Raw genomic sequence first — 112,855 nt, forward strand, 5'->3', positions numbered from 1 at the left:
AGTGTCGGCAAGATCCTCGAGCAGCAGGGATTTCGCATGGTCGGAATCAGGGACGTCGCGCCCGATCTCCTGATGCCGGAAGGCACCATCACGCGTGCTGTTCCCGACAGCAGCGCGCTTGCCGACATTGCGCGGGGACGCGGCGTGCTTGACGCGCTCGGTCCGTTCGACATCGGTCAGGCGGCTGTCGTGATCGATGGTCACGTGGTCGCGGTCGAGGATATCGAGGGCACCGACGGGCTGCTGGCGCGCGTGGCGCGCCTGCGCGCCGAGGGCCGCATCCGCGCCAAGGCGGGGCGCGGCGTGCTGGTGAAAGCGCCCAAGAGCAGGCAGGATCTGCGCTTCGACCTGCCGACCATCGGCCCGCGGACGGTCGAGGGCGCGGCCGCAGCGGGCATCGCAGGCATCGCCGTGATCGCCGGCAATACGCTCGCCGCCGAACCACAGGCCCTGATCGAGACCGCCGATGCCAGGCAGGTCTTCGTCATCGGGCTGGCTGGTTGACGATGCAGGCGAGCAATCCCGCCACTGTCCGAAAGATCTTCCTCATCGCGACCGAGGAATCCGGCGATCGGCTCGGCGCTGCGCTGATGAAGGTGCTGCGCCAGCGCCTCGGCGATGCCGTGCGTTTCTCCGGCGTCGGTGGCCGGCAGATGACCAGCGAAGGCATCGCGCCGCTGTTCCCGATCGAAGAGCTGTCGATCATGGGCTTTGCCGCGGTCGTGAAGCAATTGCCGAAGATCCTGCGATTGATCCGCCGTACGGCGGATGCGGTGCTCGACGAGGCGCCCGACATGCTCGTGATCATCGACAGCCCCGATTTCACTCATCGCGTTGCCCGCCGCGTCCGCGCGCGCAATCCGAACATCCCGATTGTCGATTACGTCTCGCCGTCGGTCTGGGCCTGGCGGCCGAGCCGGGCACGCGCGATGCGCAGCTATGTCGACCACGTGCTGGCATTGCTGCCGTTCGAACCCGAGGAATACCGCAAGCTGCAGGGGCCCCCATGCAGCTATGTCGGCCATCCCTTGACCGAGCAGTTGACTTCGCTCCGGCCCAACGCGGAAGAACAGAAGCGACGCGATGCCGAGCCGCCGGTTCTGCTCGTTCTGCCCGGCAGCCGGCGCGGCGAGATCAGGCATCATCTGGCGCTGTTCGGCGCGGCGCTCGGGCAGCTCGGCGAGCGCACGACATTCGAGCTCGTGCTTCCGACCATGCCGCATCTCGAGACGATGGTGCGCGAGGGCGTGGCGTCGTGGCCGATCGCGCCGAGGATCGCAGTCGGCGAGGTCGAGAAGCGTGCGGCCTTCCGCATCGCGCGCGCCGCGCTGGCCAAGTCGGGCACCGTGACACTGGAGCTTGCGCTGTCCGGCATTCCGATGGTGACGGCCTATCGCGTCGGCGCGGCCGAGGCGTTCATCCTGCGCCGCGCGATCCGGGTGTCATCGGTAATCCTCGCCAATCTCGTGATCGGCAGCGAGATCATCCCGGAGTTTCTGCAAGAGAACTGCACCCCTGAGAAGCTCGCGCAAGCGCTTGGCGACGTGCTTGCGGATTCGCCCGAGCGGCTGCGGCAGCTCGTGGCGTTCGGGACGCTGGACGCGAGAATGTCGACCGGCGACGAAACGCCGAGCGTCCGCGCGGCCGATATCGTGCTGGCGACGATGAGGCAGCGGTCCGCCTAGGCAATTGATGACGATGTCGAATGCGGCGACATCCGGCCGCGTCGCGTTCTGGTTGCCGCGCCTTGGTGCGGTCGCAACCGAAGTCGCGCGCGGCACGCGCTACCTCTCCAGCGCCCCGATCATCTCCACGCGCGTCGCATGCCGGCCGCCCTCGAATTGGGCAGCCAGGAACGCATCGACGATGTCGAGCGCCAGCCCTTCGCCCACCACGCGCGCGCCGATCGACAGCATGTTGGCGTCATTGTGCTGGCGGATCATGCGGGCCGAGAATGTGTCGGCGCAGACGCCGCAACGGATGCCCTTGACCTTGTTCGCCGCCATCATGATGCCCTGGCCGGTGCCGCACAGGATGATGCCAAACCGGCAATCGCCGGAGGCGACGAGCCGCGCCGCCGCTTCGCCGTGCTTCGGATAGTGCGTGCTTTCTGGCGTCGTCGGTCCGATGTCGACCGCGACCCATCCCTGCGCCGCTATATGAGCGGCGATGGCCTGTCGGAGCTGAATGGCGGCATGGTCGCTGGAGAGGGCGATGCGGCTATTGGCTGTCATGGAGAAGTCGTCCCGTTTCCCGATGTCGTGTCGGGTGCTGTCGAAACAAAAATCCCGCCCGAGGCGTGTGGTCCTGGGCGGGATTTCGTTGGTTGGCTTGTCGCAGCCGTTACTTGCGCTTGTCGATCGGCACGTAGTCGCGGCGGGCAACGCCGGTGTAAAGCTGGCGCGGACGGCCGATCTTCTGCTGCGGATCCTCGATCATCTCGCTCCACTGGCTGATCCAGCCGACCGTGCGGGCAACCGCGAACAGCACCGTGAACATCGAGACCGGGAAGCCCATCGCCTTCAGCGTGATGCCCGAATAGAAGTCGACGTTCGGGTAGAGCTTGCGATCGATGAAATACTGATCGTTGAGGGCGATCTTCTCCAGCTCCAACGCGACCTTGAGCATCGGATCGTCGCCGTGCCCGGTCTCCTTGAGCACCGCGTGACACATCTTCTGCATGATCTTGGCGCGCGGGTCGTAGTTCTTGTAGACGCGGTGGCCGAATCCCATCAGGCGGACTTCGCTGTTCTTGTCCTTCACCTTGGCGATGAAGTCCGGAATGTTTTCGACCTTGCCGATGCTGTAGAGCATGTTCAGCGCGGCCTCGTTGGCGCCGCCATGCGCCGGACCCCACAGGCAGGCGATGCCCGCCGCGATGCAGGCGAACGGGTTGGCGCCCGACGAGCCCGCGATGCGCACAGTGGAAGTCGACGCGTTCTGCTCGTGGTCGGCATGCAGGATGAAGATCTTGTCGAGCGCGTCAGCGAGGACAGGGTTGATCTTGTAGTCCTCGCAGGGCACCGCGAAGCACATGTTGAGGAAGTTCTCGGCAAACGAGAGCGGGTTCTTCGGGTACACGAAGGGCTGGCCGACCGTGTATTTGTAGGCCATCGCCGCCAACGTCGGGATCTTGGCGATCATCCGGATCGAGGCGATCATCCGCTGCTGCGGATCATTGATGTCGGTGGAGTCGTGATAGAACGCAGCGAGCGCGCCGACCGCTGCGACCATGATCGCCATCGGGTGGGCGTCGCGGCGGAAGCCCTGGAAGAAGCGGGCCATCTGCTCATGCACCATGGTGTGGTGCGTGACCGTGTAATCGAACTTCTTCTTCTGCTCGGGGCTCGGAAGCTCCCCGTAGAGCAGGAGGTAGCAGGTCTCGAGGAAGTCGCCATGTTCGGCGAGCTGCTCGATCGGATAGCCACGGTATTCGAGGACACCGGCGTCGCCATCGATGTAGGTGATCTTGGACTGGCAACTGCCGGTCGAGGTGAAGCCAGGATCGTAGGTAAACACACCCGCCTGGCCGTAGAGCTTGGCGATGTCGATGACATCAGGCCCAACGGTGCCGCTCAGTATCGGGAAATCGTAAGTTTTGTTGCCGATGGTGAGTGTGGCTGTCTTGCTGGATTTTTCGTCCATCGTGATATCCCCGATGAATTCGTTGAGTAATCCGACCTGGCCCGGTCGCCGGTTTTGCGGCGCGTGGCGGTGCGGGACGGCTTGGCTAGAAAGCGTCCGAAGATGGGTAGCTTATTGCAATGTGCGCTGCAAGATGGACCCTGGAAGGGGTCCATGCAGGATTACGCCGCCTGATCGGCGAGGCGGCCAAGGCACTCCTGACGTCCCAGGACGGCGAGAACGTCGAATATGCCCGGTGACGTTGTACGTCCCGTCAATGCCACTCGTAGCGGCTGCGCGACAGCGCCGAGCTTCAGATTGTTCTGCTCGGCGAAATTCCGCATCGCGGTCTCGGTCGTCTGCGCAGTCCAGTCATTCACCGCTTCCAGCGCCGCGCCCAGCCGGCCGATCAACGCACGCGTTTCCGGCGTCAGCAGCGCGGCTGCTTTCGGCTCGATGTCGAGCGGGCGATCGGCGAAAATGAAATAGGCGCCACTGATCAATTCGATGAGCGTTTTGGCGCGCTCCTTCAGGCTCGGCATCGCCCGCAGCAATTGCGCGCGTGTGGTGTCGTTGAGCTTGGCCTTGAGCGTGGCGCCCTCGGGAACGTAGTCCAGCACCTTCTCGAACTGGGTCACGAGGGATTGATCGTCGCTATGGCGGATGTAGTGGCCGTTGAGATTCTCGAGCTTGGCGAAGTCGAACCGAGCGGCGGAACGGCCGACGCCGGAGAGGTCGAACGCGTCGATCATCTCCTCCGTCGAGAAGATCTCCTGATCGCCATGGCTCCAGCCGAGCCGGACCAGATAGTTGCATAACGCCGCGGGCAAATAGCCCATGGCGCGATAGGCGTCGACGCCGAGCGCGCCATGGCGCTTCGACAGTTTCGAGCCGTCGGGACCGTGGATCAGCGGAATGTGAGACATGCTCGGCAGCTCCCACTCCAGCGCGTCGTAGATCTGCTTCTGACGCGCGGCATTGATCAGGTGATCGTCGCCGCGGATCACGTGGGTGACGCCCATGTCGTGGTCATCAACCACGACCGCAAGCATGTAGGTCGGCGTGCCGTCGCCGCGCAGCAGCACGAGATCGTCGAGGTTCTCGTTCCGCCAGACCACGCGGCCCTGCACCTGATCCTCGATCACGGTCTCGCCGGTTTGCGGCGCCTTCAGGCGGATGGTCGGCTTGATGCCGTCAGGCGCAGTGGCGGGATCGCGGTCGCGCCACATGCCGTCATAAAGGCGGGTGCGGCCTTCGGCGCGCGCCTTCTCGCGCATCGCGGCCAGCTCCTCGGCGGTGGCATAGCAGTGATAGGCGCGGCCCGAGGCAAGCAGGCTCTCGGCGACTTCGCGATGACGGGCGGCGCGGCTGAACTGATAGATGACGTCGCCGTCCCAATCGAGCTCGAGCCACCTCAAGCCGTCCAGGATCGCGTCGATGGCCTCCTTGGTGGAGCGTTCGCGGTCGGTGTCCTCGATCCGGAGCAGCATCTTGCCGCCGCGCTTCTTGGCATAGAGCCAGTTGAACAGCGCGGTGCGGGCGCCTCCGATGTGGAGGAAACCGGTGGGTGAGGGGGCGAAACGGGTAACGACGGATTCGGTCATGATCGGACGAGGCGTATGCGTGAACGGCGGTGGTGTATAGCAGGAACCGGACATAACTAAAGCCTAGGTTGGGGCAACGGCCTCAAACCAGGCTTGGAAACGAGACTTGGCCCAGCGGCACGAATTTGGCAGAAGGTCGGCCAGACTCCTCCAGGGAACCCATAGATGACGACTGATACGGCGACGGCAGAGGCAGGACGCGACTTCATCCGCGACATCGTCCAGGCCGATCTCTCCTCCCATAAGCACAGCCGGATCGTGACGCGCTTCCCGCCGGAGCCGAACGGCTATCTGCACATCGGCCACGCCAAGTCGATTGCGCTCAACTTCGGCATCGCCCAGGAGTTCGCCGGCCAGTGCAATTTGCGCTTCGACGACACCAATCCGACCAAGGAGGAGCAGGAATACATCGACTCCATCCAGGCCGACGTCCATTGGCTCGGCTACGATTGGGGAACCAATCTGTTCTTCGCCTCCGATTATTTCGAGCGGCTGTACGAGTGGGCCGAGGGGCTGATCAAGGCCGGCTATGCCTATGTCGACGACCAGTCGCAGGACGAGATCCGTGCCTCGCGCGGCTCGCTGACCGAACCCGGCAAAAACTCGCCGTTCCGCGACCGCTCCGTCGAGGAGAATCTCGATCTGTTCCGCCGCATGAAGGCCGGCGAGTTTCCGAACGGCGCCCGGGTGCTGCGCGCCAAGATCGACATGGCCGCGGGCAATATCAACCTGCGCGACCCCGTGCTGTATCGCATCCTGCACGCCCACCATCCGCGCACTGGCGACAAATGGTCGATCTATCCGAGCTATGACTACGCCCATGGTCAGTCGGACGCGATCGAGGGCATCACTCATTCGATCTGCACCCTTGAGTTCGAGGATCACCGGCCGCTCTACGACTGGCTGCTCGACAAGCTGCCGGTGCCGTCGAAGCCGCACCAGTATGAGTTCGCGCGGCTGAACCTGACCTACACGCTGCTGTCCAAGCGCGTGCTGACCCAGCTCGTGCGCGACGGCCATGTCTCAGGGTGGGACGACCCGCGCATGCCGACCATCGCCGGCCTGAAGCGGCGCGGTGTGCCGCCGGCGGCGGTGCGCGAATTCGTCAAGCGGATCGGCGTCGCCAAGGCCAACAGCGTGGTCGATGTCGGCATGCTCGAATTCTGTATCCGCGAGGAGCTCAACCGCACCGCGCTGCGCCGCATGGCGGTGCTGCGGCCGCTGAAGGTCGTGATCGAGAACTATCCGGAAGGGCAGGTCGAGGAGATCGAGGCCGTCAACCACCCGGACAATCCGGAGGCCGGCACCCGTAAGATCGCGTTCGGCCGCGAGCTCTATATTGAGCGCGACGACTTCATGGAGAACCCGCCGAAGAAGTTCTTCCGCCTGTCGCCGGGCAACGAGGTGCGGTTGCGCTATGCGTACTTCATCAGGTGCACGAGCGTGGTGAAGAACGACGCCGGCGAGATCGTCGAGCTGCGCTGCACCTACGATCCCGCGACCAAGGGCGGCAACGCGCCCGACGGCCGCAAGGTGAAGGCGACGATGCACTGGCTGCCGGCGGCACAGTCGAAGCCCGCGGAGATCCGCATCTACAACCAGCTCTTCGCCAATCCGAGCCCGAACGCGGCCGATTTTGCTGCCGACCTCAACCCGCACTCGCTCGAGGTGCTGACGGACGCGCGCGTCGAGCCAGCGATCGCCGAAAGCAATTCGCCCGAGGCGATGCAGTTCGAGCGGCAGGGCTATTTCGTGCGCGATCCGGACTCCACCCCCGACAAGCTCGTGTTCAATCGGACGATCGGCCTGCGCGACACCTTCGCCAAGGAAGTCGGCGGGCGATGACGATTCGATCCAATCTCATGGCGCTTTAGTGCACCGATCCGCACGCGTTTCCGCTTCGTTCCGCTAGTCGGCTGACTGCGGCATCCGCTAGCTTTGCGACCCGGCAGGGATGGCGGAGCAGGGCACGACGCCGGGCGGCAAACGCGGCTACGCGGGGACGTGGCCGCCGCGCGCGGCCATTCCGGCCGGTGGCTACGTCCCGGCGCGCCTCAGCATCTGGCCGCCCATCGTCGAGACATTGCGGCAATGGGCCCACGCCGAGGCCGGCGCCGGGCGGCTGTTGCCCTGGGTGCCGGTGGCATTCGGTACCGGCATCGCGTTCTATTTCGCGGCCGAGCATGAGCCGGTGCTGTGGGTCACCGGCGCCGTCTCGGTCGCATTGTGCTTTCTCGCGTTCCTGCTGCGGCGGCAGCGGCTGTTTCCCGTGATCGTGATGGTCGCGGCCGTCGCCGCGGGCTTCGCTACCGCGACCTGGAGAACGGCGCGCGTCGCACATGCCGAGCTGGCGCGGCCGATGTTCTCGGTGGCGCTGACCGGCTTCGTCGAGACGCGCGATATCCGCGAGAAGACCGATCGCTTCGTGTTACGTGTCGTCTCGATGGAGAGCCCGCGCGATACGACCAAGCTCGAGCGCGTACGGCTTTCGGTGAAGAAGGGCACCGCCCCGGAAGTCGGCAGCTTCGTCCAATTGAAGGCACGGCTGTTGCCGCCGCTCGGCCCGCAGCGCCCGGGCTCCTATGATTTCGGCCGCGATCTCTATTTCCAGGGCATCGGCGCCTCCGGCTTCGTGATGGGCTCGGTCAAGACGACGGAGCCGCCGGCGAGCGGCGGTCTGGCATTGCGCTACGCCGCCCTCATGCAGGGCCTGCGCGACGCGATCGATGCGCGGATCCGCACTACACTCGACGGCGACCAGCGCGCGATCGCGACCGCGCTGCTCACCGGCCGGCGCGATGCGATTACGACGCCGGTCAACGACGCGATGTTCATCTCGGGACTTGGCCACGTGCTGTCGATCTCTGGCTACCACATGGCCGTTGTCGCGGGCGTGGTGTTCTTTGCCGTGCGTGCGCTGCTCGCGCTGTTCCCGGCGTTGACGGCCGGGCATCCGATCAAGAAATGGGCGGCCGCCGCAGCGCTCGTCGCTGCCGCCTTCTATCTCATGCTGTCGGGGGCGGAGGTTGCGACCCAGCGATCATTTTTCATGACGGCGGTGGTGCTGATCGCGGTGATCGTCGACCGCCGTGCGATCACCTTTCGCACGCTGGCGGTGGCTGCGCTGATCGTGCTCGTGATCGCGCCGGAAGCGCTGGTGCATCCGAGCTTCCAGATGTCGTTTGCGGCGACCCTCGGGCTGGTGGCGCTGGTGCAGATCGGGATGCCGAGCCTGCTCGCCTCGCCCGATCATTCGGTGACGGCGCGGGTGGCGCTGTGGGGCGGGCGCGAGATCGCCATGCTGGTGCTGGCTTCGCTGGTCGCCGGGCTCGCGACCACGCCCTACGCCGCGTTTCATTTCCACCGCGTCACGCCCTACGGACTGCTCGCCAACCTCGCGGCGATGCCGGTGGTGTCGGCGGTGGTGATGCCGGCAGGTCTGCTCGGGCTCGCAGCCATGCCGTTCGGGTTCGACGGCGTGTTCTGGGCGATCATGGGCGTCGGCATCGATTGGATGATCTTGGTGACGCAATGGGTCGCCGCCCTGCCGGGCGCGGTCGGGCGGATGGCCGCGTTCGGCACCGGGCCGCTAATCGTGGCGAGCGCCGGCCTCGTCTTGCTCGGCCTCTTGCGCACGCCGCTGCGCTGGTCGGGCGCGGCCCTGCTTGCGGTGGCGCTGATCTGGGCGCTGCGGGTGCCGCAGCCGGACGTCCTGGTCTCCGCCGATGGCCGCAATGTCGCGGTTCGCGGCGGCGACGGGCGGCTGCATCTGATGCGGAGCGGCAAGGATGCCTTTTTGGTGAAGGAATGGCTGGCGGCGGATGCCGATGCGCGGACAGCCGCCGATCCCTCGCTCGAAGACGGGGTCTCCTGTGACGAGAGCGGCTGTGTGGCCCAGGGGACTGGAGGCATGCTGGTTTCGTTGGCGACGCGGCCTGAGGCGCTGGTCGACGATTGCGAGCGGGCGGCGCTGATCGTGACGGTACGTCCGGTGCCGCAGGGCTGCGCGGCCTCCGTGATCGATGCCGAGCGGCTGCGGCGCCACGGCGCCCTGATGCTGCGCCGCATCGGCGGCGGCTTTGCCGTCGATGTGGTCAGGCCCGGCGGGATCGACCGGCCGTGGTCGCCGGCGGTTCCCGGCGATACCGAGAGCGAGGCCACGCTGCGCATACCCGGCCGTGCGCCGCGTCCGGCGGTGGACGCGACCCCGGCAGAGGCTGACCTGCAAGGCGACGATTAGGGCTGATCGGGCAGAGGAGCGGTGTTCGGCAGGTCAAAGGCGCCAAGATGGTACTCGTCCGAGTCAGGGTTGGCGTCAGCCTTCCTGACCAGGGTGAACGTCGCTTCGGGAAATTGCTGCCAGATCTTCAGGTCGTCGGCCGTCACCGTCAGCCAGCCGAACCGGAACATGTACCGGCCCGGCTCCGTGACGCGTCCAGCCCTTTGCCATGTGACCTTGTCGACCACCGAGCACGTCCTTGTCCGTGACCGATGATGCGCCAAGGCGCCGTCTAACGCAAACTCCCGATGCGCCCCGGAACCCTAAGTCCGGGGCCGCTCGAAATCGCTTAAGTCACCCGCCGCCGGACAATTCATCCAGCGGCCATGATGCGCTCAACCCAAAAACAGCGACGCGAACGCAGAGGGCCGCCGCTCGACCGCCTTCGGCTTCTCGACGACGGGCGGGTGGAGAGCAGGTAGCTGCAGCACGGTGACGCGTTGTCCTTCGACGAGCTGGGTCACCAGCACGTGGCTGCCGTCGGGGAATTCGACCGCATCATGATGGCGATCGGGCACGTCGGGCTCGACTTCGTTGAACACGCCGACACGGAAGCCGATCGTCTTGGTCCAGATCCAGCGGCTGTCGTAGCGGACGTTCTCGACGAACGCGAGCTCGGTGCCGGGCAGCATGCAGACCGCGACAGTCGGATCGCTCTCCGAAGCAAAGCCGCGGGTTGACGTGCCGCGGAATGTCGTGGTGATCAGCGTCTCTCCGACAATGGCGGGGCGCGATGCCACGGCGTGCAGACTATAGTCACACATCGGATGGCTCCTCATTTCGAGATAGCGACCCATGCCTCTCCTGAGGCGTGGGCCTCTACCAGAGTGGACAACAGCAAACGAGGTTCTTCCCGTTTCTGGGCGATTGTACGACTGGCAGCGCGAGCCTCCGATCACAAACACGCTACACCGTCCGGATGGTATCAGGACGCGCCGGAGGGCACTCACGCCGCGCAGTCCATGAAGCAACGGCGTTGCGCGCTGCTCGTTCCCTCGCAACGGATGTGCGACTGCACATAGACACGACGCGCTGCACGCGGTCGCCCCTGGACCTGGGGTGCGGTCAGTATTTGCGATAGAGCCCGATCAGCTTGCCCTGGATTCGCACGCGGTTTGGCGGCAGGATGCGCACTTCATAGGCGGTGTTGGCCGGCTCCAGCGCGATCGATGCGCCGCGGCGACGGAAGCGCTTTAGCGTCGCTTCCTCGTCGTCGATCAGCGCCACCACAATATCGCCGGTATTGGCGGTGTCGTTGCGCTGGATCAGCGCCATATCGCCGTCGAGGATGCCGGCGTCGACCATGGAATCGCCACGCACCTCCAGCGCATAATGTTCGCCGGCGCCGAGCATGTCCGGCGGCACGCTGATGGTGTGGCTGCGCGTCTGCAGCGCCTCGATCGGCGTGCCGGCCGCGATCCGGCCCATGACGGGGACGGCGACCGGACGGTTGCCATCATCCTCGGCGACCGGCGGCGTGCTACTGCGCTTGCCGAGCGTGCCCTCGATGACGCTCGGGGTGAAGCCGCGGCGGCCGTTGCCGCCGCCGGCCGACAGCTCCGGAAGCTTGATCACCTCGATGGCGCGGGCGCGGTTCGGCAGGCGGCGGATGAAGCCGCGCTCTTCCAGCGCTGTAATGAGGCGGTGGATACCGGACTTCGAGCGCAGGTCGAGCGCATCCTTCATCTCGTCGAAGGAGGGCGGGACGCCGGCCTCTTTCAGACGTTCATTGATGAAACGCAGAAGTTCGTACTGTTTGCGCGTGAGCATCTCGAGTATTCCCCCGGTTGATAGCGTCGTTCGATTCCGAGACCTTCAGGGAGCCTGATCGGGAGCGCGAAACTTGCGGCACTCCTCAGCGCGCTCCCATTCGTGGACACCAGTACTCGAAACAAATCATGAACGGACACTATATGTTCGATATGTGTTCCGCAACCACTTAATTTCCGGTGAATGCGGCCGACTGCGCACGATCGGCGCGGCCGCAACGCCTCATTCAGGGAGTGTCAGAATCTCACACGCCTCGCCTTTGACAGCCGCGGGCGCGAACGGCGGACGGATCACAAGTGCCCGTGCCGCAGCGAGATTTCCCAGCAGCGAGCTGTCCTGCTGGCTGACGGGTGTTGCGATCAGCGTGCCGTCGTCGCGCTCTTCGAGGCGCGCACGGAGATAGTCCTCGCGCTGATCGTTGGCGGCGAGGTCACGGCCGAGCAGGGCGCTCTTGCGGACATGATGAATCACTTTTCGGCCGCTCAGGGCCCGAATCAACGGCACCAGGAACAGGAAGGCGCAGACATACGACGACACCGGGTTTCCGGGCAGGCCGATCACCCGCATCGTTCCCAACCGGCCGTGCATCATCGGCTTACCCGGCCGCATCGCGATCCGCCAGAACGCCATCTGGACTCCCTCGGCGTCCAGTGACTGCTTGACGAGATCGTGGTCGCCGACCGAGGCGCCGCCTGTGGTGATCAAGATGTCGGCGTCCGCCTCCCGTGCCCGGCGGATGCCGGCGGTGGTGGCAGCGACGGTGTCGGCGGCGATCCCGAGATCGACGGTCTCCGCGCCCTCGGCGCGGGCAAGCGCCCGCAGCGCGTAGCCGTTGGAATAGACGATCTGGCCGGGGCCGGGGCGGCAGCCCGGCATCACCAGCTCGTCGCCGGTTGCCAGCACCGCGACCTTCGGGCGGCGGCGCACGGCGAGTTCCGGATAGTTCATGGCCGCGGCGAGCGACAGCGCGCGGTCGGAGAGGCGACTGCCGGCCGCAAGCAGTACATCGCCCTCGCGGAAGTCGACGCCCGCGAGGCGGATGTGCCGTCCCTTCGCGGCGGCCTCGGTGATCGTGATGTGACCGCCGTCGGTCCTGGTATCTTCCTGGATGATGACGGCGTCGGCGCCGTCGGGGATCACGCCGCCGGTGAAGATTCGTACCGCTTCACCCACGCCAACCGTGCGCTCGAACGGACGCCCGGCTGCGACTTCGCCGATCACCTTCAGCCTCGCCGACAGGTCGGACGCATCGGCCGCGCGCACCGCATAGCCGTCCATTGCCGACATCGGCTGCGGCGGCTGCGTGCGACGCGCCGCGACATCGCGTGCCAGCGTGCGGTGATAGGCGGCATCGAGCGCGACCGTCTCTTCCGGCAGCGGCTCGGCGCCGGAGAGAATGGCTGACAGGGCATCGGCAACCGGCATCAGGGCCACGGACAGGGCTCCTCAAATCCCAAGGGCTTCATATTCCAAGTGCGGCGAGTGCCCTTGCCACGTCATCCGTCGATGTCACGTGGACGGCACGAAGGCCGCGCGCCCGCGCGCCTTCGATATTGGCGGCCGTGTCGTCGAAGAACAGGATCCGCGACGCCGGCACGCCGATCGCTTTTACCACATGATCGTAGGCCTCGGCGTCCGGTTTTCGAAGGCCGATCGCCGACGACAGGAATACGTCGCGGAAATGGCTGAGCACATCGGCATAGGCGACCGAGAAATGCGCGACATGGGCCGGGTTGGTGTTGGAGAAGGCATAGAGCGGCAGCCGCCGCGCGGCCGTCGCCAGCAGCGGCGCGATCCCCGGCATTTCGCCGGTGAAGATCGCGTTCCAGCCCTCGAGGAACTGCGCATCGGTGAGGTCGATACCGAGCGACCGGCGCAGGTTCGCAAAAAACGCGGCGTCATCGACCTTGCCGGTCTCGTGATGCTTGAAGCTGTCATCGACGACGAAGCGCCTTGCGAGATCGGCAGGCGCGCAGCCGGCGTGCTCCGCCCAGCGCGCCATCACCCTGTCGAAGTTGATATCCAGCACGACGCGGCCGATATCGAACAGCAGCACGTCGACGGAATTGGGAGAGAGTTGCGTGGTCATTGCACGACCGATGTACGAAAATTGCGGGCAGGCGGCAACGGTTTCGATCTCCGCGGGAGCGCTCGTCGCGACGGGCACATCCTCGCGAGCGATGGATTGCGCGAATGATGGCTTGCATCCTGAGGTGCCCCAACAAAAGTGTCGTCCCGGCGAAGGCCGGGATCCATGACCACCGCATTTTGCTGATGAACGGGATGGTGGCCCCAGCGTCGCACAACGATGAACAGTTGGGGTAATGGGTCCCGGCCCCCCGTGCGCAATTGCGCACTAGGCCGGGACGACGCTGGGGATAGGCCTCGCTCGATGTCTCAACCCCGTCATTGCGAGGAGCTCGCGAGAAAATTGCAAAGCAGCGTTGCGCTGGAGCGACGACTGGTCAACCGAGCCTCGGCCAAGGCGAAAGCACCCCATCTCTCCGCCGTCATCCCCCGTGCATGCGGGGGATCCAGTACGCTGCGGCCTCGCGGATCAATCACTGCTGCCTCCGGAATACTGGATCGCCCGCCTTCGCGGGCGATGACAGGCATTGAGATATGGCTTGCGTTCTCGCGACATGATCTGTCCGAGCTTTGCATCTCGTTCCGCCCTCTTCGAGCAAGAGGGCGCAGGGAAAGCCGGGTGCCGATCGCACCCATGGGCCCCGAGCAAGGGTAGAAAGCTCGGGGGTAGGACCACAGGTGTAACCGGAGCAAGCCCGGCTTTCCCTGCGCGATGGGTTACGGCTTATACGTGCTCGCCCCGGCGAGACTGGGCTTGGTTGTCACCGCTGTTGCAAGACGCAATTGCGTCTTGCAACGGGACACCTGCCACCAGGGCGTCAGGCCTGCACGACTTCGCCGTCCGCCGTATGCGCACTCGTCAGTTGCGCAAGCGGCGTCCACCGCATCTCGACCCAGCACTCGTGACGATCGCGAAGCGCCCCTCAGGCGGGTGAGACGCGTTATTCATACACTGAGTTGTTGTTCCGTAAAACCGAAATATTTTGCGCGCCAGGGCTGGACATCTTCCGCGATGCGTGAAAGCGAAAGTGAGTTGCCCGTCGGGGCGGTTTGTCGCATCGGCACATTGTCAACCGGATCACGTCGGAAGCTCACCGAGCCTCAACCACTTCGCCATCCTCCTTGACGAACCGTCCGACCGGATGCTCGAGCAGGTCGACGACGGCCTCCGACGGGCGACACAACCGTACGCCCTTCGGCGTCACGACGATCGGTCGATTAATGAGAATGGGGTACGCCAACATGAAATCGAGCAATTGGTCGTCGGTCCATTTCGGATCGTCCAGGCCGAGCTCTTTGTATGGCGTGCCTTTCTCGCGCAGCAACGCGCGGACCGGAACCCCCATCGCGTCAATCAGCTCGCGAAGCGTCTCGCGTGACGGCGGTGCCTTGAGGTATTCAATGATGATGGGCTCGGTGCCGCTCTGGCGGATCATCGCGAGCGTGTTGCGCGAGGTGCCGCAAGCCGGATTGTGATAAATCGTGACGGTCATTGCCGCGCCTCCATGGCCCGCGTCGCCGCGCCGGCTCCAGTTTCATACCAAGCTCTCGTCGCCTTGACGATACGGACGACCGAAAGCACTACCGGCGCCGTCGGGTCAACGCGAAATTTCGATCCGCTCCCACATTTCGAAAAACGCCAGAAGTATCGATTGACAGCGCTCGCGACCGAACAAGAATGGCCGCGCCATGAGGCGCGGAAGGTTGCTTGATGGCTTTGCAGGATTCTTCGATCATTCCGGAATGAAAAAATGGGCGCTGCGAGACGATCGCGATCGAAGGCTATCGGGCAATCCGGCTGCATCTGCTGGTGAGGGCGCCGGCGTGGATCGGAAACGTCTGACGATCGTGGCTGCGCTGGGCACCGCCCAGACGCTGGCATGGGGATCGAGCTACTATCTGCCGGCCATCCTGGCCGATCCGATTTCGCGCGAACTTGGAATATCCAGCACCTGGTTCTTCGCCGCTTTCTCGGCATCGCTGGTGATCTCAGGGCTTCTCGGGCCGCGGGTCGGTCGCCAGATCGACCGGGTCGGGGGACGGCGGGTGCTCTGCGCCTCGAACGTCGTTCTTGCAGCGGGCCTCGCGCTGCTGGGCGCGTCCGGTTCGGTGTGGATGATGTCCGCCGCGTGGCTGCTGCTGGGCATCGGCATGGGGCTGGGGCTCTATGACGCCGCGTTCGGCGCGCTGGGGCGGATCTACGGCAGCGATGCGCGCAGCGCGATCACGGGCATCACGCTGATCGCAGGCTTCGCCAGCACGGTCGGCTGGCCGCTGAGTACGCTCGGCCTGGAGACGATCGGATGGCGGGAGACCTGTTACGCCTGGGCGGTCGCCCACGTTGTGGTCGGCCTGCCGCTCAATCTTCTGCTGCCGCGGACCGAAGCCGTCGCAGCCACCGAAGCTGCGGTTGCGAAACCCCACATCCCGATCGATCGGACCATGGTGATGTTATCGTTCGCGTTCGCAGCCGCCTGGACTGTGACGTCGGCGATGGCCGCGCATCTGCCGCGGATCGTGGAGGCGTTCGGCGCAACACCTGCACAGGCGGTGTTTGCCGGGATGATGATCGGGCCGGCGCAAGTTGGTGCCCGCATGCTGGAAGCAAGCCTGCTGCGTCGCGTCCATCCGCTTGTCTCGACGCGGCTCGCCTGTATCACGCATCCGATCGGGGCGTGCGTGATCGGCGTCTTCGGTGGTGGCGCCGCCGCGGCCTTCGCCCTGCTGCACGGTGCGGGCAACGGCATCCTGACCATCGCACGGGGAACGTTGCCGCTCGCGATCTTTGGACCCGAGAACTATGCCTACCGGCTTGGGCTGATCGGCGCGCCGTCCCGGATCTGCCAGGCGCTTGCTCCGTTGGCTTTCGGGCTGCTGATCGAGCCGATGGGGCGGATGGTGGTCGCGGTGTCGGCAGGGCTCAGCCTGGCCGCGCTGGTCGCCCTCATGCTGTTGCCGCGATCGCGTTCAGCAGCGGTATGCGCTTTGGACGCAACGCCCCAGCATCGCAAAGCGCGATAGCTGGTAGATGGATCTTCATCTACCTCTTGCACGCGACATCGGCTATCACGCGATGCTTGCACTCGGCTCAAGGCATTCACATGGCTCGGGCTCGAAATGCCCGCAACCATGATCGCACAGGAGCAGTCGATGCGCTTGCCCGCCGTCCTCTTCGTTGTCTCACTTGCCGCGAGCCCCGTGACGGCGGAAGAGCTGTCTGGAACCCTTCAGAAGGTCAAGGAAACAAAGAAGATCACACTTGGCTATCAAGAGGCCTCCGTTCCCTTCAGCTATCTCGACGACAATCAGCGGCCGATCGGCTTCGCGCTCGATATCTGTCTCAAGATCGTCGACGCCGTGAAGAAGGACCTCGGCATATCAGACATCGCGGTCGACTATCTGCCGGTGACGTCGTCCAATCGCATTCCCCTGATGGTCAACGGCACGATCGACCTGCATTGCTCGGCGACCACCAACAGCGCCGATCGCCAGAAGCAGGTCACCTTCACCAACACGCATTTCCTGAGCGCGACGCGATTTGCCGCCAAGAAGTCGCACAACATCAACTCGATCGACGACCTGAAGGGAAAGGCCGTCACGGCGGTGGCCGGCTCGGTCAACCTAGCGCAGCTCATCAAGGTCAATGCCGAGCGCAAGCTGGGCGTCAACATTCTGCCCGCGAAGGACCAGGCCGAGGCGTTCCTGCTGCTGGAGACCGATCGCGTGCAGGCCTATGTGCTCGACGACGTGCAGCTCGCAGTGGCGATCGCGCGGTCGAAGGAGCCGGCCGCCTACATGATCAGCACCGAGACGTTCTCGAAGCCCGAGCCCTACGGGATCATGCTGCGCAGGGAGGACGCGCCGTTCAAGGCCCTGGCCGACCGCGCCACCGCCGAGCTCTACCGGAGCCCGGAGATCGAGGTCCTGTACAAGCGGTGGCTGGAATCGCCGACCCCTCCGAACGGGATCAACTATAACGTTCCGATGTCGCCGGCGCTCCGCAAAGCGTTCGCCAATCCCAGCTCGAGCTTCGATCCGGACGTCTACGCCGACGCCAAATAGTGCCAACGAGCGTGAACGCCAGTGTTTACCTTTCCTAAGGCAGAGGTGAACCTCCGTTGCCGCTAGAGCTCGAGCCAATCCGATCACGCCTTAGTTGCCCGCCTGCGCGATGGCGGGTCCAGGCGCATCGGGGAAGGTCTGCTCCCAGCCGCCGCCGAGTGCCTTGAACAGCGTGACGAGGTTGAGCGACACATTGGTGGTGCTGGTGGCGTATTGCTGCTCGTTCTGCAGCAGGCTGCGCTCGGCATCGAGCACGCTCAGGAAGTCGGTGACGCCATCATTGTAGCGCGAGCGTGCGAGATCGAGCGCCGCGCGGGTGTGATCGAGCTGGGCGCGCAATCGTGTCCTGCGGGTCTGCTCGAGCCGGTGCGCAGCCATCGCATTGACGACCTCGTGCCAGGCCTGCAGTACGGTCTTGTGGTAGGTGATCGCAGCTTCCGCCTGCTGGGCGTCGCTGAGCTCGAGCATGCTCGCAAGCCGCGCGCCGTCGAAGATCGGCAGCGTCACGCTGGGTCCCGCCATGTATTGCAGGGACGATGCCTTGAACAGATTGCTGAACTCGAGCGAATCCAGACCGACCGTGCCGTTGAGCTGAAACTTGGGATAGAAGTTGGCGACGGCGACGCCGATATTGGCTGTCGCGACGTGAAGTTGATCCTCCGCGATGCGGATGTCGGGGCGGCGGCGGGCCAGCTCGGACGGAATGCCTAAGGGAATGCGGGGCGGCGAGCGCGGGATCGCGCGCCGCGGCGCCAGTTCGGAATTCAGCGTCGACGGCGGCAGGTCGAGCAGCAGCGCGATGGCGTTCATGTACTGGATCTGCTGCTGGTGCAGGTTCGGCAGTTGCGCGCGGATGCCTTCGACCTGGGCGGCGGCGTTTTCGGTATCGAGGCCGGAGCGCACGCCCTTCTGCTGAAGCTGCTGGGCGAGCTGTAGCACTTCGCGGTCGACCTTGAGATTGTTCTCGGCGATCCGGATCTGCTCCTGCACGCCGCGAAGCTGGATATAGTCGCTGGCGAGCTCGGCGAGCACCGACACCAGCGCATCGCGCCGGCGGTCTTCCGCCTGGTCGACTTGCGCGTCGGCGGCTTCGATCTGCCGCCGCACGTGGCCCCACAGATCGAGCTCCCACGACATGTCGAGGCCGACATTGTATTCGTTGATCGGCTGGATGTTGATGCCGCCGGACCCCGGCGGCAGCAACGGCGTGAGCAGGCTGACGATGCCGTTCTTGCTATAAAGCTCGCGCTGGTATTTTGCGTCGCCGTTGATGCTCGGGAATTGGGCGGAGGCGGTCGCGCTGCGCTGATAGCGGCTCTCGGCAATCCTGATGGTGGCGGTGCGCACGTCGAGATTGGCCTCGGCGACCCGGCTCTCCAGGTTGATCAGCACGGGATCGCCGAACACCTTCCACCAGGTCGGATCGGTCGGCTTCGGCAGATGGGTGTCGGAAAACGCCCGGCCCGCAAACGTCTTGTGGTCGGGCAGGTGGGAATCCGGCTGGACGAAGTCGGGCCCGACGGTGCAGCCGGCAAGGATCGCAGCCGTCGCAAGACACAGCGCGAATGTGTGGATCGGTCGCGACATCAGTGGCCACCCTCCGGTCTCATACCGCCGATCTTCGCCGAGAGCAGGAAGCAGAAGGGAACGACGGCGAAAGCGACGATCGCACAGTAGAAGAACACGTCCGCATAGGCGAGGACGGCGACCTGGGTTCTCATCACCTGATAGACATGCCCGACGGCCGTGTCATGCGCCGTGGCTCCGGCGCGGCCCATCGCCCTGAGCGACTGCTCATACTGCGCCACCAGCGCCTGATAGGGTTGATGAAACGGTGTCGCCCATTCCGACAAATAGCTTTGACGGACTTGCGAGCGCTGCGTGACCTGCGAGGTGGCGAGCGAAATACCGATCGAGCCGAACACGTTGCGGAACATGGCGAACAGCGCCGAGCCGTCGCCGTTGAGCTCCCGCGGCAGCGTCATGTAGGCCACGGTGCTGATCGGAACGAACAGGAAGGCCAGCGCGGACGACTGGAACGTGCGCATCATGACAAGGGTCTTGAAATCGATGTTTGGAACCAGCGTGGTCGCATACAACAGGGCGCAGCCCATGACGGTGAAGCCAAGCGCGATGACATATCGCGTTTGCATCACCGTCATCAGCCGTCCGATGATCGGGATCAGCAGAATCACCGCGACGCCGCCCGGAGACAGGATGAGGCCGGCCCAGGTCGGGGTGTACATCAGCACGATCTGCGCGAATTGCGGGATGATGACGGCGCTGGCGTATAAGATGGCGCCGGTGGCGCCGATCATGACGCAGCCGCCGGCGAAATTCTTGTCCTTGAACACGGACAGGTCGACGATCGGCTTCTTTGCGATCAGGAGCCAGCCGATCGCACCCGATATTCCGAGGAAGGCGAGCAGCGCCATCAGGCGGATGAAGCCGGAGTTGAACCAGTCGGCGTCCTCGCCGCGATCCATCATGATCTGCAGCGAGCCGAGGCCGATCGCGATCAGGCCGAGCCCGATGTAGTCGATGCCGCGGCTCCTGCGGTTCTTCTCCCACGGGGGATCCTCGACCATGACCGAGACGAAGAAGGTGGCGATCATCCCCACCGGGATATTGATGAAGAAGATCCAGCGCCACGTCGCCTGATCGGTGATGTACCCGCCCAATGTCGGGCCGAGGATCGGAGCGACGACGGTCGCGATCGCCGCCACGCCGAAGGCGGCGCCGCGCTTGGCGGGCGGGAAGGTGTCGAGGATGATGGACTGTTGGTTCGGCTGCAGGCCGCCGCCGAAGAAACCCTGCAACAGGCGGAATACGATGAGCTGGGCCAGGCTCTGCGCGATCCCGCACAGGAACGAGCAGACCGTGAACATCGCGATGCAGATGATGAAGTAGCGCTTGCGGCCGAACAGATCACCGAGCCATCCGGAGATCGTCAACACGATGCCGTTGGCGACGAGATAGGAGGTGAGGGCCCAAGTGGCCTCGTCGTTGCTGGAGGACAGGCTGCCCGCAATGTGCGGCAGCGCGACGTTGACGATCGTGGTGTCGAGAATCTCCATGAAGGCGGCAAGCGTCACCACCACGGCGATCAGCCAGGGATTATAGGACGGCCTCCAGTCCTCATGATGGTCGACGCTCTCGCTCATCGCACCGTAACCGTCGGTATCACCGAAATTCCGAGCGGCAGGGGAATGTTCGGGTCAAGGCCCTTGTCGATTACGATCTTGACGGGCACGCGCTGCACGATCTTGATGAAGTTGCCGGTGGCGTTCTCGGGCGGGAACGCGGTGAACTTGGATCCGGAGCCGAGCTGGATGCTGTCGACATGGCCTTCGAGCTTGAGGCTCGGATAAGCGTCGACCTTGATGGTGACGTGCTGGCCGGGCCGCATGTCGGCGAGCTGGCTTTCCTTGAAGTTCGCGGTGATCCAGACCTCGGGCGCGACGATGGAAAAGAGCTGCTGTCCGGGCGCGACGTAATTGCCCTTTTCGACGTTGCGCTTGGTGATCCAGCCGTCTTGCGGTGCGACCACCGTTGTCCAGGAGAGATTCAGATCGGCCTGATCGAGCCGCGACTGCGCCTGTTCAACCTGGCCCTTGAGCTGGCCGACCTGGGCATCCGTCTCGCCGATCCGTTGCGGCACGGGCGAGTTCTGCGTGACCTGGGCTTCCGATAGCGCGACCTGGGCTTCGGCCTGCTTCAGCGCCGCGGCCGCGGCGTCGACTTCCTGCTGCGACGTCGCAGCCTTCGGCAGCGCCCGCTGTCGCTCGAAATCGGCGCGTGCCTTCGCGCGCGCAGCCTTGGCGTTCTCGAGTTGCGCATTGGCCTGCTCGAGCAAAGCGGGGAAATTCTTCTTGGCGATCTCCAGCCCGTACTGCTGGCCGCGATATTGCGCCTGTGCGGTTGCCAGCGCGCCTTCGGCCTGTTCGCGGTCGATCCGGTACTGCCGCGGATCGATGTGGATCAGCGGCTGCCCCTGCTTGACGAACTGGTTGTCGGTCACGTCGAGCGACACCACGACGCCAGACACTTGCGGCGCGATGGTGATCGCGCGCCCATCGGTGTAGGCGTCGTCGGTGCTCTCGATGTTGCGGGTGGATAACCAGTAGTAGATGGCACCGATGACGAGCAGTGCCAGAACGATGCCACCGACGATGAATACGGTCGGGCGCCGCTTCGCCCTCGCTTCGTCGTCTTGGTCGGTCTTTCCGGAGTCGTCCTTTTGTGCAGCATTGGCAGGGACAGGCTCGGATTGCTGCGCCTTCTTTGCCGGCTGCTCCTTCGGTGGGGCATCATCCTGCAACTGGTCGACGGACATCGCACGCGACTCCCGACAAGGCGGAGCTATTGTTGTTCCGGCTCCGGCCCAATGGATATATTAACCGTACCGATTAGTTCGCATGTGCACAACACCAGGCAGGAAAGCAAGGCGGAGCCTGTGACATGGCTACACCAGTTCCCTCTCGAAGGGTTCCGCGCGGAGAACGTCGCAAGATGGAGTTAATCGACGTCGCCGAGCGGATGTTCCTTGAGGGCGGATTCGCCGATACCACGATGCAGATGATCGCGGAGGCCGCCGGCGCTTCGAAGGAGACGCTGTACCGGCACTTCTCGAGCAAAGAACTGCTGTTTGCCGGGATCGTCGATCGCAAGGCACGCGAGCTTTCCGGTCCTGAGTCCACGCTGGCGCGCGGCGGCACTCCCGAGGCTGTGCTGTTCGACCTCGGGATCGGGCTGTTGCATTTGGTGCTGCGGGCACCATCGTCGTCCCTGTTCAGGATCCTGGTGGCGGAGGCGCCGCGCGCGCCGGAACTTGGTGATCTCTTCTACAACAGAGGGCCCGGCCGCACCGTGCGGCGGCTCGCGGGCTATCTGGCCGCCGCGACCGAGCGCGGCGAGCTGCGCTGCGAGGACCCGCAAGGCGCGGCGCGGCTGTTTCTCGGCGCTGTGGTGGCGCAATATCATCTGCACCTGCTTGTCCAGCCCAACTGGAAGCGACCGGCGGAACGCGAGATGCGGGCCCACGTCAGATCCGCGGTCGCGATGTTCCTGGCGAAGTACCGCGCCTTGTGACGCGCATCTATCGGCTCTCGCGCGGCGCGTATATCGTGCGCCGCGACAGAAGATCGGCCCGGCAAGGCCGGGTAACGATGCCATGTGGAGAAGCCATGTCAGGACAGTTGCTGTTTTCGCCGATCAGGATCCGCGGCGTAACGCTCAAGAACCGCATCGTGGTGCCGCCGATGCACCAATATTCGGCCGTCAACGGTTTCCCGACTGACTGGCACCTGATGAATGCCGGCAAGTTTGCTGCCGGCGGTGCCGGCCTCGTGATCGTCGAATCGACCAAGGTCGAGCGGCGCGGCTGCGGCACGGTCGGCGATCTCGGGATCTGGGACGACAAGTTCATTGCCCCGCTCAACCGTCTCGTCAGCTTCATCAAGCAGCAGAACGCGGTGGCCGGCATCCAGCTTGGACATTCCGGCCGCAAGGCTCGCGCCACGCGCCCGTGGGAGGGCGATCGTCCGCTCGAGCGCACGCCCGACATCGAGGATTGGGACGCCTGGACCCCGGTGGCGCCGAGTGCGATCGCACATAGCGAGCGCTGGCCGGTGCCGCGGGCGCTCGAAACGCGCGAGGTGAAAGACCTCGTGCAGGCCTGGGGGCAGGCGGCGCGGCGCGCCAACGCGGCCGGCTTCGACGTGCTGGAGCTGCACGGCGCCCACGGCTATCTCGTGCACGAGTTTCTCTCCGAGCGCGCCAACCAGCGCAGTGACCCGTATGGCGGCTCGGAATCGAACCGGATGCGCTTCCTGATCGAGGTGACGGAAGCGGTGCGAGCCCATTGGCCCGATCACAAGCCGTTGTTCGTGCGGCTGTCGGTCGAGGACAATGCGGGCTGGGGACCCGAACAGAGCGCGCGGCTGGCGAAAATCCTCAAAGCGAAGGGCGTCGACGTGATCGACTGCTCCTCGGGCGGGATCACCGAAATGGCGCCGATCCTGGGCAAGGAGATCAAATACAGCTACCAAGTGCCGCTGTCGGAATATGTCAGGCGCCACGCCGATATCATGACCATGGCGGTCGGCCTGATCATCCACGGGGACCAGGCCGAGCAGATCCTGCACGATGAACAAGCAGATTTGATCGCTGTCGGCCGGGAAATCCTGAATAACCCGAACTGGCCGATGGATGCTGCGCTAAAGCTCGGCGTAGAGGGTCCGTTCCGCAACGTGCCCCCGCAGTTTGGCTATTGGCTCGGCACGAGGGCCAAGCGCGGGTTCGGGACGAGACCGTCGACCTGGCAGAACGGGTTGGAGGAGGCTGGCAAGGTACCCTAGAGGAAGCCGCCAGAGGTGAGGGCGTCCTGGGCTAAGGGCGTTCTGGATCATGAGGCGATCACCGCATCCGCATCATTATCCCATCTATTTGTTTGAGCTTGAGCTTTTCGGAGAGCGGCGGTGTGCCTTTCTGATCGAGCTCGAAGACCGTAATGGTCCGGTCAGGTTGCGGCCTTGATCCGACCAAAAAGCCGTTGTGTGGTGCCCCGCCGGGGCGAGGCCGCCGAATGTTGCGAAACATTGCCGGCCATAGCGAAAAGGGATCGCGGATGATGCGCAGGAACGTTGGCTTTTTCCTCGGGACGGTTGCGGGGGCGTGTCTCACCCTTCTCGTGACCTCGCCGCAGGGTGGCGCGCATCTGCTCGGGATCGCCAAGGCCGCCGCACGCTCGGACAACACCTATTCGCAGCTCAATCTGTTCGGTGAGGTCTTCGAGCGGATCAGGACCGACTATGTCGAGAAGCCCGATGACGGCAAGCTCGTCGAGGGCGCGATCAACGGCATGATCTCCTCGCTCGATCCGCACTCCCGCTACATGAACGAGAAGGGCTGGGCGGAGATGCAGGAGACCACGCATGGCGAGTTCGGCGGGCTCGGCATCGAGGTCACGATGGAGGACGGTTTCGTCAAGGTGGTGGCGCCGATCGATGATACGCCGGCCTCGCGTGCCGGCATCATGTCCGGCGACGTCATCACCGCGATCGACGACGAGACGATTCAGGGCATGACGCTCGATCAGGCCGTCAACAAAATGAAGGGTGCGCCGAACAGCTCGATCCGGCTGAAGATCATCCGCAAGGACGCCGACAAGCCGATCGAGGTCGCCATCACCCGCGAGATCATCCGCGTGCGCCCGGTGAAGTATCACACCGAAGGCGGCGACATCGGCTACATCCGCATCACTTCGTTCAACGAGCAGACTGCCGACGGTCTGCGCAAGGCGATCACGGACATCCAGAAGGAGATCCCGCAGGACAAGCTCAATGGCTATGTCGTCGACCTCCGCAACAATCCGGGCGGCCTGCTCGACCAGGCGGTCTCCGTCAGCAGCATGCTGATGCAGCGCGGCGAGGTGGTCTCGACCCGCGGCCGCAATCCGGGGGAGACCCAGCGCTTCACTGCGCATGGCGGCGACCTGACCAAGGGCAAGCCGCTCGTCGTGCTGATCAACGGCGGTTCCGCGTCGGCCTCCGAGATCGTCGCCGGTGCGCTGCACGACCACAAGCGCGCGACGCTGATCGGCACCCGTTCGTTCGGCAAGGGCTCGGTGCAGACGATCATTCCGCTCGGCGCCGGCAACGGCGCGCTGGCGCTGACCACGGCACGCTACTTCACCCCGTCAGGCCATTCGATCCAGGCCCAGGGTATCACGCCCGATATCGAGGTGCTGCAGGACGTGCCCGACGAGTTCAAGACCCGCTCTGAGATCAAGGGCGAGGCCTCGATGCGCGGTCATCTCGCGGCCGAGGGCACCGAGCAAAGCGGCTCGCAGTCCTACGTGCCGCCGGACGAGAAGAACGACAAGGCGCTGAACGCGGCTTTAAAGCAGCTCCGCGTGACCGTGAACGCCGACGCCAAGAACGCCGAGACCAAGACGGCGCAGAAGCGGGCGGTGCCGAACTAGCGCTTCAGGCGCGCCGTATCGCCGAACTGACTGGACGCGTCAGCGCGGGCGATCAGTCGCCCGCGCGATAGTGTCCGGACTTGCCGCCGATCTTCTCGACGAGATGGATGCCCTCGATGTGGACGCCGCGCTCGACGGCCTTGATCATGTCGTAGATCGTCAGGCACGCGACCGACACGGCGGTCAGCGCCTCCATCTCGACGCCGGTCGGCCCGGTCACCTTCACGCTGGCACGGACGATGCAACCCGGCAGTTTGTCGTCGGTCTCGATGTCGATCGTGACCTTGCTCAGCGCCAGCGGATGGCAAAGCGGGATCAACTCCGAGGTCCGCTTCGCCGCCATGATGCCGGCGATCCGCGCGGTGGCTAGCACGTCGCCCTTCTTGGCCTGGCCTGATGCGATCAGGTCGAGGGTGGCCTTGCTCATCACGACGCGGCCTTCGGCGACCGCGGTGCGCTCGGTCGCGGGCTTGGCCGAGACGTCGACCATCCGGGCATCGCCCTTTGCATCGATATGGGTGAGGGCAGGGCCGGACCCTGACGATCTGGCCTTGGATGGCTTCCGTGCCATCGCGTCAGCGCGTGCCGGTTGCGCGCGGCGCCTGCCGCGTCAGCAGCGCGCGCGTCGCCGCGGTGACGTCCTGCTGCCGCATCAGGCTTTCACCGACCAGGAAGGTGGACATGCCGACACGCTCGAGCCGCGCGAGGTCGTCGGGCGTGAAGATGCCGCTCTCGCCGACCATCAACCGCTCGCGCGGAATCAGCGGGGCCAGCGTCTCGCTGGTGGCAAGCGTTGTCTCGAAGGTGCGCAGGTTGCGGTTGTTGACGCCGATCATCGGCGAGCGGAGTTTTAGCGCGCGGTCGAGCTCGGCGCGGTCGTGGATCTCGATCAGCACGTCCATGCCATGTGCGATCGCTGCATCCTCGATATCCCTGGCGGCGGCATCGTCGAGCGCCGCCATGATAATGAGGATGCAGTCGGCGCCGTGGGCGCGGGCTTCCGCCACCTGGTAGGTGTCGAACATGAAGTCCTTGCGCAGCACCGGCAGGCTGGTCGCCGCGCGCGCCGCGACCATGAAGTCGAGATGGCCCTGGAACGACGGCGTATCGGTGAGAACAGACAGGCACGCCGCGCCGCCGGCTTCGTAGGCTTTGGCAAGCACGGGCGGGTCGAAGTCGGCGCGGATCAACCCCTTCGAGGGCGAGGCCTTCTTCACCTCCGCAATCAGCGCATAGTCGCCGGCGGCATGCTTGTTGCGGATCGACCGGACGAAGCCACGCGGCGGCGATGCCACTTTCGCCTGCGCCTCGACCTCGGCGAGCGGGCGCGCCCGCTTGGCGGCGGCGATCTCCTCGCGCTTGTACGCCTCGATCTTGCTCAAGATGTCGGACATCGCACCTGCTCTCAACCGTTCGAAACCGCAACCAGATGTTTGAGCCGCGCGGCGGCGGCGCCGCTGTCGAGCGATTGTGCGCCGATCGCGACACCGTCCTTGAGGTCCTTGGCACGGCCGGCCACGATCAGCGCGGCCGCGGCGTTGAGCAGCGCGACGTCGCGATAGGCGCTCGGCTTGCCGTCGAGCACGCTTGCGAGCGCAACCGCGTTGGCGTCGGCGTCGCCGCCCTTGAGTGCTTCGCCCGGGACGCGCCCGAAGCCGACTTCCTCCGGCGTCACCTCGAAGGTGGTGACCTGACCGTTCTGCAGCGCTGCCACGAAGCTCGGGCCCGTCAGGGTGATTTCATCAAGGCCATCGGAGCCATGCACCACCCAGATCGATTCTGCGCCGAGGTTCTGCAGCACCTGGGCCAACGGCTGGACCCAATGCCGTGAAAACACGCCGACCATCTGACGCTTGACGCCGGCCGGGTTTGACAGCGGTCCTAGCAGATTGAAGATGGTGCGAGTGGCAAGCTCGACGCGGGTCGGGTTGACGTTCTTCATCGCAGGATGATGCGAGGGCGCGAACATGAATCCGATGCCCGCCTCTTTGACGCAACGTCCGACCTGATCGGGCGTCAGATCGATCTTGACCCCAAGCGAGGCCAGCACGTCGGCTGCACCCGAACGCGACGACAGCGCGCGGTTGCCGTGCTTGGCGACCGGGATGCCGGCACCGGCCACGATGAAGGCCGCGCAGGTCGAGACGTTGACCGAGCCGGAGCCGTCGCCGCCGGTGCCGACGATATCGACGGCCTCGGACGGGGCGTTGACCCGCAGCATCTTGCCGCGCATCGCCGTCACCGCGCCGGTGATTTCCTCAACGGTCTCGCCGCGCACCCGCAGCGCCATCAACAGGCCGCCCATCTGCGAGGGCGTGGCTTCGCCCGACATCATGCTGTCGAAGGCGGATGCCGCCTCCTCACGCGTCAGCGTGGCGCCGGTGGCGACTTTTCCGATGATCGATTTCAGGTCGTCCATTCGCTGGCCCAGGTCTCTCGTTGGAGCTTGATCTCCGCGCAGGCGTGTCGTGTGTGCTGCGCGGAGAACCGGCGTCCCGTTTCCGGATCATGCTCAATTATTCGCGCCTGTCACCTGTGCGAAGGCGGCCTCGTTGATGCTCATGCCGATATCGGACTCGATTTTCGTGACGTATTGCGCGACCTGCTCATCGCTCATCGAGCGCCGCACGGCCTCCGAGAGCTGCTTGACCGCATCGGAGGCGAAGTCGACCGGCGGGTCGGTAACGTTGGTGACGCGGAAGACGGTCCACTGGCTGCCGCCGGCGACAGGCGTCTGCGCGCTGCCGTCCTTGGCGGTGCGGAACGCCGCAGTGACCACTGCGGCCGGCACGCCGGGCGGTGTCGCATCGCGGCGGAAGTCGGCGGCGGTCTCGACCTTGACGCCGGCAGCGGCGGCTTCATCGGCGAGCTTGCTGCCGCTGTCCAGCTTCTGGACGATGTCGGTCGCCTTGGCGCGAAGCCGGCTCGAGATCTGGTCCTCGCGCCACTTCGCCTCGACCTGCGGGCGCACCTCGTCGAGGTTGCGCTCGCGTGACGGCGTGATCCCGAGCACGTCGTACCAGACATAGCCGCCTTCGAACTGGATCGGGTCATTGTCGACGCCGACGTCGCTGTTGAAGGCTTGCGAGACCACGTCGAGGCCGTTTGGAATGTTGGGCGCGGGCTGGCCGTTCGGGAGGCGGCCTGAGCGGTCGACCGCGTCAACGGTGACCGGCGTCAATCCGAGCTTCTGCGCGGCCTCGACGACGCTGGCGCCGCCGCCGCGCTCGTCTTCCATCTTGTCGCGCAGCTCGGCGACCTTGGCGCGGGCGCGCTCGGTGGCGATCTCGCTCTTGATCTGTGCGGCGACGTTTTCATAGCTCGGCGTCACGCCGGGCTCGATCTTGCCGATCTTGACCAGCGCCACGCCGAATTGGCCCTGCACGGGCTGGCTGACCTCGCCCGAGGCCATCGAGAAGGCGGCGTTGCCGACCGCCGGATCGAGGATCGCCGACTTCGGCACCAGGCCGAGATTGACGTCGGACAGGTTGAGCTTGCGCTCCTTGGCGACGTCGTCGAACGACGTGCCCGACGTGATGCGGGCGCGCGCGGCCTGCGCTTCCTCGACGTTCGGAAACACGATCTGCGACACCTCGCGCTTCTCCGGCGTGCTGAGCTGGTCGCGGCGCTGCTCGAAGATTTTCTTGGCGTCGTCGTCGGAAACGGTTTCCCACTTGCCGATCGCGCCGGGCGTGATCGCCACGAAGGAAATCTTGCGGTATTCGGGCGCGCGGAACTGGGTCTTGTGCTCCTCGAAGTAGGCGGCGAGCGCTTCGGGAGAGGGCGGATCGATGGTCCCGGCCTGGGCGGCGCCGAGGGTGATGTAGTCGATCGAGCGCTGCTCGTTCTGGAAACGGGTCAGCGCCTCGACCATCGACTTCGGCGGCGCGACTCCGGCCGAGACGGTGCCGGCGATCTGCCGACGCAGGCCGACGTGGCGCTGCTCGGCGATGTAGCGGCCCTCGGTATAGCCGTAGTTGCGGATCTCCGCCTGGAAGCGCTGCGGATCGAACTGACCGTTGAGGCCCTTGAACGTCGGATCGTTGTAGATCGTGCGCAGCACCTCGGCATCGGACTGGTTGAGACCCATGCGGCGCGCTTGCTCATCCAACGCGGCCTCCGCGAGCGTCTGTTGCAGTACCTGACGGTCGATCCCGAAGGCGCGCGCCTGCTCCGGCGTCAACGGACGGCCGAACTGGCGGCCGAGCTGTTGCAGGCGGTCGGTGTAGATCTGGCGGAACTGCTCGGCCGAAATCTCGGTCCCGCCGACCTTAGCCAGCGTCGATTGTCCAAATCCCCTGAAGATGTCGGCAATGCCCCAAATTCCGAAACTGACGATCAAAACGCCCATCACAACGGCCATAATCGTCTTGCCGAGCCAGTTTGATGAGGCTTTCCGCATTCCTCGAAGCATGGGTCCAACTTGTTTTGTAGGAGGGGAACCGGGTCGTGCCCAAGTGGGGAGCTCAAGTCGAAGCTGATGTCCCGCTCTGGGCGTCACCGAATTGAAAAGCCATCATAAAGTGACGGCCGCCCCCCCGCAACCTTGGGCGCGCGGCCGGATTGAAGCGGTCAATCGCCGCGCGGCCGGGGCGAGGCGCTCTCTGGAAGTCCGCCACAGCCTCTGCTAGCGCATGGGGACGCTTGATCGATGGGAATCCTGACATGACCAATGCCATCCGGCCACTGATCGCCGGCAACTGGAAAATGAACGGCCTGAAATCCTCCATGGCCGAGTTCGAGGCTGTCCTGGCCGGAGCCGGCGGCTTGGCGGGAAAGGCCGACCTGCTGGTGTGCCCGCCGGCGACACTGGTCGGGGCCTTTGCCGGGAAGGCGCGTGGCGGAAAGGTCGCCGTCGGTGCCCAGGATTGTCATCCCAAGCCGTCCGGGGCGCACACCGGCGACCTGTCGGCGGAGATGTTTGCGGATCTTGGCGCGGTCGCCATCATTGTCGGCCATTCCGAGCGCCGCGCCGACCATGGCGAAACCGATGCGCTGGTCCGGCAGAAGGCGGAAGCGGCCTGGCGGGCGGGCCTGACAGCGATCGTCTGCATCGGCGAGACGCGGGAGCAGCGCGACGCCGGCAAGACGCTCGATATCTGCGGCACCCAGCTCAAGGGCTCGCTGCCTGACGGATCGACCTCGGCCAATCTGGTGGTGGCCTATGAGCCGGTCTGGGCGATCGGCACTGGCTTGACCCCGACCGCAAGGGATGTCGAGGACGTTCACCGGTTTATTCGCGGCGCGCTCACCGATCGCTTCAAGGGCGAGGGCGAGAAGATTCGGATCCTTTACGGTGGCTCGGTCAAGCCGTCGAATGCCGCGGAGCTGATGGCCGTCGCCGATGTCAACGGCGCGCTGGTCGGCGGCGCCAGCCTGAAAGCGTCCGATTTCCTCGCGATCGCCGCCGGCTGCTGACGGGTTGGCTCCTCAGCCGGTTCGGTGTCATCACCCGCGCATGCGGGTGATCCGGTATTCCAGAGGCCGTAGTGCTTGAGCCGAGGGGGCGCGGCGTACTGGGTCGCCCGGTCAAGCCGGGCGATGACAGCGTTGGATTGAGGATATAGTCCCAACATCTTCTCAGGACGACGGGATTGCCACCGCGCCGATCCGTTTCCAGTAGACCATCGTCCCGGTAAGGCCGCCATGCGGCTTCAGCGCGTAGTCGGGAATGACGCCGGTGAGCTGAAAGCCGAGCTTTTCATAGAGCGGGGCGGCACCGTCCTCGACGGCGGTGTCGAGGACAAGCAGGGTGCGGCCGTGCGCGACCGCAAGCTGTTCGGCGGTGCGCATCAACGCCGTCGCCGCGCCGCGATGGCGATGGCTGACGCGCGTCATCATCTTGGCGATCTCGGCGCGATGCGGCTGGTTCGGCGGTAGCTTCAACACCAGTGTCACGGTGCCGATCAGCACCTCGCCGTCGAATGCACCGAGCACAACGCGTTCGCCGCGTGCCGCTGAGCCAAGCGAATCCTTCCAGAACACACAGGCGTCGTCGAACAGCAGGGGATGCACGAAGCCCACGGAGCCGCCGCTCGCGACGGTCTCGACCAGCAATTCGCCGAGCCCATTGCGTATCTGCGGTGTGTCATCGAGTGGTTTGATGGCAAAGGGCGACATGCTTCAGCTCCGGGCCAGGGCCACCACATAGGTGCAGCCGGCGTTGGTCTCGTTGGCGAAGGTTGTCTCCGCCGGCGGCCCGAAGCCGAGACAGTCGCCGGCGGCGAGCACATGGCGGGCGCCGCCCTCAGTGATGACGAGGCTGCCGCTCAGCACCCAGACCAGTTGGCGGATGTGGGCGTAGGAGGAGGCGGGCAGGGTGACGGCCTGCTCGGGCGGCAATTCGACCCGCACGAGCTCGACCGGGTGGTCCGGGCGGCTGAACACTTGCCGGCGCAAATAGCCGGTTTCCGGATCGCGCCAGATGGCTTGCGCGGCGGCCCGCGACAGACGCTCGCCCTGGCCCTCGGCCCGCAGCATCAGCCCGGCCAGGGTGAGATCGAAGGCGGCGGCGAGTCGCACCAGCACAACGGCGGTCGGACTGACCTCGGCGCGTTCGATCTTGCTGATCGTGGCCTTGGAGACGCTGGAGCGTTCGGCGAGCTCCGCCAGCGACCAGCCGCGGCCGTCGCGCTCGAGCCTGATGCGCTGGGCGAGGCGCTGACTGAGATCGTCTACCAAAGAGTCCATTTGTCTATTATAATAGAAATCGGCGATCCCAATCAAGGGCTGGCCGGGGCGCGGTCGGGGATCGCTTGTGCTCTCTGACACTGCGACTATCTCGGGGGTGACAATGCCCGGTCCAATCGTGTAACAGGGCGCGACTTCACGAAAACCCGTAAAGCCGATAGCGCCGATTGTCCGGCCGCTTCCGGGCTTGTGACGGAAGGCTTGCAATGCAGACTGTTGCTATCGTCATCCACCTCATGATCGTCGCCGTGCTGATCGGCGCCGTGCTGCTGCAGAAATCGGAGGGCGGCGGCCTGGGCATGGGGGGCGGCGCCGGCTTCATGTCGAGCCGTGGCACGGCAAATCTATTGACCCGCACCACGGCCGTCCTCGCGGTCGGCTTCTTCGTGACCAGCCTGTTCCTGTCCTGGTACGCAGGCTATGACCGCAAGCCGAGCTCGATCATCGGCACCGGCGCACCGACGCAGTCGCAGCCGGCCGGCACGCCGTCCGCTCCGCTGAGTGCGCCGACCTCTGGTGGCATCCTCGATTCGCTGAAGAAGGCGGACGAGCAGCAGGGCCAGCAGGCCCCGGCTGGTCCGCAGGCGCCCAAATCGCAGTAGCAGGTCGCAATAAAGCAGGGTGGCCATGCAGGATGACGCTCTGGCGTCCTGCATTAAAAACCCCCATTAGTGCACTGAAATCGCTTCCAATTTAACGTCACCCACAGCCCGGCAGGTTGTTTGTCGGGAGCAGGCGATTCGTTTTGCGAATCGCTGGAGTCGGATTAAAGGTAAAGTCCCATGGCGCGGTACATCTTCATCACCGGCGGCGTGGTTTCTTCGCTCGGAAAGGGTCTGGCATCAGCGGCGCTTGGCGCACTGTTGCAGGCTCGCGGGTACAAGGTCCGCCTCCGCAAGCTTGATCCCTATCTTAACCTCGATCCCGGAACGATGTCGCCGTATCAGCACGGCGAAGTGTTCGTGACCGACGACGGCGCCGAGACCGATCTCGATCTCGGCCACTATGAACGCTTCACCGGGCGGCCGGCTACCAAGGCCGACAACATCACCACCGGGCGGATCTATCAGGACATCATCTCCAAGGAGCGCCGTGGCGACTATCTCGGCGCCACCATCCAGGTGGTCCCGCACGTCACCAACGCGATCAAGGAATTCGTGCTCGACGGCAATGACGGGTACGACTTCGTGCTCGTCGAAATCGGCGGCACGGTCGGCGACATCGAGGGCCTGCCGTTCTTCGAGGCGATCCGCCAGCTCAAGAACGAGTTGCCGCGGGATCACGCGGTCTACATTCACCTGACACTTTTGCCCTACATTCCAAGTGCCGGCGAACTCAAGACAAAGCCGACGCAGCACTCGGTGAAGGAGCTGCGCTCGATCGGCATCCAGCCGGACATCCTGCTGTGCCGCACCGATCGCGAAATCCCGAAGGAGGAGCGGCGCAAGCTCGGCCTGTTCTGCAACGTGCGCGAGAGCGCGGTGATCGAGGCGCGCGACGTCGACAACATCTACGCAGTGCCCGAGGCCTATCACGCCGCCGGCCTCGACGACGAGGTGCTCGCTGCGTTCGGCATCACCGCCAAGGTCCCGCCGGCGCTGCAGAGCTGGAACGTCATCAACGAGCGCATCCGCAATCCGGAAGGCGCGGTGACGATTGCCGTGGTCGGCAAGTACACCGGCATGAAGGATGCCTACAAATCGCTGATCGAGGCGCTCTCGCATGGCGGCATCGCCAACAAGGTGAAGGTGAATCTCGACTGGATCGAGAGCGAAGTGTTCGAGAACGAAGACCCGGCACCGTTCCTCGAGCACGTTAACGGCATCCTGGTGCCCGGCGGCTTCGGCCAGCGCGGCGCCGAGGGCAAGATCCGCGCGGCGCAGTTCGCGCGGGAGCGGGACGTGCCGTATTTCGGCATCTGCTTCGGCATGCAGATGGCCGTGATCGAGGCGGCCCGCAATCTGGTCGGTATCGAGGAGGCCAACTCGACGGAGTTCGGCCCGACCAAGGAGCCGCTGGTCGGTCTGATGACCGAATGGCTGCGGGGCAACGAACTCGAAAAGCGCTCGCAGAGCGGCGATCTCGGTGGCACCATGCGGCTCGGCGCCTATCCCGCGGCGCTGACGCGCGGCAGCCGGGTCTCGCAGGTCTATGGCGGCGCGACCGAGATCTCCGAGCGGCATCGCCATCGCTACGAAGTCAACACTGCCTACAAGAACCGGCTCGAACAGCACGGCCTGCGCTTCTCGGGCATGTCGCCCGACGGCGTGCTGCCGGAGATCGTCGAGTACGAGGATCACCCGTGGTTCATTGGCGTCCAGTTCCATCCCGAACTGAAGTCGCGGCCGTTCGAGCCGCATCCGCTGTTTGCATCCTTCATTCAGGCCGCGCTGGTGCAGAGCCGGCTGATGTAGCCGCCCCTCTGCCCGCCGCTTGCGCCCTGCATCAGACCGACGTGACGCAGTCGCGGTCGGCCTGACGTTTGCTCTCATCCCCTGAAGCACCAGACTTCGTCGTCCGAGTGATGTCGCGGACGACAAACCGCGATTGCGGACGTCGCGTCAGCCGATACACCGCGGCGGGCGGCACGTTGAGCAGCGCGCGATCGACCAGCGTGGCGCGCAGGCCGAGCCGGTCGAGGATCGGCCGCGGCACCGGGCAGCGCATGCCATAGGTGAATTGATAGAACGCGCCGCCGGGCCGCAGATAGCTGAACGCGCCGCTGACGATCGAGATCACCTTGCGCGGCGACATGTTGAGCAGCGGCAGCCCGCTGATGACGGCGCCGACCGGCGCGCCCCGATACAGCCGCTCGGAGGCCAGCCGCGATGCGTCCATCCACAGCACGCGGGTGCCAGGAAAGCGAAGCTGCAGCAGCCGAATGAAATCCGAGCCGTACTCCACCAGTGTGAGATCCTGCTGACGCACGCCGCGCTTCAGCAACTGATAGGTGAACGCGCCGGTCCCCGGCCCAAGCTCCAGGATCGGTCCGGTGTCGGCGGTGATGTCGCGGGTGATCAACTCGGCGAGTGTGGCACCCGACGGCGCGATCGCGCCGACGCGGCTAGGTGCCGCCATCCAGGCCGTGAAGAAGGAGAGGAAATCATGTGACATGGGCATTCCCGGCAATGTGTCGTCGCGCCCCGATTCGATCGCGAGGCGTGATCCGTTTTGCGGGGTCTGCATTGCAACAGCATTGCGTGATGGGCGCGGGGGCGTCACTTCGTGAGCGGAGCCGGTGGCAATGTCAGGCGAAAGCAGGCGCCTCCGGTTGGGCCGTCGAGCACAGAAACATCGCCGCCATGCAGCCGCGCGATCTCGCGCACCATGTTGAGTCCGAGGCCGGCACCGCGATCGAGCGGAGCCAGGCGGTAGAACGGATCGAAGATCAGCGTGCGCTGGTTCGGGGGAATGCCGTTGCCCTCGTCGGTCACCTCAATCGTCGCAGGCTTGGCGACGCGGACGGTGATCGTGCCGCGCCGGCCGCCATGCTGGATCGCATTCTGCACCAGATTGGTCAGCGCGCGCTCCAGCGCGGCGCGGTCGCCGAGCGTCTCGACGCAGTTACCCTCGGTCTCCACCGACAGTTCGTAACCGGCCGCGATCGCAAGCGGCGCGAGGTCGGCTGCGACATTCTGCGCGACCGTAACCAGATCGATGCGGGTAAACGGATCGCGGCACTGGTCGAAGCGCTGGATGTCGAGCAACTGCTCGGCGAGCGTGGCGAGGCGCGCGGCATCCTCGAGCAGCCGCGTCTTCTCGGGACCGGAGGGGAGCGACTCCAGTCGCGTGTTGAGGATCGCGATCGGCGTGCGCAATTCATGCGCAGCATCGGCGACGAAGCGCTGGTGGCGCGAATAGCCGTCGTCGAGCCGCTTGAGCGCGTCGTTGATGGCGGTGACCAGCGGCGCGACTTCGAGCGGCAGGTGGTCCGCCGACAGCCGGCTGCCGCGCTCGCGGAAATCGATCTTGCGTGCCTGGTCCGCTGTGGTGTCAAGCCCCGCAAAGGCGCGCCGCACCACGATCGGTGTCGCCACGAAGGTCGCAGCCGCCATCAGCAGCAGGCCGGGCAGGGCGATGGCCATGAAAGCCAACGCGGTCGCGAGCACCGTCTTGGCGCCGGTCATCGGCCCCTGTGTCGCGGTGAGCACCTGCACCGGGCCGGCGTCGGAATTGACCCGCTTCAACCGCGCCGGCGGCTTGCGCGGATCGTCCTCGAACATCTGCCAGCCGAGCCGTGCCTGGCTGATCTGGTCGAGCGCGTCCCCGATCCGGGCGAATTCGGGCGGCACTGTGCCTTCCGACAACGAATGTCCCTGGCGGTCGCGCACCAGGAACCAGAGGTCGGGCGTGTTCTCACGAAGCTCCTTCAGCTCCGCCGTCGGACGCAGCGCCAGGCCGCCCTGTGCGTCACGCGTGACCGCGCGCTGCACGATGGCGATGACGTGATCCTCGTCGCGCGGAACGACCAGGACCCCGGTCGCGCACAGAGCGGCGATCAGGCAAACGACGAGCATCGTCAGCAGCAGCGCCTGTAGCGTGACCAGGCGCCAGCTCAATTGCGAGCGCAGGCAATAGTGATCGGCTTGTTCGCTCATGACGTCTGTTTCAAGAGATAGCCGACGCCGCGAATGCTGTGGATCTCGACGCCGGCATCGGCGTCGGCAAGCTTTCGTCTGAGCCGCGAGACGTGGGTATCGAGCGCGTTCGACTGGATCGCGTCGTCGAAATTGTAGACGGCTTCTTCCAGCACCGAGCGCAGCACGGTGCGGCCCATGCGCCGCAGCAGTGCCTCGAGCACCAAGAGTTCGCGCCGCGGCAGCTCCAGTGGCCGGCCGCCGACGTTGACCTCGCGATGGCCGGTGTCGAAGGCGATACGGCCGGCCCTGATGATGTCGAGCTGCAGGCTGGCGGGACGGCGCAGCACCGCGCGCAGCCGGGCCAGCAATTCTTCCACCGCGAAGGGTTTGGCCAGGTAGTCGTCGGCGCCGCAGTCGAGACCCGCGACCCGATCGGCGAGTTCGCCGCGCGCGGTCAACACGATGATCGGCACGCCGTCGGCCCGGGCGCGCAGCTTCGGGATCAGCGCCAGCCCGTCGCCGTCGGGAAGCTGGCGGTCGAGCAGCACCGCGCCATGCACGTCGGCGGAAATCGCCTCTTCGGCCTCGGCCAGGGTCGGGACATGGTCGACCACCATGTCGTAGCCCTTCAGCGCCTGCGCCAGCGCCGCAGCCATCTCCGCCTCGTCTTCAACCAGCAATATCCGCATGTCCTCACGATCCAGGTCGGCAACGGCCCCTTCTAGGGCAGGTAACATTGCCGCAGCATTGCGGAAAATGGTCCGCCTGCGGCGGGCAGGGGTGCCATGTTGCCACCCCTCAAGACAGCCGGGAACCCGCTCGCTATAACCGCCCGCTCAACACATCAGGGAGGATCGCCAATGATCTACGAGACCCGCGTCTATCGCTGCCTGCCGGGCCGGCTGCCGGCGCTGCTCAAGCGCTTTGAGACCATCACGCTCAAGCTTTGGGACAAGCATGGCATCAGGCAGGCCGGCTTCTTCACGACGCTGGTCGGCGAATCCAATCAGGAACTGACCTATTTGCTGGCCTGGGAGTCGCTCGCCGAGCGGGAGAAGAAATGGACGGCGTTCCAGAACGACCCGGAATGGATCACGGCGCGCGCGAAGACCGAGGAGGACGGTCAGATCGTGCTCAACATCGTCAACCAGCTCCTGGTGCCGACCGCGTTTTCGGCGGTCAAGTGAGGCGGCGCTGAGCGACCGCGCTGAACTTGTCTGATGCGACCGGATCGCATCGTGGTTCTTGGCAGCGCTAGTTCGCGCAGCCCGACGTCTGATCGCCTGCGCGGACCATCGGTTTGCCGTTGATGAAGACGCCGTGGCTGCCCGAGGTGGCCTTGCCGCCGCAACGCGTGCGGTCGCCGATGACGACGGCCGGCTTGCCATTGATCAGGACGTTGGGGACGCCTTCCACGAGCGGGCCGCCATTGCTGGTGGTGTCGCCGCTGCGCGCGGCCGGCTTGCCGTTGATGGTGACCCCGGCGGCGCCGCTCGTGACCACGCCCGGCTGGCTGCTGCTCTGTGCACAGGCGAGGCCTGAAACCGTGGAAAAGGCCGCAGCGGCAACTACTCCAAGCGATATGCGCATTGATCCCTCATGCCAAGGCTTCCAGGGCAGCGTATAAGGGCGGTTATGGCAGGAATGTGCTGCCGAGAGAACATCAAACCGAGCCCGACCGAGCCCACGGCGCCAGCGCAACCCCGTTAATCGCGCAAGACGGCTTGATCCGTCGCGGGCCAGACTGCATGGTCGCCGGCAAAAGGATGCAGCATTTTGACCAATCAAGTTTCCGCGCAGGGCGCCGCGCCCGTCGTTGCCGTTGGGTCGGTCCGGTTCGGCAATGCACTGCCATTACAAATCATCGCCGGGCCCTGCCAACTCGAGAGCCGGGCGCATGCGCTCGAAGTTGCCGCTGCGCTGAAGGAGATCGCTGCGAGGCTCGGAATCGGGCTGGTCTACAAGACCTCGTTCGACAAGGCCAACCGCACCAGCGCGTCCGCCGCGCGCGGCGTCGGGCTTAAGCAGGCGCTGCCGATCTTCGCCGAGATCCGCGCCTCGCTCGGGCTGCCTGTGCTCACCGACGTGCATGAGCCGGGCCAATGCGCCGACGTGGCGCAGGCGGTCGATGTGCTGCAGATCCCGGCCTTCCTGTGCCGGCAGACCGATCTGCTGCTGGCGGCGGCCGCGACCGGCAAGGTCGTCAACGTCAAGAAGGGCCAGTTCCTGGCGCCGTGGGACATGGCGAACGTGGTCAGCAAGATCACCGGCGCCGGCAATGCCAATGTGCTCGTCACCGAGCGCGGCGCCTCGTTCGGCTACAACACGCTGGTCTCCGACATGCGCGCGGTGCCGATCCTAGCGCGCACCACCGGCGCGCCCGTGATCTTCGATGCCACCCATTCGGTGCAGCAGCCGGGCGGGAAGGGCACCTCGTCGGGTGGCGAGCGCGAATTCGTGCCGGTGCTGGCACGCGCGGCGGTTGCCGTCGGCGTTGCCGGCGTGTTCATCGAAACACATCCGGACCCGGATCACGCACCGTCCGACGGCCCGAACATGGTGCCGCTGCGCGATTTCGAATCGCTCGTCAAACGACTGATGGCCTTCGACACGCTGGCGAAGTCGACTGCCTGACCGGGCGGATGCAGAGGTGACCGCAACGAGCGGCATGCCGCCGGTCCTCAATGTCATCACGCTGGCGACGTTCGCTGCGAGCCTGTCGGTGCGCGCGCTCGATCCGGTTCTGCCGCATGTGGCCGAGGACTTCGACGTGAGCATCGCGACCGCCGCGAGCTTCGCTGCGGTGTTCGCCTTCACCTTTGCGATCGTGCAGCCGGCGATCGGCGCCGCCGCGGACCTGTTCGGCAAGGCGCGGCTGATGACGATTTGCCTGATGCTGCTCGGGCTCGCCAACGTCCTCGGCGCACTCTCGACGTCGTTTCCGATCCTGTTCATCACCCGTGTGCTGGCCGGTATCGGTTCGGGCGGCGTGTTTCCGGTGGCGCTGTCGCTGACCAGCGATCTCGTCGGGCCCGACAAGCGGCAGATCGCGATCGGGCGGACGCTCGCGGGTTCGATGACCGGCAATCTGCTCGGTGCAACGGCCTCAGGGTTGATCGGCGACTTGCTGGGCTGGCGCGGCGTGCTCGCCGTGCTCGGCGGTCTCGTGATCATCGTCGCGCTTGCGGTGGCCGCGGGCTTTCGCGGCGCCGCGCTGAGCCATGCGCCGCGATCGAGCCTCACGGCGCTGCGCCATGGCTACCGCACCATCTTCACCAACCCCAACGCGCGCTTCTGCTATTCGGCGGTCTTTATTGAAGGTTGCTGCGTGCTCGGGCTGTTTCCTTTCATCGCCTCGTTCCTGTTCCAGCTCGGCGAAACCTCGCTGTCGATTGCCGGTATCGTCATTGCCGGCTTCGCGATCGGCGGCCTATTCTACACGCTGACGGTGTCGCGCCTGCTGCCGCGGCTCGGCGTCAGGGGAATGATGGTGGTCGGCGCCACGCTGGTCGGTTTGCAGCTTGTCTTCGTCGCGTTCGGACCAGGCTGGAAGCTGCAAATGCTCGGCCTCGTGGTGATGGGCTGGGGCTTCTACATGATCCATGGCTGCCTGCAGGTGTTCGCCAGCGAGTTGTCGGTCGAGGCGCGCGCCACGGCGCTGTCGCTGCATTCGTTCTTTTTCTTCATGGGGCAGACCGTCGGGCCGATCGCCTACGGGTTTGGCCTGCAGCATGCCGGCAAGACGCCGACGCTGGTCGCGGCGGCGACGGTGATGGTTGTGCTCGGCTTTGTCTGTGCGAGATTTCTGCGGCAGCGCGCGCCCGCCGACGCGTATGGGACGATTGAAGAATAGTCATGGGCTGGCTTGCATTTCTAGGCAGACAGGGGGCAACCGGCATGAGCGTCTCGCTCCTGATCTCCGCCGCGCTGCCACTCTTCGTTCCCGGAGCTGGCACGGCTTTGCGGCCGGGCCTTCCCGCCATGATCATGGTCTTTCTGGTCAACGCGTTCGCGCGGATCGACGTCGGCGACGCGCGACAAATTCTGGCTCGACCCGCCAAGCTCCTGTGCGGCCTGGTGTGGGTGGTCCTGGTCATCCCGACCCTGGTCTGGGCGGCGCTTTCGGTGGTGGGGCGGGAGAACCTCGACCCGGGGCTCGTGCTGGCGCTGAGCCTTCAGGCTGCTGCCGCACCAATCATGGCGACGCCTGCGGTGGCGATGGTGCTCGAGATGAACGTGACGTTCTCGGTGCTGCTACTTTTGGCCACTATGATCATCCAGCCGTTCACGGCGCCATTGGTCGCGCCGTGGGTGGCCGGATCAGCCATTGAGGTGGACGGCCTTTTGCTGGGACGCAATTTGCTGCTCATGATTGGCGGATCGGTGATGATCTCGGCCGTCATACGACGAGTAGTCGGCCTGGCAACGCTCGAGAAGTATCGGTTTGAGACCAGCGGCGCCAATCTGATCGTGTTCACGCTCTTTGGTCTCACAATGTTTGACGGAGTTGTCGTTCGAGCCTTCACGGACCCTTGGCTCGTCGCCGGCCTCTCGGCCACAGCGTTCCTGATCGCTCTGGGCAGCATTGCAGCCGCCTTCATCGTTCTTCGCGCTTTTGGCCGCGACGACGCGTTCATCACGGGATTCGCGGCAGGACATCGCAACGTCGGACTGATGGCCGCCGCACAATCAGGTTCGCTGCCCGACATGACCTGGTTGTATTTCGCGCTGGTCCAGCTTCCGATCTATCTGACGCCGCAGATCGTCCGTCTGATTGCCCGCTTCGGGCGTCGCCTCGCGCGGCTGCGTGGTTGAAGCCCTCGTTTGTTGCGGATCGGGCTAGCCGCGTCCGCGGTAGGGCGCGACACCCTGATCGGGAACCCAAAGGCCTTTCGGCAATCGCCCGGTCTGGAAGAACACATCGATCGGGATGCCGCCGCGTGGATACCAGTAGCCGCCAATGCGCAGCCATTTCGGCTTGATCTCGTCTGCGATCCGGCGGCCGATCATGACGGTGCAATCTTCATGGAACGCGCCATGGTTGCGGAAACTTGCGGCGTAGAGTTTCAGCGATTTGGATTCGAGCAGCCAGCGTCCCGGCGCGAAGTCGATCACCAAATGTGCGAAATCCGGCTGTCCCGTCACCGGGCAGATCGAGGTAAATTCGGGGATGGTGAAGCGTACCAGATAATCGGTACCAGCCTGGGGGTTGGGAACGCGATCGAGCTTCGCCTTCTCCGGCGCGTCGGGCCATTCCACCGCACGGCCGAGTTGCAGGTCGGGGGAGGTGGTTGATTTGCTGGGCTTCTTCGCCATTAGGGTCTCCGTTTGGCTCTCATAGAGCATGATCCGAAAAAGTGGAAATCGGTTTTTCTGCAAATCAACCCCATGCAAAGGACGGCAATGGCGGAGCAGTCACCCGGCCTTTTCCCCCTCGATGCATTGCGCTAGAAGCAGCGCCATCCGACCCCTCACTGCCATAAGAGGTTCACATGACTGCCATCATCGACATCATCGGCCGCGAAATCCTTGATAGCCGCGGAAATCCCACGGTCGAGGTCGATGTGGTGCTCGAGGACGGGTCGATCGGCCGCGCCGCGGTGCCGTCCGGCGCCTCCACTGGTGCGCATGAGGCGGTGGAACTGCGCGATGGCGACAAATCGCGCTATCTCGGCAAGGGCGTGCAGAAGGCCGTTGAGGCCGTCAACGGCGAGATCTTCGAGGCGCTGAGCGATTGCGCCGTCGAAGACCAGGTCGCGATCGACCAAGTCATGATCGATCTCGACGGCACGCCGAACAAGAGCCGATTGGGTGCCAATGCCATCCTCGGTGTGTCGCTCGCCTGCGCGAAGGCTGCGGCCGAAGCCCACGATATGCCGCTCTATCGCTACGTCGGCGGCACTTCGGCGCGGACGCTGCCGGTCCCGATGATGAACATCATCAATGGCGGCGTGCACGCCGACAATCCGATCGACTTCCAAGAGTTCATGATCCTTCCGGTCGGCGCCGGGACCTTCGCCGAGGCGCTGCGCTGCGGCTCGGAAATCTTCCATACGCTGCGTGCCGAACTGAAGAAGGCCGGCCACAACACCAATGTGGGCGACGAGGGCGGTTTCGCACCGAACCTGCCGACCGCCGATGCCGCGCTCGACTTCATCATGAACGCGATCGGCAAGGCCGGCTACAAGGCGGGCAACGACGTCATGCTGGGCCTCGACTGCGCCTCCACCGAATTCTTCAAGGAAGGCTCTTACGTCTATGGCGGCGAGAACAAGACTCGCTCGCGTTCGGAGCAGGTCAAATACCTCGCCGATCTCGTCGGCCGCTATCCGATCGTCACCATCGAGGACGGCATGTCCGAGGATGACATGGACGGCTGGAAGGAATTGACCGACGCCATCGGCAAGAAGTGCCAGCTCGTTGGCGACGATCTGTTCGTCACCAACGTGACGCGCCTTGCCGACGGCATCAAGAACGGACGCGGCAATTCGATCCTGATCAAGGTCAACCAGATCGGCACGCTCACCGAGACGCTGGCCGCCGTCGAGCTCGCCCACAAATACGGCTATACGTCGGTGATGTCGCACCGCTCCGGCGAGACGGAAGATTCCACCATTGCCGATCTCGCGGTCGCCACCAATTGCGGGCAGATCAAGACCGGTTCGCTGGCCCGTTCAGATCGCACCGCCAAGTACAACCAGTTGCTGCGCATCGAGCAGCAGCTCGGCCCGCAGGCGAAATATGCCGGCAGGTCGGCCTTGAAGGCGCTCGCTTAGCGCCCCAACTGATCCAAACTTGAACAAACACAAAAAGGGGAGGTCGGGATGAGTGACGGTAAAAGCGGTCTGCAATTGCGCTCGCTGCTCAAGCGGAACGGTGAGCTTGAACTATCGCTCGTGAACGTCCCGACCCCCGAGCCGGGCCCCGACGAGGTCGTGGTCCGCGTCGAGGCGACGCCGATCAATCCGTCCGACCTTGGCCTCCTGATCGGCCCAGCCGACATGTCGACCGCGAAAGTCTCTGGTACTCGTGAGCTGCCGGTGGTGACGGCCCGGGTTCCCGAGGCGGCGATGGGCGCCATGGCGGCGCGGCTCGACGACTCCATGCCTGTCGGTAATGAGGGCGCCGGTGTGGTGATCCGGACCGGGTCTTCAGACAGCGCCAAGGCGCTGATGGGGCGCACGGTCGCGATGATCGGCGGCGCGATGTATGCGCAATACCGCACGCTGCGGGTCAACGAATGCCTGCCACTGCCCGATGGCACCACCGCGGCCGAAGGCGCATCCTGCTTCGTCAATCCGCTGACCGCGCTCGGGATGACCGAGACCATGCGGCGCGAGGGGCACAAGGCGCTGGTGCACACGGCGGCGGCATCCAATCTCGGCCAGATGCTCAACAAGATCTGCCTCGAGGACGGGATTGGTCTCGTCAACATCGTGCGCAGCAAGGAGCAGGCCGACATCCTGCACAAGATCGGTGCGAAGCACGTCGTCGATTCCACCGCGCCGGGCTTCACCGACGATCTCACCAACGCGCTGGTCGAGACCGGCGCGACCATCGCCTTCGATGCGATCGGCGGCGGCAAGCTCGCAGGCCAGATCCTGGTCGCGATGGAGGCCGCCATCAACAGGAGCGCAAAGGCCTACAGCCGTTATGGATCCAGCGTGCACAAGCAGGTCTACGTCTATGGCAGCCTCGACACCCGGTCGATCGAACTGCCGCGCGGCTTCGGCATGGCCTGGGGCGTCGGTGGCTGGCTGCTGTTCCCGTTCCTGATGAAGATCGGACCGGAGGCGGGCAACAAGCTGCGCCAGCGCGTGCTGGCGGAATTGAAGACCACCTTCGCCAGCCACTACACCAAGGTGGTGTCGCTGCAGGAGGCCTTGCAACTCGACAACATCGCCGTTTACGGCAAGCGCGCCACCGGCGAGAAATTCCTGATCAATCCGAACAAGGCGATGTAAAGCGACAGGTCACTCGCGCTCGAACGCGAGACTGCTGGAGCGCCTGTGACGCTCCAGGGCGTGGCCGATCAACACATCCATGAGCGCGGACTGCGGCAGTCCGCTCGCTTCCCACAGCCGTGGATACATGCTGATGTTGGTGAAGCCGGGAAGGGTGTTCGCCTCGTTCACGAATGCCTGCTCGCCGTGCAGGAAGAAATCGATCCGCGCCATTCCTTCGCAACCCAGCACGCGAAACGTTCTGATGGCGAGCTCCCGGATGCGATCTGCGACCGGCGACGGAACTTCGGCCGGCACCTGCAGCAAGGCGCCATCCGCGTCGAGATACTTCGCGTCGTAAGAATAGAAGCCGTGCTTGTCGGATGGCACGATCTCGCCGAGCTGGGAGGCGCGAACGGCGCCATCGGCATGTTCGAGGACCGAGCACTCGACCTCCCGTATCGGCGCGAGGCATCGCTCAATCAGGATCTTGCTGTCGAAGCGAAACGCTAATCTGCAACAGGCGTCGAATTCGGCGGCCGTTCGCGCTCTCGACACCCCGACCGATGAACCCATGTTGGCCGGCTTGACGAACACCTCGGGCGACCCTACGGCAGCGACCGCATCGTCATAGCCGAGCGGGCTTGCCGCCGACATGGCGACGTATGGCACGATCGGCAATCCAGCGTCGCGCATCAGCCGCTTCGCGACATCCTTGTCCATTGCGGCCGCTGATCCCATCACGCGCGAGCCGACATAGGCCACATCGGATAGTTCAAGCGCGCCCTGCACCGTGCCGTCCTCGCCGTTGGGCCCGTGCAGAACCGGGAAGACGACATCGAATGCCGGCAATTCCTGAACCCCAGCCGCATCACCGTCGAGTACGAGCGTGCGGCCTTGTCCTCCCGGCAGCAGGACCAGTCGCGGTCCATCGTCCGGAATGGTCAGCGCACTGCCTCCGGTGCCGATGCCGTTTCCCACGCGGGCGACGATCCAGCGGCCATCCCGGGTGATGCCGACCGCCGTGACGTCATACCGATCCGGATCGAGCGAGCGCAACACGTTGGCCGCGGAGGCCCGCGACACGTCGTGCTCGGCGGAGCGTCCGCCGAACAGGATCGCAACTCGCGTTTTGCGTTCTGCCATCGTCTCGCGCCTCGTCGGTAAGCCGCATCATGCGAGAATGCGCCTTGCAATATATTGGGACGAACATGTCGATAATTTGCCACCGACACGGACTGTCCGCGGATATGCGCTTGGGGGCATTGCCGCGTTGTTTTCACGAGCCGGTCCGCTGCCGACGGGGCGACAATTGCCCCTTGGCTAAACCTGGCGGCTGAGTGATCGTGCAAGCACAAATTCAAAAACGCTGCGTTTCCGGAACTGCACGATCCATGCACTTGCATCTTTATAACCGCACCGGTAGGTGAGGGCCGCCGGTCCCGTTTCACGCGCACAATCCGAGGAAAATGCTATGGCCTATAACATCGTCACCATCGTCGGCAGCCTTCGCAAGGAGGGCTGGTCGCTCAAGATCGCCAACGCGCTGGCCAAGCTCGCGCCTAGCTCGCTGAAGCTGGACGTCACGACGCTCCACGGCATTTCCTTCTTCAATCAGGACCTCGAGGCGGCGCCGCCGGCGGACTGGCTCGCCTTTCGCGAGAAGCTGCAGAAATCGAACGGCGTGCTGTTCGTGACCCCCGAATACAACCGATCGATCCCCGGCGTGCTGAAGAACGCCATCGACGTCGGCTCGCGCCCCTATGGCAAGAGCTCGTTCAACGGCAAGCCGACCGGCATCATCTCCAACTCGCCGGGGCCACTCGGCGGCGTCAGCGCGGCCAAGCACCTGCAGAACATCCTGCCGGGTATCGCAGGACCGATCCTGCAGCAGCCGGAGATCTATCTGAACGGTGTCGGCGACGGCTTCGACGAGAAGGGTGAACTGGTGAAGGAGTCCCTGAAGACCGTGCTGCAGCAGTACCTCACGGCGTATGCGGCCCACGTCGAGGCGCACAACAAATAGGCGCCGGAAACAAGCGGCCGAGTTTGCTCTTAAGTGTCCATTAACATGGCCGCCCCAAGGTGGCGGCCATGGTCTCCCGCACGCGACTCAAATCGATCCTGACCGGGCTCGCCCTCTATACGCTGGCGGCGCTGATGGTCGGCTATTTCGGGGTCAATGCCTATACCGGCAAATACGGCCTGAACGCCCGGCAGGAGCTCGACCAGGAGATCATCGCGCTGACCTCGGAGCTGGCGCGGCTGAAGAAGGAGCGCACGGAGGGTGAGCAGCGGGTGTCGCTGTTGCGCTCGGACCGAGTCGATCCCGACATGCTGGATGAGCGTGCGCGCTTCCAGCTCGACTATGTCAACCCGCACGATCTCGTTCGGATCAACAAGCCGAACTGACGCGCTCTCAAAATTTCAAAATTCGATCGCGCGACATCACAAAAATGTCGTGCCGCGTTGCAGTGCGGCATGGCAACATTCCGTCCGGCGAACGCAATCCTTCCAAGGCGATTTGAGTTGGGTTAGAGAGGGTTCATCGACTTCTCTCATCCGGAATTGCCATGGCCGCACCCAAGAAAAGCGTCGCAAAGGAAGCAGCACAGGACAAGGCAGGCTCTCCGCCCGAATTCACCAAGGAGCAGGAACTCAAGGCGCTGCGCGACATGCTGCTGATCCGGCGCTTCGAGGAGAAAGCCGGCCAGCTTTACGGCATGGGTGCGATCGGAGGCTTCTGCCATCTCTACATCGGCCAGGAAGCGGTCGTGGTCGGCATGCAGATGGCCTTGGAGCTGGGTGACGAGGTCATAACCGGGTACCGGGACCACGGTCACATGCTGGCGACCGGCATGGAAGCCAAGGGTGTGATGGCCGAACTGACCGGACGCCGCGGCGGCTATTCCAAGGGCAAAGGTGGCTCCATGCACATGTTCAGCATGGAGAAGCACTTCTACGGCGGTCACGGCATCGTCGGTGCGCAGGTGTCACTCGGCACTGGGCTCGCGTTCGCCAACCGCTATCGCGGCAATAGCGCCGTCAGCGTGACCTATTTCGGTGACGGCGCGGCTAACCAGGGCCAGGTCTACGAAAGCTTCAACATGGCGGAGCTGTGGAAGCTGCCGGTGATCTACGTCATCGAGAACAACCGCTACGCCATGGGCACCTCGGTGTCGCGCGCGTCGGCGCAGCAGGATTTCTCCAAGCGCGGTGCCTCCTTCAACATCCCCGGCAGGCAGGTCGACGGCATGGACGTTCGTGCGGTGAAGGCTGCCGGTGACGAGGCCGTGGCGTGGTGTCGCGGCGGCAACGGCCCCATCATCCTGGAGATGCAGACCTATCGCTATCGCGGTCATTCGATGTCCGATCCGGCGAAGTACCGCACGCGCGAGGAGGTCGAGAAGGTCCGCCACGACCAGGATCCGATCGAGCAGGTGCGCAACCGTTTGCTGGCCGGTGGCGCGAGCGAGCAGGAGCTCAAGGCGATCGATGCCGAGGTGCGCGAGATCGTCAACCAGGCCGCCGACTTCGCGCAGCACGACCCGGAGCCGGATCCGTCCGAGCTCTACACCGACGTCTACCGCTGATCCCACCGCGCAGAAGAACTTTCAAGACCGATTTCGGAGCTGATATGCCCATTCAAGTGCTGATGCCTGCGCTGTCGCCCACCATGGAGAAGGGCAACCTCGCCAAATGGCTGAAAAAAGAAGGCGAGACCATCAAGTCCGGCGACGTCATCGCCGAGATCGAGACCGACAAGGCGACGATGGAAGTCGAGGCCACCGATGAGGGCACGCTCGGCAAGATCCTGATTCCGGAAGGCACTGCCGACGTCGCGGTGAACACACCGATCGCGACCATTCTGGCCGACGGCGAAAGCGCCGCCGATCTCGCCAAGGCACCGGCCACGCCGGCGCCGCAGCAGAAGGCTGCTGAATCGGCGCCTCCCGCCGAGGCGAAGGCGGAAGCGCCGCAACCGAAGCCCGAGGCGAAGGCGCCGGCCGTGCCCGCCGCCGAGGCGCCGCCGGACCTCGACATCCCCGCCGGCACCGAGATGATTACGCAGACCGTCCGCGAAGCCTTGCGCGACGCGATGGCCGAGGAGATGCGTCGCGATGGCGACGTCTTCATCATGGGCGAGGAGGTCGCGGAATATCAGGGCGCCTACAAGGTGACCCAGGGGCTGTTGCAGGAATTCGGCGCGCGGCGCGTAATCGATACACCGATTACCGAGCATGGCTTCGCCGGCGTCGGCATCGGTGCGGCGATGGCCGGGCTGAAGCCGATCGTCGAATTCATGACCTGGAATTTCGCCATGCAGGCGATGGACCAGATCATCAACTCCGCCGCCAAGACGCTGTATATGTCCGGTGGCCAGATGGGCTGCTCGATTGTGTTCCGCGGGCCGAACGGCGCCGCCGCCCGCGTCGCCGCCCAGCACAGCCAGGATTATGCCGCCTGGTATTCGCAAATCCCGGGCCTCAAGGTGATCGCGCCGTATTCGGCCGCGGACTACAAGGGCCTGCTCAAGGCCGCGATCCGCGATCCCAATCCCGTGATCTTCCTCGAGAACGAGGTGCTCTACGGCCACACTGGCGAGGTGCCGAAACTTCCCGACTTCGTGGTGCCGATCGGCAAGGCGCGAATTGCACGCGCCGGCAAGGACGTCACCATCATCTCGTGGGCGATGGGCATGTCCTACGCGTTGAAGGCCGCCGACGAACTCGCCAAGGAAGGCATCGAGGCCGAGGTCGTTGACCTCCGCACGATCCGTCCGATGGATACTGAAACCATCGTCGCGTCGGTGAAGAAGACCGGCCGGGCCGTGACGGTGGAGGAGGGCTGGCAGCAGAGCGGCGTCGGCGCCGAGGTTGCCGCGCGGATCATGGAGCACGCCTTCGACTATCTGGACGCGCCGGTCGCGCGCGTCTCCGGCAAGGACGTGCCGATGCCCTATGCCGCCAATCTGGAGAAGCTCGCATTGCCTTCCGTCGCCGAGGTGGTCGAGGCCGCCAAGGCCGTCTCCTACCGGTAAGAAGCCGATGGCCGGTCCCCAGGAACAGCCGCTTCCACCCGATGTGATGGGCCGCGACGACGCGATCGAGGTGCTGCGCGCCTTCGTCGTCGACGGCGGCCTGTCGATCGCATTTCAGCGCGCCTTCGAGGAGCCGGACATGTGGGGGCTGATGCTCGTCGACATCGCCCGCCACGCCGCGCGCGCCTATTCGCGCGAGAGCGGATACACCGAGGACGAGGCGCTCGCGCGCATCGTCGAGATGTTTGAAGCCGAAATCGCCCGGCCGACCGACATGGGCAAGACCATGCCGCGGTCGCAACAAGGTCACTGACAATGCCGATCAACATTCTCATGCCCGCGCTGTCGCCCACGATGGAGAAGGGCAACCTCGCCAAGTGGCTCAAGAAGGAGGGCGACAAGGTCAAGTCCGGCGACGTGATCGCGGAGATCGAGACCGACAAGGCGACGATGGAAGTCGAGGCGGTCGACGAAGGCACGATCGCGAAGATCCTGGTGCCCGAGGGGACGCAGGACGTGCCGGTCAACGACGTGATCGCGGTCATGGCTGGCGATGGCGAGGACGTGAAGGCGGCGGCCAGCGCGGGCGCTGCTGCGGGCGGCGGCGCGCCGGCACCGAAGCCGGCCGAGGCGCCGAAGCCCGCGGCGGCCCAACCTGCAGCCACCCCGGCACCGGCGCCGAAACCTGCACCCGCACCCACGCCGGCGCCCCAGGCCGCTGCCGCTCCAGCCGCGCAGGCCAACGGTCACGCCCGGATTTTCTCGTCGCCGTTGGCGCGCCGTCTGGCAAAGGAGGCGGGCATCGATCTCGCCCGCATCACTGGCACCGGCCCGCACGGCCGCGTCATCGCGCGCGACGTCGAGGACGCCAGGTCCGGCAAGGGCCTGAAGGCACCGGCGGCCGCGCCTGGCGCTGCACCCATCATCGCACCGTCGATGTCGGACAAGCAGATCCTGGCGCTGTTCGAGCCGGGCTCCTACGACGTGGTGCCGCATGACGGCATGCGCCGCACCATCGCGCAGCGCCTGACCGCTTCGGTACAGAACGTCCCGCACTTTTATCTCACCATCGACTGCGACATCGGCAAGCTGCTTGCCGCGCGCGAGGAGATCAACGCGGCGGCGCCAAAGGACAAGGAGAAGAAGCCGCTCTACAAGCTCTCGGTCAACGACTTCGTCATCAAGGCGATGGCGGTCGCGCTGCAGAAGATCCCGAACTGCAATGTGAGCTGGACCGAGAGCGGCATGCTCAAGCACAAGCACTCCGACGTCGGCGTCGCGGTGGCGATGCCGGGCGGCCTGATCACGCCGATCATCCGCAAAGCGGAGACCAAGACGCTATCGGCCATCTCTAACGAGATGAAGGATTTTGCGACGCGCGCCCGCGCCCGCAAGCTGAAGCCGGAGGAATATCAGGGCGGCACCACGGCAGTGTCCAACCTCGGCATGTACGGCATCAACCACTTCACGGCGGTGATCAATCCGCCGCACGCGACCATCCTCGCGGTCGGCACTTCGGAGGAGCGCCCGGTCGTGCGCGGCGGCAAGATCGAGATCGCGCACATGATGAGCGTGACGCTGTCCTGCGACCATCGCGCGATCGACGGCGCACTCGGCGCCGAGTTGATCGGCGCGTTCAAGCAGCTCATCGAAAACCCCGTGATGATGATGGTCTGACGAGAAGCAGCCATGTACGTGATGTCAGGTCCGTACGTCCTGCTCGCCGTCATCGCCATTGCGTTGCTCGTCGCGGTTAACCGCGACCTCATATCCACGATCCAGTTCAGGATCATGATCATCGGGACCGGCGTGCTTGCGCTGGTTTGGTCCGTGCTGCTCGGCGCGGTCTGGCAGGAGTACAGGTAATGGCCGATACATCGTTCGACGTCATCATCATCGGCTCCGGGCCAGGGGGCTATGTGACGGCGATCCGCGCCGCGCAGCTCGGCTTCAAGACCGCGATCGTCGAGAAGGCGTATCTCGGCGGCATCTGCCTGAACTGGGGCTGCATCCCGACCAAAGCGCTGCTGCGCTCGGCGGAGATCTTTCACTACATGCAGCACGCCAAGGACTACGGGCTGTCGGCGGAGAAGATCTCCTACGATCCGAAGGCCGTGGTGCAGCGCTCGCGCGGGGTCTCGAAGCGCCTCAACGATGGCGTCGGCTTCCTGATGAAGAAGAACAAGGTCACCGTGATCTGGGGCGATGCCACGATCGATGCGCCCGGCAAGCTCACGGTGAAGAAGTCGGCGGTCGAGGCGCCGAAGGGCGCCAGCGGCGAGGGCACTTATCAAGCCAAGCACATCATCGTAGCGACCGGTGCGCGTCCGCGCGTGCTGCCGGGTCTCGAGCCGGACAAGAAGCTGGTCTGGACCTATTTCGAGGCGATGGTGCCGGAGCGGATGCCGAAGTCACTCCTGGTGGTCGGCTCCGGCGCGATCGGCATCGAGTTCGCCTCGTTCTTCCACACCATGGGCGCGGACGTCACCGTGGTCGAGGTGCTGCCGCAGATCCTGCCGGTCGAGGACGCGGAGATCGCAGGCCTCGCGCGCAAGCGCTTCGAGAAGATGGGAATCAAGATTCTCACCTCGACCAAAGTGACAAAGCTCGAGAAGAAGGCCGATAGCGTGGTCGCGACCATCGATGACGGCAAGGGTCAGCCGCAGATCAAGGAGTTCGAGCGCGTGATCTCCGCGGTCGGCGTGGTCGGCAATATCGAAAATCTCGGGCTGGAGAAGCTCGGCGTCAAGACCGACCGCGGCTGCATCGTGATCGACGGCCTCGGCAAGACCAACATCCCCGGCATCTATGCGATCGGCGACGTCGCGGGTCCGCCGATGCTCGCGCACAAGGCCGAGCATGAGGGCGTGATCTGCATCGAGGCGATCAAGGGCTTGCATCCGCACCCGATGGACAAACTGATGATTCCGGGCTGCACTTACTGCAACCCGCAGGTCGCCTCCGTCGGCCTGACCGAGGCCACGGCCAAAGAGGGCGGCCGCGAAATCCGCGTCGGCCGCTTCCCGTTCGTCGGCAACGGCAAGGCGATCGCACTCGGCGAGGACCAGGGCCTGGTCAAGGTGGTGTTCGACAAGAAGACCGGCCAGCTCTTGGGCGCCCACATGATCGGCGCCGAGGTCACGGAGCTGATCCAGGGCTATGTCGTCGCGATGAACCTGGAGACTACGGAAGAGGAACTGATGCACACCGTGTTCCCGCATCCGACATTGTCCGAAATGATGAAGGAAGCGGTGCTCGACGCCTACGGCCGGGTGCTGAATATTTGACGGGTGGAGCACGGCGGCGCTCCGAAGACCGTGGCAATTCCGTCATCCTGAGGCGCTCGCGAAGCGAGCCTCGAAGGATGCACGGCCCAGATCGAACAGCGGGGCCCGTCGCCCTTCGAGACGGCCGCTTTGGGGCCTCCTCAGGGTGACGGGACCGGCAGCAGTGAACACAAGAGCAAGAAAGAGCGCATCTCGTGAAAGACAACGACAACCTCACCATCGAACGCCCGACCTTCGTCACCCATCTCGAATGCGCGATGGAGGGCGATCATTATCCGGCGGACCAGGTGCACAACCTCTCCAAGGCCGGCAAGCCGCTGTTGGTGCGCTATGACCTCGCGGGCGTGAAGAAGGCGCTGACGAAGGACGCGCTGGCGCAGCGTCCGGCCGACATGTGGCGCTATCGCGAGCTGTTGCCGGTGCGCAAATGCAAGGACATTGTCAGCCTCGGCGAGGTCACGACGCCGCTGATCCGGTTGCCGAAGCTCGGAGCCAGGCTTGGCGGCGGCGAAATCATCGTCAAGGACGAGGGGCGGTTGCCGACAGGATCGTTCAAGGCGCGCGGCCTGGTGATGGCGGTGTCGATGGGCAAGGCGCTCGGCATCAAGCACATGGCGATGCCGACCAACGGCAATGCGGGTGCGGCGCTGGCCGCCTATGCGACCTCTTGCGGGATCAAGACGACGATCTTTTGCCCGGCCGATACACCGGAGGTGAATGTCAGCGAGATCGAGCTGCAGGGCGCGACGGTCTACCGCGTCAACGGCTACATCGACGACTGCGGCAAGATCGTCGGCGAGGGCAAGGCCAAGGTCGGCTGGTTCGATACCTCGACGCTGAAGGAGCCGTATCGGATCGAGGGCAAGAAGACGATGGGGCTCGAACTCGCCGAGCAGCTCGGCTGGGAGGTGCCCGACGTGATCTTCTATCCGACCGGCGGCGGCACCGGTCTGATCGGCATGTGGAAGGCGTTCGACGAGCTCGAGAAGATCGGTTTCATCGGCGCCAAGCGCCCCCGCATGGTGGCGGTGCAGGCCTCGGGCTGCGCGCCGATGGTGCGCGCCTATGAGGCTGGCACCGAGCATGCGGCGCGCTGGGAGGATGCCCACACCATCGCCTCCGGCATCCGCGTGCCGCAGGCGATCGGCGACTTCCTGATCCTGCGCGCCGTGCGCGAGAGCAAGGGTTTTGCGATTGCCGTCGACGACGACAAGATCTCCGCCGCGCTGAACGAGGTCGCGCGCGAGGAGGGCCTGCTGCTGTGCCCCGAGGGCGCCGCGACTTATGCCGCCTATAAGCAGAGCCTCGCCGACGGCCGTGTGACCAAGAATGACCGCGTGATGCTGTTCAATTGCGCGAGCGGCCTGAAATATCCGTTGCCGCCGGTCACCCGGACGCTGGACCGGCACAAGCCGATCGACTTCTCGCAGTTCTGACGCATCGTCCGAAGGGCCATCTTGTCGAAAGGTGGCCCTTCAAAAATGATAGAACAAACACATCGGGGAGAGGGTGATGCGGAGACTGGTTCTGATTGCGCTGGCGATTCTGGCACTCACCGGCATCGCCTCGGCGGAAAAATATCCCTCGCATCCGATCACCATCGTGGTGCCGTTTGCCGCCGGTGGGCCTTCGGACGCGATGGCGCGCATTCTCGGCGAGCGCATGAAGCAGTCGCTCGGCGAGGTGTTGCTGATCGAGAACGTGACGGGGGCGGGCGGCTCGATCGGCGTCGGCCGCGCAGTGCGCGCGGCGCCGGACGGCTACACCATCTCGTTCGGCCATCTCGGCACCCACGTCGCGAATGGTGCGATCTACAAGCTCGGTTACGACCTCGTCGGCGATCTGGAGCCGGTGGTGCTGCTGCCGAGCAATCCGATGATCATCGTCAGCAAGAACGCCGTGCCGGCGAAATCCCTGAAGGAACTGCTGGAGTGGCTGAAGTCACGGCCGTCGCCACCGACTGCGGGCACCGCGGGCGCCGGCAGCGGCAGCCACATCGCCGGGCTGTATTTCGAGAATGTCTCGGGCATCAAGCTGCAATACGTGCCGTATCGCGGCACCGGACCCGCGCTGAACGACCTCGTCGCAGGCCAGATCGACATCATCGTCGATCAGACCTCGAACTCGATCAACCAGGTCCGCGCCGGCACCATCCGTGCCTATGCGGTGACCGACTCCAAGCGGGTCGAGAACGCACCCGACATTCCGACCGTCGATGAGGCCGGCCTGCCCGGATTGCACATGACGCTGTGGTCGGGACTCTGGGTGCCCAAGGGGACGCCGAAAGAGATCGTCGCCAAGCTCAACGCCGCGGCGGTCGAGGCGATGAACGATCCGGCGGTGAGGAAGCAGCTCGAAAATCTCGGCCTGCAGATGCCGCCGAACGATCAGCTCACGCCGGAGGCGCTCGGCGCCTGGCAAAAGGCGGAGATCGCCAAATGGTGGCCGATGATCAAGGCCGCCAATGTGAAGGTGGATTGAGGCGCGGTCTTTCCACGCGTGGTCCCGACGAAAGCCCTGCTTCGTCGGGACAACTTCGTTGGTTCACTGCGATGGGATTGCCGTATCCGCCGGCGCCGCATTCGTTTCCTGCGTGACAACGCCATCGCCGGTCTTCGCCACCGCGGAGTCGGCGTCTTCGAACCGCGCGCGATAGACGGCGAGGTTCTCCATCACCCGCTGCACGTAGTTGCGCGTCTCCGAAATCGGGATCCGCTCCACCCAGTCGACGGGATCGACGTTGGGGTCGCGCGGGTCGCCGTAGGCTTTGATCCAGTCGCGGACGCGGCCGCGGCCGGCGTTGTAGCCGGCGAAGATCATGATGTGACAGCCGCGATATTCCGACTGCAGCGCGCTCAGCTCGGCGGCGCCCATCTGAGTGTTGTAGACGGGATCGGAGACCATCCGGCCCCAGTCATAGCTGACGCCGAAGCGCTTGGCGGTGTCGCGGCCGGCCTCCGGCGTCACCTGCATCAGCCCGACCGCATTGGCCGACGACTTGTCGCGCTGGTCGAACGCGCTCTCGGTGCGCGCTACCGAGTAGGTCATGCTGCGCCCGATATCAGGTGCGATCGGGCTGTGCTTGGGAATGCCGATGATCGGGAAAGCGTAGTGGTCGAGGGCAAGGCCGCGCGCGAGCGCGATCTTGCCGATCTGCAGCATGGCGCGGGCATCGTTGCGCCGGCCGGTCAGCTCGCCCAGTGCCTGCAGCACATCGACGTCGGAGCTTTGCTCGGCGAGGTCGGCGACGAAGTAGAGCACGACGTCGGGTTCGCCGATCTCGTAAAGCATCTCGGCGGCGCGGACCCGCTCGTCGCCGGCGGCCCGGGCGGCCAGCGCAGTCGGCGAGGGCGCGTGCAGGCGGATGCTGTCGCGCCCGAGCTTTGCAAGCGCAAGCTGACCGTAATAGGCGGTGGGGTAGCGCGCTGCCGCCTCGTAGTCGGCGCGTGCGGCCGTCGTGTCGCCGAGCGCCTCTGCGGCCCGTCCGCGCCAATAGGCGGCGCGTGACAGCACGGTTGGATTGATCTGGCCTTCATCGATCCGCGCGAAATGCGCCGCGGCGGTCTTGGGGTCACCGAGATAGCGCAGCGCGATCCAGCCCAGCATGAAGTGCATGTCGGATCGGTAGTATGGGTTGTCAGGCAGCGCCGCGGGGCGGATCACGTCGTAGGCGGTCTGGAACTTGCCCTGGTCGAGCAGCTTCCGCGCGAGCAGGCGCCGCTCGCGCCACCATTGATCCGTATCCTGCTGTGCCATGGTCTCCGGCGCCGCCGCGATCGTCACGCGGGCCGCGTCGTCGATCCTGTTCTGCGCCATGAGCCACTGGATGCGGCAGAGCGTGTAGCCGAGATCATGGCGGGCATCGGCCGGGACGTCGTCGAGGGCGTCCTCCGCATCCTTCGATTGCGCGCGCACGGCGCCACAGGCTTTCACGATCGCCAGATCGTCGCTGCCGAGCCGTTTCGCGGCGCGCCGGGCGCCGGCCAAGTCCTTGGCGCCGATCCGTTTGTCCATTCGCGCGCGATGGTCGTCGCTTGTCAGTAGATCTTGGAATGCGGCGTAGGCATCGCTTTCGGTGCGATCGGTGAGTTCGTCCGACCGCCAGGCCTCACGGACCAGCCTTGCTGCACCGTCGCGGTCGCCCTCGGCGAGCCGCACGCGCGCGAGTGCGAACTTGCCCTTGGCGCTGATCGGCTGATCGAGTGTGAAACTATGGACCGTCGCAGCGTCGCTGCGCTCCTGCCATAGGCGTGCTTCCGACTGACGGCGCAACTGCGGCATGCTCGGCCAATCCGGATTGGTGGCAATGAACGCAGCATAGCGACTGAAATTCGCCTGAGACTCGGAGTGGCGCAGCAGATACCACTCGACGAGCTTGCGCCCGACCGGGTCGGTGATCCTGGACTGGATGTCTGTTGCGTCGCTGGTTTTACCCCTGCGCGCCGCGAGGATCGCGTCCTTGATCGAGGCAAGATCGCCTGAGAGCTGCGGAGCCGTGGGCTTCTCTGGAGAGGTGGCCTCGTTGCTGTCTGCAGACTTCGACGAGCTGGACTTGGCGTTCGCGGATTTGCGCTTGGCGCCGCCGCGCTTCGCATGCCGGCGCTTGCCGGACGTCGTTTCACGCGCCTCCTTGTCCTGCGACGCGTTGGTGCCATGCACCGTGTCAGCGGCCTTCGAGCTCTTGGCTGGGTGCTGGTGATGCGGCTTCGCGTTCACCTTGATCGGAAGCACGGCGAATACGGCGGCGGTGGCGACGCACGCCAGCGGACGTAGGCAATGGTTCATTCCCTGGTCCCCCCTGCGAAACCATCAGGCACAAACACGCTTCATACGCGGCACGATCGACCGCAGATTATCAGACCCCGATCCACAACCCCTTAAGACTGCCGCAACTCAACAGGGAAAACGCGGCGAAATGTGGAATTTGAAGTACGGAACCTAGGGGAACCCAAAGTTCCATTCTGGTAGAACCGACAGGAGCCTGTGAAGGTCGGTGGAGCGACGCTGGAGGATCCATGACGAGCGAGCGGCGACTGAAAACCATCCTGGACGGCGGCCGCTATTTCGAGGGCCCGCGGTGGCACAACGGTCGGCTCTGGTTCGTCGACTGCATGGCGCGGACGCTGCTCAGCACGAACCCGTCCGGCGAGCGGCAGGAACATGCCGCCGTGACCGACGACACGCCGTGCGGGCTCGGCGTGCTGCCCAACGGCAACATCGTGGTGCTGACGATGTTCAAGAAACGGCTGCTGCGCTTTGCTGACGGCAAGCTCTCGCTCTACGCCGATCTCTCGCAACTCGCGACTGGCACGATCGACGACATGATCATCGACGGCCAGGGCCGAGCCTATGTCGGCGATCTCGGCTTCGATCTGCCGCCGCCGGATGGACGCGGCGCGGTCGGCCGGATCATCCTGGTGATGCCGGATGGCAGCGCGCGCGTCGTCGCCGATGGCTTGCGCTTTCCCAACGGCATTGCCGTCTCGTCCGATCATCGCCGGCTCGTCGTCGCCGAAATGGACGGCGCGTGCCTCGCCGAATACGACGTCGCGCCGGACGGCAGCCTGCGGCTGCGCGGACGGCTGGGCCGCATGAGCGAGCCCGACGGCATCTGTCTCGATCGCGACGGATCGGTCTGGGTCGCTTCCTTCACCGAGGATGCCTTCATCAGGATCGGTCGCGACGGCGCCGAGCGGGAGCGCATTGCCGTCCCCGGTCGTCGCGCGCTCGCTTGTGTGCTCGGCGGGGCCGAGCGGCGAACATTGTTCTGTCTGAGTGCCGCGACCTCGTATGAGGACCTGCGCAAAGGCAAGTCAGCGTCGCGGATCGATGTCGTCGAGGTCGAAACGCCGGGGGACGGTTATCCCTAGGACCAGCATCCGTCACGCGCAAGACGTGCCTGGTTCCCCCGCAGCATCATAAGGACAGGTAATACATGGTTGTTCAGCGGCCACGATTGTGCTGTTGCCGCAACAGCTCCTGAACATTTAACCTTACATTGAGCCGACCCTTGTGCTCGCCGCTTTTTAGCCACACCCCTTCATGAGAGCATGTTCATAAAGTGGATTTCACCAGCGCGCGTGATGACGTCGGGACATTTTTGATCCTTCCGGCGTTTGGGCGTGAGGGGGCTGGGAAACAGGTTTACGCGATGGACGCCAAGACGAACATCAAGGTCAGGCTGCCGAGCCGTCATGTGACGGAAGGGCCCGAACGCGCGCCGCACCGCTCGTATCTCTACGCCATGGGGCTGACGACAGCCCAGATTCATCAACCATTTGTCGGCGTTGCTTCATGTTGGAATGAAGCGGCTCCGTGCAACATCTCGCTGATGCGTCAGGCCCAGGCGGTGAAGAAGGGGGTGGCATCGGCCGGTGGCACGCCGCGGGAATTCTGCACCATCACAGTCACTGACGGCATCGCGATGGGCCATGATGGCATGCGCTCGTCGCTGCCGTCGCGCGAATGCATCGCCGACTCAGTCGAACTCACCGTCCGCGGCCATGCCTATGACGCGCTGGTCGGGCTTGCGGGCTGCGACAAGTCGCTGCCGGGCATGATGATGGCGATGGTGCGGCTGAATGTCCCCTCGATCTTCATCTATGGCGGCTCGATCTTGCCCGGCAACTTCCGCGGGCAGCCGGTGACCGTGCAGGACATGTTCGAGGCGGTCGGCAAGCACTCGGTCGGCGCGATGTCGGATGAGGATCTGGACGAGATCGAGCGGGTAGCGTGCCCTTCGGCCGGCGCCTGCGGCGCCCAGTTCACCGCCAACACCATGGCGACCGTCTCCGAGGCGATCGGCCTGGCCCTCCCGTATTCCGCCGGAGCCCCGGCGCCCTACGAAATCCGCGACTCCTTCTGCGCCGCCGCCGGCGAGAAGGTGATGGAGCTGATCGAGAAAAACATCCGGCCACGCGACATCGTGACCCGGGAATCTCTTGAAAATGCAGCGGCTGTCGTGGCGGCCTCCGGCGGCTCGACCAATGCTGCACTGCACCTGCCGGCAATCGCGCACGAGTGCGGAATTAAATTCAATTTGTTCGATGTTGCCGAAATCTTCAAAAAGACTCCTTACGTCGCGGATTTGAAGCCGGGCGGCCGTTATGTTGCCAAAGACATGTTTGAAGCTGGTGGCATTCCGCTGCTGATGAAGACGCTGCTCGACAATGGCCACCTGCACGGGAATTGCCTGACCGTCACGGGCCGAACGATCGCCGAAAACCTCAAAAGCGTGAAATGGAATCCGCACCAGGATGTGGTGCGGCCGGCCGACAAGCCGATCACCGTGACAGGTGGCGTTGTCGGGCTGAAGGGTAATCTCGCTCCGGAGGGTGCGATCGTGAAGGTCGCGGGTATGTCCAATCTGAAGTTTACCGGTCCGGCCCGGTGCTTCGATCGCGAGGAAGACGCCTTCGAGGCCGTCCAGAAGCGCACCTACAGGGAAGGCGAGGTCATTGTCATCCGCTACGAGGGTCCCAAGGGCGGCCCCGGCATGCGGGAGATGCTGGCGACCACGGCGGCGCTGACCGGGCAGGGCATGGGCGGCAAGGTCGCGCTGATCACGGACGGCCGGTTCTCCGGCGCTACTCGTGGCTTCTGCATCGGCCATATCGGCCCTGAAGCGGCCGTCGGCGGGCCGATCGCCTTATTGCAGGACGGCGACATCATCGAGATCGATGCTGAGGCCGGTGTTCTTAACGTAAATTTGAGCGACGCCGAACTCGCAAATCGTAAGACCAAATGGGCCCCTCGCGCGACGAACCATACATCTGGTGCGCTGTGGAAGTACGCCGAGCAAGTGGGGCCGGCGGTGGATGGCGCTGTCACCCATCCGGGTGGCGCGCACGAGAAACAGTGTTATGCGGACGTTTAGGCGTACGATATTGGCGTTTGCGTTAGGGGCCATTCCAGTGGCGGGCCCCGGATTCGGATTCGACGGAGCCCCGGTCAACCCGAAGGATACGGCGCTTCCGGTGGTTTCGCCCCAGCCGGGTACGGCGGCCGCCCTGAAGCGGACCGCGGCGCCGGCCGCTTCGGTCGACACCCTGTCGAACTCCACGGTGATGTCGCTGGCCGAGAGCGGCCATCCGATCGCGCAGTGGAAGCTCGGCAAGATGTACGCCGATGGCGACGGGGTCGCGCAGGACGATCTGCGGGCATTCGAGTATTTCAGCCGGATTGCCAATGCCCATGCCGAGGATTCGCCGTCGGCGCCGCAGGCGTCGGTCGTGGCGAACGCCTTTGTGGCGCTCGGCCGCTACTATCTGAGCGGCATTCCCAATTCCAAGATCAAGCCGGACACCGAGCGCGCGCGGGAGATGTTCTCCTATGCCGCGTCCTATTTCGGCAATGCCGACGCCCAGTATGACCTCGCCAGGCTGTATCTGAAGACGCCCGACGCCTCGCGGGACGATTTCCGCTACGGCGCCCGCTGGCTTGGCCTCGCTGCGCAGAAGGGCCAGCACCAGGCACAGGCGCTGCTCGGCCAGATGCTGTTCAACGGCGACCGCCTGCCGCCGCAGCGGGCGCGCGGCCTGATGTGGCTGACGCTGGCGCGCGACAGCGCGACGCCGGATGAGACCTGGATCAAGGAAAGCTATAACCGGGCGATCGCCAAGGCCTCCGACGACGATCGTGCGATGGCACTGCAGATGCTCGAGCACTGGGTGCAGGGCCGCCGGGACTAATTCCCTGACGGCCCTCGCGCCGTCAGTCGTGCTCGTAGCCATAGACCTCCGGCAGGATGAAGATCGCGGCGAGCAGCCCGATCAGCGGGAAGATCGCGACGAACAGCGTCGCATTGGCCTGGCCGATCGCTGCGAACAGCGACGGGAACAGGAAGATCGCCAGGAACGACGGCAACTTCACGAACATGTAGGCGAAGCCCGATGCAGTGCCGCGATATTGCGGCCTGGCGACCATAGTCGGGATCGTCATGCAGTTCGAGGCGTCCCAATAGTGGCCCCACAGCATGCCGGCAGCCGCGAACGGCAGGATGTATTTGTGATCGGTGTAAAGCGCGGCGGCCGCAACCAGCAGCGAGACCAGCACGATCCCGAAGCCTGCGATGGCGATGCCGCGGTGGCCGATCTTCGGCGTCAGCAACGGTCCGACCCAGCCTGACACCGCGGCGAAGGTGAACAGCGCCATGGTGACGAGATTGTTGCCGAGCACGGTCGAGACGCCGACCATCGCGAACAGCACCGGCAAATAGAAGGCGAAGGTGGAGAACTCGCTGCCTTGGGCGAAGCAGGCGATCCAGCCGTACAGCGTGGCACGCCAGCGGATCGGATCCTTGCGAAGATCGGCGATGAAGGCAGAGGTGCTCGGCTTCGGCATCACCACGTCCTGGTCGGGCAGCATTGCGAGGTCGTCGTTGTACATGTGCCGCGCGACCTGCTTGGCCTCGCGGAAACGGCCTCGCTGCACCAGCCACACCGCAGTTTCGGGCACGTCGTGGCGCATGATCAGGATGATGAGGGCAGGGACGGCGCCGAGACCGAGCGTCACGCGCCACAGCGTCTCGTGCTGCATGTTGGTGAGCAGGAACAGGATGATGACGCCGATAGTCAGCACCTCGCCGACCGCGAACATGAATTGCCAACGGTTGCCCATGACCTCGCGGTCGCCCTTGGCCATGGATTCCATGATGTAGGTGTAGCCGGTCGAGATGTCGCTGCCGAGCGGAATGCCGAGCAGGAAGCGGATCACGATCAACCAAGTGACGTTTGGCACGACGGCCTGCGCCAGTGCCAGCACGATGAACATGATCATGGTCGCGATGAACATCACGCGGCGGCCGATCTTGTCGGACAGCCAGCCGCCGATCAACGCACCGATCAGCGCACCGCCCTGCGTGCCGGCGGCGGCGAGGCCGAGCATCAGCGGGTCGGGATTGTACTGCTCCTTGATGAAGATCAGCACGAAGGCGATCGAGTAGAGATCCCAGGCTTCGACCAGGATCGAGGCCATCATCAGCCAGCCGACCTTGTTACCCTTGGGGCTGTAGTTCGTGACGAGGTGGCGGACCGCGCCGTCGATTGCCGTTTGCTGCGGAAGTGCCATCGTGGTCATTGCCATTCCTCTCGTTGTCCGTTGAAGTGTCACGCGCCCAGCAGCGGCTCGATGCTGCAATCGAGCAGCCGCGGATCGATGCCGGCTTCCATGCCCTCGAACATCGTATCCATATGATCGATCAGCGCGTCGCTCGCAGCCATCGCGCGGTCAACGCGGCGGTTGGCCACCGCGTTGAGAATGGCGAGATGGCTGTCGATGGTGCCCGCCAGGTCGGCTTGTCCGGGCATATAGCTGTGATGGATGAAGCCGATGCGGCGGTAGATGGTGTGCAGCGGCCGCAACGTGTGAGCCAGAAAAGGTTCGCCGGCGGCGGCCAGGATCAGGCTGTCGACGCGACGGTCGAGGCTGTTGAATTCGTCGAGCGTCAGCGTCGCCCGCTTGTCCTTCATGACCCGCTCAATGTGCAGGGCCTGATTGCGATGCGAGAGGCTGGCGCGCTCTGCCGCGAGGCGAATGACGAAGCGCTCGAGGTCACGGCGCAATGCCAGCAGCAGGCGCTCGCGCGCCAGGTCGATCGGCGCAATTTGTAGTCCGTGGCGCGGGCGGATGGTGATCAGTGTGTCGGCAGCCAGGGTGCTGACGGCGTTGTGCACCGGCGTGCGGCCGAAGCCGGTGAGAGTCTGCAGATCCTGCACGGTGAGGAATTGGCCCGGCCTGAGCTCGCAATTGACGAGTAGGTCCTCGATCCGCTGATAGGCGAGTTCGAAAAAATTGACGCGGTTGCGCCGGCCAGGGGCTTCATCGCCATCGCCGGGACGCACGATTTGAAGCGCACGCTTGCGCCGTACCATTGCCTTCCTCCCGCCGGCCCGCGTCCATCGCGTGAGCCCGATTGATCCTCGCGTGCTTAAAACATGTTGTGAAATATTACAAGCGGCCGTATCGTTGACCCACGACCTCCGCGACAGGGGCGTATTTGCCATCAAGAACAAGAGCCCGTGACCGCGCGGGTTCCGGGAGGATATTGCAAATGAAGATCACTTCGATCGAGACGTTGCGGACGGAAGAGTTCGCCAATGTGATCTGGGTCCGGGTTCACACCGACACCGGATTAATCGGGCTTGGTGAAACCTTTTACGGCGCGGGCGCGGTCGAGGCGCAGATTCACGACACGTTTGCCGGGCGGCTGCTCGGGCGTAATCCGCTGCATATCGAGGCGATCCACCGCGACCTGCTCAACCTGCCGATGGCGCAGTCATCGACCGGCGTCGAATATCGTGCTGCGTCCGCCATCGACATCGCGCTATGGGATTTGTTCGGCAAGGTCTGCGGCCAGCCAGTGCACCAGATGCTCGGCGGCCTGTGCCGCGACAAGCAGCGCATCTACAACACCTGCGCCGGTACGAGATACGTCCGCTCCACCAATATCAGCCCGGTATCGAACTGGAGCCTGGGCGAGGCGCAAGGCCCTTACGAAGACCTCGATGCCTTCATGAACCGCGCCGACGCGCTCGCCGAAAGCCTGCTGGAGAGCGGCATTTCGGCGATGAAGATCTGGCCGTTCGATCCGGCCGCGCAGGAGAACAAGGGACTCTACATCACCGCGGCACAGATGAAGCAGGCGATCGAGCCGTTCGAGAAAATCCGCAAGGCCGTCGGCGACAGGATGGAGATCATGGTCGAACTCCATTCGCTGTGGAATCTGCCGACAGCAAAGCAGATCGCGCGTGCGCTCGAGCCCTACAAGCCGACCTGGTACGAGGACCCGATCCGGATGAACTCGCCGCAGGTGCTCGCCGAATATGCACGCTCGACCGGCGTCTGGGTCTGCGCCAGCGAGACGCTCGGCTCGCGCTTTCCCTACAAAGACATGCTCGACCGCGACGCCATGCATGTGGTGATGGCCGATCTGTGCTGGACCGGCGGGCTCACCGAGGGCCGCAAGATCGCGGCAATGGCGGAAACCTATCACCGTCCGTTCGCGCCGCATGACTGCATCGGGCCGGTCGGCTTCATTGCGGCGATCCACATGTCGTTCAGCCAGCCCAACACGCTGATCCAGGAATCCGTGCGCGCATTCTACAAGGGCTGGTACAACGAGCTTGTCACCACCATGCCCGTGATCAAGGATGGCTATGTCTATCCGATGGAAGGGCCGGGGCTCGGTGTCGACCTGCTTCCCGCCGTCTATCAACGGTCCGACCTGACCGTTCGCCGCTCCAATGTCTGAGGACCTCGCATGAGCACAGCCCTGTTCGATCTCTCCGGCCGCACTGCGCTCGTGACCGGCTCCTCTCGTGGTCTCGGCCGCGCCATCGCCGAAGGCATGGCGAAGGCCGGCGCGCGGCTGATTATCAATGGCGTCGACGCTGGGCGTGTGCAAACGGCGGTCGGCGAGTTTCGTGCCGCCGGACACGAGGCTGAAGGCGCAGCCTTCGACGTCACAGACGAGGCCGCAATCGTCGCGACCTTCGAGCGCTTCGACCGCGAGGGCATCGCGGTCGACATCCTCGTCAACAATGCCGGCATCCAGCGCCGCAAGCCGCTGGTCGAGTTCACGACCGATGAATGGCGCAAGGTGATCGAGACGAACCTGACCAGCGCGTTCGTGATCGGGCGCGAGGCGGCGAAGCGAATGATCAAGCGCAAGCACGGCAAGATCATCAATATCGGATCGCTGGGCAGTGAATTGGCGCGGCCGACGATTGCGCCGTACACGGCCGCGAAGGGCGGCATCCGCAACCTGACGCGATCGATGGCGGTCGAATGGGCGCAGAGCGGCATTCAGGCCAACGCCATTGGGCCCGGTTACATGCTGACCGACATGAACGAGGCGCTGATGTCCAACCCCGAGTTCAACAACTGGCTGATGTCGCGCATCCCCTCGAAGCGCTGGGGCAAGCCGGACGAACTGGTCGGCGCCGCGATCTTCCTGGCCTCGGAGGCGTCCAATTACGTCAACGGGCAGATCATCTATGTCGACGGCGGCATGCTGGCGGCGATGTAGCCGCATCGATCCAATCGGTTACCAACAGAGAGAGTGAACCCATGCGCGCCGTCGTCATCCACGCTCCCCACGATTTGCGGGTCGAAAGTTTCGAGGATCCGGCGCCGGCGCCGCACCAGGTGCGGGTCAAGATCGCGGCCGGCGGCATCTGTGGTTCGGATCTGCACTACTACCATGACGGCGGCTTCGGCACGGTGCGAATCCGAGAACCGATGGCGCTGGGCCACGAGATTTCCGGAACGATCGCCGAGGTCGGCGCGGGTGTGTCCCATCTGCGCCCGGGGATGCGGGTGGCCGTCAATCCGAGCCTGCCCTGCGGTCAGTGTTCCTACTGCCGCGAGGGCATGCGCAACCAGTGCACCGACATGCGCTTCCTCGGCAGCGCGATGCGCTTTCCCCATGTACAGGGCGGCTTTCGCGAATTCATGACGGTCGACGCATCGCAGGCGATCCCGATTGCCGATCGCCTATCGTTCGCCGAGGCGGCAATGGCCGAGCCATTTGCCGTCTGCCTTCATGCCGGACGCCAGGCCGGCAGCCTGCTCGGCAAGCGGGTGCTGGTCACGGGTTGCGGGCCGATCGGGGCGCTGATGGTGGTGGTTGCCCGCTATGGTGGCGCGGCCGAGATCGTCGCCACCGACATTGCCGAGGCGCCGCTTTCGATCGCGCGCAGGCTCGGCGCGACGCGGGCAATCAACAGCGCGACGGATGCCGCCGCGCTCGACCCCTACAAGGCCGGCAAGGGCCAGCTCGACGTGCTGTTCGAGGCTTCGGGCAGTCAGGCCGCGCTGCGGCCGGCGCTCGATCTGCTGCGGCCCGGAGCCGTCATCGTGCAGGTCGGGCTCGGCGGCGAGATGACGCTGCCGATCAACACCCTCGTTGCCAAGGAGCTGCAGCTTCGTGGCACCTTCCGCTTCGATCCCGAGTTCGAGCTGGCGCTGCGGTTGATGGGCGAGGGGTTGGTCGACCTGAAGCCGCTGCTGTCGGCCTCGGTGCCGTTCGAATCCGCCGTTGACGCTTTCGAACTCGCCAGCGACCGCTCGCGCTCGATGAAGGTGCAGTTGACGTTCTAGCCCAGCGCGTCGGGCAGGTCACGCCGTCTCGAAATCCAGATCGGCCCAGACCGGGACATGGTCGGACGGTTTCTCCCAGGCGCGGACATAGCTGTCGATGCCGACGTCGATCAGCCGGTCGCTGGCTTGCGGCGACATCAGCAGGTGATCGATCCGGAGACCCCAGTTCTTCTGCCAAGCCCCGGCCTGGTAATCCCAGAACGTGTATTGGCCCGGCTCGTCGTTGACCGCGCGCAGGGCGTCGGTCAGTCCGAGCCCGAGCAGTGACTGGAAGGCTTCGCGGGTCTGAGGGCGGAACAGGGCGTCATCGACCCAGGCAGCCGGATTGTAAACGTCCCGCGTCGCCGGAATGACGTTGAAGTCGCCAGCCAGGATCAGCGGTTCCTCGGCCTTAAGGCGCTCCTTTGAATACTCAAGAAGCCGGGACATCCATTTGAGTTTGTAAGGATATTTTTCGGTGTTCGGCGGGTTGCCGTTGGGCAGATAAAGGCAGGCGATCCGAACCACGCCCTGCTTCAAGGTGACCACCCCCTCGAGGAAGCGCGCATGGGCGTCCTCGTCGTCACCAGCCAACCCCGACTTGGTCTCGTCGAATGGTAATTTCGACAGCAGCGCAACACCGTTGAAGGTCTTCTGGCCGTGCGTGACGACGTTGTAGCCGAGCGACTCGATTTCGAGCCGGGGAAAGGCGTCATCGACGCACTTGATCTCCTGCAGGCAGACGATGTCCGGAGAGCACTCCTTCAGCCAGCTCATGAGAGGTTCGATCCGTTGCCGGATCGAATTGACGTTCCAGGTCGCTATGCGAACCGCCATCCGAAGTCCTTCGTTGTATGAGACGTCCCGCGTTCGCGGTCAGCCCGTACCTGAGCGATACCCCCAAAGTGGAGGGGTTCACAACACGTCATTGAGGGGCGCGCGCGTTCATCGACAAGCGTTTGCTCAGACCAAACGCTTTCGCATCTCGATGTGCGGGATGCCGGCCTCCTCGAACTCCTCGCCGACCCGCGCAAATCCGACGCGCGCGTAGAACGGCTCCGCATGCGTCTGCGCGTTGAGGATCAGTTGGGGATGGCCCAGTTCGATCGCCTTGGCTATCAGCGCGTCCAGCACGCGGGCGCCGAAGCCTGCGCCGCGCGCCGCTTTCAGCACGGCCATGCGGCCGATATGGCCGTCGGGCAGCAGCCGCCCCGTGGCGACGGGCGTGCCATCCTCGGCAAATGCCAGCGCGTGCCAGCTCGACGCGTCCATGTCGTCCCATTCCAATTCCACCGGCACGCTCTGCTCGTCGACAAAGACGTTGTAGCGGATGACGCGGGCGCGCTCGCGAGCTTCTTCCCAGGTGCAGACGAGGACGGAGGTGGACATGAGGCTGCAGGTTGAATGCTGATGAAGGGGAAAAATGATGCGCTCGAAGACCCGCCTTGCGGTGTGCCTCTCCCGAATGTCCGGCGGTGCGGATGCGAAGTCCCGGATCGAAGCGGCACTATTTCACTTAGGTGGCATACCATGCGCCGGCCGCCTGTGCTAACCCTCCAGAAACAAGGCGAAACAATTGCCGTCGGGGAGCTGCGAACCGTTCGGTTTCTTCTGGGACGGGGCGGGTGCGTGCAAGACGATGAAAAAGCGTAATCTGCTTCTGATCGTTGCCGTTCTCGGCATTGCGGCCGGAACAGCGTATATCACCCGCTCTTCCTGGACGGGTGGCGGGTCGACGGTACAGGGCATTCAGCGTCCGCGCATCGTTTCCGTCGATCTTGCCAGTGCGGAACGTCGATCGGTTCCGGTCGATGTCGACGCGATCGGAACGGTTTCGCCGATCTCCAGTGTGGCGCTGAAGTCCCGGCTGGAGACCACCATCGTCTCGGTTCATTTTGAGGATGGCGCCAGGGTCAACGAGGGCGATCTCTTGTTCATCCTCGACGCGCGGCAGATTGACGCGCAGATCGAGCAGGCCGAGGGCGTTCTGGCCAGGGACCGGGCCCAGCTCGAGGGCGCGCAGCGCGACCTCCGCCGCTACACCGAGCTCGTCGGCAAGGGCGCGACCACGCAGGTCAACCTCGACAATGCCAAGACCCAGTCCGACGTTCTGATCGGCACCATCAAGGCCGATCAATCCGCCCTCGACAACCTCCGCGTCCAGAAAAGCTATACACTCATCCGCGCGCCGTTCTCGGGCCGGATCAGCGCCGCCAACGTCAAGGTCGGAAACTTCGTCCGCCCGGCCGACACCCAGCCGCTCGCCACTATCAACCAGATGGCGCCGGTCTATGTCACCTTCGCGGTGCCCCAGCGCGCCCTGGTCGACCTGCGCGACGCGATGGGGAAGGGCGATCCGAAAGTCGTTGCGACCATTCCGGGCCACCGACGCTCGGAACAGGGCAAGGTCGCCATGGTCGAGAACACCGTCGATGCGACCACCGGCATGGTCACCGTGCGCGGCATCATGGCCAACGAGAACGAGACGCTTTGGCCGGGCACCATTGTGCAGACCAAGCTGATCATCCGCAGCGAGGACGCGGTCGTGGTGCCGACGGTCGCGGTCCAGCGCAGCCAGAACGGCAACTTCGTCTTTGTCGCCAAGGACGGCATCGCCCGCGTTCGGCCGGTCAAGGTCGACCGCACGTTCCAGGGCAGCTCGGTGATATCGGAGGGATTGTCGGGCGGTGAAAGTGTCGTTGTCGACGGCCAGCTCCTGCTGTCGGACGGCTCGCGGGTCGAGCCGCGAGCGCGCAAGGCCGGGGCCTGACCGATGACGCTCTCCGAGCTCTGCATCCGCCGGCCGGTGATGACGACGCTGATCACCGCCTCGATCATCGCGTTCGGCGTGTTCGGCTTCCGCCTGCTGCCGGTGTCGGCGCTGCCCAAGGTGGATTTTCCGACCATCGCCGTGACCGCGACACTACCGGGCGCGAGCGCCGATACCATGGCCGCCTCGGTGGCCGGCATCATCGAGCGCCAGCTCTCGACCATCTCTGGCATCTCCTCGATGTCGTCGAGCTCGTCGCAGGGCACGAGCGTCATCACCATCCAGTTCGATCTCAACCGCAACATCGACGCCGCTGCGCTCGACGTGCAGACCGCGCTCACAATCGCCCAGCGCCGGCTGCCGATCGAAATGATCATTCCGCCGAGCTTCCGAAAGGTGAACCCGGCTGATTTCCCAGTGCTGTTCATCTCGCTGGGCTCGGCGACGCTGCCGCTGTCGGCTGTCAACGAATATGGCGACATCACCATCGGGCAGGCGCTGTCGCAGCTTCCGGGCGTGGCGCAGGTGTTGATCTATGGCGCACAGAAATTCGCGATCCGCGTTCAGGCCGATCCGGAGGCCGCCGCCGCCCGTGGCGTCTCGATGGAGGACATCCGCGCGGCGGTCTCGCGCGCCAACTCCTCGACCCCGGTCGGAACGCTGAACGGCCCAAAGCAGGACGTCGCCTTGCAGGCCTCCGGCCAGATGGACAAGGCTGCCGACTATCGCCAGATCTATGTAGCCTGGCGCAACGGCTCGCCGGTGCGGCTCGACGAAATCGCCAAGGTCTATGACAGCGTCGAGAACGACAAGATCGCGACCTGGCTGAACGACGAGCGGGCGATCGTGCTCGCCATCCAGAAGCAGCCGGATGCCAATACGGTTGCCGTGGTCGATGCCGTTCTCGCCAAGCTGCCGTCGCTGCGTGCCGCGATTCCGCCCTCGGTGACCATGCAGGTGATGATGGATCGCTCGGTCTCGATCCGGCAGGCGGTCAACGATGTCGAAGAGACGCTGCTGATCGCGATCGCCCTGGTGATCCTGGTGATCTTCCTGTTCCTGCGCTCGGCGTCCGCGACCTTCATCCCGGCGCTGGCGGTGCCGATCTCGCTGTTCGGCACCTGCGCGGCGATGTATGCGCTGGATTACTCCATCAACAACATGACGCTGCTGGCGCTGACGCTCTCGGTCGGCTTCGTGGTCGACGACGCCATCGTCATGCTGGAGAACATCGTCCGCCATATCGAGCACGGCACGAAGCCGTTCGAGGCGGCGTTGAAGGGCGCGCGCGAGATCGGCTTCACGATCATCTCGATCACATTCTCGCTGATCGCCGTGTTCATTCCGGTGCTGCTGATGGGCGGCATCGTCGGCCGCGTGTTCCGCGAATTCGCGGTCACGATCTCGGTCGCGATCATCGTCTCCGGCTTCGTGTCGCTGACGCTGACGCCGATGCTGTGCGCACGCGTGCTGCGCGCCCATGACTCAAGCAAGCGGCCGAACATCGTGCTGCGGGCCTTCGAGGCGATGTTCGAGGCCTGGCTGCGCGCCTATGAATGGGCGCTGGACTGGGTGCTGGCGAAGAAGGCGCTGATGCTGGCCGTGACGCTCGCTACCCTTGGCGGCACCATCTATCTCTACATGATCGTGCCGAAAGGCTTCTTCCCGCAGGAGGATACCGGCTTCCTGATCGGCGTGACGGAGGCCGCGACTGACACTTCGTTCGAGGCGATGAAGGTCCGCCAGCAGGCGCTGGTTGAGGTGCTGCGCACCGATCCGGCGGTCGACTACATCAATTCCACCGTCGGCTCCGGCGGTCCCAATCCGACCACCAACTACGGCCGGCTGTTCATCGCGCTCAAGGACCAGAAGACGCGTGACAACGCCACCGTGGTGATCGGCCGTCTCAGGCAGAAGGCCCGCGAGATCCCGGGCATGCAGGCGTTCTTTCAGAGTGTGCAGAACCTCAATATCGGCGGCCGGGTCTCGAAGAGCCAATATCAGTATGTGATGCAGAGCGGCGATACCGAGTCCCTGTACCGGCTGGCGCCCGAGATGCGCGACAAGATCGAGAAGATCCCGGGCCTGCTCGACGTCACCACCGATCTCTACATCAAGAACCCGCAGATGACGGTCGATATCGACCGCGAGAAGGCTGCGGTTTACGGCGTCACTGTCGACCAGGTCCGCAACCAGCTTTACAATGCCTACGGCTCGCGGCAGATCGGCACCATCTACATGCCATCGAACGACTACCAGATCATCCTGGAAGCGCAGCCGCAATTCCGCGTCGACCCGTCCGACCTTTCAAAACTCTACATGAAGACAGCGAATGGCCAGACCATTCCGCTCGATGCCGTCGCCAGGCTCGTGCCGACGGTTGGACCGCTGCAGATCAACCACCAGGGCCAGCAGCCGGCGGTGACGATCTCCTTCAACCTCGCGCCGGGCTATTCGCTCGGCCACGCGGTCGACAAGATCACCGAGCTCGAGCGGAGCGCGAACCTGCCGCCGACGATCGCGACTGGCTTCTCCGGCACCGCGCAGGTGTTCCAGGATTCGCTGCGCGGGCAGGGGGTGCTCATCCTCGCCGCCGTGTTCGCGGCTTTCGTGATCCTCGGTATCCTCTACGAGAGTTTCATCCATCCGATCACCATCATCTCGGGCCTGCCGTCGGCCGGCATCGGCGCGATCCTGACGCTGATGATGTTCGGGATGGAGCTGTCGGTGATCGCGATGATCGGCATCGTGATGCTGGTCGGCATCGTCAAGAAGAACGCGATCATGATGGTCGACTTCGCGCTGGAGCGCCGCCGCGTCGGACTCAGCGCCGAGCACGCGATCCGCGAGGCGGCGCTGCTGCGCTTCCGTCCCATCATGATGACGACGTTCGCGGCGATCTTCGGCACGCTGCCGATCGCGCTTGGCGCTGGCGCCGGCGCCGAGCTGCGTCAGCCGCTCGGTGTTGCCGTGGTGGGTGGTCTCTGCGTCTCGCAGTTGCTGACGCTGTTCATCACGCCGGTGATCTACATCTATCTCGATCGCATCGACCGCAGGCTGCGCCGCAAGCTCGATCCGCAGCTTGATGCTGGCGGCGACGTCGAGCGACCGCAAGTGGTCGCGGCGGAGTAGCGGCGTTGGTATATGCAGGCTTCGACGATTGACACGCGGGATGCGAACAAATCAGTTGAACGTCGCAATCTTCAGGTGTAGTAGTTGTGCCTGACGATTTTGACGAGTTTTGATTTTACTTATTGATAGACTTTACCGATAGGCAGAGGCGCCCGGCCGTTTGGCTCTGCGCGGCCCGAGGGCAGCGAGGAGGGCATATTATGAGCGTACGAATTGCGAGCTATTCCCTCTCGGCATTGTTGACCTGTGTCGCTACCATTTCTGTCGCGGCTGATTGCTCATTTCTCAAGATCGATCCGTTCAAGCTGCAGGACGGCCAGTTGTTCTACCAACTTCAGACCGGGTCTGGGTGGGTCGAGATGAACGACCTTGCAACACTAGCGAACCGGAAAGTCACCTTTGCCTACGTGATCCAGGAGAAGATCGATCAGGGGCGTGGCGGGGTTGCCGTGATGAAGTCGGCCCGTGTTCGGCAACTGGATGAGCCGGCTCTCCCTGCCAATCGCAGCGTTGACCTCGTTCGTGACACCACGGAGAGCGATCCGTCGGGGTGCGCCCCCGTTCCACTTTCGAAGACAGCGAAGGTGCCCTCCAAATCGTACGACGATTATCACGACTATGGTCGTCGCGTGCACGAGCAGGCGATTCTGGATGACTTCCACTACAATCATGAAGGTCGGAGAGGTCGTTGCACGAAGACCAACTCAATGGACGGCGATCCGCGCACCGGACGGTCGAACCGGGCGCAGTTCTCGTTTGATCCCCGGGTCGTGAACGGTGAGGTTTCGTTTCAAGCCTTTAGCTTCATTGCGCCGAGACAGGCATTGGCGGGCTCTTCGGATTCGCTGTCGGAACAACGTGTCGAGATGCAGTCATACCGAGTGCGAAGGGGGCTTCCGACTTGTGTCGTCTTCAGTCTCACCGTTCCGGCCCGTGCAGGATTTCTGCGCATCAATGACCTCGATGGCCTGAAGGCCAACGGCCTCTATTACGATCGCTCCGACGAAAAAAACTGGACGCTTTCGCGCTAGAGCCTGTTGCTGGGCGTCGGTCGAAGGAAACGTGATGGACCCGTCCGTGGACAATGAGGCGTTGCGAATAGGGGAATCCGAAAGGTTGCGCGCCGAGACCAGCCGGATGGCGGCGCGCGAACGCGAGGCGGACGAGGAACGTCGACAGGACCGCATCCGGCAGGAGCAGGAGCGTGCCCTTTGCCGGCCGCCAAAGGTTGTCGGAGAAAGCGAGTATCTCAGGCGGGAGCGCTGCGAGATCGAGAAGTCGCGCGCAGATAGATTGGGACCAGATGCGACGACGGCGCCATGGGCCGGGCTCGGCCTTTCGGGAGGAGGCATACGCTCGGCCTCGCTTTCACTGGGCGTCTTGCAGGCCCTCGCCGAAGCGGATTTGTTGCGGCGCTTTGATTACATCTCGAGCGTGTCGGGCGGTGGCTATCTTGCCGGAGCATTGCAATGGTGGTGGCAGCGGGGCGACCGTGCCGATGGTACCAGGAATACGCAAACGTCGTTTGGACTTGGTCCTGACGATTTTCCGTACGGTCCAGCGCGTCTGCCGACAGAGAAGGAGGGAGCTACGAAAAAGCGGGGACGCGCCAATCTGGATTTCCTGCGCTCACACAGCGCCTACCTTATTCCGGGCAATGGCCTGACAAGTTGGTCGATGGCGGCGGTTCTCGCCCGCACCATCGTGATCAGCCTGTTTATCTGGATTCCGCTACTTGCAGGCATATTCGCATTGCTTCACGAGATCGATGGCTATCTCCTTGAGAACTGGGCTCACGATTTTGGGCTGTGGTCACCTCTGCACGAACTGGTCCCCTCCAGATGGACAGAGGCGAGGACTGACGAGGATGGTGCATTCCTCTTCCGGGTCGTCTACGCGCTGGCCTTGTGGGCGGTCTATGGATTTATTGCCTTCTTTTGGGTGGCGGCCATCGTGTTCGCCTTTGTCAGCCGCGCGCCGCAGAGCGACAGCGGCCGCTGGACAATCCCTGTATTCTCAGTGGTGTCGCTTCTTTCTGCGTTATTTTTGATAACGGCTCTCATGAAATTCGGAGCATTTGACGGCAGCCTGAAGGTGTTGACCTTCGTTGCTGCTCTGCTAATTGCCATTTCCGTCGGGCTCATCCTCGCCGAACTGCACACTGAGCGATCGTTGAATGCGAGCTACTGGCTTCGGCGGAAGCTTGAAGTGTTGCTCGGCCGTGCGTTTCTTCCGATGACCGGTTGCCTTGCAATCGCACTGGTCCCGATCGTCCCATATCTGGCCTCTGACAATTATGCTGCTGGCAAGCTAACCGCGGCAGGCGTCTTCGGCTTGCTTAGCGGCATCGGCTCCGCTGTCTACGGATACTACACATTCATCCGCAACGTCGCTCCCGGTATAGCCGCCCGCATCGCCGCAACTCTCGGCGCGACGATCTATCTCTATGCGACCCTCGTCATCGGTTACTGTCTCGCGCTTGTCTGGACCGACAATATCGTCGGCTGGCGCTTCCTTGCCTACGTGCTCTGGGGGCTGTTTCTGGTTGCCCTCACGCTTGGTCTCTATGCCAATATCAACTACGTCGGCCTGCACCGCTTCTATCGCGATCGCTTGATGGAGGCGTTTTTGCCCACCGATAAAGCGGTCTCTGACGACAAGAGCGAGCCGTCGCCGGTGGCAGACAATCTACTTGTATCTGCCTTGCAGACCCGGACCGGCGGTGTCCAGCCTGTACCTTATCCGCTCATCAACACCAACGTGATCCTGGTCAATGATGAGGACCAGAAGTACGCCATTCGCGGCGGCGACAATTTCGTCATTTCGCCTTTGTTTGTGGGAAGTACCGCCACGGAGTGGCAGGAAACGAAAACCTACATCCAGGAGAAGGGGCCGCTCACGCTCGCTTCGACGGTCGCCGCGTCCGGCGCGGCAGCGACAGCGAGCGCTGGCTATATTGGCACAGGGATCACGATGGATCCGTTGGTTGCCGCCGTCATGTCGTTGCTCAACATTAGGCTCGGCCTATGGGTGCCGAATCCGCGACGAGAACGGTTCAGCGGTTTCAATTTGATCCCCACATTCCTCTACCCGGGACTGATCTCGGGCGTTCTTGCGTCGCGTCACTCAAAGAACAGCCGGTTCATCGAGTTGACTGACGGCGGGCATTTCGAAAATCTGGGGCTATATGAGCTGGTGCGCCGGGAGCTACCGCTGATCTTGATAGTCGACGGCGAGGCGGACCCGACGATCAGCTTGGCGTCGCTGGTGTCAGCGGCTCGCCGGATCGAGCAGGATTTCAATGTAACGCTGACTTTCGTCGATGGCCGCGGCCCAGAATCGCTCATGATGTACGATCAGAAGGGGTACCCGGCCGGACTGCGCTACGCGGCCGAGCCGTTCATGATCGGCAAGCTGCGCTATGGTCACGATCGGTTCGGAACCTTGATCTATTTGAAGTCGACGCTGATAAAGAACCTCGACTTCACGACGGCGGGCTACCTCGCAGCAAATCCCACGTTTCCGCACCAATCGACCGTCGATCAGTTTTTTGACGCAGACCAGTTCGACGCCTATCGGTACCTCGGATATGATGCGGCCAAGTTGATGATTGAAACGCTCGAGCTCAGAACTTCGATTGCGAAGCCAGATTGCTTGCGGCAAAGACAGCCGGCGTCCGGGACCGCGGGTGCAATGTCCTACAGCTAGATCGAGAAGCTGGTGCCGCAGCCGCAGGACGCGGTGGCGTTCGGGTTGACGACGCGGAACGAGGCACCGATCAGGTCGTCGACGAAGTCGACTTCCGAACCCGCGAGGAACGGGACCGAGGCCGGATCGATTAGCACCACAGCACTGTCGCGCTCGATCACGAGGTCGTCATCAGCCTGGGTGCGTTCGACGTCGAATTTATACTGGAAGCCGGAGCAGCCGCCGCCCTCGACCGAAATGCGCAGCTTGGCGCCTTCGCCTTCCTTGCTGAGGATCTGCCCGATCCGGCGGGCGGCCCGTTCGCTGACGGTGATGGCAGCAGTCATTTGGTCGGTCTCCGAAGCCCTATTTGAGCATGATCTGATTCCGGATCACGCTCGGCATCATACCCAATTCACTTGGTATTACGCACCCTGCATAGTTAAGTGCGTCGTGACGTGGAATCAAATGGATAAGGACTAAAATACCGTGTCGGTCGGAATGGCTGCCCCCCGCGCGCCTTATGCCTGCGACCCCGATCGCAGCCGGGGCCGGCTGGTCACGGAGCCACCGAGCCGGACCCGCAGCCCGTTCCGCCGCGATTGCGACCGGGTGATTCATTCCACCGCGTTCCGCCGCCTCAAGCACAAGACCCAGGTGTTCGTCTTCCACGAGGGCGATCATTACCGCACCCGGCTCACCCATTCACTGGAGGTGGCGCAGATCGCCCGGGCGCTTGCCCGTCAGCTCGGGCTCGACGAGGACCTGACCGAGACGCTGGCGCTGGCACACGACCTCGGCCACCCGCCGTTCGGCCATGCCGGCGAGCGGGCGCTTGACGAATGCCTGAAGGCCCATGGCGGCTTCGATCACAACGCCCAGACGCTGCGGGTCGTGACCTCGCTGGAGCATCGCTATCCCGAGTTCGGCGGGTTGAACCTGACCTGGGAATCGCTGGAAGGCATCGTGAAGCACAACGGTCCCTTGACCGAGCGCGGCGGCGCCCCGGTCGGGCGCTACCGCGACAGCGGCATTCCGGTCGGGATCGCCGACTACAACGCGACCTACGACCTGGAGCTGTGGAGCTATGCCTCGCTCGAGGCGCAAGTCGCATCTTTCGCCGACGACATCGCCTATGATGCGCACGATATCGATGATGGGCTGCGGGCAGGGCTGTTCGCCGTCGACGATCTCAAGGAGATGCCCTTGACCGCCGAGATCATCGGCGAGATCGACCGGCACTATCCCGATCTCGATGAGGTCAGGCGGGGCGCCGAACTGGTGCGCGAGCTGATCTCGCATTTCATCGGCGCTGTCGTGGCCGAGGCGAACAGGCGCCTGGCTGCCGCCAGGCCGCAATCCGCCCACGACGCGCGCCATCACCACGCGCCGCTGATCGCGTTCCCGCCTGACGTGGCCGAGGAGGAGGCGGCGATCAAGGCGTTCCTGTACCGGCGGATGTATCGCCATCCCCGGGTGATGCAGATCATGGGGGATGCGGAACAGGTGGTCCGGGACCTTTACGAGCGCTACCGGCGCTCGCCGGGCGATCTGCCGCCGGAATGGATCGAGGGCACAGAGCAGGAGACTGAGGGCGCGCGCAGCAGGCGGATCGGCAATTTCATCGCCGGGATGACCGACCGTTTCGCCCTGATCGAGCACCACAGGCTTTTTGACTTGACCCCGGATTTGCGTTAGGCGGCCTGCCATGGCCGACACCACCGCTTCATCACACCTTTTTGCCGACGTGCTGGCGCGCGTGCACGCGATCTGTGGCGCTATTGCTGCCGAGGACAACTGGCCTGCCGGCGTCGATGTGTCCCGTGTCGTGGTCGAGCCGCCGCGCGATGCCAGCCACGGCGACATGGCGACCAACGCCGCGATGGTGCTCGCCAAGGACGCCAAGGCCAAGCCGCGCGAGCTGGCCGACAAGATCGCGGAGCGGCTGCGCGCGGATGCGCTGGTGGCCTCGGTCGAGGTCGCCGGACCCGGCTTCATCAATCTGACACTCAAGCCGCAGGTCTGGGCCGACGCGCTGCGCGCCGTGCTCGCCGCCGGATCGACCTATGGGCGGAGCGACGTCGGCAAAGCCGAGAAGGTCAATGTCGAATATGTCTCGGCCAATCCGACCGGGCCGATGCATGTCGGCCATTGCCGCGGCGCCGTGTTCGGCGATGCGCTGTGCAGCCTGCTGCAGTTCGCGGGTTTCGACGTCTGCCGCGAATATTACATCAACGACGCCGGCGCCCAGGTCGACGTGCTCGCGCGCTCGGCCTTCCTGCGCTATCGCGAGGCGCTCGGCGAGGACATCGGCGCGATCCCGGAAGGGCTCTATCCGGGCGACTATCTGAAGCCGGTCGGCGAGGCGCTGGCCAAGGAGCACGGCGACAAGCTGCTGCGCATGAGCGAGGCCGAGTGGCTGCCGATCGTGCGCGACAAGGCGATCGCGATGATGATGGAGATGATCAAGGGTGATCTCGCCGCGCTCAACATCCATCACGACGTATTCTTCTCCGAGCGCTCGCTGATCACGTCCGGCAACAACAAGGTCGCCGAGACCATCGATTTCCTGCGCGCCAAGGGCGACATTTACGAGGGCCGCCTGCCGCCGCCGAAGGGCAAGCCGGTCGAGGACTATGAGGACCGCGAGCAGTCGCTGTTCCGCGCCACGGCTTACGGCGACGATGTTGATCGCCCGCTGATCAAGTCGGACGGCTCCTACACCTACTTTGCCTCCGACATCGCCAACCACAAAAGCAAGTTCGATCGCGGCTTCACCAATCTGATCGACGTGTTCGGCGCCGATCACGGCGGCTATATCAAGCGCATGCAAGCGGCGGTGAAGGCGGTGACGGCGGGCAAGGCGACGCTCGACGTCAAGATCGTGCAGCTCGTGAAGCTGTTGCGTGACGGCGAGCCGGTGAAGATGTCGAAACGCTCCGGCGAGTTCGTCACGCTGCGCGAGGTGGTCGACGAGGTCGGCTCTGACGCTGTCCGGTTCATGATGCTGTTCCGCAAGAATGACGCGGTGCTCGATTTCGACCTCGCCAAGGTGATCGAGCAGTCGAAGGACAATGCCGTCTTCTACGTGCAGTACGGCCACGCCCGCGGCCATTCGATCTTCCGCAATGCGCGGGAGGAGGCCGTTCCTGATCTTCCCGACGCCGAGGAGGCGCGGCTCATCTACCTGCGAAATGCTGCTGTCGAGCGGCTGACCGACCCGGCCGAGATTGATCTTCTAAAGCGGCTCGCGCTTTATCCGCGCATGATCGAGGCGGCGGCCATCGCCCATGAGCCCCACCGGATCGCCTTTTATCTGTATGATTTGGCCAGCGAATTTCATGCGCTCTGGACCAAAGGGCGCGATTTGCCCTATTTACGCTTCATTATCAATAATGATGCACAAATCACGAGGGCGCGACTGGCAATGGTTCAGGGCGTCGTCTCGGTTCTGGCATCGGGCTTAGCTGTTCTAGGCGTCCACGCTCCGACCGAGATGCGGTAGGCAGGGGCATTTGGCCCTCACAAGTGGGGATTTGTGAGGGCATCAGGCAGGGACCAACTCGTTCGGACCGGCTGTACCGGCGATCTTGGCGCTGTCCCGAAGGGGATGCATCATCACAATGGCTGATCGATATCAGAACAGACCTTTTCCCGCCGCTGACGATTACGATGGCGGCGCTTATCCCGAAGCGGCCAAGGCCGACAGCGATCCGCTTGCCGAGTTGGCCCGGCTGATCGGCCAGACCGATCCGTTCGGCAACGCCAGCAAGCCCCAGCCGCTGCAATCGCGGGCCAATGCGCGGCCACAACCCTATGAGCCGCCGGTCGAGAATGACGCGCCGCCCGCTGGGCCGCCGCCCTGGATGCAGCGCGCGCGCAAGGAGGCTGCCCCGCCGCCCCCGCAGCCCCAGGTGGGCTACGACGAACCGGAGCGTGACTACCAGCCGCGTCCAGTGCACCCGTTGCACCGATATGCGCCCAAGCAGGCGCAGACTGAGCCCGAGCCGGTTCAGGCATATCAGCCGGAGCAGACCTACCAGCAGGCCGAAACTTACGGCGAGGACCCGCAGTACCAGAGTGCGGGTCACGACCACGATCCGTCGCGCTACGACGACGCGCTGTATGGGCAGTTGGAATCGAGCGAGCAGGATCTGCAGCGCCCACCGGCCTATCCCGATGATCCCTATGCCTATCAGGGTTATGAGGAAGAGCCCGAGCCGCGCCGCCGGACCAGCGGCCTGATGACCGTCGCCGCGGTGCTGGCACTTGCGGTGCTGGGGACCGGGGGCGCGTTTGCCTATCGCACCTATGTCGGCTCACCTCGTAGCGGTGAGCCGCCGATCATCAAGGCCGATAACACACCGACCAAAGTGATCCCGGCCCAGGCTGATGCGCCCGCCAAGGCGCCGGACCGGATGGCCACGGGTGACGGCACCGAGAAGATCGTGTCGCGCGAGGAGACGCCGGTGGACGTCAGCGCAAACACGGCTGGACCTCGTGTCGTGTTTCCGCCGCTGAACGCCAACGCGAACCCGCCGCCGGTATCGAGCGTAGGGACTACGACTGCGCCGCCGCCACCGATCACGGCCAACGGGACGCTGCCGAACAATGAGCCGCGCAAGATCCGGACTCTGTCGGTCAAGGGCGATAATCCTGATGGCGCACCTTCCCAGGCACCCGCCAAGCCTCAGGCGGCCGTCAGGGCGCCGGCCTCTCGCGGCAATCCGGCTTTGGCCAATGCGAGCGCGAACCAGCCCATGTCACTGACGCCGGGCAGCCAGCCCGAAGGGGCTCCGACCCGGGTGGCATCGACGGCACCGACAGCCTCGATCAGCAGCGGCGGATACCTGGTTCAGGTGTCATCGCAGCGGAACGAGGCCGACGCCCAGGCGTCGTACCGGGCACTGCAGAGCAAGTTCCCGGGCGTGCTTGGCGGGCATTCGCCGGTAATCAAGCGGGCCGACCTCGGCGAGAAGGGTGTCTACTATCGCGCGATGGTCGGGCCGTTCGGATCGCCGGAAGAGGCGTCGCAATTCTGCGGAAATCTGAAATCCGCCGGCGGACAGTGCGTCGTCCAAAGGAATTAACGGCCGTTTCCTTGACCCGTGAACCCCATGCGGCCTAATCGGCCGCATGGCGAGCCGTGCATTCATCACAGGTACCTCCGGGCTGGTTCTCAATGACCCCGAGCGCGAATTCATTCGCGCCGAGCGGCCATGGGGCTTCATCCTGTTCAAGCGTAACATCGAGACTCCCACGCAAGTCTCGGCTCTTGTTACGGAACTAAGGGCTGCAGTCGACAATGCCGATGCTCCGGTCCTGATCGACCAGGAAGGCGGGCGGGTGCAGCGCCTGGGTCCACCGCATTGGCCGGTCTACCCACCCGGCGCAAGCTTCAGCGCCCTCTACGACATCGACCGGAAATTGGGCCTAGCGGCGGCCCGGCTCAGTTCGCGGCTGATCGCGGCCGATCTGATCGATCTTGGCATTACCGTCGATTGCCTGCCCTTGGCGGACGTGCCGGTCTCCGGAGCCGACGCAGTCATCGGCAATCGCGCCTATGGAGCCGAACCGGGAAAGGTCGCAGCGATCGCGCGGGCGGTCACCCAAGGCCTGGAACAGGGCGGCGTCCTGCCGGTTCTCAAACATATCCCGGGCCACGGACGGGCCACGGCAGACAGCCATTTCCGGCTCCCGACCGTCGACACCGCAAAAGCCGAGCTGGAAAGGACCGATTTTGCCGCCTTCCAGCCGCTCGCGGACCTGCCGATGGCCATGACCGCACATGTTGTGTTTAGCGCGCTCGACCCCGCCCATCCGGCGACGACTTCTGCGACAATCATTGAACAGGTGATTCGCGGCCTGATCGGGTTCCCGGGTTTGTTGATGAGTGATGACGTGTCGATGAATGCGCTGGCCGGATCGATCGCGGAACGGACCCGGGCCATCGTCAGCGCCGGCTGCGACATGATCCTGCATTGCAACGGCAACATCGATGAAATGCGCGAGGTTGCACGAGAGACGCCGGAACTGACTGGCCAGGCGCTTGAGCGCGCCAATCGGGCGCTGGCCGCACGGAAGCCGCCAGAGCCGTTCGACAGGCAATCGGCCCGGGCAGAACTGGACGCGTTGTTGAATCGGGTAGGGACGGCATGACCGCTGAAATTCTATCGTTTGAGACGGGGCGGCCGGCCGAGGTGGCGGAAGGCGAGCCCGCGCTGGTGGTCGACGTCGAGGGCTATGAGGGCCCGCTCGATCTGTTGCTGACGCTCGCCCGCCAGCAGAAGGTCGACCTCGCGAAGATCTCGATCCTCGCGCTCGCCGATCAGTACCTCTCGTTCATCGAGGCGGCCCGCAAAATCCGGCTCGAACTTGCCGCCGACTATCTGGTCATGGCGGCGTGGCTCGCGTTCCTGAAGTCGCGATTGCTGCTCCCGGAGCCGCCGACGGCCGAAGGGCCGAGCGCCGAAGAGATGGCGACCGCGCTCGCCAACCGGCTGCGCCGGCTCGAGGCGATCCGCGAGGCGGCCAATCGGCTGATGAACCGGCCGCAGTTCCAGCGCGATATCTTTCCGCGCGGCAATCCGGAATCGATCGCGGAGATCAAGCATCCGAAATTCACCGCGACGCTCTACGACCTCTTGTCGGCCTATGCGACGCAACGTCAGTCGCGGGTGCTGACCTCGGTTCATCTCGCCAAGCGCACCGTGTGGTCGCTGGCGGAGGCGCGCGCCTCGTTGGAGCGACTGGTCGGCATCGCTGAGGACTGGAGCTGCCTCGACGAGTACCTGATGAACTACGTCGCCGATCCCACGCAGCGAGCAACGGTTTTCGCTTCAAGCTTCGCCGCGGCGCTCGAACTGGTTCGCGAGGGCGAGATGGAGATCAATCAGAAGCAGGCGTTCGCGCCGATCTATTTCCGAAAGCGTCCACCACAAGCCGCCGCGGCGGCACCGGACCTATCGGTCGAGTAAGTGGAAGAAGGAGAGCATGCCATGGCAAGCCTGGCAGAACGACGCATAGAAGAGGTCGAGGAGGAGGTTGCTCCTATGGATCCGATCGCGCGTCCCGAAGAATTGCGGCTCCTGGAGGCCTTGCTGTTTGCATCGAGCGAGCCGATCGATCAGGCGACTTTGGCAAAACGGATGCCTGATGGCGTCGACGTCAAGGCCGCGCTCGCGCAGTTGCAGGCGGAATATGCTCCGCGCGGCGTCAATCTGGTTCGCGTCGCCAACAAGTGGACGTTCCGTACCGCGGGCGATCTGTCGTGGCTGATGACGCGCGAGAGCACGGAGACCCGCAAGCTGTCGCGCGCGGCGATCGAGGTGCTTGCGATCATCGCCTATCACCAGCCGGTGACGCGCGCCGAGATCGAAGAGATCCGCGGCGTGGTCACCTCGAAGGGAACCATCGACGTGCTGCTGGAGACCGGTTGGATTCGGCCTCGCGGGCGCCGCAAGACGCCGGGCCGACCACTGACCTTCGGAACCACCGATGGGTTCCTGTCGCAGTTCAGCCTGGAAGCGCTGACCGATCTGCCGGGGCTTGAAGAGCTCAAGGGCACGGGGCTGCTCGACTCGCGCCTGCCGACCGGATTCAGTGTTCCATCACCTTCCGACGATGCTGCGCTGCGCGAGGATGAAGAGCCGCTCGAGCCCGGCGACACGCTGGAACTGCTGCTCGCGCCTGCCGCCGAGCCGGAGCCCGGCGAACAGAAGGCCGAGACCGAAGCGACCGCCGAAACTGAAGCGACAGCCGAGGTCGAGGCCGAGGTTGCCGCTGAATCGGAAGCGGCCGAGCCCGACGCTGGCGAAGCGGAAGCCCGCGCAGACGACGCGAGCGATGGCGACGGCGCCGAGGAGAAGGGCGAATAGCCCGAAATATTCCCGGTTCAGCCTAGCAATATTACGTAGCCGCGACAGCGATTTGCCGCGGCCGAGGTCCTTGTTTTTGACACCCCGCGGGCCTACCTTCCGGCAAAGTTCAGGCCGGCTCGCCGGCCATTTCTGGAGGGTTGCAGGATGGGTTCGCTTAGCATTTGGCACTGGATCGTTGTGATCGCAGTGGTCCTGCTGCTGTTCGGACGCGGCAAGATTTCGGACCTGATGGGTGACGTCGCCCAGGGCATCAAGGCCTTCAAGAAGGGCATGCAGGACGACGACAAGGTTGCAGACAAACCGGAGCCCACCAAGGCTATCGATCACAATGCAGCGCCGTCGGCCGCGCGCTCGGATGTCGGCAGCAAGGCCGTCTAAGGCCATTGTACTGACGCATATTTCGACGTTTTTATTTGCGCGAGGCGGTGACGCCGTCGCTCGGACGCGCTATGGACGCCGGTTGAGAACAGGCGCTGGCAGCCCGAAATCCTGTTAGGGCGGATGAGGCCGTAGCGGCGCGCTTAGGCGGAAGAATTCATGTTCGATATCGGGTGGAGTGAACTGGTCGTCATCGCGGTCGTCGCGCTGATCGCCATCGGCCCGAAGGAGCTGCCCGGCGTGCTGCGGATGGTCGGGCAATGGATGGGCAAGGCGCGCCGGATGGCCGCTGAATTCCAGGGCCAGTTCCAGGAAGCCATGCGCGAGGCCGAAATGGCTGACCTCAAGAAGAGCTTTGACGAGGTCAGGGAAGCGGCGACCGGGCTCGCCAGCGGCAATGTCATGACCTCGTTGCAGAGGGACGTCAGCGACGCCCTTCAGATCGATAAGCCCGTGGATGCGCAGGTAGCGTCCGCGACCGACGCACCGGCGGCATCGACAAGCGATGCACCGGTGACACCGACGACTCCTGTCGCACCGACGCCGGAAACCTTCGTCGAGGCCGAGACGCACGCCGCGACCAGTGAGCCGCTTGCGGTTACCAACGAGGTCCAGCCACAACCGGTGCCGCAGGACGTGGCGCCGGCGAAACCCGATCTGCGCAAGGACGCCAAAGCGTCATGACTGCCGAAGACATCGAGGCCAGCAAGGCCCCTTTGATGGATCACCTGATCGAGCTTCGCTCGCGCCTGATCAAGGCGCTGCTCGGGTTCGGCGTGGCATTCATCTTCTGCTTCTTCTTCGCCAAGCAGATCTACAACGTTCTGGTATGGCCGTTCGTGTGGGTGGCGGGGCCGGAGAATTCGAAATTCATCTACACGGCGCTGCTGGAATATTTCATCACGCAGCTCAAGCTCGCGCTGTTCGGCGCCGGCTTCATCTCGTTCCCGATCGTCGCGACCCAGATTTACAAGTTCGTCGCGCCGGGCCTCTACAAGCACGAGCGCAACGCCTTCCTGCCGTACCTGATCGCAACGCCGATCTTCTTCGTCGCCGGGGCGATGCTGGTCTATTTCGTCGTGCTGCCGATGCTGATCCGCTTCTCTCTCGGGATGCAGCAGGCGGGAGGGGCGGAGACCGCGCAGATCGCGCTCCTGCCTAAGGTCGGCGAATATCTTTCGCTGATGATGTCGCTGATCTTTGCCTTCGGCATCGCCTTTCAGCTCCCTGTCATCCTGACGCTGCTGGGGCGTATCGGCATCGTCACCTCGAGGATGCTGAAGGAGAAGCGGCGCTATTTCATCGTCATCGCCTTCATTATCGCGGCTGTGCTGACGCCGCCCGATGTGCTGAGCCAGGCTTCGCTCGCGGTCCCGCTGCTCGCCCTCTACGAGGGCGCGATCATCGCGGTGCGGATCGTGGAAAAGAAGGCCGCGGCTGCCACAGCTTCTACGTCGTCGGGTGCCCCGCCGGCGGCCAATCCGGCCGAGTAGGGCGCTTTATTCTCGCACATGGCCGTCATACCTCGCGAAAAGCGGGGTATCCAGTACGCCGCAGCCTCTCGACCGATCCCGGACGTCCCTGGAATACTGGATCGCCCGCCTTCGCGGGCGATGACAGTTGTGCTAGTGGAGGCGCGCCAAAACGTTGACATACAACGTTATCTGCGCGAGCGACGTTAGGACCCCGATCACCATGCACGACATCAAAGCGATCCGCGACAACCCGACAGCCTTCGACGCCGGCCTGAAGCGCCGCGGACTTCAGGCCTTGTCGTCGTCGCTGCTCGCGATCGACGAGAAGCGCCGTGCCGCGATCCTGGCGTCCGAGCAGGCGCAGGCGCGGCGCAATGCGGCCTCGAAAGAGATCGGCGACGCCAAGAAGGCTAAGGACGAGCCGCGCGCGGCGAAGCTGATGGCCGAGGTTACCGAGCTCAAGGCTACGATGCCGCAGCTCGAGGCCGCGGCGAAGACGGCCGACGAGGAGCTTGCGAAAGAGCTGTCCTCGATTCCCAATCTGCCGCTCGACGAGGTGCCCGATGGCGTCGACGAGCATGGCAACGTGCGGCACCATGTGTTCGGCAAGAAACGCGACTATGGCTTTGCGCCGAAGCCGCATGATGATCTCGGCGTCGCGCTCGGCTACATGGATTTCGAGGCGGCAGCGAAGCTGTCCGGCGCTCGCTTCGTCGTGCTCAAGAAGGGCCTCGCGCGGCTCGAGCGCGCGATCGGACAATTCATGCTCGATCTGCACACCGGCGAGCACGGCTATACTGAGATCAATCCGCCGCTCCTGGTGCGCGATGCCGTGATGTTCGGCACCGGCCAGTTGCCGAAATTCGAGGATGACCAGTTCTGGGCGATCAAGGGTGAGTTGCTTGCCGCGCCCGGGGCCGATCTGCGCAGCGAGCGCCTCGGCCTCATTCCGACCGCCGAGGTTTCGCTGACCAATCTCGCACGCGAATCCATCCTTGATGAAAAAGAGTTGCCGATGCGGCTCACGGCGTTGACGCCATGCTTTCGCGCGGAGGCTGGCGCCGCTGGTCGCGATACCCGTGGCATGATCCGGCAGCATCAGTTTACCAAGGTCGAGCTGGTCTCGATCACCACGCCCGAAGCCAGCAAGGACGAGCTCGAGCGCATGCTGGCCTGCGCCGAGGAGGTGCTGCGCCGCCTCGACCTGCATTATCGCGTCATGACGCTGTGCGCCGGCGACATGGGCTTCTCCGCGCAGAAGACCTACGACATCGAAGTGTGGATGCCGGGGCAGGGCGACGGCGGCGCCTATCGCGAGATCTCGAGCTGCTCGGTGTGCGGCGATTTCCAGGCGCGCCGCATGGATGCGCGTTATCGCGGCCCCGACGGCAAGCCGCGTTTCGTGCATACGCTGAACGGCTCGGGCACGGCGGTCGGTCGCGCGCTGATCGCGGTGATGGAGACCTATCAGCAGCAGGACGGCTCGATCGCCGTGCCCGATGTGCTGCAGCCCTATATGGGTGGCCTCAAGGTCATCGAGCACGGCGCGTAAGGGCGAGCCGACGCTCGAGCAGCTCCTCGCTCAAAGCGAGGCCGGCCGCGGCTGCGCCCTGGCCAGTTTTCAGCCGCAAGATCGCCCGAAGCGCCAGGTTGGGTCGTCCCTGGCGCGCCCGATTGACCCGTTGGGGCGGGACTTTGCCGGGTTTGCCTCCGCGGCCCTAGCCGGTTAAGACGACGTGTCAGTTCAAGAAAAACCGCGTCGAATCAGAACAAAAGGCATTTAGACGGATGCGAATTCTCTGCACCAATGATGACGGCATCCACGCTCCCGGACTGAAGGCCGTCGAGCAGATCGCGCGGGCCTTGTCGGACGATGTCTGGATCGTCGCGCCCGAGCTCGACCAGTCCGGCGTCTCGCATTCCCTGTCGCTCAATGATCCGCTCCGCCTGCGCGAAGTCGGCCCCCGTCATTTCGCGGTGCGCGGCACGCCGACCGACTGCGTCATCATGGGGGCGCGCTACATCCTTGGCGAGAAGCTGCCTGATCTGGTGCTCAGCGGCGTCAACAAGGGCCGCAACGTCGCCGAGGACGTGGTCTATTCCGGCACCATCGCCGGCGCGCTGGAAGGCACCATTCTTGGATTGCCGTCGTTTGCGCTGTCGCAGGAATTCAGCGTCGAGACGCGCGACAAGCCGCTGTGGGAGACCGCGCTCAAGTTCGGACCGGACATCGTGCGCAAGGTGCTCGCAGCGGGGATCCCGAAGAACACCGTCGTCAACGTCAATTTCCCGTCCTGCATGCCCGACGAGGTCAAGGGCATCCGCATCACACGGCAGGGCAAGCGCAATCTTGGTTTCCTCAAGATCGATCGTCGGCACGATGGGCGCGGCAATCCGTACTTCTGGATCGGCTTCGAGCGCGCCGCGATGATGGATGCACCGGCCGAGGGTACCGACCTCGCCGCGCTTGCAGCACGTTATGTCTCGGTGACGCCGCTGCGACTCGACCGCACGGACGAAGCGTTTTCGGAAGCGCTGACAGCGACTTTGAAGTAAGTATCAACGCGTCGTGCCTCCCGGATTGCGCTGCGCTGCATCCGGGGCTTCGAGTTCGTTCAATAGTTAAACTGGCGCGCCCCTCATCGCGCTGGAGATCACCTGGGCCAGCGTTTCGAGTTGGAACGGTTTCTGCAGCGCCGGGCGGTCGCGGTATTCGGGGGGCAGGCCTGAGGACCCATAACCGGTCGCGAAGATAAACGGCCGGTTGCGTGCGTTGATCAGTTCGGCGACGGGGGTGATCACCTTGCCGTTGACGTTGACGTCGAGGATGGCGAGATCGAACTCCGTGGATTGCGCGAGCTTGACCGCTTCACCGATTTCGCCAGCTTCGGCCGCGACGCTATGGCCGAGTTCCTCCAGCATGTCGGCGACCATCATCCGGATCATGACCTCGTCTTCCACGAGGAAAACTGAACAGCCCGCCGGCCGTGTCGCTGTCATGATGGAATCCTTGCCCGTCCCAGAGCTAAGCTCGCAAATAAGATCAAAAGGCGCAACGCAAAGGTTTGGGAATTGCTGCCTTTCCGGCGTGCAGCAGCGAATTATCCTGTCCGCCCAAGCCTGACTTGTTCGGCACAGCAGGCTCGCACGCCGGTGGCCTGCTTCATCTTCGGCAATGCCCGCGCCACCTCTTTGGGTACGGGCTTCGATCGCACGCCGTCGCCGATCATATGGGGAATGGTAGCGACGCTCGCAAACGAGAAAGCAGTTGCGGTTCCGGATCAGGAACGGGCGGAAATTTTTCCTTAACGCGGTATTTCTGATTCCGGCGGCATGAAGATATCTAAAATACCCGGATTGCTGTCCAAAGATGTTGACGAATATGGCCGTGAACCCAGATCCGCCCGAGAAAATGAAGTTCCAGTTGACCCTGCGGCGCCGCGGAATCAGCGACCTGTCCGTGCTCCGGGCCATGGAGGAGGTGCCGCGCGAGGACTTCGTCGAGCCGAGTGACCGCGACGACGCCTATCGTGACAGCGCGCTTGGGATCGCTTGTGGGCAGACCATCAGCCAGCCCTTCGTGGTCGCCTACATGACCGAGCAGCTCCAGCTCAGGAAAGACCATCGCGTGCTCGAAATCGGCACCGGGTCCGGTTACCAGGCAGCCATCCTGTCCCGGCTATGCCGGCTGGTGCTGACCATCGAGCGCTACCGGACGCTGGCCGATAGCGCCCGCAAGCGGCTCGAAAAGCTCGGCTATTACAACGTCGAGGTGCTGCTTGGCGATGGCTTCGATGTGCCGACCGGGGCCGGCGACTTCGACCGCATCATCGTAACCGCGGCGATGGAGCAGATCCCGGACAAGCTGATGGAACGGCTGGAGCCCGGCGGCGTCCTGATTGCCCCGGTCGGACCGCATCACGGCACCCAGACCCTGGTTCGCGTGACGCGAACGGAGACCGGATTTGACCGCAAGGACCTGGTCGATGTCCGTTTCGTGCCGGCGCTGTCGGGGATTGCACGCGAGCTGTAGAATTGCGGATTGCCGCTTGCGGCCAAGATCTTATTCCCAGGGTTAAGCCGTTATTTACTCGGCACGTGTTTACTCAAAACTGTCGTTAGTTGCGTACGAGTGAGTAACCATGTCGAGTGTTGTTGAGTTGCTTCGCTCGCGTCGCGCGCCGCAGGTCGCGGTGCTGGCGCTGATGTCAGTTGCCTTTGCCGGCTGTAGCGCCGATATGTCGTCGCGCTTCTCGCAAAGCTCCTACTCGCAAAACCCCTTCGCCTTTGATCCGCAGCCGACCGGTGCCGTGCAGGCGCCGCCGCGCGAGTTGCCGCAATATGCGCGGCCGCAGTCGCAGTCTCCGCAGTATCAGTCGCAGCCGTTGCCCCCGCCGGTGTCGGCGCCGCAGTCATATCCGGTGTCCAGCGGCGTCTCCGGAGGGGGGCGCGGCCTTGCGTCCTATGCGCCGCCGCCGGCGCGCCCGCACATCGAATCCACGGGAAGCGTTCCGCATTCGGTCGCGGCCGCTCACAACGGCACGACCATCATCGTCGGCACCAGCGATACGCTGGAGGTGCTGGCGAAGCGCTATCATGTCTCGACTGCCGAGATCCTGCGCGCCAACGGCTACAAGGGGCCGCGCGCGCTGTCACCCGGCCAGCAACTGATTATTCCGCGCCCGACCGAGACGGCGGCTGCGCCCGCCCCGGCCGCCAAGCCGGTTGCGGTGGCGGCTGCGCCGGCCGGCGTCTACTACGTCAATCGCGGTGACACGCTGCACAGCATTGCGCGCCAGCACCACATCTCCGTGGTGGAGCTGGCGCGGGCCAACAATCTCGACCAGTCGGCCCGGCTCAGCCTGGGCATGAAGCTGATGGTGCCGGGCGCGAAAACCGCGGCTGCCGCGCCCGCTGCGCCGGCCGTTGCGGCCATGGCTCCCGCGCCGGCCCCGGTCCCTGTGGTATCCGCTCCGAAGATGGTCGCGACCGCGCAGCCGCAGCAAAGCGCGCGGCTGGTCCAGCCGACCGAGAACGTCGAACAGCCGGCCGCCGCGGCGGCAACGCCGGCGGTGAAATCGAGCGAAGCAACCGGCGCCCTGCCGACCTTCCGCTGGCCGGTGCGCGGCAAGGTGATCACCGCCTATGGCGCCAAGACCAACGGCAAGGTCAACGACGGCATCAACGTCGCGGTGCCCGAAGGCACGCCGGTGAAGGCCGCCGAGGACGGTGTCGTCGCCTATTCGGGCAACGAGCTGAAGGGCTACGGCAACCTCGTGCTGGTTCGTCACGCCAACGGCTACGTCACGGCCTATGCTCATGCGAGCGAGCTGTTGGTGAAGCGTGGCGATACCATCAAGCGCGGCCAGGTGATCGCCAAATCAGGACAGTCGGGTGAGGTGGGCTCGCCGCAGTTGCACTTCGAGATCCGCAAGGGCTCGTCGCCGGTCGATCCCCTGCAATTCCTCAACGGCGCATAGCTTGAGGCCGTTACATTGTGGACCCGCAAGACGGGGAGGCGGGGAGCCTCCCCGTCTTGATTTGATTTAGAAGTCGAACGTCATGCCGGTTGTGACCGCCTTGGCGTTGTTGCCGGCCACCACGTTGTTGTTGGCGTCGCGTCCGCACACCCCGTAGCCGTGACCACTCACACCGAGGCAGTAGTGCGCGCCGGGACCGTTGCGCAGATAGCTGCCGACGAGATACCAGGTCGCGAATGGGCTGAAGTGGTACTTGACGCCCGCCGCATACTGATCGGCGCTGCTGTCGACGGTGTTGAGTGCAAAGTCGGCCGATCCCGCCGGCGGAGCGACGGTGTAGGTATTGAACACACCGGTCCCGGGCGAGCCCGGTGATGCGTTGGCGTGAGCCCAGGACGCGCTGACATCCCAGGCGCCGATGGACTGCGTGGCGCTGACGAAGTAGCCATCGCGTGAGCGTTCGTTGAAATCGGCAACGGTGTGCTCGCGTCGCAGCATCTCATAGATGCCATAGAGCTGCAGCTTGCCGATGCCGTCGTTGAAGCCGTATCCGGCGCCGAGCTTCGCGGCCCATTCGTTGGCGATGCCGACCGCTCCCGGCGGCACGATCAGCACGCCGCCATTGCTGAGCGGCGTGACGGCCTCGTCGCCGGTGCGGTTGGTGCCCTCATGCATCTCGTAGGCGGCGACCGCCGTGAATGGTCCCTGATTATAGCTCAGCGATGCGCTGTAGAGGTTGCCATATGAGCCGTCGGTGCAGCCCTCTGGCGCCGAGGTGAGCGGGAAGCCGCTGCCGCTTCCGCGCGCCGACGTGCCGGGGCAGTTAAAGTCGCCGAGCGCGAAGTCGCTGTTGTCTCTTGCGGTGTTCTGTCCGGGCGACACCATCACGGTTGCCTGGAAGCCATTCCAGATCGGCGACTCGTACCAGACGGCGTGCGCCGCACGCCAATCGAACTCGGCGCGCAGATCGCCGCCCGTGTTGCCCATGATCGAGTTGTAGTCGCCGAGCGTCGCCGAGAATGGATCGAACTTTGAGGTTGCTCGCTTGTAGGGCGTGTCGGATTTGCCGGCCTTGACGGTGCCCCATGGGGTTTCCATTCCGATGAAGCTGTCGCGCGTACCGAACGCGGCGCGCTCGGTCGGGACCGCGGCGACTTCGACGAGAGATTCGAACTGTGCGATTGCTGCCCATCCCGGGAAACCGTAAGGTTCAAGATTGTGTCGCGCGCGAACGCCGAAATAAGTGAGGTTGCTCGCCACGCCGAACTTGGTGCCTTGGTCGAAGACGCCGGCGTTGAAGACGTCGCCGGAGAGATCAACGTGCCCGTACAGGGTCACGGTCGTGTTGTCGACGAAGGCGTTGCCGCCCGGCGCCTTGCTGTAGATCGGCGCGCCGCCGATGCTGACGATCGCATGTTCGGGCGCAGGGGCCGGGGAGGGGGCGACGGCCGCATGCTGCACCGGGTTGCCCTTTGGCGCTGGCGCGGTTGCCACGGCCGGCGCCGGACGGCTCGCGATATGATTCACGCGATCCCGTAGCTGCGCGTTTTCCCTGGCGAGTTTCGCGTTGTTGCGTTCGAGTGCATCCAGACGTGCCATCACGTCATCGAGCGTTGCCGCCCGCACCGGTTGTTGCGTGAGCGCGAGGCAGATCGCCGCGCATGCGGTTCCTGCGAGAAGTGTCTTCTTCATCTGATGTTTCCCCCGTTTGCCAAAACCACGTCAGCGGGGTGCTGCCGGTCGCAAACAGGCGAAACGCTAATGTATGCCAGATACCAAATACATGGACCGTAACGAGATCACATAGATAAAGATGCTTCGTGACAAAAATGGTACAATAGTACTAGTGCAGTGCATCAAAATGTCGCAGGTCTGACTTGGGAATAAACTTCGTCATTTTATCAACTATCTGATTTTACGAATAAAATTATTTCAGCTAATATGTGACAGTAAGGCTGACAAATTATAGATGCGCTGCGAGATTGGTGACGCGTCTGGGATATTGAATGCCAGAAGTTCCGTACGACTTGGACGTGTGGGAGGTTTTATCTTACCGTAAGACGTCGTCACCGCGGGCTAGGCGCTCGACCATGTCGCGCAGGAAATCGGGCGGACCATGGGCCTGCCATTCACCGTCCGCTTGCAACAGCAGAGGCCGGCGCGTGTCGCGGCTGAAGGCTTCGAGCCATGCACGCGCTTTCGCTTTCGGACGTGCGCCGACGGCGACCGCGACATCGACCGGAATGGCCCGCCACGTGAAGCTGGCCGGTAGAAAGATGAGATGCGATCTGTCAGGCCGCATCCACTCGGGCAGCGGACTTGTCGGAGCGAGCCAACCGCAAACGAAATTTCGGCAAGGATCGACCGGGCGCACGTCGTAGATCGCGCATTTGCCCGCGCCGCTGAACGGGCAGGGATGCCCCGGATAGACGTCGTGGTCGAGGATCCGGATTTTCAGCCAGCCGTCGCAGCAGGCGGTGCAATCACCACATCGTCTTGCGGTTGCGTTTGGATCGGCTGGCATGAGTCCAGTGTACTCGAGCCAAGCCGAATCAGAAGGCGGTTCGCAAGATCACCTTCCCGGCTACGCGCCGCTCAGCCGAACGCCCAGCCGTCCGGCCAGCTCCTGGGTGAATTGCCAGGCGACGCGGCCGGAGCGCGAGCCGCGCGTGGTTGACCATTCCAGCGCCTCGCGCTCGAGCTCGTCGTCGGCGATCCTGATGCCGAAATGGTCGCAATAGCCCTTCACCATCGCCAGATACTCGTCCTGGCTGCAGCGATGGAAGCCGAGCCAGAGACCGAAGCGATCCGACAGCGACACCTTTTCCTCGACCGCTTCGCCGGGATTGATCGCGGTCGAGCGTTCGTTCTCGATCATCTCGCGCGCGAGCAGATGCCGCCGGTTCGACGTGGCATAGAGGATCACGTTGTCGGGGCGCCCCTCGATGCCGCCTTCCAGCACCGCCTTCAGCGACTTGTAGGATGCGTCGTTGCCGTCGAAGGAGAGGTCGTCGCAGAACACGATGAAGCGGAACGGGGAGCTGCGCAGAAGCTCCATCAGACCGGGCAGGCTCTCGATGTCCTCACGGTGGATCTCGATCAGCTTCAGGCGGTCGGCCGCCTTGCGGTCGCGGTTGAGGGTGGCGTGCGCGGCCTTTACCAGCGACGACTTGCCCATGCCACGCGCGCCCCACAGCAGCGCGTTGTTGGCGGGAAGTCCATTGGCGAAGCGCTCGGTGTTCTCCATCAGGATATCGCGCATCCGGTCGACGCCCTTGAGCAGGCCGATCTCGACGCGGCTGACCCGCGGCACCGGGGTCAGGCGCCCGTCGGGGTGCCAGACAAAGGCGTCGGCGGCGCCCAGCGACTCGGCCGGATCGGAGGCGGGAGACGCCGCCGCAAGGCGGCTGGCAATCGTCTCCAGAGCATTCGCGATCCGCTCGGCGGTCGCGCCATCGAGCGCGTTTGCCGGGCGTTTTGTCGCGGCTTTTGCCGGTGTTTTGGCGGCAGCTTTGGGCGGTGTTTTGCTGGCTGTCTTGCTGACTATTTTCTTGGCTTTTTTCGGCATTTTTCCAGTTCCTGACGGCGCAGCCTTATCGGGCTGGCGCTCCTCTCGCAAGCCGCCTAAATGAAGGGCCGTTAACGTTGCAATTGGGACCGCTGCCGCTATAGTCCGCGCGAATTTGCCCGGACCGCCATACCGCCCGAAGGACCAGAGGGCGTGGCCGGTTCTTTCCCGTCTTACCGAGGATTGTCCGAATGCTGATTACTCCTGCCTTTGCCCAGGCTGCCGGAGCCGGTGGCGATACCAACAGCATGTTGATGTCGCTGCTGCCATTCGCACTGATCTTCGTCATCATGTACTTCCTGATTCTCCGTCCGCAGCAGAAGAAGGTCCGCGACCACGCCGACCTGGTGAAGAACATCCGCCGCGGTGATACGGTGGTGACCTCGGGCGGCCTCGTCGGCAAGGTCACCAAGGTGGTCGACGACGACCAGATCGAATTCGAGATTTCGGATGGTGTCCGCGTGCGGCAGATGCGCCAGATGATCTCCGGCGTGCGCTCCAAGGGTGAGCCGGCGAAGGGCGACACCAAGGACGAGGCGTCCGCGAGCTGATTGCCGCGCCGCTGTTTGGACTCTGACGGAACAAGTCGATGTTGTATTTCACCCGGTGGAAGGCGCTGGCGATCATCCTGACAGCGCTGGTGGTTTGCCTGTGCGCGGTGCCGAACTTCTTCCCGGAAGCGCAGGTCAAAAGCTGGCCCGCATGGGCGCAGCGTCGCCTCGTGCTCGGCCTCGACTTGCAGGGCGGCTCATACCTATTGCTCGAGGTCGATTCCAACTACGTCAAGAAAGAGAAGCTCGACCAGGTCCGCGACGACGTGCGGCGGGTGCTGCGTGAAGCCAAGATCGGCTACACCGGACTGAATTCGCGCAATGATGCAGTCGAGGTCCGCATCTCCCGTGACAACGAGCAGGCGACAGCGCTGTCGAAGCTTCGCGAGTTGTCGCAGCCGCTCGGCGGCTTGCTCGGCTCGAGCGGTCAGCGCAGCCTCGAGGTCTCGGACGCCGGCGGCGGCCTGATCCGCCTCACGGTGCCGCAGGCGGCCATTACCGAGCGCATCCGCCAGACCATCGAGCAGTCGATCCAGATCGTCGAACGCCGCGTCAACGAGCTCGGCACCGTCGAGCCGGTGATCCAGCGCCAGGGCACCGACCGCATCCTGGTGCAGGTGCCGGGCCTGCAAGACCCGACGCGACTGAAGGAGTTGCTCGGCAAGACGGCGAAGATGGAATTCCGCATGGTCGATACATCGGTCTCGCCGGACCAGGCCCAGGCGGGCCGGGTGCCGCCCGAGTCCGAGTTGCTGATGAGCGCGTCGCCGCCTCCCGTGCCGTATGTCGTGAAGAAGCAGGTCCTGGTCTCGGGCGCCGAATTGTCTGATGCGCAGCCTGGCTTCGACCAGCGCACCGGCGAGCCGATCGTCAGCTTCCGGTTCAACTCGTCAGGTGCGCGCAAATTCGCCCAGGCGACGAGCGAGAATGTCGGTCAGCCCTTCGCCATTGTGCTCGACAACAAGGTGATCTCCGCTCCGGTCATCCGCGAGCCGATCACCGGCGGCTCCGGGCAGATTTCCGGCAACTTCACCGTGCAGTCGGCCAATGATCTGGCGATCCTGATGCGCGCCGGCGCGCTGCCGGCGCCGCTCGCCGTGATGGAGGAGCGCACCGTCGGTCCCGGCCTCGGTCAGGATTCGATCGAGAAGGGCGAGCTTGCGGCCTATGTCGGCTCGATCCTGGTCATTGTGTTCATGCTGCTGACGTATCGACTGTTCGGCGTGTTCGCCAACATCGCCGTTGCGGTCAACGTCGCCATGATCTTCGGTCTGCTGTCGCTGCTCAACGCCACGCTGACACTGCCCGGCATCGCCGGCATCGTGTTGACCGTCGGTATCGCGGTCGACTCCAACGTGCTGATCTACGAGCGTATCCGCGAGGAGCTGCGGGGCGGGCGCAATGCGATCTCGGCGATCGACGCCGGCTTCAAGCGGGCGCTCGCGACCATCCTCGATTCCAACATCACCACCTTCATCGCGGCCGCGGTGCTGTTCTATATCGGTACCGGACCGGTGCGCGGCTTTGCCGTGACGCTCGGCATCGGCATCATTACCACGGTGTTCACCGCCTTCACCCTGACGCGCCTGATCGTCGCCTGGTGGGTGCGATGGAAGCGGCCGCAAACCGTGCCGATTTGAGAGGCCTATTGTGACCCACTACGTTCTCATCGGCCTTGGTGTCCTGATTGCCGTGCTCACCGTCGTCTCGGCGCTCGGCCTGCTGCCGTCGCTGCGCATCGTGCCCGACGATACGCATTTCGACTTCACGCGCTTCCGTCGCATCAGCTTCCCGATCTCGGCGCTGCTTTCGATCGTCGCGATCACGTTGTTCTTCACCCACGGCCTGAATTTCGGCATCGACTTCAAGGGCGGTACGCTCTTGGAAGTGCAGGCCAAGTCCGGCACTGCCGACATCGCCGCGATGCGCACGACCTTAAGCAGCCTCGGCCTCGGCGAGGTCCAGTTGCAGCAGTTCGGCGGTCCGGCCGAAGTTCTGATCCGCGTCGCCGAACAGCCCGGTGGCGATGCCGCACAGCAGGAGGCCGTCCAGAAGGTCAGAACCGCGCTCGGCGATTCCGTCGACTATCGCCGCGTCGAAGTGGTCGGGCCGCGCGTTTCCGGCGAGCTGCTTGCCTACGGCATGCTCGGCCTCATGTTCGCCATTCTGGGCATCCTGATCTATCTCTGGTTCCGCTTCGAATGGCAGTTCGCGCTCGGCGCGATGATCGCCAACGTCCACGACATCGTGCTGACGGTCGGCTTCATGTCGATCTCGCAGGTCGACTTCGACCTCACTAGTATTGCGGCGCTGCTGACCATTCTCGGCTATTCGCTCAACGACACCGTCGTCATCTACGACCGTATCCGTGAAATGCTGCGGCGCTACAAGAAGATGCCGATGCCGCAGCTTCTCAATGAATCGATCAACTCGACGCTGTCGCGCTCCATTGTCACCCACGTCACGGTGACCCTGGCGCTGCTCGCGCTGCTGCTGTTCGGCGGCCAGGCGATCCACAGCTTCACCGCGGTGATGATGTTCGGCGTGGTGCTGGTTGGTACCTACACCTCGATCTTCATCGCGGCGCCGATCCTGATCTATCTCGGTGTTCACACCACGCGGGGCGAAGCGCAGGATGCGCCGGCCAAAAAGCCGGACGCGGCAGCCAAGAAGTAACCGATCATGGCCAATCCCTCGGACGCTCCGCATCTTCCGAGGCCGGCGCCGATCGAAGCCTACGGCAAGGGCGGCTTCGCATTCGCCGACATGTCGCACCGCGGCTCGCTGCTGTGCCTGCCCGATGGGATCTGGGCCTGGCCGGTGACCAGTCCGCAGCAGATCGACCAATATTCGCTGGCCCAGGTGTTCGCGGCGGCGAATGCGATCGACACGCTGATCGTCGGCAGTGGCAATGAAGTCTGGGTGCCGCCGAAGGGCTTGCGCGAGGCCTTGCGTGCAGTGCGAGTGGTGCTCGACCCGATGCAGACGGGGCCCGCGATCCGCACCTACAACATCATGCTGGGCGAGCGGCGGCGTGTGGCGGCAGCGCTGATCGCGGTGCCATGAGCGTGACGGAGGCGCCGATCGACGGCGCGGCCTTCTGCGCCGATCTGGTGCGGAGCCATGATTTCGTCCGCTATGCCTCGACCCTGTTCGTGCCTGCGGCGGAGCGCCGGGCGCTGCTCGCAATCTATGCCTTCAACGCCGAGGTTTCCCGCGTTCATGAGCACGTGAGCCAGCCGCTGCCCGGCGAGATACGGCTGCAATGGTGGACCGACATGCTGGGCGGAACAGCGCATGGCGGCGTCGAAGGCAATCCGGTCGCGGCGGAACTCTTGCAAGCGATCCGCAAGCATCGCTTGCCGGTCTCGGCCTTGTCGCGCCTGGTCGAGGCGCACCAGTTCGACCTCTACAACGATCCGATGCCGTCGATGGCCGCGCTCGAGGGTTACCTTGCGGATACGGCATCAGCGTTGTTCTCGCTCGCCGCGCGCGTGATGGCGCGGCCTTCGGAGGAGATCGACCACTTGGCGCGTCATGCCGGTCTGGCGCAGGGAATGGCGCAGGTGGTCGCGGCGTTGCCGCGGGATGCCGCACGGCATCAGCTCTTCCTGCCGCTGCAACTCCTTCAGGAGCATGGTGGCAGCATGGAAGCGGTCTTTGCGCGCAAGCAGACGCCGGAAATCAGCGCGGCGGTTGGTCAATTCGCACGCGAGGCGCAGACCCACCTCGACACCGCCTTGTCACTGCTTTCGGATATTCCGCCCGCGGTGAGGCCGATCTTCCTGCCGCTCGCGTATGTCCGCCGCGACCTTGGCCGGGTCGCACAAGCGGCCAACGATCCCTTCGTTCCGAAGCCGGCGTCGCGCCTGCGCGTCTTGTGGACATTGTGGCGCGCCGCGCGCACGAAGGATTTCGGCGGTTAGCTTTTTGGCTTTCGGATGTGCTTGGTGAAAATCCGGATCGTGCCACCCTTGACCATCGAGCCACTGTCGTAGAGGTCGGATGCGATCCGTTCGATGGAGTCGCGCAGCGTGAGGAACTGGGCCTGACGTGCGATGCTCGGCGTTCCCTTGGTGTCGGCCAACTCGTCCATCGCAGCGTCGCTGATCTGGCATTCGACAGTCTGGCCATCGTCCAGCATCGTGAATCCGAACGCCATCCGTTCGGAATCATATCCTCCGATACGGCCACGAGTGAGTGGCATTAATCCTGTCCCTTGCGCGCGGCGCCCCGTTGCAAGAGTGGGACTTCGGGACGCGTTTGTCGAGGGCTGGTGCGCGATACTCTAGCCGGACGGTCGGTCCATCTCGGCGACTTCAAAATTGAAGCGGTCGCGCAGATTCTTGCGCTGCTCGAGGATGTCCTTGAGGAATTCGCGATCGGCGTCGCTGTTCATCATCGGCTCGATCAGGTCGACCTGATTCATGGCGACGAGCTGCAGGATTTCGGTGCGCGGCTTGCCGGCGGCATCGCGCGGCAGCGCGTGCACGATCTGGATATGCTCGGGCGGCTTGATGCCCTTGGCGGCCGCAAGCTCGCCGCGCAGCGTCTTCTCCAACGCAGACCGATCCGCCTCGACGAAGGCATATAGCCCGACGCCGACGCGGCGATCGGCAAAGGCGACGATCGCGGTGTCGCGCACCTCGGGGTTCCGGCGGATCAGGTCCACCAGCACGGGGGCGTCGTTGACCAGCCGCCGGCCGCCGCCTTCGCGGTCGGTGAAGTTGAAGAGACCGCGCGTGATCGCCTGATAGACCTTCTTGCCGGTCTTGAGCCAGATGCTGGCAACCGCCGACTTCTTGGCGAGCACCTTGCGCTCCATCGGCGTCAAGGCCTCCGGCGCGTAGCTGCGCTTGTGTTTCAGCAGATGACGCAGATCCTCATAAGCCGCGATCCGGAACAGCCGGCTTCGGGTCTTGAAACAGGCCGCAAGCTGAAAGTCGGTGAGATAGGCGCGGCCGTCGCGGCCGACCAGCCAGTTCTGCTCCTTGGCGAGATCGTTGTGGCAGATGCCGGCGCGGTGCAGCTTGCGCAGAGCTACTTTGGCGGAACGAAAATAGGCGGCATCGCCGTGTGGTTTCGCCAGATGCAGCGCGACGCCATCGATGAAGCCGCGCACCAACGCGCGTCTGCCGGCCCACAGAAGCTTTGGACCGACGTCGAGATCACGCGCCAGCGTCAGCGCGCGGCGCTCGCGCGAAAACAGATGCAGCGCAAGGCCGAATGACCAGAACGGCACCTGGTCGAGCCGGCGCAGCACAGCGTCGACCTCGCCGCCATCGGCGCGAAAGCGGCCGCGTTCGACCGTGGAGAACACGTCGCGCTTGAGCAGGACACCCTGGCTCCATCGCGCCGACAGGGTGGCAGCGTCGTCTTTCGGCAAGCTCATGGGTCCTAGGCCGCCGCCGCAACGCGCAGGTGGTCTGCGATCCAGTGATCGAGGTCGGCGAGCGCCCGGGCGCTGATCGCCTGCTTCTTTGCAACGGTCCTTTCGTTGCCGCGCAGCCGAGAACCGTCCGCCTTTTTCGTCGGCGGATTGGCAAGCGGAGGGAACAGACCGAAATTGATGTTCATTGGCTGGAACGAGCGGGGACCGGACTCAACCGTTTCGATATGGCCGCCGGTGATGTGGCCGAGTAGGGCGCCCAGCGCCGTGGTGGCCGGCGGCGGCGTCAGCGATTGGCCGCGTGCGTCCGCGGCGGCACAGAGCCCCGCGATCAGGCCGACGCTTGCCGACTCGACGTAACCTTCGCAACCCGTCATCTGTCCGGCGAAGCGCAGCCGTGGCTGCGCACGCAGGCGCAATTGTGCGTCGAGCAGCTTCGGTGAGTTCAGGAAGGTGTTGCGGTGCAGACCGCCGAGCCGGGCGAACTCCGCCTTCTCAAGGCCCGGGATGGTTCGGAACACGCGTTGCTGGGCGCCGTGCTTCAGCTTGGTCTGGAAGCCAACGATGTTGTAAAGCGTGCCGAGCTTGTTGTCTTGCCGCAGTTGCACGATGGCATACGGCTTCACGGTCGGATTATGCGGATTGGTCAGTCCCACCGGCTTCATCGGACCATGGCGCAGGGTTTCGGGACCGCGCTCGGCCATCACTTCGACCGGAAGGCAGCCATCGAAATAGGGTGTGTTGGTCTCCCAATCCTTGAAGTCGACCTTTTCGCCCTCGATCAGCGCCGCTACGAAGGCATCATACTGCTCCTTCGTCATCGGACAGTTGATGTAGTCGGCGCCCGTGCCGCCGGGACCGACCTTGTCGTAGCGCGACTGGAACCAAGCCACCGACATGTCGATGGAATCTTTGTAAACGATCGGCGCGATTGCGTCGAAGAACGCCAGCGCGCTCTCGTCCGTGAACTGTCTGATTGCATCGGCGAGCGGTGCCGAGGTGAGGGGGCCGGTCGCAACAATCACGTTGCTCCAGTCGGCGGGCGGCAGGCCGGCCACTTCCTCGCGGCTGATTTCAATTCGTGGATGCTCGTTTAACGCCTTGGTGACGGCAGCAGAGAAGCCTTCGCGATCAACCGCGAGTGCGCCACCGGCGGGGACCTGGTTGGCATCGGCTGCGCGCATGATGAGCGAGCCAAGCCGCCGCATCTCGGCGTGCAGCAGCCCGACCGCGTTGTTGGCGGCATCGTCAGAGCGGAAGGAGTTCGAGCAGACCAGTTCGGCGCAGCCGTCAGTTCGGTGAGCCTCGGTCATCCGGGTCGGTCGCATCTCGTGCAGCACGACGCGGACGCCCGAGTTGGCGACCTGCCAGGCCGCTTCCGAGCCGGCGAGCCCCGCGCCCACGATGTGCACGGGTTGGGAGGAGTGATGCGGAGTCATTGCGCAGCGTTAGCGCGTTTTGATCCCGTATGCATCTGAAACCGAGCTAGAAACGATAACGCCCGCTGCAGGAGCGGGCGTTATCCGTTCATCAGATGGCGGATGAGCAATCAGCCGTTGTAGGTGCCGGCGGCAACGCGCGGAATGTCCGAGCGATCGAGGCCGATATCGGCCAATTCGCGGTCGCTGAGCTGGGACAATTCGCTGACATTGCGCTGATAATCCCGGAAGGCCTGGATCATGCGGATGAGCGAGAGCAGCATTGGTAGTCTCCTAGTAGTTCAGATTCAGCTTTTCCAAAGCCTCATCGTTGAAATGAATATAGATGAGATTTTGCAGTGCAGTAGTTCCGATGTTGCGATGCAGCTAATCCCAAAATGCATGGCGACGGTAAGTCTCGATTAATTCTTCCGATCATGCCTGAGACGGCCACCGATCGGGGTTCCAAAGACGTCGGCATTCACTCAGAATGCATTATAGTTCAGAAACTTGCGTCGGCCCCACAGACTCTCGGCAGTTCTTCAAGTGGTAGCTGGGGACCGCAAAATCAATCCCACATGAGGGTCGTGCAGGAGGGCCGCGGATTGTGTTCCATGCGCGATTCGCATGCGGGCCTTGGCGCATGAGATGAATATACGTTCACCGCCATATTTGCCTGGAGACGGAACGGCCGGCGGCAATTGGTCGCGTTGACCGGTGGGGCTCCCTCCCCACCACCGGCAGATGGAATCAGTTTCGATAGGAATCCGATTCTTGAGGGCCGCCGGCGAAAGCTATGTCACGAGGACGCAGCGGTTGTCTTGCCGAGTTCAGAGCGGGGCATTGTATCCTCTGGACGTCGTGCCGACTGCGGCAACTGCGCTTTACTTTGCCGCTCGATCAAAGCGGCGTCACAGCGAATGTGATCGCGGCGGCCTTCCTTACCGACCCGTAACGAAAATGCGGCGCAACGCATGCTGGAGTTGCGCTCAGCGTCGATCACATTCGCATCGCGCGAAGTTCATTCTGAGCGCTGCGGGGGACAGCGAATAATCGTTCCGCAGATTCCGCAATCACGCGGGCGTCTGCCTACGAACAAAATGGATAATTCCCATGATCAGAACAATGATCGGCGCAGCTACAATGGCTGCCGTTGCTTACGCTGTCGTTCCCGCGCACGCCGCCAAAATGGGCGTCGGCTGCAGTGGCCCTAACCTGACCAAGACCGAGTCTGCGGTCGAGGCTATGGCCGACACTGAAGTCAAGTTTATGGCGGAGAAGGAAATCTCGCTCGCTCAGGACGCGATGCTGAACGGCAAGATGGGTGCCTGCAGCGCGCACCTCGGCAAGGCCGCGCACGCCAGCATGGCGAAGTAAGCTTTTGTACATTGCGACCAGGGCCGGTTGCCTGGGGCAGCCGGCCTTTTACGATTCTAGGGGGCGTGGGCGAGTTGTGTGGCGAAATAGCCAATGGTCTTGGCGTAGACCTCGCTCTTGTTCCACTGCTGGATCACCGCGAAGTTCTCGCTGCCGGGCTCCCAGCCCTTGCCCTTCTTCCAACCGTAGCTCTTCAGGAAATTTGCGGTCGATGCCAGGACATCGGGCACGTTATGCAGCAGGTCGCGCTTGCCGTTGCCGTCAAAGTCGACCGCGAATTTGATGTACGACGACGGCATGAACTGGGTCTGCCCGATCTCGCCCGCCCAAGCGCCGCGCATCTCCTGCGGCGCAAGGTCGCCGCGCTCGATGATGCGCAAGGCATCCATCATCTCGGCCTTGAACATGTCGGAGCGGCGGCAGTCATAGGCCAGCGTCGCCAGCGATCGCATGGTCGGAAACTTGCCGGTGTTGACGCCGAAATCGGTCTCCAGCCCCCAGATCGCGACTAGGATCTCGCCCGGTACACCATAGGCCTCTTCGATCCGCGAGAGCACCGAGCCGTATTGCTTCATCTTGTCGGAGCCGCGGGTGAGGCGCGGCGGGACCATGCGCCCCGAGAACTGTTCGAAAGTTTGGCTGAACACCTGCTGCGAGTGATCACGCGCCAGAATCGCCTTGTCGAGGGTGACGCCATTGAGCCCAGCCTGGATCGCGTTTTGCGAAATGCCCTTGGCAGCGGCTTCCTTCTTGAAATCGTCGAGCCAGGCTTCGAACGTACCTGTGCCGCAGGGGGCAGCGAGCGTCGATGCGGTCGATGCCAGCAGCCACGCGCCGACGGCAAGTGCGCGATAGGAAAGACGAGAGCTCATATGACCATTCACTCCGGGACGACGATCTTAACGGCACAGTATTAAAAAAACGCCGCGTATGTTCTCGGCAACAGCGGCTAAAACAAGGCTTGTGAGCAACCTGTCCGATGTCAGATGGGGTGCAAATACCGCGCCAGCTTCACGTCCCGTTGACGGCCGGATCGCGCTGCACAGGATGGCAAACCGCCGGTCGAAGATCGGCCGGCGGTCGGTTGCATTTAGCGTTGCACGGTCGCAGCGGGCGTTCAGCTCCGATCGCTTCGCCGCCATGGGAACAAATTGGCCGGGAAATCGGCGGCCGGTTTGCGCTCGCGCGGCTCCGGAATGACCGGCCGCGCATTCGGGTCCTTCACGATCACTTCCCGATAGAGATGCCAGGTGGCGTGACCCAGCAACGGAATCACGACGGCAAGGCCGAGGAAGAACGGGATCGTGCCGAGCACCAGCAACACTGCAACGATGAGGCCCCAGACCGCCATCGGCACCGGATTCCGTGCAACGACGCGCATCGACGTTGCCATCGCTTCGCCGGCGGTTGCATGGCGATCGAGCAGCATCGGAAATGCGACCACGCTGATGCAAAGCGCGACCAGCGCGAACAGGAACCCGACGCCGCAGCCGACCACGATGAGCCACCAGCCTTGCGGTGTGGTCAGGACACGCGCCGCAAAATCCGGAATGTCGGCGGCAATCTGGTAGCCGAAGGCCGCGGTGTAGATCGCCTGCGCAATCGCGATCCAGGTCACGAACAGCGCGAACAGCAACGTTCCGACCCCGAGCATCGCGCCGAAGGACGGCGAGCGGAACACCTCCAAGGCGTCCCACGCGGTCGCTGCCTCGCCGTTCTCTCGGCGGCGGCTCAACTCGTAGAGGCCGATCGCGGCAAACGGGCCGAGCAGGGCGAAGCCCGCGGCCAACGGAAACAGCAGGGGCAGCACGGCATAACCGTGCACCGTGCGCGCGAGCACGAGGCCGAGCACGGGATAGATCAGGCACAGCACAATGGCGTGGCTGGGGATCGCCTTGAAGTCCTCCCATCCGAGACGCAGCGCTTGATGCAAATCGGAAAGGCCGATCGTGCGGATAACCGGCGCAGACGCGGCACCTTCTCCGCTCTGCGTCATCGATCTGACATTGCCTTGATATGGAGTGGCCATGGTCGTTGTCTCCCTCTGGACGGCCGCATTCTGCGCCCGCCATACGGGCACCAACGTGCCGCCTCTCAAAGCGTTCACGAGCAGGCCAGACGCGAAAGACGGAGCAGGGACCTGGCCATGTCGCGAACTGAACAACCAAGGTACTCCCAAACCGGATCGAAAGCACGCTCTCACGCTTAAGTGAATGTCGCATTGGCAAGGTATGGAGAGGGCGGTACACTTGGCGTGCGACCGCGGTCGGGCGTCTCAGCGTCGCCTGACCTTCAAACCATCTCAAGTCCAGTGGGAGCAAACGATGAGCATTTTCGGAAAAATCATGAGCGCAATCTTCGGTAGCAGCGCGACGGCCGCGCCCGCTGGCGGAGCAGCCACAACCACGGCTCCCGCCGGCGGTTCGCCCTCCGCCAGCGCATCGTCTTCGTCCCCGGCAGCCGCGCCCGGTGCCGCACCCGCGCAGACGGTTGACGTGGCGCCTATCCTCGACGCGGCGGTCGCTGCGAAGAAGGAGAAGCTGGAGTGGCGGACCTCGATCGTCGACCTGATGAAGGCGCTCGACATCGATTCCAGCCTCGGCGCGCGCAAGGAGCTTGCCAAGGAGCTTGGCTACACCGGCGACACCAACGACTCCGCGAGCATGAACATCTGGCTGCACAAGCAGGTGATGGCGAAGCTTGCAGCCAATGGCGGCAAGCTGCCTCCGGACATCAAGCACTGACGAGATAACCGCTGATGCGACCAGGGCCCGCGCCGGTGCGGGCCCTTTTTTATGGACGGGCGAACATCTATAGATCGGCCGATAACAAGGAGAACGCTCATGACTGATCTCGACCGCCGGACGATGCTGACGACCGGCGCTCTGGCGCTGGCGGGTGCTGCCGCGCACGCTGTTCCCGCGGAAGCGCAACCCGCGCCGAAGGCGATGTTTGCGGTGCCGGCCGTGACGATCCCGATCGTCGGCGAGACTGAGGTCTTCCAGGTGCGGCGCATCTATTGCATCGGCCGCAACTACGCCGCGCATGCCATCGAGCGCGGCTCCGATCCGACCCGCGAGCCGCCGTTCTTCTTCCAGAAGCCGACCGATGCGATCCAGAATGTCGCGATCGGCACCGTCGCCGATCATCCCTATCCGTCGCTGACCAAGAACTATCACCACGAGGTCGAACTGGTGGCGGCGTTGAAGTCCGGCGGCACCAACATCCCCGCCGAGAAGGCGCTCGATCATGTCTATGGCTACGCACTCGGTCTCGACATGACGCGGCGCGATTTGCAGAACGGCATGGCCGCCGAGAAGAAGCCGTGGGAGATCGGCAAGAGCTTCGACCACGCCGCCGTGCTCGGACCGATTCATCCGTCTGATAAGACCGGTCATTTCACCAAGGGCGCGATCTCGCTCGCCGTCAACGGCACGGTGCGGCAGAGCTCGGATCTGAAGAACATGATCTGGAGCGTCGCCGAGCAGATCGCAAAACTCTCCGAGGCGTTCGAGCTCAAGGCCGGCGACATCATCTATTCCGGCACGCCGGAGAATGTCGGTCCTGTGGTCAAGGGCGATGTGCTGCTCTGCAAGCTCGAGGGCTTGCCGGACATGTCGATCCGGATTGTCTGACGGACAGGGCGTCAGCCCATAAGATCCGCGTATTCCGGATGGTTGCGCAGGTAGTCCACCACGAAGCCGCAGCCGGCGATCACCTTGTGGCCGTCGGCGCGGATCAACTCCAGTGCTCCCTTGACCAGCTCCGATGCGATGCCGCGGCCACGCAGGGCGCGCGGTGTTTCGGTATGGGTGATGATCACGGTTGACGACGTCAGCCGGTAATTCGCAAAGGCGATGCCGCCCTCGGTGTCGAGTTCGAAGCGCTGTTGGGCCTTGTTGTCGCGGACGGCAGCCATCGCAATATCCTGATTGATTCACTCTGCCTGTTCTAGGCGCGTGACCCCGTCGGCGCAAAGGCGCGTCGGGTTTTGACCAGGCGAGTTGCGCTGGTCTTCGCGGCGGTCTTTCGCAGCGCACACAGAGGGTCTTGCGGGGGAATGCGGTTCGATTACGCTTGTCGTCAGACATACGCCGCCGCTGCGGCCGGTTGATGGTTTGGCAAGCAGAAGTGCCGGCCGCCGACGTATGCCTCTGTTCGGGAGGAGGACCGTCATGTCGGACAATCGTTTCTTCAAGACACACCATGCCTGGGAGGACTGGTTCGGCATGCTGCTCGGCGTGCTGATCATGGTGTCGCCCTGGTTTCCGGTTCAGGTGAACGACACTGTCGATCTCGAACGCAGCCACCTCGTGCTCAACAGTTTCGTGGTGGGCATGCTGGTATTGGGCCTTGCCCAGCTCGAATATGTCGCGCTGCATCGCTGGGAGGAGGTGGGTAGCGTGCTGCTTGGGCTCTGGCTGATCGTGTCGCCCTTTGTGTTTGGCTACGCCTCGGATCAAGCGCTGCAGCTCTGGCACATCGTGCTTGGCGCGCTCGTCGCCGTTGTCGGTGCGTGGCAGCTCTGGCAGGACTGGAACCTGAGCGAGCAGGAGCTGGCCAAGCATCCGCAGTAGTAGCGCCGGCTTGGACCGGCGGCGGCCTATGATGGCGTCGGCCGCCAGGCATGCGCGGCTCCCGCAGTGACGGGCCGCGATCATGGTACCGCAGCGAGGCCGCATCATGCGGGCCTTGCCCAAGCCCGCGGCTTGACGATAAACCGGATCGCACCCATCCCTTGCGGCGCTTGAAGACGCCCGGTTCTGACCGAGGAAACACACCATGATTGTCCTGACCATGCCCCTGATGTTGCGCGTGTCGGCGGGGCGGCAATGAGCGGGACGGCTACCGCGCCGCGCGGCGGGATCGCGCGGGTGTCGCGCCGGGTGATGAACCTCGCCTACATCCTGACCCAGAACGCCCGCCGTCACGGCGACCGCCCGGGCTTCATCTGGAACGAGAAGACCTGGACCTGGCGCCACATCGACCAAACCGTCTCGGCACTGGCGGCGGCGCTCGCCGCACGCGGCATTGTCAAGGGCGACCGCATCCTGGTGCATTCCAAGAACTGCGACGAGATGTTCTGGTCGATGTTCGCGGCGTTCCGGCTCGGCGCGGTCTGGGTGCCGACCAATTTCCGCCTGATGCTGGACGAGGTCGCCTATCTCGCCGCGGCCTCCGGCGCGAAAGCGTTTCTCTGCCACGGCGACTTCCCGGAGCACGCCAGAGCGGCCGCCAATCCGGCGCTCGAATTCACCTGGCGGATCGGCGAAGAGGGCACGTTCGGCGAGGCCACCGTCGGCGACGTCATCGCCAAGCATGCGGGAGCCGAGGTCGAGAACGTTGCGGTCGAATACGACGATCCCTGCTGGTTCTTCTTCACCTCCGGCACCACGGGCCGCTCCAAGGCCGCGGTGCTGACCCATGGCCAGATGGCCTTCGTGATCACCAACCATCTCGCCGACCTGATGCCCGGCACCACTGAGGACGACGCTTCGCTGGTGGTGGCGCCGCTGTCGCACGGTGCCGGCGTGCATCAACTGGTGCAGACCGCGCGCGGTGTGCCGACCATCCTGCTGCCGTCGGAGAAGTTCGACATCGCGGAGGCGTTCCGGCTGATCGCCAAGCATCGCGTCAGCAACATGTTCACGGTGCCGACCATCCTGAAGATGATGGTCGAGCATCCCGCGGTCGACCAGCACGATCATTCCTCGCTGCGCTACATCATCTACGCCGGCGCGCCGATGTATCGCGAGGACCAGAAGGCCGCGTTGAGCAAGCTCGGCGGCGTGCTGGTGCAGTATTTCGGCCTCGGCGAGGTCACCGGCAACATCACGGTGCTGCCGCCCGCACTGCACGATCCCGAGGACGGACCGCATGCGCGGATCGGCACCTGCGGCTTCGAGCGCACCGGCATGCAGGTCTCGATCCAGGGCGACGACGGGCGCGAGCTGAAAGCCTTCGAGACCGGCGAGATCTGCGTGATCGGTCCCGGCGTGTTCGCCGGCTACTATGATAACCCCGAGGCCAATGCCAAGGCGTTTCGCGACGGCTGGTTCCGCACCGGAGATCTCGGCCACATGGACGAGGAGGGCTTCGTCTACATCACCGGCCGCGCCTCCGACATGTACATCTCCGGCGGCTCCAACATCTATCCGCGCGAGATCGAGGAGAAGATCCTGACTCATCCGGCGGTGGGTGAGGTCGCCGTGCTTGGTGTGCCCGATCCCTTCTGGGGCGAGGTCGGCGTTGCCGTCTGCGTCGCGCGCGAAGGCAGCGATGCCGTCGGCGAGGCGGAGCTGGCGGCCTATCTCGCGCCGAAGGTGCCGCGCTACAAGATGCCGAAGCGGTTCTTCTTCTGGGAGGCGCTGCCGAAGTCCGGCTACGGCAAGGTGCCGAAGCGGCTGATCCGCGACGAACTCGAGGAGCGCGGGCTACTCGAGGCGATCGCCAAGTCGCCGGGCGGCTAGCGCGATGCGCAGCATCGTCCAGCCCGGCGCTCCGTCGCTAGAGCGCATCCAGTGGGTCGCCGCGCGCGGCCGCGCCTTTTCATTCACGCTTGCAGCCGGCATCCCCCTGCTCGAGGCGGTGCGCCGCGGCTTTGCGGCGGAGGGGTTTTCGAGCGGCGTGCTCAACGCGACAGGCGGAGCGCTCGGACCGTTTGCCTATGTGATGCCGGCGCTGTCCAAAGACGGCGCCAACGCAGCATTCTACAGCGACACGTTCCGTCCCGACGGCGTGACGCGGCTCAAGCTCGCGGCGCTGACCTTCGGCGTGCGCGATGGCGCGCCGTTCTTTCACTGCCACGGCCTGTGGACCGAGGCCGATGGCCGTTTCAACGGCGGCCACATGCTGCCGGATGAGACCGTGGTCGCCGAGCCTTTCGAGGTCAGCGCCTTCGGGATCGACGGTGCGACCTTCGTGGCCGAGCCCGACAGCGAGACCAACTTCAAGCTGTTCGGGCCCGTCGCCACTGCGCCGACCGGCGCGAAGACCACCAGCCATGCCTTCGCGCTGCGGCTGCGGCCGAACCAGGATTTCGCTTGTGCGCTCGAGGGCTTCTGCCATCAGCACGGCGTTCTGCGCGCCCGCCTGCACGGCGGTGTCGGCTCGACCATCGGTGCCATCTTCACCGACGGACACAGCGTGGTGCCGTTTGCGACCGAGCTTGCGGTAACCGCGGGTGACATCGCAACCGATTCCGATGGTCAATGGAACGCCGAGCTCGACGTCGCGCTGGTCGACTATCTCGGCGGCATCGCGGAGGGCCACCTGGTGCGCGGCGACAATCCGGTGCTGATGACGATGGAGCTGGTGCTCGAGGTGCTGCAGGAGGCGGAGCAGCCGTAGGGGGCGGGGCACGCCTTGGCATAACCTGCGTTGTCATCACCCGTGCATGCGGGTGATCCAGTATTCCAGAGACGGCGGTGCGTGAGCCGAGACGCCGCGGCGTACTGGATGGCCCGCCTGCGCGGGCCATGACGACTGAGATGTGCGTCCACGTTCTCGCGACATGAATTGTCCGAGCTTTGCATCTCGTTCCGCGCTCTCGTGAAGAGAGGGCGCAGGGAAAGCCGGGTGCCGATCGCACCCATGGGCCCGGTGCAATAAAAGTAGCACCGGGGGTAGGACCACAGGTGTAACCGGAGCAATCCCGGCTTTCCCTGCGCGATGGGTTACGGCTTATACGTGCTCGCCCCGGCGAGACTGGGCTTGGTTGTCACCGCCGTTGCAAGACGCAATTGCGTCTTGCAACAGGACACCTGCCACTAGGGCGTCAGGCCTGCACGACTTCGCCGTCCGCCTCATGCGCACTCGTCAGTTGCGCAAGCGGCGTCCACCGCATCTCGACCCAGCACTCGTGACGATCGCGAAGCGCCCCTCAGTCGGGCGAGACGAGCTAGTCATACACCGGCTTGCGCTTCCAGAAAACAGAAATATTTTTGCAAAGGGGGCTTGCCCCGTCGGGCAACTCAGTGCCAAGGGCGCATCATCGCAGCTTGCGCACATGGATGTTGATATCGAGGTCGATGTCGCTGACGCAGGTTTGCTCGGTGCTGTGCGAACTGCCTTCGTGCCAGCGGCCCTTGCGCAGACCGATGTCGCTGACGCCAGCAAGCCGCAGGCAGCGCCATTGCGGCAGTGGGCCAGAACTCTGGCCCGCGAACTGCCAGGCCAGCACGACCTCTTGACCGCTCTTGTTGTGCCCGATGATGTGCGGGCAGAGCTCGCGCGGCCGGCCGTCGTAGCGGCAGACGACCTGTTGCTCGGTGAGGATCGCTTTGCGGAAGAGGGCGTAGGCCGAGCTGGGCATGGCGTCAGGCTAATGCGGTTTGCGGGCGACTTCGGGGCGAGGCGCTAAACGGCGAAGATGTTGGTCTCGACTGGCATCTGGCCCGCGACATTGTGTTGGCCTCGCGGCATTGTGGGTCCGCGACATTGTGTTCTTGGTATGTTCTTGACGCGACGGAGCCACTCTGCAATTGTATCGCGCGATCGCGTCAAGTTTCAGGGGTGGGCGAGTGGCAAGGCGAAACCGCACGATCAACATGCCCGCGCCGTATCTCCGGCGCGTCTGGCTCGATCGGGAGCGCATCACCAACCGCAAGGCTTACCCCTTTACACTGCCGCTGCTCCGCGATGATTTCGAGCTAACCTTCGACAAGGCGATCACGATCATCGTCGGCGAGAACGGCACGGGCAAGTCCACGTTGCTGGA

General features: G+C 64.2%; 104 protein-coding genes and 1 pseudogene (2 of these 105 only partly in view). 63 read left to right on the forward strand and 42 right to left on the reverse strand.

Annotation, left to right across the window (positions count from 1 at the left end; all coding sequences use genetic code 11):
- Both P6U25_RS17290 and lpxB read left to right on the forward strand, forming a co-directional pair.
- Positions 1–504: the 3' portion of an LpxI family protein gene (locus P6U25_RS17290; RefSeq protein ID WP_407152547.1), read on the forward strand. Its footprint begins 354 nt before the window's first position; only the last 504 of its 858 coding nucleotides appear in the window; the start codon falls outside the window, past its left edge; it ends in the stop codon at positions 502–504.
- A gap of 2 nt (positions 505–506) precedes the next feature.
- Positions 507–1,685: a lipid-A-disaccharide synthase gene (gene lpxB / locus P6U25_RS17295; RefSeq protein WP_407152319.1), complete on the forward strand. Its 1,179-nt coding sequence runs from the start codon at positions 507–509 to the stop codon at positions 1,683–1,685.
- A 99-nt stretch (positions 1,686–1,784) separates the two neighbouring features.
- Here lpxB and rpiB read toward each other — a convergent pair whose 3' ends face one another.
- The 3 genes from rpiB to gltX all read right to left on the reverse strand — a co-directional run bounded on the left by rpiB (position 1,785) and on the right by gltX (position 5,228).
- Positions 1,785–2,234: a ribose 5-phosphate isomerase B gene (gene rpiB, locus P6U25_RS17300; RefSeq protein WP_407152320.1), complete on the reverse strand. Its 450-nt coding sequence runs from the start codon at positions 2,232–2,234 to the stop codon at positions 1,785–1,787.
- A gap of 109 nt (positions 2,235–2,343) precedes the next feature.
- Positions 2,344–3,645, reverse strand: a complete 1,302-nt coding sequence (gene gltA, locus P6U25_RS17305) for a citrate synthase (RefSeq protein ID WP_407152321.1) — start codon at positions 3,643–3,645, stop codon at positions 2,344–2,346.
- Between the two features lie 161 nt (positions 3,646–3,806).
- The gene (gltX, locus tag P6U25_RS17310) at positions 3,807–5,228 is read right to left on the reverse strand and encodes a glutamate--tRNA ligase (RefSeq protein ID WP_407152322.1); all 1,422 of its coding nucleotides are present in this window, start codon (positions 5,226–5,228) and stop codon (positions 3,807–3,809) included.
- A 165-nt stretch (positions 5,229–5,393) separates the two neighbouring features.
- Between gltX and P6U25_RS17315 the strand changes: the two genes are divergently transcribed.
- Together P6U25_RS17315 and P6U25_RS17320 are read left to right on the forward strand one after the other, a co-directional pair.
- A complete protein-coding gene (locus tag P6U25_RS17315) occupies positions 5,394–7,073 on the forward strand; it encodes a glutamine--tRNA ligase/YqeY domain fusion protein (RefSeq protein WP_407152323.1) in 1,680 nt (559 codons plus the stop codon).
- Between the two features lie 109 nt (positions 7,074–7,182).
- Positions 7,183–9,468 carry a ComEC/Rec2 family competence protein gene (locus tag P6U25_RS17320; protein ID WP_407152324.1) on the forward strand — a complete coding sequence of 762 codons (2,286 nt, stop codon included), beginning with the start codon at positions 7,183–7,185 and terminating at the stop codon, positions 9,466–9,468.
- Here P6U25_RS17320 and P6U25_RS17325 read toward each other — a convergent pair.
- From P6U25_RS17325 to arsC, 6 genes are all read right to left on the reverse strand, one after another.
- Positions 9,465–9,695, reverse strand: a complete 231-nt coding sequence (locus P6U25_RS17325; RefSeq protein ID WP_407152325.1) for a hypothetical protein — start codon at positions 9,693–9,695, stop codon at positions 9,465–9,467. The genes P6U25_RS17320 and P6U25_RS17325 overlap by 4 nt on opposite strands.
- 147 nt (positions 9,696–9,842) lie before the next feature.
- Entirely contained in the window at positions 9,843–10,271 is a 429-nt protein-coding gene (locus P6U25_RS17330; RefSeq protein ID WP_407152326.1) for a hypothetical protein, read from the reverse strand.
- A 301-nt stretch (positions 10,272–10,572) separates the two neighbouring features.
- Complete coding sequence (lexA, locus tag P6U25_RS17335; protein ID WP_407152327.1) at positions 10,573–11,277, reverse strand: transcriptional repressor LexA; 705 nt, start codon at positions 11,275–11,277, stop codon at positions 10,573–10,575.
- Positions 11,278–11,499: 222 nt separating this feature from the next.
- The gene (glp, locus tag P6U25_RS17340) at positions 11,500–12,711 is read right to left on the reverse strand and encodes a gephyrin-like molybdotransferase Glp (protein ID WP_407152328.1); all 1,212 of its coding nucleotides are present in this window, start codon (positions 12,709–12,711) and stop codon (positions 11,500–11,502) included.
- Positions 12,712–12,739: 28 nt separating this feature from the next.
- Positions 12,740–13,366 carry an HAD family hydrolase gene (locus P6U25_RS17345; protein ID WP_407152329.1) on the reverse strand — a complete coding sequence of 209 codons (627 nt, stop codon included), beginning with the start codon at positions 13,364–13,366 and terminating at the stop codon, positions 12,740–12,742.
- Positions 13,367–14,456: 1,090 nt separating this feature from the next.
- Positions 14,457–14,858, reverse strand: coding sequence for an arsenate reductase (glutaredoxin) (gene arsC / locus P6U25_RS17350; protein WP_407152330.1), 402 nt, complete (start codon positions 14,856–14,858; stop codon positions 14,457–14,459).
- Positions 14,859–15,189: 331 nt separating this feature from the next.
- Here arsC and P6U25_RS17355 point away from each other — a divergent pair, with 331 nt between their 5' ends.
- Entirely contained in the window at positions 15,190–16,386 is a 1,197-nt protein-coding gene (locus tag P6U25_RS17355) for an MFS transporter (protein ID WP_407152331.1), read from the forward strand.
- A 129-nt stretch (positions 16,387–16,515) separates the two neighbouring features.
- On the forward strand, positions 16,516–17,427 hold the full coding sequence (locus tag P6U25_RS17360) for an amino acid ABC transporter substrate-binding protein (RefSeq protein WP_407152332.1): 912 nt from the start codon (positions 16,516–16,518) through the stop codon (positions 17,425–17,427).
- Between the two features lie 90 nt (positions 17,428–17,517).
- Here P6U25_RS17360 and P6U25_RS17365 read toward each other — a convergent pair whose 3' ends face one another.
- From P6U25_RS17365 to P6U25_RS17375, 3 genes are read right to left on the reverse strand one after another with little or no spacing between them, the layout of a single operon-like run.
- The gene (locus P6U25_RS17365) at positions 17,518–19,014 is read right to left on the reverse strand and encodes an efflux transporter outer membrane subunit (RefSeq protein ID WP_407152333.1); all 1,497 of its coding nucleotides are present in this window, start codon (positions 19,012–19,014) and stop codon (positions 17,518–17,520) included.
- Positions 19,014–20,591, reverse strand: coding sequence for a DHA2 family efflux MFS transporter permease subunit (locus P6U25_RS17370; RefSeq protein WP_407152334.1), 1,578 nt, complete (start codon positions 20,589–20,591; stop codon positions 19,014–19,016). The genes P6U25_RS17365 and P6U25_RS17370 overlap by 1 nt, the downstream gene beginning before the upstream one ends.
- The gene (locus tag P6U25_RS17375) at positions 20,588–21,763 is read right to left on the reverse strand and encodes an HlyD family secretion protein (RefSeq protein ID WP_407152335.1); all 1,176 of its coding nucleotides are present in this window, start codon (positions 21,761–21,763) and stop codon (positions 20,588–20,590) included. The genes P6U25_RS17370 and P6U25_RS17375 overlap by 4 nt, the downstream gene beginning before the upstream one ends.
- 176 nt (positions 21,764–21,939) lie before the next feature.
- Here P6U25_RS17375 and P6U25_RS17380 point away from each other — a divergent pair, with 176 nt between their 5' ends.
- The 3 genes from P6U25_RS17380 (at position 21,940) to P6U25_RS17390 (ending at position 25,411) form a co-directional block, all read left to right on the forward strand.
- On the forward strand, positions 21,940–22,518 hold the full coding sequence (locus tag P6U25_RS17380; protein ID WP_407152336.1) for a TetR/AcrR family transcriptional regulator: 579 nt from the start codon (positions 21,940–21,942) through the stop codon (positions 22,516–22,518).
- 95 nt (positions 22,519–22,613) lie between these two features.
- Entirely contained in the window at positions 22,614–23,786 is a 1,173-nt protein-coding gene (locus P6U25_RS17385; protein ID WP_407152337.1) for an NADH:flavin oxidoreductase/NADH oxidase, read from the forward strand.
- Between the two features lie 272 nt (positions 23,787–24,058).
- A complete protein-coding gene (locus tag P6U25_RS17390) occupies positions 24,059–25,411 on the forward strand; it encodes a S41 family peptidase (protein ID WP_407152338.1) in 1,353 nt (450 codons plus the stop codon).
- Between the two features lie 52 nt (positions 25,412–25,463).
- On the opposite strand, the gene moaC is transcribed toward P6U25_RS17390, so the two are convergent.
- The 4 genes from moaC to P6U25_RS17410 all read right to left on the reverse strand — a co-directional run bounded on the left by moaC (position 25,464) and on the right by P6U25_RS17410 (position 29,825).
- Entirely contained in the window at positions 25,464–25,982 is a 519-nt protein-coding gene (gene moaC, locus P6U25_RS17395) for a cyclic pyranopterin monophosphate synthase MoaC (RefSeq protein WP_407152339.1), read from the reverse strand.
- A gap of 4 nt (positions 25,983–25,986) precedes the next feature.
- Positions 25,987–26,805, reverse strand: coding sequence for an indole-3-glycerol phosphate synthase TrpC (gene trpC / locus P6U25_RS17400; protein WP_407152340.1), 819 nt, complete (start codon positions 26,803–26,805; stop codon positions 25,987–25,989).
- A gap of 11 nt (positions 26,806–26,816) precedes the next feature.
- Complete coding sequence (gene trpD, locus P6U25_RS17405; protein ID WP_407152341.1) at positions 26,817–27,830, reverse strand: anthranilate phosphoribosyltransferase; 1,014 nt, start codon at positions 27,828–27,830, stop codon at positions 26,817–26,819.
- A 93-nt stretch (positions 27,831–27,923) separates the two neighbouring features.
- Positions 27,924–29,825: a SurA N-terminal domain-containing protein gene (locus tag P6U25_RS17410; RefSeq protein WP_407152342.1), complete on the reverse strand. Its 1,902-nt coding sequence runs from the start codon at positions 29,823–29,825 to the stop codon at positions 27,924–27,926.
- A gap of 251 nt (positions 29,826–30,076) precedes the next feature.
- Between P6U25_RS17410 and tpiA the strand changes: the two genes are divergently transcribed.
- Complete coding sequence (gene tpiA / locus P6U25_RS17415) at positions 30,077–30,829, forward strand: triose-phosphate isomerase (RefSeq protein WP_407152343.1); 753 nt, start codon at positions 30,077–30,079, stop codon at positions 30,827–30,829.
- 162 nt (positions 30,830–30,991) lie between these two features.
- Here tpiA and P6U25_RS17420 read toward each other — a convergent pair whose 3' ends face one another.
- Positions 30,992–31,531, reverse strand: coding sequence for a GNAT family N-acetyltransferase (locus P6U25_RS17420; protein WP_407152344.1), 540 nt, complete (start codon positions 31,529–31,531; stop codon positions 30,992–30,994).
- A gap of 3 nt (positions 31,532–31,534) precedes the next feature.
- Complete coding sequence (locus P6U25_RS17425) at positions 31,535–32,101, reverse strand: helix-turn-helix domain-containing protein (protein ID WP_407152345.1); 567 nt, start codon at positions 32,099–32,101, stop codon at positions 31,535–31,537.
- Between the two features lie 206 nt (positions 32,102–32,307).
- On the opposite strand from P6U25_RS17425, the gene secG reads away from it, so the two are divergent.
- Together secG and P6U25_RS17435 are read left to right on the forward strand one after the other, a co-directional pair.
- A complete protein-coding gene (gene secG / locus P6U25_RS17430; protein ID WP_407152346.1) occupies positions 32,308–32,703 on the forward strand; it encodes a preprotein translocase subunit SecG in 396 nt (131 codons plus the stop codon).
- Positions 32,704–32,883: 180 nt separating this feature from the next.
- Positions 32,884–34,515, forward strand: coding sequence for a CTP synthase (locus P6U25_RS17435; RefSeq protein ID WP_407152347.1), 1,632 nt, complete (start codon positions 32,884–32,886; stop codon positions 34,513–34,515).
- A gap of 31 nt (positions 34,516–34,546) precedes the next feature.
- On the opposite strand, the gene P6U25_RS17440 is transcribed toward P6U25_RS17435, so the two are convergent.
- The 3 genes from P6U25_RS17440 to P6U25_RS17450 all read right to left on the reverse strand — a co-directional run bounded on the left by P6U25_RS17440 (position 34,547) and on the right by P6U25_RS17450 (position 37,370).
- Positions 34,547–35,215: a class I SAM-dependent methyltransferase gene (locus P6U25_RS17440; RefSeq protein WP_407152348.1), complete on the reverse strand. Its 669-nt coding sequence runs from the start codon at positions 35,213–35,215 to the stop codon at positions 34,547–34,549.
- 104 nt (positions 35,216–35,319) lie between these two features.
- Positions 35,320–36,699, reverse strand: a complete 1,380-nt coding sequence (locus tag P6U25_RS17445; protein ID WP_407152349.1) for a sensor histidine kinase — start codon at positions 36,697–36,699, stop codon at positions 35,320–35,322.
- Positions 36,696–37,370 carry a response regulator gene (locus P6U25_RS17450; protein WP_407152350.1) on the reverse strand — a complete coding sequence of 225 codons (675 nt, stop codon included), beginning with the start codon at positions 37,368–37,370 and terminating at the stop codon, positions 36,696–36,698. Before P6U25_RS17450 ends, P6U25_RS17445 begins: the two co-directional genes overlap by 4 nt.
- Positions 37,371–37,541: 171 nt before the next feature.
- On the opposite strand from P6U25_RS17450, the gene P6U25_RS17455 reads away from it, so the two are divergent.
- Entirely contained in the window at positions 37,542–37,868 is a 327-nt protein-coding gene (locus P6U25_RS17455; RefSeq protein ID WP_407152351.1) for an NIPSNAP family protein, read from the forward strand.
- Positions 37,869–37,935: 67 nt separating this feature from the next.
- Here P6U25_RS17455 and P6U25_RS17460 read toward each other — a convergent pair whose 3' ends face one another.
- On the reverse strand, positions 37,936–38,271 hold the full coding sequence (locus tag P6U25_RS17460) for a PAAR domain-containing protein (protein WP_407152352.1): 336 nt from the start codon (positions 38,269–38,271) through the stop codon (positions 37,936–37,938).
- 186 nt (positions 38,272–38,457) lie between these two features.
- Between P6U25_RS17460 and kdsA the strand changes: the two genes are divergently transcribed.
- From kdsA to P6U25_RS17475, 3 genes are read left to right on the forward strand one after another with little or no spacing between them, the layout of a single operon-like run.
- Positions 38,458–39,315 (forward strand): 3-deoxy-8-phosphooctulonate synthase, encoded by an 858-nt coding sequence (gene kdsA, locus P6U25_RS17465; RefSeq protein ID WP_407152353.1) that lies wholly within the window; start codon positions 38,458–38,460, stop codon positions 39,313–39,315.
- 34 nt (positions 39,316–39,349) lie between these two features.
- A complete protein-coding gene (locus tag P6U25_RS17470) occupies positions 39,350–40,534 on the forward strand; it encodes an MFS transporter (RefSeq protein ID WP_407152548.1) in 1,185 nt (394 codons plus the stop codon).
- Positions 40,535–40,536: 2 nt separating this feature from the next.
- Positions 40,537–41,496, forward strand: a complete 960-nt coding sequence (locus P6U25_RS17475) for a hypothetical protein (protein WP_407152354.1) — start codon at positions 40,537–40,539, stop codon at positions 41,494–41,496.
- Between the two features lie 24 nt (positions 41,497–41,520).
- On the opposite strand, the gene queF is transcribed toward P6U25_RS17475, so the two are convergent.
- On the reverse strand, positions 41,521–41,997 hold the full coding sequence (gene queF / locus P6U25_RS17480) for a preQ(1) synthase (protein WP_407152355.1): 477 nt from the start codon (positions 41,995–41,997) through the stop codon (positions 41,521–41,523).
- A gap of 176 nt (positions 41,998–42,173) precedes the next feature.
- Between queF and eno the strand changes: the two genes are divergently transcribed.
- Positions 42,174–43,457 carry a phosphopyruvate hydratase gene (eno, locus tag P6U25_RS17485; protein WP_407152356.1) on the forward strand — a complete coding sequence of 428 codons (1,284 nt, stop codon included), beginning with the start codon at positions 42,174–42,176 and terminating at the stop codon, positions 43,455–43,457.
- 48 nt (positions 43,458–43,505) lie between these two features.
- A complete protein-coding gene (locus P6U25_RS17490) occupies positions 43,506–44,645 on the forward strand; it encodes a zinc-binding dehydrogenase (RefSeq protein ID WP_407152357.1) in 1,140 nt (379 codons plus the stop codon).
- Between the two features lie 9 nt (positions 44,646–44,654).
- On the opposite strand, the gene P6U25_RS17495 is transcribed toward P6U25_RS17490, so the two are convergent.
- Positions 44,655–45,770 (reverse strand): D-alanine--D-alanine ligase family protein, encoded by a 1,116-nt coding sequence (locus tag P6U25_RS17495; RefSeq protein WP_407152358.1) that lies wholly within the window; start codon positions 45,768–45,770, stop codon positions 44,655–44,657.
- A 328-nt stretch (positions 45,771–46,098) separates the two neighbouring features.
- Between P6U25_RS17495 and P6U25_RS17500 the strand changes: the two genes are divergently transcribed.
- From P6U25_RS17500 to P6U25_RS17545, 10 genes are all read left to right on the forward strand, one after another.
- Positions 46,099–46,650, forward strand: coding sequence for an NADPH-dependent FMN reductase (locus P6U25_RS17500; RefSeq protein ID WP_407152359.1), 552 nt, complete (start codon positions 46,099–46,101; stop codon positions 46,648–46,650).
- A gap of 68 nt (positions 46,651–46,718) precedes the next feature.
- Entirely contained in the window at positions 46,719–47,036 is a 318-nt protein-coding gene (locus P6U25_RS17505) for an FtsB family cell division protein (protein WP_407152360.1), read from the forward strand.
- A gap of 161 nt (positions 47,037–47,197) precedes the next feature.
- Complete coding sequence (gene pdhA, locus P6U25_RS17510) at positions 47,198–48,217, forward strand: pyruvate dehydrogenase (acetyl-transferring) E1 component subunit alpha (RefSeq protein ID WP_407152361.1); 1,020 nt, start codon at positions 47,198–47,200, stop codon at positions 48,215–48,217.
- Between the two features lie 44 nt (positions 48,218–48,261).
- The gene (locus P6U25_RS17515) at positions 48,262–49,665 is read left to right on the forward strand and encodes a pyruvate dehydrogenase complex E1 component subunit beta (protein WP_407152362.1); all 1,404 of its coding nucleotides are present in this window, start codon (positions 48,262–48,264) and stop codon (positions 49,663–49,665) included.
- A 7-nt stretch (positions 49,666–49,672) separates the two neighbouring features.
- Entirely contained in the window at positions 49,673–49,978 is a 306-nt protein-coding gene (locus P6U25_RS17520; protein ID WP_407152363.1) for a DUF5076 domain-containing protein, read from the forward strand.
- Positions 49,979–49,980: 2 nt separating this feature from the next.
- A complete protein-coding gene (locus P6U25_RS17525) occupies positions 49,981–51,342 on the forward strand; it encodes a pyruvate dehydrogenase complex dihydrolipoamide acetyltransferase (RefSeq protein WP_407152364.1) in 1,362 nt (453 codons plus the stop codon).
- A 12-nt stretch (positions 51,343–51,354) separates the two neighbouring features.
- Positions 51,355–51,531, forward strand: coding sequence for a hypothetical protein (locus tag P6U25_RS17530; RefSeq protein ID WP_407152365.1), 177 nt, complete (start codon positions 51,355–51,357; stop codon positions 51,529–51,531).
- Positions 51,531–52,952, forward strand: coding sequence for a dihydrolipoyl dehydrogenase (lpdA, locus tag P6U25_RS17535; protein ID WP_407152366.1), 1,422 nt, complete (start codon positions 51,531–51,533; stop codon positions 52,950–52,952). The genes P6U25_RS17530 and lpdA overlap by 1 nt, the downstream gene beginning before the upstream one ends.
- Before the next feature lie 194 nt (positions 52,953–53,146).
- Positions 53,147–54,388 (forward strand): threonine synthase, encoded by a 1,242-nt coding sequence (locus tag P6U25_RS17540; protein WP_407152367.1) that lies wholly within the window; start codon positions 53,147–53,149, stop codon positions 54,386–54,388.
- Positions 54,389–54,464: 76 nt separating this feature from the next.
- Entirely contained in the window at positions 54,465–55,433 is a 969-nt protein-coding gene (locus tag P6U25_RS17545) for a tripartite tricarboxylate transporter substrate binding protein BugD (RefSeq protein WP_407152368.1), read from the forward strand.
- Between the two features lie 63 nt (positions 55,434–55,496).
- Here P6U25_RS17545 and P6U25_RS17550 read toward each other — a convergent pair whose 3' ends face one another.
- Positions 55,497–57,737: a transglycosylase SLT domain-containing protein gene (locus P6U25_RS17550; protein ID WP_407152369.1), complete on the reverse strand. Its 2,241-nt coding sequence runs from the start codon at positions 57,735–57,737 to the stop codon at positions 55,497–55,499.
- Between the two features lie 230 nt (positions 57,738–57,967).
- Between P6U25_RS17550 and P6U25_RS17555 the strand changes: the two genes are divergently transcribed.
- The 3 genes from P6U25_RS17555 to P6U25_RS17565 all read left to right on the forward strand — a co-directional run bounded on the left by P6U25_RS17555 (position 57,968) and on the right by P6U25_RS17565 (position 61,642).
- Positions 57,968–58,822 (forward strand): SMP-30/gluconolactonase/LRE family protein, encoded by an 855-nt coding sequence (locus tag P6U25_RS17555; protein WP_407152370.1) that lies wholly within the window; start codon positions 57,968–57,970, stop codon positions 58,820–58,822.
- A 281-nt stretch (positions 58,823–59,103) separates the two neighbouring features.
- A complete protein-coding gene (ilvD, locus tag P6U25_RS17560) occupies positions 59,104–60,828 on the forward strand; it encodes a dihydroxy-acid dehydratase (RefSeq protein ID WP_407152549.1) in 1,725 nt (574 codons plus the stop codon).
- A complete protein-coding gene (locus P6U25_RS17565; protein ID WP_407152371.1) occupies positions 60,815–61,642 on the forward strand; it encodes a tetratricopeptide repeat protein in 828 nt (275 codons plus the stop codon). The genes ilvD and P6U25_RS17565 overlap by 14 nt, the downstream gene beginning before the upstream one ends.
- Positions 61,643–61,664: 22 nt before the next feature.
- On the opposite strand, the gene P6U25_RS17570 is transcribed toward P6U25_RS17565, so the two are convergent.
- A complete protein-coding gene (locus tag P6U25_RS17570; RefSeq protein ID WP_407152372.1) occupies positions 61,665–63,029 on the reverse strand; it encodes an MFS transporter in 1,365 nt (454 codons plus the stop codon).
- Positions 63,030–63,058: 29 nt separating this feature from the next.
- Positions 63,059–63,823 (reverse strand): GntR family transcriptional regulator, encoded by a 765-nt coding sequence (locus P6U25_RS17575; RefSeq protein WP_407152373.1) that lies wholly within the window; start codon positions 63,821–63,823, stop codon positions 63,059–63,061.
- 179 nt (positions 63,824–64,002) lie between these two features.
- Between P6U25_RS17575 and P6U25_RS17580 the strand changes: the two genes are divergently transcribed.
- Genes P6U25_RS17580 through P6U25_RS17590 form a run of 3 tightly spaced genes read left to right on the forward strand, consistent with a single transcriptional unit; the run spans position 64,003 to position 67,052 of the window.
- Positions 64,003–65,202, forward strand: a complete 1,200-nt coding sequence (locus tag P6U25_RS17580) for a mandelate racemase/muconate lactonizing enzyme family protein (protein ID WP_407152374.1) — start codon at positions 64,003–64,005, stop codon at positions 65,200–65,202.
- A 9-nt stretch (positions 65,203–65,211) separates the two neighbouring features.
- Positions 65,212–65,979, forward strand: coding sequence for a glucose 1-dehydrogenase (locus tag P6U25_RS17585; RefSeq protein WP_407152375.1), 768 nt, complete (start codon positions 65,212–65,214; stop codon positions 65,977–65,979).
- A gap of 41 nt (positions 65,980–66,020) precedes the next feature.
- On the forward strand, positions 66,021–67,052 hold the full coding sequence (locus P6U25_RS17590; RefSeq protein ID WP_407152376.1) for an L-idonate 5-dehydrogenase: 1,032 nt from the start codon (positions 66,021–66,023) through the stop codon (positions 67,050–67,052).
- A gap of 18 nt (positions 67,053–67,070) precedes the next feature.
- Here the strand turns inward: P6U25_RS17590 and xth are convergent, their stop codons facing one another.
- Both xth and P6U25_RS17600 read right to left on the reverse strand, forming a co-directional pair.
- Positions 67,071–67,868, reverse strand: coding sequence for an exodeoxyribonuclease III (gene xth, locus P6U25_RS17595; RefSeq protein WP_407152377.1), 798 nt, complete (start codon positions 67,866–67,868; stop codon positions 67,071–67,073).
- Between the two features lie 126 nt (positions 67,869–67,994).
- Complete coding sequence (locus tag P6U25_RS17600; RefSeq protein ID WP_407152378.1) at positions 67,995–68,420, reverse strand: GNAT family N-acetyltransferase; 426 nt, start codon at positions 68,418–68,420, stop codon at positions 67,995–67,997.
- A 250-nt stretch (positions 68,421–68,670) separates the two neighbouring features.
- Between P6U25_RS17600 and P6U25_RS17605 the strand changes: the two genes are divergently transcribed.
- The 4 genes from P6U25_RS17605 (at position 68,671) to P6U25_RS17620 (ending at position 76,641) form a co-directional block, all read left to right on the forward strand.
- Entirely contained in the window at positions 68,671–69,801 is a 1,131-nt protein-coding gene (locus tag P6U25_RS17605) for an efflux RND transporter periplasmic adaptor subunit (protein ID WP_407152379.1), read from the forward strand.
- A gap of 3 nt (positions 69,802–69,804) precedes the next feature.
- The gene (locus P6U25_RS17610) at positions 69,805–72,933 is read left to right on the forward strand and encodes an efflux RND transporter permease subunit (protein ID WP_407152380.1); all 3,129 of its coding nucleotides are present in this window, start codon (positions 69,805–69,807) and stop codon (positions 72,931–72,933) included.
- A gap of 200 nt (positions 72,934–73,133) precedes the next feature.
- On the forward strand, positions 73,134–73,964 hold the full coding sequence (locus P6U25_RS17615; protein ID WP_407152381.1) for a hypothetical protein: 831 nt from the start codon (positions 73,134–73,136) through the stop codon (positions 73,962–73,964).
- 34 nt (positions 73,965–73,998) lie between these two features.
- On the forward strand, positions 73,999–76,641 hold the full coding sequence (locus tag P6U25_RS17620) for a patatin-like phospholipase family protein (RefSeq protein WP_407152382.1): 2,643 nt from the start codon (positions 73,999–74,001) through the stop codon (positions 76,639–76,641).
- Here the strand turns inward: P6U25_RS17620 and erpA are convergent.
- Positions 76,638–76,967, reverse strand: a complete 330-nt coding sequence (gene erpA / locus P6U25_RS17625; RefSeq protein ID WP_016846874.1) for an iron-sulfur cluster insertion protein ErpA — start codon at positions 76,965–76,967, stop codon at positions 76,638–76,640. The two genes, P6U25_RS17620 and erpA, sit on opposite strands and share 4 nt — an antisense overlap.
- Positions 76,968–77,109: 142 nt before the next feature.
- Between erpA and P6U25_RS17630 the strand changes: the two genes are divergently transcribed.
- The 11 genes and pseudogenes from P6U25_RS17630 (at position 77,110) to surE (ending at position 88,909) form a co-directional block, all read left to right on the forward strand.
- Entirely contained in the window at positions 77,110–78,318 is a 1,209-nt protein-coding gene (locus P6U25_RS17630; protein WP_407152383.1) for a deoxyguanosinetriphosphate triphosphohydrolase, read from the forward strand.
- Positions 78,319–78,328: 10 nt separating this feature from the next.
- A complete protein-coding gene (gene argS / locus P6U25_RS17635) occupies positions 78,329–80,125 on the forward strand; it encodes an arginine--tRNA ligase (RefSeq protein WP_407152384.1) in 1,797 nt (598 codons plus the stop codon).
- A gap of 118 nt (positions 80,126–80,243) precedes the next feature.
- A complete protein-coding gene (locus P6U25_RS17640) occupies positions 80,244–81,710 on the forward strand; it encodes an SPOR domain-containing protein (RefSeq protein ID WP_407152385.1) in 1,467 nt (488 codons plus the stop codon).
- 46 nt (positions 81,711–81,756) lie between these two features.
- On the forward strand, positions 81,757–82,779 hold the full coding sequence (gene nagZ, locus P6U25_RS17645; protein ID WP_407152386.1) for a beta-N-acetylhexosaminidase: 1,023 nt from the start codon (positions 81,757–81,759) through the stop codon (positions 82,777–82,779).
- Positions 82,776–83,597 carry a segregation and condensation protein A gene (locus P6U25_RS17650; protein WP_407152387.1) on the forward strand — a complete coding sequence of 274 codons (822 nt, stop codon included), beginning with the start codon at positions 82,776–82,778 and terminating at the stop codon, positions 83,595–83,597. The genes nagZ and P6U25_RS17650 overlap by 4 nt, the downstream gene beginning before the upstream one ends.
- 21 nt (positions 83,598–83,618) lie before the next feature.
- A pseudogene (gene scpB / locus P6U25_RS17655) lies at positions 83,619–84,464 on the forward strand (SMC-Scp complex subunit ScpB); the annotation flags it as partial.
- A gap of 180 nt (positions 84,465–84,644) precedes the next feature.
- Positions 84,645–84,878, forward strand: a complete 234-nt coding sequence (locus P6U25_RS17660) for a twin-arginine translocase TatA/TatE family subunit (RefSeq protein ID WP_407152388.1) — start codon at positions 84,645–84,647, stop codon at positions 84,876–84,878.
- 159 nt (positions 84,879–85,037) lie between these two features.
- Positions 85,038–85,562, forward strand: coding sequence for a Sec-independent protein translocase protein TatB (gene tatB / locus P6U25_RS17665; protein ID WP_407152389.1), 525 nt, complete (start codon positions 85,038–85,040; stop codon positions 85,560–85,562).
- Positions 85,559–86,371: a twin-arginine translocase subunit TatC gene (gene tatC / locus P6U25_RS17670; protein ID WP_407152390.1), complete on the forward strand. Its 813-nt coding sequence runs from the start codon at positions 85,559–85,561 to the stop codon at positions 86,369–86,371. The genes tatB and tatC overlap by 4 nt, the downstream gene beginning before the upstream one ends.
- Positions 86,372–86,573: 202 nt before the next feature.
- A complete protein-coding gene (gene serS, locus P6U25_RS17675) occupies positions 86,574–87,905 on the forward strand; it encodes a serine--tRNA ligase (protein ID WP_407152391.1) in 1,332 nt (443 codons plus the stop codon).
- A gap of 236 nt (positions 87,906–88,141) precedes the next feature.
- The gene (surE, locus tag P6U25_RS17680) at positions 88,142–88,909 is read left to right on the forward strand and encodes a 5'/3'-nucleotidase SurE (RefSeq protein WP_407152392.1); all 768 of its coding nucleotides are present in this window, start codon (positions 88,142–88,144) and stop codon (positions 88,907–88,909) included.
- 66 nt (positions 88,910–88,975) lie between these two features.
- Here surE and P6U25_RS17685 read toward each other — a convergent pair whose 3' ends face one another.
- On the reverse strand, positions 88,976–89,353 hold the full coding sequence (locus tag P6U25_RS17685) for a response regulator (RefSeq protein WP_082747522.1): 378 nt from the start codon (positions 89,351–89,353) through the stop codon (positions 88,976–88,978).
- Between the two features lie 382 nt (positions 89,354–89,735).
- Between P6U25_RS17685 and P6U25_RS17690 the strand changes: the two genes are divergently transcribed.
- Entirely contained in the window at positions 89,736–90,386 is a 651-nt protein-coding gene (locus tag P6U25_RS17690) for a protein-L-isoaspartate(D-aspartate) O-methyltransferase (protein ID WP_407152393.1), read from the forward strand.
- Between the two features lie 109 nt (positions 90,387–90,495).
- A complete protein-coding gene (locus tag P6U25_RS17695) occupies positions 90,496–91,833 on the forward strand; it encodes a peptidoglycan DD-metalloendopeptidase family protein (protein ID WP_407152394.1) in 1,338 nt (445 codons plus the stop codon).
- A 66-nt stretch (positions 91,834–91,899) separates the two neighbouring features.
- On the opposite strand, the gene P6U25_RS17700 is transcribed toward P6U25_RS17695, so the two are convergent.
- From P6U25_RS17700 to P6U25_RS17710, 3 genes are all read right to left on the reverse strand, one after another.
- The gene (locus tag P6U25_RS17700; RefSeq protein WP_407152395.1) at positions 91,900–93,525 is read right to left on the reverse strand and encodes a porin; all 1,626 of its coding nucleotides are present in this window, start codon (positions 93,523–93,525) and stop codon (positions 91,900–91,902) included.
- A gap of 358 nt (positions 93,526–93,883) precedes the next feature.
- Entirely contained in the window at positions 93,884–94,357 is a 474-nt protein-coding gene (locus P6U25_RS17705) for a hypothetical protein (protein ID WP_407152396.1), read from the reverse strand.
- Between the two features lie 60 nt (positions 94,358–94,417).
- Entirely contained in the window at positions 94,418–95,401 is a 984-nt protein-coding gene (locus tag P6U25_RS17710) for an ATP-binding protein (protein ID WP_407152397.1), read from the reverse strand.
- A gap of 191 nt (positions 95,402–95,592) precedes the next feature.
- Between P6U25_RS17710 and yajC the strand changes: the two genes are divergently transcribed.
- The 5 genes from yajC to P6U25_RS17735 are packed head-to-tail and all read left to right on the forward strand — an operon-like array spanning position 95,593 to position 99,878.
- Positions 95,593–95,952: a preprotein translocase subunit YajC gene (gene yajC / locus P6U25_RS17715; RefSeq protein ID WP_407152398.1), complete on the forward strand. Its 360-nt coding sequence runs from the start codon at positions 95,593–95,595 to the stop codon at positions 95,950–95,952.
- Between the two features lie 38 nt (positions 95,953–95,990).
- Positions 95,991–97,592, forward strand: coding sequence for a protein translocase subunit SecD (secD, locus tag P6U25_RS17720; protein WP_407152399.1), 1,602 nt, complete (start codon positions 95,991–95,993; stop codon positions 97,590–97,592).
- A gap of 10 nt (positions 97,593–97,602) precedes the next feature.
- Positions 97,603–98,628, forward strand: a complete 1,026-nt coding sequence (gene secF, locus P6U25_RS17725; RefSeq protein WP_407152400.1) for a protein translocase subunit SecF — start codon at positions 97,603–97,605, stop codon at positions 98,626–98,628.
- 6 nt (positions 98,629–98,634) lie between these two features.
- Complete coding sequence (locus tag P6U25_RS17730) at positions 98,635–99,018, forward strand: Mth938-like domain-containing protein (protein WP_407152401.1); 384 nt, start codon at positions 98,635–98,637, stop codon at positions 99,016–99,018.
- Complete coding sequence (locus P6U25_RS17735) at positions 99,015–99,878, forward strand: phytoene/squalene synthase family protein (RefSeq protein WP_407152402.1); 864 nt, start codon at positions 99,015–99,017, stop codon at positions 99,876–99,878. The genes P6U25_RS17730 and P6U25_RS17735 overlap by 4 nt, the downstream gene beginning before the upstream one ends.
- On the opposite strand, the gene P6U25_RS17740 is transcribed toward P6U25_RS17735, so the two are convergent.
- The 4 genes from P6U25_RS17740 to P6U25_RS17755 all read right to left on the reverse strand — a co-directional run bounded on the left by P6U25_RS17740 (position 99,875) and on the right by P6U25_RS17755 (position 103,043).
- Complete coding sequence (locus P6U25_RS17740; protein ID WP_407152403.1) at positions 99,875–100,159, reverse strand: DUF1488 family protein; 285 nt, start codon at positions 100,157–100,159, stop codon at positions 99,875–99,877. The two genes, P6U25_RS17735 and P6U25_RS17740, sit on opposite strands and share 4 nt — an antisense overlap.
- A gap of 81 nt (positions 100,160–100,240) precedes the next feature.
- The gene (locus P6U25_RS17745) at positions 100,241–101,344 is read right to left on the reverse strand and encodes a serine/threonine protein kinase (RefSeq protein WP_407152404.1); all 1,104 of its coding nucleotides are present in this window, start codon (positions 101,342–101,344) and stop codon (positions 100,241–100,243) included.
- 5 nt (positions 101,345–101,349) lie between these two features.
- Complete coding sequence (gene trmFO, locus P6U25_RS17750; RefSeq protein WP_407146052.1) at positions 101,350–102,780, reverse strand: methylenetetrahydrofolate--tRNA-(uracil(54)-C(5))-methyltransferase (FADH(2)-oxidizing) TrmFO; 1,431 nt, start codon at positions 102,778–102,780, stop codon at positions 101,350–101,352.
- A 110-nt stretch (positions 102,781–102,890) separates the two neighbouring features.
- Entirely contained in the window at positions 102,891–103,043 is a 153-nt protein-coding gene (locus P6U25_RS17755) for a DUF1127 domain-containing protein (protein WP_016846063.1), read from the reverse strand.
- 859 nt (positions 103,044–103,902) lie between these two features.
- Here P6U25_RS17755 and P6U25_RS17760 point away from each other — a divergent pair.
- Positions 103,903–104,136 carry a hypothetical protein gene (locus P6U25_RS17760; protein WP_407146053.1) on the forward strand — a complete coding sequence of 78 codons (234 nt, stop codon included), beginning with the start codon at positions 103,903–103,905 and terminating at the stop codon, positions 104,134–104,136.
- Positions 104,137–104,192: 56 nt separating this feature from the next.
- Here P6U25_RS17760 and P6U25_RS17765 read toward each other — a convergent pair whose 3' ends face one another.
- Together P6U25_RS17765 and P6U25_RS17770 are read right to left on the reverse strand one after the other, a co-directional pair.
- Positions 104,193–105,008: a lytic transglycosylase domain-containing protein gene (locus P6U25_RS17765; protein WP_407146054.1), complete on the reverse strand. Its 816-nt coding sequence runs from the start codon at positions 105,006–105,008 to the stop codon at positions 104,193–104,195.
- A gap of 245 nt (positions 105,009–105,253) precedes the next feature.
- Positions 105,254–106,165 carry a DUF2189 domain-containing protein gene (locus P6U25_RS17770; protein ID WP_407146055.1) on the reverse strand — a complete coding sequence of 304 codons (912 nt, stop codon included), beginning with the start codon at positions 106,163–106,165 and terminating at the stop codon, positions 105,254–105,256.
- Between the two features lie 295 nt (positions 106,166–106,460).
- On the opposite strand from P6U25_RS17770, the gene P6U25_RS17775 reads away from it, so the two are divergent.
- Positions 106,461–106,880, forward strand: a complete 420-nt coding sequence (locus P6U25_RS17775) for a DUF3597 domain-containing protein (protein ID WP_407146056.1) — start codon at positions 106,461–106,463, stop codon at positions 106,878–106,880.
- A gap of 99 nt (positions 106,881–106,979) precedes the next feature.
- On the forward strand, positions 106,980–107,771 hold the full coding sequence (locus tag P6U25_RS17780; protein WP_407146057.1) for a fumarylacetoacetate hydrolase family protein: 792 nt from the start codon (positions 106,980–106,982) through the stop codon (positions 107,769–107,771).
- 11 nt (positions 107,772–107,782) lie between these two features.
- On the opposite strand, the gene P6U25_RS17785 is transcribed toward P6U25_RS17780, so the two are convergent.
- Positions 107,783–108,055, reverse strand: a complete 273-nt coding sequence (locus P6U25_RS17785) for a GNAT family N-acetyltransferase (RefSeq protein WP_407146058.1) — start codon at positions 108,053–108,055, stop codon at positions 107,783–107,785.
- 256 nt (positions 108,056–108,311) lie between these two features.
- Between P6U25_RS17785 and P6U25_RS17790 the strand changes: the two genes are divergently transcribed.
- The 3 genes from P6U25_RS17790 to P6U25_RS17800 all read left to right on the forward strand — a co-directional run bounded on the left by P6U25_RS17790 (position 108,312) and on the right by P6U25_RS17800 (position 111,486).
- On the forward strand, positions 108,312–108,713 hold the full coding sequence (locus P6U25_RS17790; protein WP_407146059.1) for an SPW repeat protein: 402 nt from the start codon (positions 108,312–108,314) through the stop codon (positions 108,711–108,713).
- A 255-nt stretch (positions 108,714–108,968) separates the two neighbouring features.
- Entirely contained in the window at positions 108,969–110,606 is a 1,638-nt protein-coding gene (locus tag P6U25_RS17795) for an acyl-CoA synthetase (RefSeq protein ID WP_407146060.1), read from the forward strand.
- 4 nt (positions 110,607–110,610) lie between these two features.
- Positions 110,611–111,486, forward strand: coding sequence for a PCC domain-containing protein (locus tag P6U25_RS17800; RefSeq protein WP_407146061.1), 876 nt, complete (start codon positions 110,611–110,613; stop codon positions 111,484–111,486).
- Positions 111,487–112,126: 640 nt separating this feature from the next.
- Here the strand turns inward: P6U25_RS17800 and P6U25_RS17805 are convergent.
- Positions 112,127–112,450, reverse strand: a complete 324-nt coding sequence (locus P6U25_RS17805) for a hypothetical protein (RefSeq protein WP_407146062.1) — start codon at positions 112,448–112,450, stop codon at positions 112,127–112,129.
- Positions 112,451–112,658: 208 nt separating this feature from the next.
- Here P6U25_RS17805 and P6U25_RS17810 point away from each other — a divergent pair, with 208 nt between their 5' ends.
- Positions 112,659–112,855: the 5' end (the start) of an AAA family ATPase gene (locus P6U25_RS17810; RefSeq protein WP_407146063.1), read on the forward strand. 583 nt of this gene lie beyond the right edge of the window; 197 of the gene's 780 nt are visible here — the first part of the coding sequence; it begins with the start codon at positions 112,659–112,661; its stop codon lies beyond the right edge, outside the window.

It is taken from the genome of Bradyrhizobium sp. ORS 86 (genome assembly GCF_045571475.1).
Classification (GTDB): domain Bacteria; phylum Pseudomonadota; class Alphaproteobacteria; order Rhizobiales; family Xanthobacteraceae; genus Bradyrhizobium.

Coding starts and splice junctions, on each gene's coding strand:
- P6U25_RS17375 (WP_407152335.1), bottom strand. CDS start 21,763: ATGTCCGTCGACCAGTTGCAGGATGATGCCCCACCGAAGGAGCAGCCG.
- P6U25_RS17390 (WP_407152338.1), top strand. CDS start 24,059: ATGCGCAGGAACGTTGGCTTTTTCCTCGGGACGGTTGCGGGGGCGTGT.
- P6U25_RS17700 (WP_407152395.1), bottom strand. CDS start 93,525: ATGAAGAAGACACTTCTCGCAGGAACCGCATGCGCGGCGATCTGCCTC.
- P6U25_RS17590 (WP_407152376.1), top strand. CDS start 66,021: ATGCGCGCCGTCGTCATCCACGCTCCCCACGATTTGCGGGTCGAAAGT.
- ilvD (WP_407152549.1), top strand. CDS start 59,104: ATGGACGCCAAGACGAACATCAAGGTCAGGCTGCCGAGCCGTCATGTG.
- P6U25_RS17470 (WP_407152548.1), top strand. CDS start 39,350: ATGCCGCCGGTCCTCAATGTCATCACGCTGGCGACGTTCGCTGCGAGC.
- trpC (WP_407152340.1), bottom strand. CDS start 26,805: ATGTCCGACATCTTGAGCAAGATCGAGGCGTACAAGCGCGAGGAGATC.
- P6U25_RS17610 (WP_407152380.1), top strand. CDS start 69,805: ATGACGCTCTCCGAGCTCTGCATCCGCCGGCCGGTGATGACGACGCTG.
- P6U25_RS17585 (WP_407152375.1), top strand. CDS start 65,212: ATGAGCACAGCCCTGTTCGATCTCTCCGGCCGCACTGCGCTCGTGACC.
- P6U25_RS17425 (WP_407152345.1), bottom strand. CDS start 32,101: ATGGACTCTTTGGTAGACGATCTCAGTCAGCGCCTCGCCCAGCGCATC.
- P6U25_RS17440 (WP_407152348.1), bottom strand. CDS start 35,215: ATGTCACATGATTTCCTCTCCTTCTTCACGGCCTGGATGGCGGCACCT.
- tatB (WP_407152389.1), top strand. CDS start 85,038: ATGTTCGATATCGGGTGGAGTGAACTGGTCGTCATCGCGGTCGTCGCG.
- P6U25_RS17565 (WP_407152371.1), top strand. CDS start 60,815: ATGCGGACGTTTAGGCGTACGATATTGGCGTTTGCGTTAGGGGCCATT.
- P6U25_RS17360 (WP_407152332.1), top strand. CDS start 16,516: ATGCGCTTGCCCGCCGTCCTCTTCGTTGTCTCACTTGCCGCGAGCCCC.
- P6U25_RS17775 (WP_407146056.1), top strand. CDS start 106,461: ATGAGCATTTTCGGAAAAATCATGAGCGCAATCTTCGGTAGCAGCGCG.
- P6U25_RS17330 (WP_407152326.1), bottom strand. CDS start 10,271: ATGTGTGACTATAGTCTGCACGCCGTGGCATCGCGCCCCGCCATTGTC.
- P6U25_RS17455 (WP_407152351.1), top strand. CDS start 37,542: ATGATCTACGAGACCCGCGTCTATCGCTGCCTGCCGGGCCGGCTGCCG.
- P6U25_RS17450 (WP_407152350.1), bottom strand. CDS start 37,370: ATGCGGATATTGCTGGTTGAAGACGAGGCGGAGATGGCTGCGGCGCTG.
- P6U25_RS17770 (WP_407146055.1), bottom strand. CDS start 106,165: ATGGCCACTCCATATCAAGGCAATGTCAGATCGATGACGCAGAGCGGA.
- P6U25_RS17475 (WP_407152354.1), top strand. CDS start 40,537: ATGGGCTGGCTTGCATTTCTAGGCAGACAGGGGGCAACCGGCATGAGC.
- queF (WP_407152355.1), bottom strand. CDS start 41,997: ATGGCGAAGAAGCCCAGCAAATCAACCACCTCCCCCGACCTGCAACTC.
- P6U25_RS17685 (WP_082747522.1), bottom strand. CDS start 89,353: ATGACAGCGACACGGCCGGCGGGCTGTTCAGTTTTCCTCGTGGAAGAC.
- P6U25_RS17745 (WP_407152404.1), bottom strand. CDS start 101,344: ATGAGCTTGCCGAAAGACGACGCTGCCACCCTGTCGGCGCGATGGAGC.
- P6U25_RS17785 (WP_407146058.1), bottom strand. CDS start 108,055: ATGGCTGCCGTCCGCGACAACAAGGCCCAACAGCGCTTCGAACTCGAC.
- P6U25_RS17615 (WP_407152381.1), top strand. CDS start 73,134: ATGAGCGTACGAATTGCGAGCTATTCCCTCTCGGCATTGTTGACCTGT.
- P6U25_RS17740 (WP_407152403.1), bottom strand. CDS start 100,159: ATGCCACTCACTCGTGGCCGTATCGGAGGATATGATTCCGAACGGATG.
- P6U25_RS17705 (WP_407152396.1), bottom strand. CDS start 94,357: ATGCCAGCCGATCCAAACGCAACCGCAAGACGATGTGGTGATTGCACC.
- P6U25_RS17620 (WP_407152382.1), top strand. CDS start 73,999: ATGGACCCGTCCGTGGACAATGAGGCGTTGCGAATAGGGGAATCCGAA.
- P6U25_RS17730 (WP_407152401.1), top strand. CDS start 98,635: ATGGCCAATCCCTCGGACGCTCCGCATCTTCCGAGGCCGGCGCCGATC.
- P6U25_RS17380 (WP_407152336.1), top strand. CDS start 21,940: ATGGAGTTAATCGACGTCGCCGAGCGGATGTTCCTTGAGGGCGGATTC.
- P6U25_RS17795 (WP_407146060.1), top strand. CDS start 108,969: ATGAGCGGGACGGCTACCGCGCCGCGCGGCGGGATCGCGCGGGTGTCG.
- P6U25_RS17530 (WP_407152365.1), top strand. CDS start 51,355: ATGTACGTGATGTCAGGTCCGTACGTCCTGCTCGCCGTCATCGCCATT.
- argS (WP_407152384.1), top strand. CDS start 78,329: ATGGCCGACACCACCGCTTCATCACACCTTTTTGCCGACGTGCTGGCG.
- eno (WP_407152356.1), top strand. CDS start 42,174: ATGACTGCCATCATCGACATCATCGGCCGCGAAATCCTTGATAGCCGC.
- P6U25_RS17550 (WP_407152369.1), bottom strand. CDS start 57,737: ATGAACCATTGCCTACGTCCGCTGGCGTGCGTCGCCACCGCCGCCGTA.
- tatC (WP_407152390.1), top strand. CDS start 85,559: ATGACTGCCGAAGACATCGAGGCCAGCAAGGCCCCTTTGATGGATCAC.
- P6U25_RS17755 (WP_016846063.1), bottom strand. CDS start 103,043: ATGCTGCTCTCGCTCATCCGCATGATCCAGGCCTTCCGGGATTATCAG.
- P6U25_RS17600 (WP_407152378.1), bottom strand. CDS start 68,420: ATGTCCACCTCCGTCCTCGTCTGCACCTGGGAAGAAGCTCGCGAGCGC.
- secG (WP_407152346.1), top strand. CDS start 32,308: ATGCAGACTGTTGCTATCGTCATCCACCTCATGATCGTCGCCGTGCTG.
- P6U25_RS17420 (WP_407152344.1), bottom strand. CDS start 31,531: ATGTCGCCCTTTGCCATCAAACCACTCGATGACACACCGCAGATACGC.
- P6U25_RS17520 (WP_407152363.1), top strand. CDS start 49,673: ATGGCCGGTCCCCAGGAACAGCCGCTTCCACCCGATGTGATGGGCCGC.
- P6U25_RS17505 (WP_407152360.1), top strand. CDS start 46,719: ATGGTCTCCCGCACGCGACTCAAATCGATCCTGACCGGGCTCGCCCTC.
- trpD (WP_407152341.1), bottom strand. CDS start 27,830: ATGGACGACCTGAAATCGATCATCGGAAAAGTCGCCACCGGCGCCACG.
- P6U25_RS17765 (WP_407146054.1), bottom strand. CDS start 105,008: ATGAGCTCTCGTCTTTCCTATCGCGCACTTGCCGTCGGCGCGTGGCTG.
- P6U25_RS17580 (WP_407152374.1), top strand. CDS start 64,003: ATGAAGATCACTTCGATCGAGACGTTGCGGACGGAAGAGTTCGCCAAT.
- P6U25_RS17385 (WP_407152337.1), top strand. CDS start 22,614: ATGTCAGGACAGTTGCTGTTTTCGCCGATCAGGATCCGCGGCGTAACG.
- P6U25_RS17495 (WP_407152358.1), bottom strand. CDS start 45,770: ATGGCAGAACGCAAAACGCGAGTTGCGATCCTGTTCGGCGGACGCTCC.
- lexA (WP_407152327.1), bottom strand. CDS start 11,277: ATGCTCACGCGCAAACAGTACGAACTTCTGCGTTTCATCAATGAACGT.
- P6U25_RS17575 (WP_407152373.1), bottom strand. CDS start 63,823: ATGGTACGGCGCAAGCGTGCGCTTCAAATCGTGCGTCCCGGCGATGGC.
- surE (WP_407152392.1), top strand. CDS start 88,142: ATGCGAATTCTCTGCACCAATGATGACGGCATCCACGCTCCCGGACTG.
- moaC (WP_407152339.1), bottom strand. CDS start 25,982: ATGGCACGGAAGCCATCCAAGGCCAGATCGTCAGGGTCCGGCCCTGCC.
- pdhA (WP_407152361.1), top strand. CDS start 47,198: ATGGCCGCACCCAAGAAAAGCGTCGCAAAGGAAGCAGCACAGGACAAG.
- P6U25_RS17570 (WP_407152372.1), bottom strand. CDS start 63,029: ATGACCACGATGGCACTTCCGCAGCAAACGGCAATCGACGGCGCGGTC.
- P6U25_RS17490 (WP_407152357.1), top strand. CDS start 43,506: ATGAGTGACGGTAAAAGCGGTCTGCAATTGCGCTCGCTGCTCAAGCGG.
- P6U25_RS17800 (WP_407146061.1), top strand. CDS start 110,611: ATGCGCAGCATCGTCCAGCCCGGCGCTCCGTCGCTAGAGCGCATCCAG.
- P6U25_RS17555 (WP_407152370.1), top strand. CDS start 57,968: ATGACGAGCGAGCGGCGACTGAAAACCATCCTGGACGGCGGCCGCTAT.
- P6U25_RS17660 (WP_407152388.1), top strand. CDS start 84,645: ATGGGTTCGCTTAGCATTTGGCACTGGATCGTTGTGATCGCAGTGGTC.
- secD (WP_407152399.1), top strand. CDS start 95,991: ATGTTGTATTTCACCCGGTGGAAGGCGCTGGCGATCATCCTGACAGCG.
- yajC (WP_407152398.1), top strand. CDS start 95,593: ATGCTGATTACTCCTGCCTTTGCCCAGGCTGCCGGAGCCGGTGGCGAT.
- serS (WP_407152391.1), top strand. CDS start 86,574: ATGCACGACATCAAAGCGATCCGCGACAACCCGACAGCCTTCGACGCC.
- nagZ (WP_407152386.1), top strand. CDS start 81,757: ATGGCGAGCCGTGCATTCATCACAGGTACCTCCGGGCTGGTTCTCAAT.
- P6U25_RS17780 (WP_407146057.1), top strand. CDS start 106,980: ATGACTGATCTCGACCGCCGGACGATGCTGACGACCGGCGCTCTGGCG.
- P6U25_RS17605 (WP_407152379.1), top strand. CDS start 68,671: ATGAAAAAGCGTAATCTGCTTCTGATCGTTGCCGTTCTCGGCATTGCG.
- P6U25_RS17805 (WP_407146062.1), bottom strand. CDS start 112,450: ATGCCCAGCTCGGCCTACGCCCTCTTCCGCAAAGCGATCCTCACCGAG.
- P6U25_RS17435 (WP_407152347.1), top strand. CDS start 32,884: ATGGCGCGGTACATCTTCATCACCGGCGGCGTGGTTTCTTCGCTCGGA.
- P6U25_RS17370 (WP_407152334.1), bottom strand. CDS start 20,591: ATGAGCGAGAGCGTCGACCATCATGAGGACTGGAGGCCGTCCTATAAT.
- tpiA (WP_407152343.1), top strand. CDS start 30,077: ATGACCAATGCCATCCGGCCACTGATCGCCGGCAACTGGAAAATGAAC.
- P6U25_RS17320 (WP_407152324.1), top strand. CDS start 7,183: ATGGCGGAGCAGGGCACGACGCCGGGCGGCAAACGCGGCTACGCGGGG.
- P6U25_RS17710 (WP_407152397.1), bottom strand. CDS start 95,401: ATGCCGAAAAAAGCCAAGAAAATAGTCAGCAAGACAGCCAGCAAAACA.
- P6U25_RS17545 (WP_407152368.1), top strand. CDS start 54,465: ATGCGGAGACTGGTTCTGATTGCGCTGGCGATTCTGGCACTCACCGGC.
- P6U25_RS17500 (WP_407152359.1), top strand. CDS start 46,099: ATGGCCTATAACATCGTCACCATCGTCGGCAGCCTTCGCAAGGAGGGC.
- P6U25_RS17365 (WP_407152333.1), bottom strand. CDS start 19,014: ATGTCGCGACCGATCCACACATTCGCGCTGTGTCTTGCGACGGCTGCG.
- P6U25_RS17410 (WP_407152342.1), bottom strand. CDS start 29,825: ATGCTTCGAGGAATGCGGAAAGCCTCATCAAACTGGCTCGGCAAGACG.
- P6U25_RS17790 (WP_407146059.1), top strand. CDS start 108,312: ATGTCGGACAATCGTTTCTTCAAGACACACCATGCCTGGGAGGACTGG.
- P6U25_RS17460 (WP_407152352.1), bottom strand. CDS start 38,271: ATGCGCATATCGCTTGGAGTAGTTGCCGCTGCGGCCTTTTCCACGGTT.
- P6U25_RS17345 (WP_407152329.1), bottom strand. CDS start 13,366: ATGACCACGCAACTCTCTCCCAATTCCGTCGACGTGCTGCTGTTCGAT.
- P6U25_RS17690 (WP_407152393.1), top strand. CDS start 89,736: ATGGCCGTGAACCCAGATCCGCCCGAGAAAATGAAGTTCCAGTTGACC.
- P6U25_RS17735 (WP_407152402.1), top strand. CDS start 99,015: ATGAGCGTGACGGAGGCGCCGATCGACGGCGCGGCCTTCTGCGCCGAT.
- arsC (WP_407152330.1), bottom strand. CDS start 14,858: ATGACCGTCACGATTTATCACAATCCGGCTTGCGGCACCTCGCGCAAC.
- P6U25_RS17695 (WP_407152394.1), top strand. CDS start 90,496: ATGTCGAGTGTTGTTGAGTTGCTTCGCTCGCGTCGCGCGCCGCAGGTC.
- lpxB (WP_407152319.1), top strand. CDS start 507: ATGCAGGCGAGCAATCCCGCCACTGTCCGAAAGATCTTCCTCATCGCG.
- P6U25_RS17515 (WP_407152362.1), top strand. CDS start 48,262: ATGCCCATTCAAGTGCTGATGCCTGCGCTGTCGCCCACCATGGAGAAG.
- erpA (WP_016846874.1), bottom strand. CDS start 76,967: ATGACTGCTGCCATCACCGTCAGCGAACGGGCCGCCCGCCGGATCGGG.
- rpiB (WP_407152320.1), bottom strand. CDS start 2,234: ATGACAGCCAATAGCCGCATCGCCCTCTCCAGCGACCATGCCGCCATT.
- xth (WP_407152377.1), bottom strand. CDS start 67,868: ATGGCGGTTCGCATAGCGACCTGGAACGTCAATTCGATCCGGCAACGG.
- lpdA (WP_407152366.1), top strand. CDS start 51,531: ATGGCCGATACATCGTTCGACGTCATCATCATCGGCTCCGGGCCAGGG.
- P6U25_RS17650 (WP_407152387.1), top strand. CDS start 82,776: ATGACCGCTGAAATTCTATCGTTTGAGACGGGGCGGCCGGCCGAGGTG.
- trmFO (WP_407146052.1), bottom strand. CDS start 102,780: ATGACTCCGCATCACTCCTCCCAACCCGTGCACATCGTGGGCGCGGGG.
- P6U25_RS17525 (WP_407152364.1), top strand. CDS start 49,981: ATGCCGATCAACATTCTCATGCCCGCGCTGTCGCCCACGATGGAGAAG.
- gltA (WP_407152321.1), bottom strand. CDS start 3,645: ATGGACGAAAAATCCAGCAAGACAGCCACACTCACCATCGGCAACAAA.
- gltX (WP_407152322.1), bottom strand. CDS start 5,228: ATGACCGAATCCGTCGTTACCCGTTTCGCCCCCTCACCCACCGGTTTC.
- P6U25_RS17760 (WP_407146053.1), top strand. CDS start 103,903: ATGGCTGCCGTTGCTTACGCTGTCGTTCCCGCGCACGCCGCCAAAATG.
- P6U25_RS17640 (WP_407152385.1), top strand. CDS start 80,244: ATGGCTGATCGATATCAGAACAGACCTTTTCCCGCCGCTGACGATTAC.
- P6U25_RS17315 (WP_407152323.1), top strand. CDS start 5,394: ATGACGACTGATACGGCGACGGCAGAGGCAGGACGCGACTTCATCCGC.
- P6U25_RS17445 (WP_407152349.1), bottom strand. CDS start 36,699: ATGAGCGAACAAGCCGATCACTATTGCCTGCGCTCGCAATTGAGCTGG.